Raw genomic sequence first — 86794 nt, 5'->3', positions numbered from 1 at the left:
AAAGACCCAGAGACAAAAACCAACCGGTGCACCCTAACTTCCCGGTGCAACCCGCCGATCATTCCCTCAAATATCAACCTCGCTTCACCGCAGTTCCGACCTCAAGGTCCGTCCCGCCGCTCCGTCCAGCGCCCCGTCAGCGCCTCAGCGCCGCCGGTGAAGGGGGTTCTATTGTCAGTCCCGGAGAGTCGCAACCCCAAAATTCAAAAAAATCAGATCTTTTTTCAACACGCTAAAATCGAGCCATTATAAGGCGGTATCGGAAATGCCACCGCAGATCGCAGGCTCTGCCGCGCCAGCACAAGGCCAGACCTAAGGAAGGACAGCGTGCCATCCGTCGGCAGCAAGATCGCCTGCAACATGTTGGTCCATGATACTGCCCTGCCCCTTCGCTGCGCTGCCCGTCCTGGCCCCTTTATTCCATTCCTGTTCCTGTGCGCGGCCAGCGACCGAGGCGCGGCGCTTGATGTTTAGATGGGTGCGCATATATAATGCGCATGAACAAGGTGGATCATGCAGTCACAGTCGGTACCAAAGAAACCAACCAACCTGACATTGGATCAGGGGCTTTTGTCAGAGGCACGCTCTTTCGGGGTGAACCTGTCCCAGGCGGCGGAGGCTGGTCTGCGTCAGGCCGTGCAAGAGGCCAAGACAAATGCCTGGAAACGGGAAAACGCGGCAGCGCTGCAGTCATCAAACCGGTGGGTTGAAGAAAATGGCCTGCCCCTGGATCGCTATCGTCCGTTCTGATGGCCCGCTTTGACGTCTACGCCAGCCCGGACAGCACCGGTTATCTGCTGGATGTGCAGGCCGATCTGCTGGACGCCCTGAATACGCGGATCGTCGTGCCGCTGATGCCGCTGGATGCCGCGCCCACACCGGCCAAGCGGCTGAACCCGATTTTTGAAATCCAGTCGGGGCGCTATGTGATGGTCACCCAATTTCTATCGGCTGTGCCCGCATCGCTGCTGAAAGCCCCTGTTCTGAGTCTGGCGTCCTGCGATAGCGAGATCACCCAGGCGCTGGATCTGGCGCTGACGGGGATCTGAGGGGGCGACCCGGAGGTTTCGCCCTGCCCTCGCGACATTCCCCGCTACATTGGAATTGTCAGCTGACAATCTGCCCCCCTGCCCTACCCGCAGCACAGGCGGCAACACTTGCCGCACAACTGGCCACAGCGCTGGCCCAATCTTCACTGCCGGTTCTGTGGCGGCGGATCAGCCAGCCGTGGCCTTGCGCAGCTCTGCTGCGAGCTGGTGGAACGGCGCGCCGGATTGTTGGGCATAGGCGAGGATCCACGCCCCCTGTAGCCGCATATGCAGGGACAGAGCCGCCCCATGCGGGTCGGGAACCCCAAACCGTTCCGCCTGTCGGACCAGACCCGCAGTCCAGGTGGTGTGGATGTCTTCGGCGGTTTTGCGCAGCGCAGGCTCTGACGGGGCCGCCTGAAGGATGCTGACCACCGGACAGGCCGGCACGCTGTTGTGATGCTCTGCATTGGCGGCAAGAGTCTCGCAGGCCTTTACCCCGCCCTCTTCAAAACACGTGGCTGTCTCAAAGCACTGCCCCAGCATGCGCGCCACCCAGTCCCCTGCCCAACGCGTCGCGGCATCCGCCAGTTCGACCTTTCCACCTGGAAAATGATAGTAGAGCGATCCCTTCGGCAAATCCGCTGCGGCCAGGATCTCCTTTAGCCCAACGCCATCATAGCCCTTGCTGCGAAACAGCCGGGAGGCGGTGCGGATCAGTTTATCTCGGTTCTCATTTGATGACATGACGTTATCCCTAACGGATCTAGACCAAGTGGTCCACATCCGCTATAGACCATTTGGTCTAGGAAATTGCATGCAAGGATTTTCGATGGAACAGATTGCTGAAAAGGTCACGATCCCCTGCGCGGGATCAACGATGGTGGGCCGATTTTACCGGGCCAGCGGACAGGCTCGTGCCTCTGTTCTGTTGAACGCGGCCACCGGTGTTCCGCAGCGGTATTATCGCCATTTCGCGCAATGGGCGGTGCAGCACGGATTGAACGTCCTGACCTATGATTACCGCGACTTTGGCGAAAGCCTGAACGGACATCTGAAAGACAGCCCGCTGACAATGGCGGACTGGATGCTGGAGGATCAAAGCGCGGCCCTGGCGGCGCTTGCGGATCTGGCCCCGCGTGGGCCGATCTGGGTTCTGGGGCATTCGCTGGGCGGGCTTGGCGTGGCGTTTCACGACTATCCCGCGCGCGTGAGCCGGATCACCACCATCGGCAGCGGGTTTGCGCATCATTGGGACCACCCGTGGAGCTATCGCCCCGTGGTCCTGGCCTTTTGGTTTCTGCTTGGCCCGCTGGCAACGGCGCTGATGGGGTATCTGCCGGGAAAATCGCTGAGGTTCGGGGCTGATCTGCCTGCCGGGGTTTACTGGCAGTGGCGCCGCTGGTGCACCAGTCGGGATTTCTTTGCCAGTGATATTGGCAGCGCCCTGCCCTACCCCAAGGATGAACGCCCCCTGCCCCAACTGCGGATCTGTGTTGCCAAGGATGACGTTGTGGTACCGCCGAGTGGGGTACAGCGTTATGCGGACAGTTTGCGCGCGTCTGGTGCGCAGTTCGTGACATTTGATCCCGCGCAATATGGGCGGGCGTCTCTGGGCCATATCGAGCTGCTTGGCGCCGGGAACGAAGCGGTCTGGGCAGATCTGCTGGCACTGTCCCAGACAGCAGACAACTGTGTAGAGGTCGCAAGCGCATGATCGATGGATTGCAGAGCAAGGCTCATTCCACCCGTCCCGACCGCGCTGCCGTGCAAGTCTGATTTCACTCTCTCACGGGCCGCGCCCTTGGAATTGTCAGCTGACAATTCCAGGCCGTGCCTGGTGACAGGTGGCCCTTGTCGGTCTGATCCGTGGCGGGCCGATTTACAAATGGCGATCGCATCGACGCACAGGTCCTGCATTTCTCGGCAGGATGTCAGGCATGGGCGGCACCAAAATTGTCAGCTGACAATTTCTGCCGTTGTCTGATGGATGCGATGATCGGGGTGATCGAAAACTGGCCCGCTCGCGCCCTTTGCGAGAGGCGGCGAAGATAGGCGCCGGGACTGCGGATTTCGGAGAGCCGTTCCAACATGCACAGCACAAGCGTTGAGGCGGTCTGACTGCCCATGATGCGTTGCGCTTCGTGAAAGACGGGTTGTTCAATCCCCATCATTGGAACCAATTGGCTGGCCGTGCGGGAAAGATCCTGCCATGAGCGAATGCCATCGGGAAAGAACTGCCTGTATTCCTGACAAGACGACAGAACGTCCTGCAGTGGCTCTTCTATGCCTTGCGCGGCTCTATCCTCAGTTTCCAAGGTTTCAGTTTGAGCGGTTTCTTCAGAGTCAGAAGTAGTTTTATTTGAATACTGTATGTGCCGTTCATTCTGGCTGTCGCTGCCGCTCATTTCTTGTGCTGCGGCGCGTGTTTCCAGTTGGGTGTCGTCTGTCTGCGGGGCAGGGAGGTCGGCGGCAATTTCTGTCAGTGCGTCAATCATGGTGGCCAGATCCGCCTCATCGACGCGGCGGCGCAGGGTCAGGCGGGCGCGTTCTAGAGTTTCCTGGGGCAGGGGGGGCAGCTGCTGGCCGGATGCCAAGATCTCTTGTCGCAACAGGGCCAGCCGATCGCGCAGCACGGCGATACGCTCTGCCTTGAGATCGGCATCTTCCGCGATGGCCAGCACCTGTCCGGCGTGGACGGCGAGGGGAGAGAGATCAAACCCATAGGCCACAGCACGCGTGCCACCGATGTTTCGGGCAAAGCGTTTGCGATTGGGGCTGTCCTGACGGCTGACAATTCCGGTCTCGACCAGTTTGGCAAGGTGACGCCGCAAGGTGCTTTCAGGCATCCCGTTCAACCGTTCACAGAGTTTCCGGTTCGATGGAAAGACCACAGCGCCGCCGCGATCTGCCGCAATCAACTGTTCCGGCAGAAACGTCATCAGGGCCTTCAGAACGGCGAGGGTTCGATGAGAGACACCAAATTCGGGCGCTGCCTTGGACAACGCCGAGAGGATGTCCCATTTGTCGACGGAGGGCAGGGCGCAAGGCTCCGCCATCCCAAACGCGACTTGGGAAGCATGTTTCATAGGGATTTTCACGAAAAAGGCAAAAATCATCCGCCCCTGTGCAGCGCACAGAGTTGACAGGACCGATTCGAAGGGGGTATTCCAAGGGTGCTAAGTTTGAAATGAGCCTTCTGGGATGTATGTCCTGGGGGGCTTTTTTCTTGCCGGGGTTCGTGCCTCCTTTCCTGTCTTTGGCTGGTTGTTGTTACTCTTCCGAGGTTTCCACCGTGAAACGCTCGTGAAGATCTCTCAGCAGGGTTTCGGCATTTGCCTCAACCCACGCGTCAAATTCTGCGTTGTCCTTGGCCGCGATCGTGAGCGAAACCCCTTTGCCACTGCGACGCAGATCCGCGAGAGGGCGGCCATGCGGCCCCTCGATCACGCGGGCCGGTGCCTTGGCGGGTTTGGCTTTCGGTTTTTCGCTGTGGGTCTGTTGGGCCAGCGCCAGGGCGGCCTCGAACTTGGCATCTGACGGACCCGTCGGGAAAAGAGGCCCCTTCATCTCGCTGAGCACACGGTCGCGCGCGCCCGGTTCCTGCATCGCCGCCGCCAGCGCCATCCAGCGTTCGCGGCCAATACCGGGCGCAGAGCCGATCTGACGAAGAAAACCCATGTCAAAGGCGGTTCCCACCTTCAACATCCGCGAGACCATCGGCATATCAATCGACAAGGCCGCTGCGATTGTCTGCCGGTCATAGCCGCCGTCCTGCAATTGCGCTGCAAAAGATGCCTTTTCGATAAACGACAGATCCTGACGCGCAGTGTTTTCCTGACCCTGTGCCATCACAAGGGCATGGTCATCCAGCTGCCGGATCATCGCCTTGACCGGCTGACCCAACTCGCGCAGCGCTTTCAGCCGGCGACGGCCGTAAACGATTTCGTACCGCCCCTGCACCTTGGCATGGGGGCGCAGCAGAACGGGCACCTGCTGACCATAGGTGCGCAGGCTCTCGACCAGTTGGTTTTGCGCGGCATCGTCCAGCCCCAGACGATCCTCTAGGCCTGCGTCGTCAATCAATGCCGGGTCGATGTCCTGAACGGCGTTTTCCTGCAGCCGCGTCAGCGACGATTGCAGGGCTCCCACCGCGCCACGTGGCATCATCCGGGCCTTTGGCTCGGGCCGGTTGGCGGTTGATGGAGAGGTGTCAGTGCTGAGAATCCCTTTGCGTGCCATTAGCGACCCCATGCGTGTTGAATGAGTGTTTCGATCTCTTCATTGACTTGGTTGAGAGAGTCTATTGCACGATCGTAAGTATTTCGATGAAACTGCGTACGCTCTACTTCATAAACTGTTTGCTGAGTGAGGCCCGCGTCAGAAACTGCAGTAGATTTAAGCATATGCGCGGTCATGACTTCTTTACCAAAGAGTTGCCTGAGGAAGGCAACCACCTGTTGTTGGGGTCCGTCATTGGGCTCATATCGGTTGATGAGAAAGCGCAGGAAATCGAATTCCATCTGCGCCCCGGCATTGCCAACCACGTCCAAAAGATCCGCGCTCATCTGCAGGAATTGCGACATCGAGGCGACGTCGAGCATATTGGGCACAACCGTGATCAGAACCCCGGTCGAGGCACAGAGCGCCGACATCGTCAGATAGCCAAGCTGAGGGGGGCAGTCGAAGAGGATCACGTCATAATCCGCTTCAACCTCCTGCAGTACCGTTGCCATGCGGGCAAAGAACGGCGGCTGCACATTGTTGATCAGCGCCTGGGGGGTTTCATGTTCAAATTCCTGCAGCATCAGCCCGGCCGGGGCCAGATCAATACCGGTGAAATAGGTCTTCTGGATGATCTGCTGCAGCGGCACGGGGTCATCGTAGCGGATCGCGTCATAGATGGTGCCGGAGTCCAGGAAATCATATTCGGGCCGATAGCCAAACAGCGTCGTAAGCGAGGCCTGCGGGTCAATGTCGACCGCCAGCACGCGATACCCTTTGAGCGCCAGTCGCTGTGCGGTGTGGATGGAACTGGTTGTCTTGCCCGATCCGCCCTTGAAGTTCAGGAAGGACAGCACCTGCACCTTGTCGCCCTCGCGGCGGCCGGGCAGGTAGGTTCCCGGCGTCTTGGCCGTGCTTTCCAGCGTGTGGCGGATTGCCAGCAGGTCTTCGGCGGAGTAGTGGCGCCGCCCGCCAGGTGTGGTATGAACATCAAGGATGCGGCCATCGAAATGCAGCTTGCGCAGAAAGCTCGCCGAAATTCCCAACAGGTCAGCAGCTTCACCCGCGCTGAACAGGCGCAGTTCCTTGCGCGCATCGGGCGCAAAGCTCTTGAGCATATGGCTCTCCAGCGCCGCCGCGAGCCGTTCGGCATTGTCGCGGATGCGGTGGTTTATTGTCGTGGACTCTGTCACTGCTGCCTCGTCCTGTGTTGTAACGCTCTTTTTCGCCAGAGCTGTATTTACCGTTATTTATGACGAGGCAGTCCGACTTGGCAACAGATTCTTGCCCAAAGCAGGCAGAATGACCCAAAAGGGCCGATTTTGACCCGAGTTTACCGCAAAAACCGCTATCTTTGCCACAGACGTTCCGACCTGCGAGAGCCAGAATCAGACCCTAAATCGGGAATTAGCGCGGATCGGCGGGGCAGGGGAGGGCGAAAGCCATTGTCGCGTAAGTTCGATGGAAAGGGCGTCTGGTCTGTCTCCGTGTCCACAGCCATTGTGCAGCCTCACGGTTGTCACCGTATTCGTGTTGGTTGCGCCGCATCGAAAATCGCGTTCTATGGATCACAAGTGAAATTTGGGAGGAGAAGATATGAACATCGTATTGAAATCGGCTGTTGCCGCTATTGCATTGGCAGCCGCTGCTGTTACCGCCGTATCGGCCGAAACCAGGGTGACCTACAAATCGGCCAAAACGGGATCGTCCTACTATCAGATGGGCGTTGAACTGGCCGAAGCGATGAAAGCTGCGGGCGATATTTCGGTCACGGTCGAAGAAAGCCAAGGTTCTGTCCAAAACGTGATGGAAGTACGCGCGCGAGGCGCCGATTACGTCTTTACCACACCTCCTGCGCTAGTTGGTCTCGCACAAGGGGGCAAGGCCATGTTCGAGGGCAAGGGAAATCCAGCCTTTGACGATATCCGCGCGCTGTTCCCGATCCCGTCGCTGACCATGCATTTCGTTATGTCAAGCGAGAGCGGTGTCACCGATATCGCTGACCTGGACGGGCAGACCATCTTGCTGGGCAAGGGGTCTTTCGGTGCGAGAGAGGGTGAAAAATACCTCAAGTTGTTTGGTGTTGCTGACAGTGTAGAGATCGCTGATGTGGAGCTGTCCAACGCTGTTGCTGCGCTTAAGAACGGCCAGATTGACGGTTTTGTCACGGCAGGTTCTTATCCTGCGCCAAACGTGATCGAAGCGGCAGCTTCTGCTTCTGTTACGGTGCTGTCCATGACCGAGGCGCAGATTAGCGAAACCAAGCGCACCAAGCTAACCATCCCTGCGGGCACTTATGCAGGCCAAGACGCGGATATCACCACGACGTCGCTGCCGGTCGTTGCCTTCACGACCACCAAAATGGACGACGATACCGCCTACGCATTGACGAAAACGTTCTGGGAGAACAAGGCACGCCTTGGTGATACATCGCCCTGGTGGAACGGTGTGGAGCCAACCATGCTGAGCAATGTCACTGGCAAAATCCACCCCGGTGCCGTGCGCTACTACAAGGAAGCGGGCATCGAACTGAGCGAAGAGCAGATGTAAGGCGCAGGCCCTTTTTCAGGCCAGAGACCTCCTCTGGCCTGTTCCTCCCCGATGAAGAGATCCCAAATGTCCGATGTTTCTGGTGGCCGCAGCACTGCGGCTTTTTGGTTGATGCTGGCCACCGCCTTGGTGGGCTATCACCTTGCGCTTATCTTTTCGGGGCTGGTTCCCAATCTGGTCAGCCGCCCTCTGCATATGGCATTTACGCTGCCTTTTGTGCTGATGCTGGGGAATAAAACCCGTTGGGGTGTTTTCAGCGGCACGGTTATGGCCGGCCTGGGCATAGCCGCATCGTTATGGGTCGCGATCAACCATGACCGGTTGGGGGATCAATACGGCTTTCTTGAGGGAAACCTGCAAATCGCCATTGCCATGACATTGCTGGTGGTGACGCTGGAAGCGGCGCGCCGGGCCATCGGTTGGCCCTTGCCGCTGGTTGCGGGGGCGGCCTTGCTCTACGGGCTGTTGGGGCAGCACATTCCCGGCCAGTTCGGTCATTCCGGGACCCCGGTTGCCAGCTTTCTTGGTACGCTCACCATTGCCGAAGGCGGGATCTGGGGGTCTTTGACGGGGGTTTCCGTCAGCGTCGTGGCGATCTTCGTGATCTTCGGCGCGGTGCTGAATGCTGGCGAGGCGGGGCAGGGGTTCATGAACGTCGCAGGGGCTGCGGCCGGACGACTGAAAGGCGGGGGAGCAAAGGTTTCTGTGATCTCATCGGCGCTTTTTGGATCAATTTCGGGCTCTGCCTCTGCAAACGTGGCCTCCACTGGTGCAATTACGCTGCCCGCGATGACGAAACTTGGCTACCCCAAACGCCTGGCTGCAGCCGTTGAGGCGGTAGCCTCTTCTGGGGGGCAGATCATGCCGCCATTGATGGGGGCGGGCGCCTTTGTCATGGTGGAGCTGACCGGGGTTCCATATACCTCGATCATGGCGGCGGCGATCCTGCCGGCGATCCTTTACTTTTTTGCTGTTTGGGTCGGAATTAACGCCTACGCCACACGTTTTGATCTCAGGCAGGTAGACGAGGCGGACCAGCCCAAAAGGCGGGACGTTATTATCACCTCCCTGTTTTTGCTGGTGCCTTTCTCTGTTTTGCTCTGGGCGATGTTCGGGGCAGGATTTACGCCGCAATACGCGGCCGCTCTTGCGATCCTTGCTGGGGCTCTGTTGCTATTTTTGAACGCGGATCTGGAACTCCGCCCTGCGCAGATCGCCGAACGCTTCCAGGGTGCAGTCATCAATGCCGCAAAACAGGTGTCGATGATCGCATCAATCATTCTGTGTGCCTCGATCATCATTGGCGTGCTGGCGATCACGGGTTTGGGTGTCAAGATTACCTCTCTAATCCTCGAAGGATCGGCAGGATTGCTTTGGCCCTCGCTGTTGCTGACTGCGCTTGCTTGTTTGCTGCTTGGAATGGAAGTGCCAACGACGGCGGCCTATGTCATCTGCGTGTCCGTTGCGGGGCCGGCGCTCGGCCAGTTAGGGCTGGAGCCGTTGCAGGCGCATCTCTTTGTTTTCTGGTTTGCTTTGCTTTCGACCATCACGCCGCCCGTGTGCGGCGCAGTATTCATTGCGTCCGGTATGATCGGAGAAAACTGGCTGAAAGTCGCCCTGACAGCGATGGCTCTTGGGGTAGGGCTGTACCTTATTCCCTTGGGAATGATTGCAAACCCCGACATTCTTCGTTTGGCTGAAAACCCTGCGCCCGCACTCATCGCGATGCTGCGCTTGGCCTTAGGGCTGGCGCTCGTATCCTACGGCTTGATCAGCGCCCGCAAGGTTGTGAAGACCGCGGTGCTCGTCGCCGGAGGTCTCGCAGTGATATTTTCAGGCCTTTATGTATGACTGTGATGCCAGCTGAATGTGGTGGAGCATCAAAGAACGATGGTGACGTTTGATGCGATATTTGATCGCAAACCCGCACGTGCGGTGATGCGGGGCGAAAAGAATCCTTGCTATCGGGCTGCCAAAGGCGCAGGGAGAGGGCGCTAACGTTTCTTCTCTTCGAATTTCTGCTGCCGCTAACCCGGTTCCGGTTGATCGACTTGGATCGACTTTCGCCGGGCTGTCGCGATCTTGCGGGCAGCATCTATTCAGGAGACTACGGTTATGGCCAATGGCACCGTGAAATGGTTCAACCCCACCAAAGGTTTTGGTTTCATCCAGCCGGAAGAGGGCAGCAAAGACATCTTTGTGCACATCTCGGCAGTAGAGCGCGCGGGCATTGCAGCGCTTGATGACGGTCAGAAAGTGACCTTCGAGATCGAGAACGGCCGCGATGGTCGTCAGTCGGCGACCGATCTGGCACTGGCATAAGTGCTTGCCCCAGTTTGCTGGGGCGCCTTTCCGGGCAAGCGCATGGAGCAAGTGTCCTCTCTGTGGTGAGGTTGTTCCGCAAAGCGCGTGTCTAAGGTCAGGACCCATTGGTTTTCGCGTTGTAGGACGATTCCGGCCTCGAAAAACGAGCGGCGTCCACGTCTGACCATTTTTGGCTGACGGATGCGCAGATGACGCGTCTTGAAACCCTCCTCCCAAAGTCTCACAGCAATCCCTGCGCCGATTATTGGCGCGTGTTAAGCGGTATCATCTTTATCAACCGGAATGGTTTGCGGCGGTGTGACGCACCTGCGGCCTGCGGCCCGCATAAAGCGCTCTACAATCTTTGGAAGTGGTCGGGCGACAAGGGGGAAGCCTCCTCAACGTATTTGTCACCGTCGGACTAGTCAGCGATTACATGGGGGCACACACCTTGCCGAGCAACTTGCCCAAGGCTGACTGGCTACTCGGGTATCGCGGGTACGACGCCTAATCGTTCAGAGAAGCATTGAGAGATAAAAATATTAGCGTCAGCAGTCCGTTCAGGAATGCTGACGCAAGATGGCGGTGAAAGACGACAAACGACGCAATCACATGAAGATTTTTTTCGGCAGCCTCAAGGATTGGCGGCGGGTCGCGACAGGCCGTGACCGATGTCCCAAGGTGGTCTTGCCGGTCGTCGCCGTCGCTGCACCCGTCATCTACTGGCTTTGAAACGTTGTGAGTCCAGACCCTAGGCTCATTGCTTGCGCGGTGGCCAAGGTGTCTTGGGCAGGCCGGTAAGCGGCTCACCCAGAAGCGGTGAGGTCAACGCATAGACACCGTTCACAGCAAAGGCCCAGATAATGTTTCGATCATATTCCACAAACACAGCAAAGACGGCATTGTCGAATGTCCAGTCTGGTACTTCCTCCGAGGTGGGAAAGGCGGGTACATAATAGCCGGAGATCGTTGGTTCGGCGGGATCTTCGACGTCGAAGATCTGGATCCCCGCGTTGTAGAAGGCGTAGATCACAACTCCGTCTCGCCCGCCTCCCGGCTGGTCGATGCCCCCGGAGCGTTTCGGCCCGAAACTGCCACCGCGCTGGCAATAGTCGTCGAAATCGGCCTCTTTGGGAGGTATTGGGCGCGGAAATGTGGCAGCAACAATTGGGTTGGTCGGGTCGGACACATCTATTGAGAAGATGTCTTTGTAGGGTTCGTAGCAATTCGAATTCATCGGGTAGCCGTTTGAGAACACGTGCCCGGTGCGGGCGTACTGGCTGACATCGACGTTGTCGAACTCAGTACCGGCAAAGCTGGGAGCGACTTGCAGGTCACCCTGCGGCGTCGGGTTTGCAGGGTCGCTGACATCGAAGGTCCAGAATCCAAGTCCGCCCATGCCGCCAAATCCGACCGTACCGCCGTCCTCGATCGGGACAGGCAGGGCTAGCGGATTGCGCGAGCCCATCCAAGAAGTGCGGTTACCCGCGCGTGGGTTCTCCAGATAGGCCGCGAGGTCTTCGGCGGAGTCGATGTCCTGCCCGGGCACCGACAGCTGACTGACAAATTCAGGGTTGGTAGGGTCGCTCATGTCCCAGATCTGGTAGCCGGGCGAATGAACATAGTCGGGGTATTCGGTCAGCGCAAAGCTGTCTTTGGGGGCTGCGGACAGAACCATGTAGCGACCGCCAGTCCAGGCCGGAGCATCCAGAGATCCTGACCCCTGCTGTTCACCGATGGGGGCGTCGGGGTTGACGCGGTCGGTGGTGCGTTCGGCGATCATGGTCCAGTCGTCCGGTGTCGGGCCGTTCATCTCAAAAACCCGGAAACCTTTCAGCGAGGTGTAGTTGCGCACCAGGGCAACGCCCTCGGCGTCTTCGGATTTGCGGCCCATCACACCGAAGCGGCCGATTTCGTAGGAAGCCACCGCTACGTATTTTTGCAGCCCTTCGTGCCAGGCAATAGTCAAGCCACCGAAATAATCGGTGACGTTCTTGCTGTCGAATTCCTCACTAGAACCGTTCGGTCCCCAGACGCCGCCATCGCTGTATACCTCAACGGCATTGGCCGGATCGGTGATGTCCAGTACCCGCATGTAATCGCGGTCATGCGCATAGAGATAGCGTTTGCCATTCATGTCGATGGCATTGGCCCACGCATGCCAGGGCGACGTCACTGTCGGGTAAAAGGCCAGTACATCGACGTTCTTGGCATAGGAGTTCTGGTCCCAACCTTCCAGTTGGCCGGGGAAGTTCGGTGCATAGGAAGACAGCGGCGAGGCTTTCGGCGCAACAAAGGTACCACCTTCGCCGATCATGCCATAGTCGCGTCCGGGTTCAGGTGGGACAGGTGGGTTGTGCGGCGTCGCCTCGAACCAACGCTGCACGATTGAGTCGCGGATATCGATGACACCGGGCTCTCCGCCGTTACCTGCAGCTTGGGCCATGGGTGTGAGCAGGGTCACAGCTAGCGTAAAGGATAAGGGCAGATGGTAAGACTTAGGCATAGAGATCCCCTGTTGTTGGCGCTGACATACGGCTGCTTAGGTGTCGCTGCGGCTACGTCGGCCTGTTCTCGTTGCCCGAAAGCCTACGTCAAGCGGGGTTCTGCTCAGTCATTATTCCAGGAAATTGGGTAGCAAAAAATTGAATACCTGAAGCTGAAGCGCCGTGTCCAAGCCGCAACTAGGGCAGGTTTACCAGAGAGAGTTTCAGTTGTGACCAAGGCTAGATCAGTTCAGGAGCAGCAACGCGGTGCCGAGTCCAACGAGCAGTGTTGCCATCATTCGGGACAGCGTCGGTCGGAGCCACTGGCGCAGCAGCAGCGCGGCAAACAGGGCACTGAACAGCACGTCGAGTGCTCCAATCAGGGCCACGCTGGTGACAGAGGTATGCAGCAAGGCCGCAAGCTGCAGCGTTTGCCCGACTGAAAGCAACAAACCTGTGCCAAGAAACCTGGGACTGCGGTCTGCAAACAGGTCGTGCAATCTTGTACACTTGTCTTTGTTGCCGCTCAATAAAGCCCAGCCAACATAGCACAGGCAACCTGCCATGGCGCCGACACATGTTGCGAGCAGCGGGTCGGGAAGTTGCAGCAGCCCCAATTTACGCAGGCTATAGGAGAGAGCGTAGCTGGCCGCCGATAGCAACCCCAGCAGCACCCCCGCCAGCGTTCCCAGCGGCGCCGCGCCGCCTGCGAAGAAAAACATCCCGGCCACCACCAGCACCCCGCCGAGTAACTCGGCAGGTCCAGGCCAATCACCGATCATCAGGATGGCAAGCGGGATAGCAAAGAACGGGATCAGGCGGCGCAGCATCGCGGCCGCAACCGGACCTAGGATTTCGGTGGAGCGGTACATAAATAGCCGCCCGAGCACCGTGGCGAAAACGCCCGCCAAGGCGAACAGGGCGAGCGCGTTTTTTCCCGTGGTGCCGGACTGAAGGGCGGTCTCAGGACCAACCAGTAGCCACAGGGCCCCGGTTAGAAGGGCGGTCATCAGCACCGAAAGGAACACCCCGCCGTCGCCGCGCCGCTGGTTGCGGCTGCGGGCGATGGTTACGCCGGCCAGCCCGTAGCAGGCGGCAGATAACAAGGCGAAGAGCTCTCCCACGGGGACCTCAGATTGTTGGTAATTAGGGGCAAGTGTGAAAGAAACGGCCGCGCGGCTTCTGTCCGCGCGGCCGGGAGATATCAGAGCCCTAAGATCCTGACTGAGCGATCGCTACCCGCCGGCTACGTCCAGTCAGAGTTTCAACCCGCAGCTCTCGAACGCCTCGCGAATGGTAGCTTTTTCCGTCTCGGTTAGGTTCAGCATTGGATGGCGCACCGGGCCGCCGACCTGACCTAACAGCTCCTGCCAGTATTTGCCGAACGCCTGCGGCTTATCCGCTGGACGGCTGCGAGCGATCGCCTCGCGCACCGGGTTTAGGCTGTCCCGCAGCTTGCGGGCCTCTGCGAATTTGCCCTGAAAGGCCAGCTGGGTGTAGTCATGCATTCGGCGGTCATTGCGGGTCTGTAGCTGATACGGCGGCGAGGAGCAGAGGTAGAGCTTCCAGTCCAGCTCCTCGATATTGTCCAGCCATTCGTCCTCTGAGGCGGTGGAGACGTGGATCTTGTCGCCAACCATATGAGACAGACGTACATACATTTCGCGTGGGACTGAGTATTTGATGGCGACGATATTGGGCAGCTCGGCGATGCGGGCGCATTCTCCGGGCTGCATCAAGTAGCCGCTGTCAGGGTGGCTCCACATGGCGATGCCGATGTTCAGCTGATCGCAGAGCGCCTTGTAATACTGGTACAGAACCTCGCCCCTGTTCTGCACAAAGCTTAGCACCGGGGCATGCACCACGACGTAATCCGCGCCGCAAGCCTCGGCATGTTTAGCCAGCTCAAGCACCGTGGCGAAGTTCTGGTCCGACACCGACATGATGGTGCCCGCCTTGCCACCACATTCGTCGACAGCGATTTCAAAGTTGCGTTTACGCTCCTCCAGGCTCATCGAGAAGAATTCGCCCTGTTTGCCGGCGATGAACAGGCCTTGAATGTCCAGGTCGTCGATCCAATGGCGGATGTTTGAACGCAGCCCGGTCTCGTTCAGAGACAGATCCGCGTTGAACGGGTTAAGGGCTGCAGCCCAGATCCCTTGCATGTGCTCGCGGGCGTAGTCCTTTGCTTCGTGTCTTGAGTATTTCATGCGCCGATCCTTGTTCGCTGAATGGCCGGGAGCGCGCCGCGCGGGGCCGCCATAATGGTCAGCGCCCAGCATTTCGATCAGCTGGCCAGAAAACAAATCCAAAGATGTGATCCTGATATAACCAAAATTGCCATCAGGCTGTCCTGAAAAACGGATATCAGAGGTGCAAACGAACGAGGATTGTTTAATGAAGATCGCTCTCATTGGGTTTGGTACCATTGCGCGGTATGTCGTGGATCAATTGGCGAGCAGCCGGATCGAAATCGCTGCTGTCATCGTGCCGGAGTATCAGATCGCGCCGCTATCCGATGAGCTTGGTAAGCGGTTCAACTTCATCACTGAAGCGGCAGAGGCTGGGAACGACATTGACCTGTTTGTTGATTGCGCGGGTCATGGTGCGCTACTGCAGCACGGAGCCCAGATCCTTCGCGCGGGACATGACCTGCTGACGGTGTCAATTGGAGCGCTCGCCGATGCTGCGCTGTTGGAGGAACTGGACCGCGCCGCCGCAGTTGGCGGCGGCAGCATTCGCTTGGTTTCCGGCGCGATCGGTGCGCTGGATGCGTTGCGCGCGAGCCGGACCGGAACGCTGCAGGCAGTTCGCTATATCGGACGAAAACCGCCGCAAGGCTGGATCGGCTCACAGGCGGAGCAGGTTCTGGACCTCAGCGCGCTGGCCGGTGCGGCGCAGGTGCATTTCCGCGGCACCGCTCGCGAGGCGGCGCTACAGTACCCGAAAAACGCCAATGTCGCCGCTGCGGTGGCTCTGGCGGGCATTGGCCTTGACAATACGCAGGTGGAGTTGCTTGCGGATCCGAGTGTCAGTCGTAATATTCACGAGATCGAGGCTGAGGGCGATTTCGGTTCGTTCCGCTTTTCCATCGAAGGTAACCCCCTGCCGTCAAACCCGCGCACCTCTTCGCTTGCGGCGATGAGCGTGATAGCTAGCATCAAACAATATGCTGAGCGCATTAAATTCTGACACGTCAGGAAGAAAACACATGGTCAGCCGCCACACCCGGATTGTTGAAAAGGTGCAAACTCGGCTGAAGTTCCGGCAGCTACGTCTGTTGGTGGCGGTAGGGCAGCATCAGAACATTCAGGGCGCGGCGCGGGAACTGAACGTTTCGCAGCCGGCGGCAACCAAGATGATCAAGGATCTCGAGCTCGATTTCGAGGTCCAGCTGTTTGACCGCACTAACCGTGGCGTCATCCCCACGGCCTATGGTGAGGCGCTGATCAGACAGGGGCAACTAATCTTGGCGCAGGTGTCAAACGCTGCGCAAGAGCTGGACGACCTCAACGATGGCAGTAGTGGTCGGGTTGTGATTGGTTCGCTTTTGGCAGCTTCGTCGGGGCTTTTACCGCAGGCAATCGATCAGCTGATGCGCGAACGGCCGCACGTGGCGGTGAAAGTGGTCGAGGGCACCAATGACGCGCTTATGCCCGCGCTGCGCCGTGGCGCGATTGACATGGTGGTCGGGCGGCTGCCAACCCACCGTCATCGAGACGAAATTGCACAGAGTAAGCTATTCGATGAAACTATTGTGGCGGTGACCGGTCCAGACCATCCACTTGCGGGGCGAAAAGGACTGAGTTTCGAAGATCTGAAGCCATTCGGCTGGATTCTGCCTCCACCAGAAACCAGCTTGCGGCGGCAGGTCGACATGTTCTTTGGCGGACAGGGCATGTATGCACCGACCTCCTACGTGGAGTCGGTCTCCTTTCTGACCAACCGTAGCTTACTGCAGCGACGCTCCCTTATCTGTCTGATGCCGAGCCATGTACCGGAGCAAGATATCGCCTGGGGCAGCCTGGCGAGGCTGGACTGGTCGGTGCCCGTTGGTGCCGGGCCCGTTGGGATTTCGTTGAACGCCAAGGCGCGGCTCTCACCGGCTGCTAAGGCGCTGATTGGATATCTGGAACAGGCCGCCGCCGAGCAGTCACAGCAGCGCGGTTGACAGCAGAGGCCAGTAGCTGAGCGCCACCAGAACAATGGCTACCGCCAACAGGAATGGCCACAGCGCGGACAGGATTTCAGCCACCCGTATGCCGGTCATTGATGAGGTGATGAACAGTCCAACACCCACCGGTGGCGTAAGTAGACCTAACACCAGATTCAGGCACAGCACCACGCCGAATTGGAACGGGTCTATGTCATAAGAGCCGGTGGCAATCGGCAGCAAGATCGGGGTGACGAGGATCACCGCCGCAATGCCGTCGATTAACATGCCCACAAACAGCAGCATCGCGTTAACGATCAACAGAAAGAGAAATGGGTCGCTGGTGATGGCGGTGATGGATGCAGCCAGCTTCTGTGGCAGCGCCTCGTAAACAACCACCCAGCCGAACACATTGGCCGCTGCGATCATGAACACAACCATGCCTGAGTTGACGGCGGTGCGTCGGAACAGACTGAAGAGCCGTGGCAGTGTCAGTCGTTGGCCCGAGAACCAAGCCATCGCAAACGCCACCAGGGAGGCCACCGCAGCGGATTCAGTAGGTGTTGCCACGCCGAACAGGATGCCCCCAATAATCGTTATGGGTATCAGGCTCGCGGGCAGGCAGCCGAGTAGCGCCCGTGCTGCGTCTGACCGTGTCATCCATTGCCCGTGCGGGAATCCTTGTGCGATTCCAATGACAGTCACGACAATGACAAAGGCTCCAAACAACAATAGCCCCGGGAGGATGCCTGCGATGAACATGTCGCCGATCGGCAGTTGCGCCAGAACGCCGTAGATAACGAACATCATCGATGGCGGCACTACAGGAGCCAAGAGGCCGCCCGCAGCGGTCGTCGCAGCGGCAAAGCCGGGGCGGTAGCCTTCCTGTTTCATCGCGGGCACCATGGCGCGGCTCATCACTGCGATTTGACTGGCAGCTGAGCCAATGATCGCTGCCATGAACATGTTGGCCAGAAGATTGATGTAGGCAAGGCCGCCGCGAAAACCACCGACAAAAACCCGTGCGGCCTGGACCAGCCTTTGGGTCATGCCACCCTCGTTCATCAGCTCCCCGGTCATCATGAACAGCGGGATCGCCAGCAGTCCGTAATTTTCAAGACCAGAGAACAGCTGCTGGGCGAAACTATCAAATAGCACCGCGTTCCCGCTGGCTTGCACATAGGTGATTGCGGTCAGGATAAGCACGAAGGCCACCGGCACTGCGCAAAACATGCAAAGGATGAATACGGCGACTGTCGTCATGATTGTTCCTTGCGGTCGGCCGCGGTGAGGAGGTTATTGAAGCTGTGCAAAATCAGGCCGAAAGCAAAGATCCACATAATGGACCAGACCCAGACCTTGCGTACCCCCAGCGTGCTGGTGGCCTCGGAATAGATAAAATTGAAGGTGGCGCCTTGGAAGGTTTCAACGTCAAAGCCAGCGCGCGCGAACTCCAGCGGCAGGAACCAGCGCCAACAGAACCAGGCAGTCAATAGCGCCAACGCAAAGATTACCGCATCGACGAGGCGCGATAGCATCTGTGCAATAGCTTGTGGCATGGCGTCGGTGACAATGGTGACGGCGACCGCGTCCTTATGGTGGACAGCCGCTGAGGCCGCCAATAGCGTCATCCAGATCATGGCATAGATCGCCAGCTCGTCTACCCAGAACAGTGCAAGGCCGAGGTTGCGGGTCAGCACGTTCAGCAGGATCAGCGCGGTGACAGTGGCGGCGAGAATGGCAGCGCAGGCTAATTCCGCCCGTGCCCATTGCCGGGAGAAAGTCTGAAGCATCGGGAAAAGCCATGTGTTGGGTCTTGAATATCCAAGGCAGGGGCGGGGCTTGATGCGACCGCCCTTGCCGTGATGGCGGGGGCAGCGCGGTTAGCGGGTCGCCTCGGCTGCGGCACGGATGGCGGGCAATGACGGCGCCTCTGCAGCCCATTTTTTATCCCATTCATCAATGACACCGGCGAAGAATTTCGGCCCGACCTTGATCATTGTCAGGTCCAGTGCCTTTAGATTATCCAACCATTCCGGCTCTTTGGCTGCGTAGGTGTCGATAGTGCTGTCCAAGTGCTTGGCCATCAACTCTGCGATCATTGCCCGGTCGTCCTCGCCTAGATCCTTCCAAATGCGCGCCGAAACTAGCCCAACCACCGGGAACATCATGTGATCGCTCTGCACGATGGTTTTGGCGTGCTCGTGGTATTTCAGCACCCAGATCAGCTCTGCGTCCATGTCGATGGCGTCGACCTGGCCGTTAGCCAGCGCATCATAGACACTGGGCAGCGGCATCGGGGTCGGCGCGGCGCCGAGCCCCTCGTAAAAGTCGAAGATTGGTGCAAATGGCGTGATCCGCAGCTTCAGCCCGTTGAGGTCCTCGGCGCTGTTCACTTCCTCGCGCGACACGATTTGGCGCAGGCCGGCCATGCCAAGGCCGAGACCAACGACGCCTGCCTTGGCGGGGAGTGGATCCAGCATCTGCCGTGCGGTGTCAGAGCGCAGGATGCGGCCGGCATGGTCGATGTCGGCGGCAAGGTAGGGCGCGTAGAAGGCGCCCAGATCCGGCACCCGGTTGGAGACTTCGGCCACGGTCAGAAACGCCATGTCCAACGCGCCGGTCTGCAGTTGCTGTAGCATCTGGGCCTCGTTTCCCAGTTGACGTGCTGGAAAGACCTGCACGCTGTGCGCTCCGTTTGAGGCGCTATTGATTTCGTCGGCAAAGGCCTCTGCCGCTTTGGTCCAGATGTGTGGCGGCGGCGTCAAGAGACCAAGCCGGAACTCTGCCGCCTGTGCGCCTACAGCGAAGCAGCAGGCCGCCATTGTTGCTACTGCGGTTTTGAATGACTTCAGATATGCCATGTGTGATCTCCCCGTTGCGAGCTTAGGCCCAGCATGGGGAAGGGTCTGATAGTTCAGCAACTTGTAACACGGCAATCTGGTATAAATTGATGTTATAGCTGAGGGGGTGCCGAGCGGTTGCCCAACGCCCCCTCATGGTTTGTTCGACGCGTTTTAAACGGGTAGGGCGCGGCGGTTTTGCTTGCGTATATGAAGGGCTAAGAAGATCAGGTTCACCGCCAGTAGCGCCAGCGCCACGGGGTAGCTTGCCAGCTCCTGCAATGAGCCGCCGGTAAGGCTGTAGGCTTGTGACAGGGTAGTCTCAAACCGGCTTCCGAGAAAGAAGGCGATGATAAACACGATCACCGAAAAGCCCAACGCGTTCAGCACCAGTCCTAATAACGTACAGGCCAACATCGTGTATAATCCGAACAAGCCGCCCGCGCCCAGATAGACGCCTGTAATGCACAGTAGTAGCGCCAGAGTAAAGATCACCAGTTCAGGCGCCCTAACTACCGCAGACCAGAGGCGCAAGCCGGCCTGGCCAACCCAGAAGTTCATGAAATTGGCAGCGATCATCGCCCCGAACAGTCCGTAGATCAGCTCTGCCTGCTGGTCGAACAACAGCGGCCCCGGCTGGATGCCATGGATCTTGAAGGCGCCGATCAGCAGGGCTGCTCCGACGCTGCCGGGGATGCCCAGCGTCAACAGCGGAATCAGGTTAGCCCCAACCACAGCTGAGTTTGCCGATTCCGCCGCCGCGATGCCTTGGATATTGCCTTTGCCGAAACTGTCCGGATCGTGGGCGCTCTCACGGGTGGCGGCATAGGCAATGAAGGCCGCAGCAGTGGACCCGATACCAGGTAGTGCTCCCAGAACCGTGCCAATCGAGGCCCCGCGCAGCATCGCAAAACGGCAAGACCAGTACTCGCGCCAGCTGATGCTGCGGTCTGCGGCGGGCTGATCGGCCGGGATCTCCACCGCGGGGCGCGACAGACCGCTACCTTGGGCTAAGCGACGCAGCACCTCGGGCAGCACGAGAATGCCTAAGGCAATGGCTTCCAGTGGAATGCCATCATAAAGCTCAGTCTGGCCGAAGATTAGTCGTGGTGTGGCGTATTCTGGGTCCAACCCGACGGTGGCAAGCAGTAGCCCCAGGAACAACGCGACACCGCCGCGGGCGATGGTGCCTCCAACCAAGCAGATAATCACTGTAAAAGCCAGCAACAGCAGGAATAGGATCTCAACTGGTCCCAATTTCAGCGCCACGATGGCCAGCGGCGCAGAGACGGTGATCAGGATAATATCGCTGGCGGTGTCACCGGTGACCGAGGAATAAAGCGCCATCCGCATTGCCTTCAACGGCTTTCCCTGCCGCGCCAGCGGAAAGCCGTCGAGCGCGGTGGCAGCGGCATCTGGTGTGCCTGGGGTGTTTATCAGTACCGCTGGCACCGCGCCGCCTACTAATCCGCCTTTGCCGATGCCAACAAGGAAGGAGATCCCGACTAGGGGTTCCATGACAAAAGTAAACGGAATTGCAATGGCGATCGCCATCACTGGACCAATGCCGGGAACCGCCCCAACAAATTGGCCGAGTACCACTCCGGCCAGCACATACAGCAGAACCACCGGGGTAAATGTCCCCGCCAATGCTGCTAGAATTACATCAAACGGTACCATCGCTCCCCCTCCTCAAGGCAAAAGACGTCCCAGCAGGACTTCGAAAATGGTCCAAATCAGCAACGGTCCCGCAAGGCCGCCTATGGCCAACCACAGCGGTCGGCGCTCCTCCACCAGCCACAGTAGCGTCAGCGCAAGCGCCGGGGCGGCCAAGAGAAACCCGAAGTATTTCATCGCCAGGACACCGGTCAGGGCGATAAAGTAAACACCGGCAGTTTTTGCTGCCTGCCGCAGATCAAGCGCGTATGCTTCCCCGCGCTGGCAGGCCAGCGCGCCACCGAACAGGCCGATCACTGCGGCATAGACGCTGGGCAGAACCTCGGGCGGGATTGAGCCATCGGGGTAGACGTTTTCTGTCTGTGCCGGGATCACACCCCAGATCATCGTCGCAGCAAAAATGACAAAAAAAACACCGGATACGCGTTGCAATGTCATGGTTTTCTCCTGTCGCAAAGCCCCGCGGCCCAAGTTGCGGCCACGGGACTAGGGATGGGGCGTTACTGGGCAAACAGAGCGCCGATGGGGCCCAGTGATTCCTGCATCATCTGCCGTGTACCATCGGGGCCGAGGTTGACCGCAGGAGCGCTGACCGCGTTCTGCACCACGGTTTGCACAGCCTCATCGCCAACGGCTTGGTCCATGGCAGCAGCGAGCGCGGTCTTTACATCGGTGGGTAGACCGCCGGGGGCTGTGATGTAGAAATAGGGAGCAATGAAGAAATCATGGCCGGATTCAATCAACGTCGGCACATCGGGTGCAGAGCTGAGCCGCTTGTCCGACAGGCTGGCGATAGTTTTCATCTGACCGTCTTCGATAAACGGCAGATGTGCGCCTGTGCCGAAGGCTGCATCGACTTGGCCTCCAAGTAGTAGTTTATTCATCTCGGCGCCGCTTTCAGCTTTGACCATTCGGAAACTAACGCCTTCCTGTTGGCCGATCTTTTGCAGGATTGCCTTTGCGTCGGGCGCGTCCCAGGCAATCTTGGCAGAGCCTTCCGTGCGGGCAAATTCCACCAGTTCCTCAATTGAAGAGAACGTCGCATCACTTCCCGCGATCAGTGCGGTTTCTGCCACGGTGACGGTTCCGATGTAGTCAAAGCTGTCCAGTGTAAATGGCACTGAGTCAGGACGCTGACTAAGCGCCATGAGGGGCGGGATGTTCACTGCCATCCCCAGTACCAGCCCGTCGGCTGCTTCATTCACAAGGGCGCTGAGCATGGCGACACCGCCGCCGCCAGGACGGTTTTCCACCACCACATCCCAGCCTGTCTGGCGTTCGATGGTGGCCGCGAGTACCCGACCCATGGTATCGGTCTCGCCCCCGGCGCCAAAGCCAATGCGCAACACAATGGGTTCTTCAGGTGTCCAGGCAGCTAACGCTTGCGGCAGACTGAGGGCCGTTGCAGCTGCGAATGCAGCTGTCTTGAGCAGTTTATTGAGTTTCATGTAGTCCTCCCGTTGGTTTTTAGATCTTTGGCTCTGCAAACTGATGTCGGCCGCGGGGCGCCATTCTGCACCCAATGGGATGCAGAGTTTCAGGCGTAGGGCAGCAAGAGTTACAGGATACGCCGCCAGGGGAGTCCCGTAACTTCAGTGGCTTAGGGGCAGATGCCGTACACGAAGCGCGGCGGTTTGTCAGGTGACGGTGTTGACGACGTTGAAGCGGTCCTCTCTCCACTCCTCGCTCTTCATTACCTCATACAGGTGGTTGGCAGCGTCCCAGACATCGGCAAAACGCAGGTACAATGGCGTGAAGCCGAAGCGCATCACATTGGGTTGACGGAAGTCGCCGATCACGCCGCGCGCAATCAGCGCCTGTACGATCGCATACCCGCCCTCTGCATGGGTCAACGAGACCTGACCGTTGCGTAGCGTACCGTCTTTCGGACTGTAAAAGCCGATGCCGAAGTCATCAGCGAAGCTTTCAACCAGCTGGACGAACAGATCCGACAATTCCCGGCCTTTAGCATAGAGATCGGTGATTTTGACATCGTCAAAAACCGCCAGCCCCGATTGGAGCGCGCGCATGGAAAGGGTGTGCTGCGTGCCGCACAACAGCGCACGGGCGCCTTCACCCTGGCGGTAGCTCTGTTCGAATTTGAAAGGGGCAGCATGGCCATGCCAGCCGGAGAGCGGCTGGGTGAACTTGCCGTGATGGCGCTTGGCTGCATAGGCATAGGCGGGTGAACCTGGCCCGCCGTTGAGGTATTTGTAGGTACAGCCGACCGCGAAATCGACATTCAGATCGTGCAGATCGACCGGGATCACTCCGGCAGAATGGCACATGTCCACCATCACCAATGCGCCGCGTTCATGCGCCAGCTTGGTCAACGCCTTTACGTCGCGGATCACGCCAGAGCGATAATCCACGTGGTTCAGCATCACCACTGCGGTGTCGGCGTCGATCATATCCTCGATACGGTCCCCGTCTCGTCCCTCCAGCGCCAGCGTTGCGCCTTCCAGCGTCGATTGTACGCCCTCGGCCATATAGAGGTTGGTCGGAAACGAGGTGCCCTCGGCCACGATCTTGCGGCGGCCGGGCTGCATCGACAGCGCTGCGTGCAGAGTTTTGTAGATGTTGAGCGAGGTGGTGTCGCAAACCACGATCTCGCCCTCGCCGGCGCCCAGCATCTGAGCAAGACGATTCCCCAGCGTGTCGGTCAGCATAAACCAGCCGGCGGTGTTGTGGCTGCGGATCAGCCCCTTGGCCCATTCTTCGCGCATGGTGCGGTCGATGCTGTCGAACACCGATTTCGGCGCCGGGCCCAGCGAGTTACCGTCTAGGTAGATGGTGCCTTCCTCAATGAAGAACTCGTTGCGTTTGTGTGCCAGCGGATCTTTCCTGTCGAGAGCTTCAGCTGCGTCGCGGGTGGGGGTGAGGGCCATTGGCTTTCCTTCTCGGGCTGGGTGTGCGACTGATAAAAACAAAGTGAACACTTAGAATCGTATATTATTTGATTTATCGTATACGATTATTTCTCTGGAGGTCAATCAATGGATTTGCCCGCGTCGTCAAAATCGGAAATGGCCTATCAATTCCTTCTCAAGCAGTTGATTGAGGCGAAAATTCCGCCAGAGGCACCGCTTCGGATCCCGTCATTGGGAAAAGATAGCGGCCTGGGGGTGACGCCGATGCGCGAGGCGTTGCGGCGACTGGAGAGTGAACGATTCGTGGTGATGGAGAACAACCGCGGCTTCCGTGCAGCAGCCGTGACCCAAGCAGAGCTGATGGACTTGGAGGGCTGCCGTCTGGTGATCGAAACCGCCCTGCTGCGCGAGGCGATTGCGCATGGTGATGATGTCTGGGAGGCAGAGATCCTATCCAGCCACCATCTGCTGGCCAAAGCGGTCGAGCCGGCGGAGACAAGCAACCTTGATGACTTGCGGTTGTGGTCGGACAGGCACCGTGGTTTCCATAGGGCGCTGTTGGTGGCGTCGCGCTCACAATGGCTGAATTTGTTCTACGATCAGATATCCAACCATCTGGACCGACATTTCTTCAGCATGTTCACAGGCGACAACCGCAGTAAGTTCCTAAGGAGTCCGGAATTGATCTCTCACAGCCGGGCCGCCCTTGGCATTACGCACCACACCAAGTTGATGGAGGCGGTATTGGCGCGCGACGAGGATCGGGCCGTGCGCCTGCTGGAAGAGCACGCGGGCTTCACCCGTCGTTTCTTTGACCGGGTGGAAGACCAGAGCGAAAGCAGCCCGTAGACCGATGAGCGGATTGGCTATCAGGAAACAGCATATCTGCTTTCCCGGATATCAGTTGAACGCTTGTGCCAGGCCTGCGCCTAATCGGGTCGTTCAATTCCAGGAGGCGCAGGCACATGTATCCCGATCTCAACCTCTTTATCGATGGCCAATGGCGGAAGACGGAGCGCAGTATCGCTGTCGTTAACCCGGCTAGCGAAGAAGAACTGGGGCAGCTGCCCTGCGCCGGTCGCGCGGATCTGGAGGATGCGCTGGCGGCGGCGGAGCAGGGGCTGGCGATCTGGAGCCGCACCGCACCGCGTGAGCGTGCGGATATCATCCTGAGGGCCGCCGCGCTGATGCGCGAGCGGCAGGAAGAAATTGCCCAGACCATCACAGCCGAACACGGTAAGCCGCTTGCGCAGGCTCGGCTGGAGGTTATCCGTGGCGCTGAGTTCTTTGAATGGGATGCAGGTGAGGCAATGCGCACCTATGGGCGCGTCATTCCCGCGGCGGCGGGCTCAAAACTGTCAGTCCACCATCATCCGGTCGGGGTGGTTGCTGCGTTCTCGCCCTGGAACTTCCCGATGAGCCAGCCTGCTCGCAAAGTTGCGGGGGCGCTCGCATCTGGCTGTTCGATTATTCTGAAGGCGGCCGAGGAAACGCCCGGCGGTGCGGTGCATATCGTGCGTGCGTTTAAGGATGCGGGCCTGCCGGCCGGTGTGCTGAATCTGGTGTTTGGGGTGCCTTCAGAAATCTCCGAATATCTGATCCCACAGCCGGCGGTAAAGCTCGTGGCTCTGACCGGTTCCACAGCCGTAGGGCGCCAGCTGACAAGTCTTGCTGCCAAGCACGACACCCGCGCGCTGATGGAACTGGGCGGTCATGCGCCCGTCATCGTCTGTGAAGATGCGGATGTAAAAAAGGCGGCGGTAAGTGGTGCCATCCGTAAGATGCGCAATACCGGTCAGGTTTGCACCTCGCCGACGCGTTTTTTTGTTCATCACAGCATTTTTGAGGAGTTCAAGGCCCACTTCACCGAACGCGCCGCCGCAACCGTCGTTGGAAACGGCACGGAGCCGGGCGTTGAGATGGGACCAACCGCCAACGAGCGCCGGATTCCGGTATTGACTGCGCTGGTCGAGGATGCTGTCGCCAAGGGCGCCGAGCTTCTGACCGGCGGTGCACGGCTAGGCGAGCGGGGCTATTTCTTCCAGCCTACTGTGCTGGCGAATGTCCCGCCTGAGGCACGGATCATGCAGGAGGAGCCTTTTGGGCCGATTGCGGTGCTGAACCCGGTGGAAGATCTGGATGCAGCCATCGCCGCCGCAAATGCGGTGCCCTATGGGCTGGCGGGCTATGGCATGACAAACCGGGCCGACTACATCGACCGGATGATCGACGAAGTTGAGGTCGGGAACCTTTCGATCAACACGCTGGAGGCCTCTCTACCAGAAACCCCCTTTGGCGGGGTCAAAGCAAGCGGCCATGGCCGCGAAGGTGGGGCAGAAGGCTTGGACAGCTATTTGACTGTCAAGAACGTCTGGCATTCCCGCAGCATCGCCTGAACCGCGCACAAGGCAAAAGTTACAGCCCAAAGGAGATCAAAATGTCCAATCATCCCACTCTGAAGCCGTTCAATTTTCAAAAGTGGCTGGCCGAGAACGCGGACAAGCTGAAACCACCGGTTGGCAATCAGCTGCTGCACAAGGACGGCGACGGCATGATTGTCATGGTGGTCGGCGGCCCCAACACCCGCTGCGATTTCCATGATGATCCGGTGGAGGAATGGTTCTTTCAACAGAAGGGCGACATGATGATCAAAATCGCGGATGGCGGTAAGATCTACGATGTGCCGGTGCGAGAGGGTGAGGTATTCATGTTGCCGCCGCATGTGCGCCACGCGCCACAACGCCCGCAGGAGGGCTCAATCGGCATCGTCGTCGAGGCGCCGCGCCAGCCCGGTATGAAAGAGGGCTTCGAGTGGTTTTGCTTTAACTGCGAGGCGCTGGTTCATCGGGAAGAGGTCACGCTGGATGGGACCGACGGTATTGTCTCGGCGTTGCCCAAAATTTACGAGGAATTCCACTCCAACATCGAGGCGCGCACTTGCAAAAATTGTGGTGAGCTCCACCCAGGCAAGGGCAAGCCACCGGAGGGATGGGTAAAGCTTTGATTTGATCCCAGCATGGGATCGTTGGCAACTCAGACTGCGCGGCGACGCCCACGGCGCGCGCAGTCGGCAAGCTTGGCTTTCAATATGTTGCGGTGAAGGGCGGGGTGAAGGTGAGACTATCCATGCAAGCCCGGCTCCTCCTCCGTCTTGCGAAGGCTTCGTTTAAGTCTTCGCAAGACATCGACGGGGAGGTCTGGCAGCTCTTTCAAAGAACTCTCAGAGATCGTCGCGAGACTGCAGGCCGAAACCTCAGGTGATCAATCTCGGAGAGAGGCACGTTGCCACTTTTGCCAACGATGAGGAGCAGCGCAGGCTAACATCTGCGCTGCCGGTTGGTTGTGGTCAGTCGGTGTTGACCAGATCCTTCAGCTCATCTGCAATTTGCGTATCGGCGTCGGTTTTGTCTACTTGGTCAGCCAGATCCCCCTTCAGCGCGCCCTCTGCGTCCGCGTGGGCGGGATCGCCGTTTTCACCCGCTCGGTTTTTCAAAGGTATATGCTGTTCAGATCCATTCAGATCATATAGCTGCTCTTTCGGTTCGAACTTTGTCATGGAATCTGCTCCTGTTCTGCGCAGCTAAATCGGCAATCCCCGATTCAGCCGCGTTTGATTGGTATATAAGGAGAACAGCCGACGCGGCAGAAGGTTCCTGCCGCCCGCCAATCGAATCCGACTTAAGCATCTTTTCCCACGGTTCGCGCAATTTGGTCGATCATAAAGCATAGTCGGATTGGCGATTAGGGGCGACAGATCTGATCGGAACGGAGGTCGGGCAACAGGGAAAACAGCAAAACGACAAGGGAACTCGCGGTTCGTTGGGTTATCGCCTTTCTGGCCCCGTATGTCCGCACTCCGGTAGGCCCCATGCCAGTCCCATTGCAATATTCGAATGGTGGCACCCAAGCGGGGCGATTGGGTTCGATCCCGCGGTGTAAAGCGATTCACTGTCCTACTGCGGCCAACGCATTGTCCAATGCCACATGTCGCAGCTGCGCAGGACGGGCGGGCTGATCCAGCTTGACCGCCGCTTCCGGAGTAAAACCCGCTCGGAACACTTCTACCCAGACCTGAGATGGTCTCAATTCAATTGGGCCAAGCGTCAAGTTATCGCCCACCGCGTAGATCTCAACCCAAGACCCGTAGTCTGCATCATCACGCTCGACCGTGTTCCACTCAAGCACGGGGCCAAACTGTGGTATTCGCAGCATCCAATGGCGCTGAAGGGTTTCGGATCCACGGATTTTCTCGAAAGCCTCTGGGAGGCCGAGATTGCAGAGGCCGAAAGTCAAAGTGTCAAAAACACGCCATTCGTGAAGCTCACGAAGGTAGTGAAAAAAGAGATGCCGCACGTGTGCCCCCAGAACTGTGTGTTTTGTTTCCTACGGGAACGCGAGAGCGGCGAGATCGTTCCAAGCGATGCAAGTTTTTCTAAGCGAAACTTGGGACTAGCAATAAGATACGTAACTGGCACTGCGGTCTTTGATCAGAAAATCATGACCCGCACGCCTGCCAAGTTCGTCTTATGGTTTACCCGTCAGGGCGGTCATCAGCGCCGCGGTTTTCCATAAAGCGGCTGGCAGCAAGAAGGGACGCAGCAAGCATCGCACATGTGATTGAAAACAATCCAAATCCTGCACCCGCAGCAAGGCCCAATGCCCCCGCGACCCATAGGCTTGCGGCCGTTGCCATGCCACCGACTCTCTCATCACCTTGGATGATGGCGCCAGCACCCAGAAAACCTAATCCGCCGATCAGTCCTTGGATCACGCGCGTTGGATCTCCGGCAAGTTCGATTTTTCCAACGCTCAACGACATTTCGACAGCCGCAATCGTGAAGATCGCCGAGCCGAGTGAGACCATCATGTATGTTCGGATACCTACGCGGCGCCTGCGTACCTCACGGTCCAATCCCAGAACAGCCCCAGAAGCGAGCGCTAATATCAACTTTAGAAACCAACCAGGTTGAGCGAGCCCAAAATCGATCCACTGATGAAACAGTTCGTCCACTGCTTGCTCCTTTCTCGGGGGCAATGAGTTTACTATGAGAAGGATCTTGGTACTGCGTTCGTTCTTTGTGAAGGCTTTTCGCGATTGCGGCCGACTTGGCTATCTGCCGACGGCCGTTGGAAACCTTGTTAAGCTTACACTGATTAAGCCTGATCGCTGATGGTCGCCCCGGGCTATAGGACGTGGTCTCATTCCTGAGGTCATCAGGCTTGAGGGCAGCATCGCGCAGCAGCAGCGCAATGCGTTTCGAGAGATTGCTGTCATGTGAAGTAGGCGGAACATTCGGTTTAACTGCGTAGTTAACCCTCCGAAGGCACTTGTAGCCAGCATCGGTTTCCGATGCGTATCAATTAAGAGAAGGATCTAACGCATGTCTGTCAAACGCATGGTGACCAAGCTCGCCCTGGCTTTTGCCGCCAAAAAGGGGATGGAGGTATTTCGTGGTGCCGGGGGGATGTCCGGCATCCGTGACATGCTCGCTGGAAACGCATCTCCGGAAACACAGCGAGGGGGTATGCTTGGACGGATCGGAGGTACCCGAACGTCTGACAGCGGAGGGTTGGGGAACATCCTGTCCAGCCTTGGGCGTGCAGGCAGTGCGGGGGGGAGCGAGGCCGGTATGACGGGCCAAATCAGCCCGATCAACCAGTCGTTGGGAAATCTGTTTGGTTCGCTGGCTTCCGCATTTGACGAGCGCAAAAGCCCCGCTTCGGTAAGTGACGCGCTGAATTCTGAATTTGACATGACCGACATTCAAAGCGACGCTGAAGCCAAAACGATCATACGCGCGATGGTTCAGATGGCCCAAGCTGACGGCCATATTGATGACGCAGAGAAATCAGCCTTATTTGACATCATGCATGACGCCTCTCCGCAGGATCAGGCGATACTGCAAGAAGCACTCAGCGAACCGGTCAATCCGAAGGCAATTGCCGCGGACACGCCGCAGCACGCTCGGAAAGAGGTTTACGCAGCCGCTCTTCTGATCGGCAATCCTGACCAACCTCAGGAAAAGGCGTTTCTGCAATCGCTTGCCAGTGCATTGGAGCTAACAACCCGTGATGTGGAGGCTCTCCACACTGCCGTCGGCAAGTCGTAACTTGCTTAAGGGATTGCCCAGTCAAAAAGAGGATATGACCGGCGACAGGCGTCAATCCCGGGCCTGCAGCTTAGGTTCAGGAACCTTTGGTTTCTTTCGATCTGCCTAATGCACAGTTCGAAACGCGAGCGGTCGGCATGCCTAATCTCTTCTGGATGAGCGACGCACCGAGCGTGCGTACGTAACCCAGGCAGAAGGTAATGGCAGACCGCCGTCCGCTGTAACAAGGGTCGCAACCGGATTGAGTTCATGTTCGGGAGGCTGAAAGGCTAGAGACAGTGGCGACACAGCGCGGCTGGTGCGCGGACGTTTTCCTTCTTGGAAACGTTCCTGCGGCTCTCGTCGTCTACCAGTTGTGGGTCTTTAGCCTAAAAGGATTCCGGTCATCTCATCAGACGTTTTCAGCTTAATTAGGACGTCAAGCGAAAGGGGCTTCGGTTGCGGGATGGTGCGAATCCGCAGTCATCGTTCTGGTTGCGAACACCCACGCGATCTACAGCGCCTTCACCCTGGCTGCACGCAACGGCGCCGAGAACCCTTGGATCTCGTCGATTTTATACCGCGGGGGTTCGGTCCCATCGGCCAGGTGACCCAGGTCTAAATCGTCCGCGAGAAACGTAGTTCGGACCGCTGAAACAGCTGTTGGGCGGCGAGACCTTTGGTCTCGCCAGGTCGGCTGCCGTGATCGGAGGCCGCATTGGGTACTGAGATGCGGACGCGGACCGCGATGGTGTCGTCGTCGATGCCTCCTTGGTCTGCCGGTTTTTGTGTCTCCACTCTGCCGCGCCGCTGGTCGGCCAGTCATTTCTTCAACTCACGGAAAATTGGCACGCGGGATTGCCCGGTATGGTTATACGCGGCTCAGGTCTTCTTTTCCCGTTTCCCCCCACATCTATCAATCACAGATATGAACGCGGTCCCAACTTCGTTGCCACGGCTTGGCTTCTCAGCAGTGCAAACGCTTTGAATAAGGTGTCGGAGAAGGCCCAACACAAAGCGATGTTCGTTCATGACAGCTGGGAGAAGTTCGTCAGTGTCATTTCACAATTTGGGTTTCGCTCTTACTGTGAAGACAGCACAACAGTTGAGATTGCCATTTTGGCAGAACCGTCTTGCAGGTTTTGCCCATGCGAGATGTAAATCAGCGCTTGCCGAGCCTCATCAAACACGCGGGTAACTTTTAGCGACTTTAAGACGATCGAACGACGCTCCGAAAATACAGCTTCTCCCCCGCTGCCGCGTGGAATGTCGGCAACATCGACTTGCCCGGTCTGTTGACAAGAGATCGCTGAGTTCGAGGGGTCTTCGAACCAGTTTCCTTTTTGCAGTCGATCGATAACACCGCGCTCGAAGTAAGAGACGAAACAGGTAACCCCCGGAACCTTCGGGTCTTCGAATGCTTCGATGATGATGTCGTTGCCAATCCAATCAACATCCACTTCACCGATTTGCTCCGCCTGACCAATGGACGCCAATGGGACGATGCACGCTGCTGCTATTTTTCGAAACCAACTCATGTCTCACCTTTTCTTATTAAAGATTTCAGTTCGGGTAGAAAGTCGCGGAAATCGAGGCCTGAGAATACCGGGACCCCCGTCTCGCGCAGGGCCTTCAAATTCTGAGCGTCTTCCTCGTCCAGCCCGTCACCGGTGGTGCGCAGGACCACCGCCCTTACCCGTCCTGGATGGCGGAGAACCGCGTCTCTGTAGATTCGCGCATCCTCTTGCCCGCTGTCGCCGCACAGGATGGCAGGGAGCTGCGGATTGGCATGCATTAGAATATCAATGCTATCTCCCTTGTGGGAGCCGTGGCCGCTGGTGATAAACTTGGTCTCATCCACCCCAAGATCACGTAGAAACATCGGACCAGAGGGCAGCTTTGATTTGTGAAATAAGTCGTTAAGGAAGGAATGAAGATTCCAAGGGGACGAGCTGACGTAGTAAATCGGCAACTGGTATGTTTCCTGCAGCTGAGCGTAGACCTCAATCGCGTCTTTGTGCATTTCTCGTGTATTCACGTTGCCCGAAAAGGTGGTCCAAAGATTGCTGATTAGCGACCAAGCCCGTGTCCGTAACACCGTGTCGTCAATATCACTGATCAGCATCGCTGGTGCATCTGGGTGCGGTACCAAGGCTGGGCACGGGGTGGCCAAGCCGTTGGGCAAAAAGACGTCTTCGTAATGCCAGCCGGGGGCAGGACGAAAGGGTAGGGTAAGTTGAAAATAACCCTCCTCATCCGTGCGACCCACCACATCGCCAGCGCGCACAGCAACGTCCGCAACTTCGCTTGTGACGAACCTCTGCGCGGACCGCATGATGTTTTGCAACACTGTGTTTGTCCTGTCGGCGTCAAACCTTCGCTTTTCAGCAAGCGCGCGGCCGCGCAAAACCAACGTGTCAGCCGTTGCATATCCAATATGGGGTTCGATGCATTTTGCCTGGCGGGGTTCAGAAAAAGGGCGTTGTGAAAATAGCTGTTCCAAGCGCAAAGTTACTTTTTGAAGAATAGATCTCAGCATGCTCGCTCCTTTGTCCCCAAGATTCTCCGCGCCCGTTACCCGCTACTAGACAAATGCACAGCGCCCGGCCGAGGTTCCATCGGACTGCAGGGCCCTAACGACACCACGCATTCGGGTGGGGGAAAATGAACCTTTCTAGCTATCATGCGTTGGGCAGTTATGAGGGTCCTTCTAAAAATCATAGTATCAGTATGGAGTATGGTCGCAGCGCAGGCTGTTTATGCCCAGACGACTAACCGTTCGTGCCCGGATGGCCCTTGGTATTGCGTTGTTGAGCTCAATCCCGGATTGGAGGTCGCCCCCGGCTTCATTGATCGGACCACGCCCCGCGCGACGATGGAAAGTCTGGTTGCCACCGCGCGACGCAAAGACTGGGCTGCCGCGGCGCATTTGCTTGACCTTTCAGGTGTGTCAACCGACGCTCAGGCTGAGGCCGGCCCCGAACTCGCAAAACAGCTTGAAGCTGTGATCACACGAAAAGCTGTGATCGACTGGGATACGCTGATTGACCGACCCGATGCCTTGGAAGCCAATACATCCTCGGATGAAGTCATGGCAGGAAAGCCGCGCAAATCCCTGCTCCTTTGGACACTAGATCTGGACCGGAACCCAGTTTCGATCCGTTTGAACCGCGTAGCGGCTCCGAACCAGGATCCTATCTGGGTGTTCTCATCCCAAACCGTGGGAGACATTCCCGCACTTTATGCCAAGTACAGCCCAGGCTGGATTGAGAAGCAGCTGCCAGACGCACTCAAAAAATCAGTCCTTGCCGGGTTTATGTGGTGGGAACTGCTCGTCCTACCGATTCTGATCTGCGTAGTCACGCTGTCAGGCATGCTGACGTGGCGAGGCCTTAGCTCGATCGCCGCGCGGGTCCCAGAATCGTTCTTCAGGAGAATCGTCAGGGGCATTCGTGGTCCTGCTGCAACCGGCGTTGCAACGGGTATTGCGCTGCCATTGGGGGCAAATATCTTTGTCTTTTCCGGTCACATTACGGCCATACTCACGCCGATCGCGTGGTTCGGACTACTCATCTCTTCCGTCTGGCTTGTTATCCGTGTCATCGAAATCATTTTAGACCGGCTGTTGGATTTCGAAAATACCGACCTCAGCCTCAGGAAAGAAGCGGAAAACCGCGCGGTGGCCACGCGAGTGGCTGCTGCACGGCGTATTTTTATCGTCGTAGCAGTTCTCATCGGCGGGGGAATTTTCCTGTCCCAGACCAATACTTTCCGTAATCTTGGCCTGTCCCTACTTGGTACTGCTGGGGCGTTGACCATTGTTCTCGGTTTCGCCGCGCGTCGAGTGCTTGGCAATATCATGGCGTCGCTACAGATCGCATTAAACCAATCCGCCCGCATAGGGGACCGGATCGTGTTCAACGACTATCTCTGCCACGTTGAACGGATCAACTTTACGTACGTTCAATTGCGAGACTGGGATGGGACGCGACTGATCGTTCCGGTGGAGGAATTTACTTCAACACCGTTTGAAAACTGGTCGATGAAAGAGCCACAGATGCTGCGCATCATCAAACTGAAAGTCGCCCATGAGGCTAATGTGGAGCTCCTACGGGAGGCGTTTAAAGACATCGTTGGGGACCTCGACCAGAGTGAGCTGGGTGATCTCGATAAGCTCAAGGTCCGTGTGGCTGGACAGGATGTATTCGGTAAAGACGTTTGGTTTGCCTTGCCTTGCGCGGATCCCAACTCTTCTTGGGACATCGCCTGTATAGCCCGCGAGCGCCTGATCGCAGCCGGTAGCAAGATTGGCCAAGATCAAGACACGGTCATCTTTCCCGACACCCAACCCGCAGAGGCCCCTTGATGCCTAATAAGAAATTCAGTCGCGAAGTCTTGTGACGTATCGCTACTCAATGATCGGTTTGTACACCTACTGAACATATACGTAAACTTGGGCTGAGGACTTCGGAAACGGAGCCATATCAGTTGAGTATCTCTTGAGCAGTCCGATTAATCCGCCAAGGCGGCTTCCTTCAGTTGAGTTTGCCAGTCTCCGCTTTCTGGCTGTTTTCCGCTGGGGTTCGTTCGGTGCATGTTTCGGTGCGGGGTCAGCGCGGCGACTGCCAACATTGTGAGGGTTTGATGTAGATCTGATCTGATTATCTGACAGGCGTACTTGATTTCCGTCGGCGACAGTTCTGACCCGGCCTCACCAAGGCCACATCCCAGCGGGACCTCGACAGTCTGCGATCAGCTGGGCAATTTTATATCCATGTACACGGCTAAGCCTTGAGATTGGAAAGTGGTTACATTTATGATCGACAATATAACATAACCATAATTATTTATACTTTTTATTTCGGTAGTTGGGGACCTATCACAGACGGTTCTGTAACATGCGCCATTCAGTCACGAAGCTCCTCCGCTTGGTGGCAGTCGCTTTTACCGAGACAGGTCATTCGCTGTCGGCACCCGCCCGCGCCCGGACATGCCCGATTGACTGCGCGAGCCTTTTGCATCCGTCCGGCGGCTGGCCTGCATTCGTCCGGTGCGCCCGGTTCCCGCCGAATTCTTTCGCCAGGGCAAGCCTTGGACGGAAAAACCGCGCGTGCAAATCTGGCGCCATCACATCTGCGCCTCGTATGAGATCCATCAGTCATCAAACAACGCTGGTCGCATCTTTCAAGCCTTGAATCGATCCAACAACAGCAAAGCTCTTCAATCCTCGCTAGTCGACGATCTCCCTCCTACTGCCTAGAAAATCGAGTTGGTTTAGGACCGCGCGGACATCGATATCAGCGGACCTGAGTTCAACTTCATACGGTCCATCCGCGTCTATGATGTTCGCTATGCCCGCCAGTATCAAGCTGGCAGCAAAGGAAACTGTGAACGTGGTGCGAGCGTCGGGAACTTGGGCGGGATTCCAGTCCTTCGCTGCAGCGAACACGAATGACAGCTATCCTACACAATTCCTGCTCGACACCGGCTTGGCAGTCCCGATTTTGCTCCAAAGGTCATCAGCGACGACGCCAATTGCCTGGTCCCTGCGTCTCATCTTGAAGATCATGGTCCGGCGAAGCGGGAACCCTTCCAGGTTTAGGGAAAGCAGAGCCCCGGACCGCCGCTCCTCCACCGTCATGTGATCGGGCAAGCCGCCCCAGCCGAGGCCCGCAAGGATCACCTGTTTCTTGGCTGCGAGGTCTGAAACTGTCCATTTGAGCCCGCCTGGCAGCAAGTCGCGGCTCTGCTCATGGGCCGCACCGCCAGTCCCGGCCGCGACCACCTGCACATGGCTTTGCATTTCGGATGCCGACAAGGCGCGGGACCCGGCGGGCAAGCCCATGCCTGGGCTTGCCACCGGCCGGATCGTGACCTCAGCGACCGGCTCCGCCTCCACATCGTCCAAGGGCACGCCGTCCAGGGAGGCCAGCGCGATATCCGCCTTGCCCTCCATCAGCCGCGCAATCGGTCCGCCCATCATCTCCATCCGCAGTCGCAGGTGGGTCGCCGGGTGGCACCGCCCGGTGTCGGCAAGGACAGGCAGCAAGGGGGCCAGATCCATCGTCGCGCTGACAGCCACGGTCAGCTCCGGTTCTTCCCGGGCGCGCAGCCGGGCCGCGGTGGATCTCAGCCCCTGCATCTGCCGCAGCACCCGCGACGCCTCGCGGTAGAAGATTTCACCTGCCGGAGTGAGCGCCGGGCGGTAGGCCTCGCGGCTGAACAGCTCCAGCTCCAACTCTTCCTCCAGCTGGCGGATGGTGTGACTGACGGCGGACTGCGATTTGTGCAACCGCTCCGCCGCGCCGCGGAAGGTGCCGGTTGAGACAATCGCCTCCAGGGCAAGGAGCTGGTCGTGTTTCATCGGCCCTCAACATGATTTGGTTTTCTAATCGTTATGCTGAGAACACAATATTATCAATAGATCATTCCGGGCGGTAATCAGAGGGCATCACCGACACAGGAGACTGTCATGAAACTTTACTACAAACCCGGCGCCTGCCCGATGGCCAGCCACATCGCCCTGTATGAAACCGGCCGCCCGTTTGAAATCGAGGCTGTCGATACCGCGGCAGGCCGGACCGAAGGCGGCGCCGATTACCGTGCAATCAACCCCAAGGGCTACGTTCCGGCCCTTGGACTGGAGGACGGCGGCATCCTGACCGAAGGCCCGGCCATTTTGCAGTATATCGCCGACAGCCACCCGGAAGCAGAGCTGGCCCCGGCGGCAGGCACCCTGGCGCGGGCCCGGATGCAGGAACAGCTCAACTGGATCGGGACCGAGCTGCACAAGGCTTTTGGCCCGCTGTTCCGCAACGGCACGTCCGAGGCTGGCGAGGACGCTGCGCGCACCGCGGTTGCAGGCAAGTTCGATCTGATCGAGGCGCAGCTTGCGGATGGCCGCGAATGGCTGGTTGAGGATAAGTTCTCGGTGGCGGATGCCTATTTGTTCGTGGTTTCGAACTGGGCCAATTTCACCGGCATCAATCTCTCTGGCTGGCCCAATCTGGCCGCCTTTGTAAGCCGCAGCGCCAATCGCCCGTCCGCCCAGGCCGCAATGCGCGCAGAGGGGCTGATCCAATGACGCCTGCCGATCACAAGGTGGTCGGCGCACTGATGGAGGCCTATTTCGAGGGTCTCCATCACGCCGACAGCACCATGCTGCGCAAGGTCTTTCACCCGCAGCTGGCTTATGTCTGCGCCACTGAGGATGATGAGCTTTATCTGGATCTGGAAACCTACATGGCCCGCGTCGACGGACGCGAGCCGCCGGCCGAACGCGGCGACCCGCGCGAGGAGGAGATCCTGGAGATCGCCTTTGCCAGCGACCGGCTGGCCCATGTCAGCGCCCGGATGACCATGATGGGCCGGGACTTCCACGACCTGCTGACCCTTGTCCGCCACGGTTCCGAGTGGCGCATCGTTGCCAAAGTCTTCTCCTATGTTCCGCGAAAGGACTAACCGATGCCCTATGTGAATATCAAAGTGACCCGTGAGGGAGGCCCCGAGGGGACAGGCCCGAGCGCGGATCAAAAGGCGCAGCTGATCACCGGGGTCACCGGTCTGCTGCAGGACATTCTGGGCAAGAACCCGGCAACCACATTTGTGGTGATCGACGAGGTCGCGCTGGAGGATTGGGGTGTCGGCGGCCTGCCGGTGCAGGACTACCGGAAGCAGGCACAATGAAGACTCGGCTGACAGAGGCGCTAGGGATCACCTGTCCGGTGATCCAGGCGCCGATGGCCTTTGCTGCGGGCGGCGCGCTGGCCAGCGCCGTCTCCGGCGCCGGAGGGCTGGGCATGATCGGAGGTGCTTACGGAGATGCCGAATGGATCGAACAGCAGTTCGGCATCGCTGCGGGTGCCCGCGTCGGCTGCGGGCTGATTACCTGGAAGCTTGCACAGCAGCCGCAACTGCTTGACCTGGTACTGGCGCACGACCCGGCGGCGGTTTTCCTGTCCTTTGGCAACCCGGAGCAGTTTGCGCCTGCGATCCGGAATGCCGGAGTGCCGCTGATCTGCCAGGTACAGACCTGGCGCGATGCGCGGCAGGCGCTGGAGTGCGGCGTGGACATCATTGTTGCGCAGGGAGCGGATGCCGGCGGCCATGGCGAGGCGCGCGGCACCTTTGCGCTGGTCCCCGAAATCGCGGACGAAATTGCGCGGCAGAACAGCCAGGCACTGCTCTGTGCAGCGGGCGGTGTTACCGACGGGCGCGGTCTGGCTGCGGCGCTGATGCTTGGGGCGGACGGGGCGGTGATCGGTACCCGGTTCTGGGCCTCGTACGAGGCGCTGGTGCATCCGCGCATTCTGGACCGTGCGTTGCGGGCAACCGGGGACGACACAATCCGTACCAAGGTTGTAGACGTGGTTCGCGGTTTCGACTGGCCCGGCCGCTACAACGGCCGTGTTCTGCGCAACCCGTTTATTCGGAAATGGCACGGCTCAGAAGACGCCTTGAAGCTGGAAGTGGGCGTTGAAGCGGTAAAATGGGCGGCAGCTCAGGAAGCCGGAGAACCTGATGTTGCAACCGCCTTTGCAGGCGAAGGCATAGGTCTGATCCGCTCTGCGGCGCCTGCCAGCGATATTCTGGCGCAGCTCGTGGCGGACGCGCAGCGCTGTCTGGCTGGGGCAACTGGATAGCGCGGCGATCCGGGAAGAGCCGGAAACACCTGAGCTGGAATAGGCGGCAGCATGGTGTCTGCCGCCTGCTCCAGTTGGGGCGCAAATAGGCAATCTTGCTGCACGTTGTCCAAGCGGTTGCGTTTCCAATTGCAAACTTGTGGTTGGCGAAAGCAGGCAAACAGCATTCTGATGGTTCGGAATTGGCCAAGACCTGCCCATCACTATGTTTGGCATTAACGCCGGTTTCCGCGATAAGGCCCGAACTTTGCACAGGCCGATGCCCGCTCAAAGCGGGTTTTCTATGCACTTCGCGCTGCCTCAGCGGCGAAGGTGGCAGAGCTTCGCTCTGCTGACCCAACGGTGACCTCTTTTTTACGCAGTTGCAGCGAACGTATCCTTTGAAGAGCCGCGTCGTAGCAACAAGTTTGATGGAAAAATTCCGGTTTGCGCCGGGCTTTCTCGCGGGAATTCGCTGCGGCTGCTCGCTCGGTAAAATGGCCTCATTCCAGCCTTCGGTTGTGCGGTTCATCGATGGGTATGATGCGGGATGTCCCGACATAGGTGTCTGGGCATGTTGCTGGCACAGCATTTCTTCGCTACGGGTCTGCCCCCTCCCTCGGCGGCGAACTTGGTTCCGGTGCTGTCCAAGAGCAGAGTGAGCGGACACTCGGTGCGGCGATAGGGTGTCTGGACGGCCATTGTCTTCTGCCTGCGGCGTAAAAACGGATAGCCGACCGCAGAGGTCAACATGCTTCCAGCCGAGGTTTTGTCATAAAACGTTTAGCACGTCTGGCCGTTTGCGAGATTTACGAATGCGAAAGTTGTCGGTCGGTCTCTTATGAGAATGTGGTGGGTGTGGAGATGGCTAGCGTTCAACGCATCGACGAATTGACGGCCGATGACACCACTGGACAGCCGGTCAACAGGCCCCCGGGTACACCCAACCGCACCAAGGCGATGATGGTGTTAAACGCTCGCCCAGCACAATGGGGATAAAGCCCTGATGGCCAGATCGGGTGGTTTCCGCGATTATGTCGATCAACGCTTCCCCACAGCACAGGATTATTTGTGTTTCCTCCAAGTTGTTGATTGACACCAGCGCATGGAGGGTCGTTCTTCGCTGCTCAATGACAGCATCAGAAAGCTGGCTAAAGAGAGCCTCGTGTGCTCCACGTGACGGGGTCGGCTGTTCAAAGCGACATCATCCTCGAGAGTCGCCCTGACATAGGGAACAAACAGGCTTGTAGGGAATGGTAAATGTCGGGTTTACCCTCAAAGATCGACGTTACGACCTGCCCTGTTTCATCTACTGCCGGGAACCAGCCGCCATGGATGTGATCCACATGGGTATCATTTGCGTAGTTCCAAAGCTTTCTGTACCAGGTTTCATCCGCGGGCGATCTGTCTAGGGCGATCAGGGCCGCGACCGCTCCGATTGCTTCGGTAACCGGCCACCAAAACCGGGACACATTGTCAACCTGGCCAGTGAAATCAAGCGTGTAGGCAAAGCCGCCCTCGGGCAGCCAGGCATCCCCTAACGCCTGTTCAATCAGGCGACGCGCTGTTTCGGGGGCATCAGAATCTGGTCGCCCCGACAGATCCCAGTGCTGCAATTGAAGCCGGCCCAGTTCAAAGGAATGGCCGGGCGTGGTCCCTGCGGGTCTGAACATTGGATCCCCGGCGTAGCCGCGATCAACCTGCCAGTCAGATGTGTAATGCTCTGGCAGGCGCCAATTTTCCTCCGGTGCGATTTTGCTGATAAAAAACGCCAGAATGCGACCGGCGCGGTTAAGATAGATTTCATCTCCGGTTGCCTCATAGGCCGTCAGCAGTGCCTCGACGCCGTGCATATTGGCATTCATGCCGCGATAGGTAGAAAATGGGGTCCAGTCCCGGTTCCATTCATCGCAGAACAATCCCGCGTCGTCGTCCCAGAAATGCCGGTCCAGAACTGCGCGAACATCTGCCATCAGGCGGTCTGCTTCCGGGTGGCCTGCCAGTTTCGCGCTGGCCGAGGCAAGCAGGACAAAGACATGCCCGTAGGCCAGCTTGCGATCATCCTTGATCTGATCGCCGTCCAGCGCCCAGAGGTAACCACCATGCGCGCGATCCCGGTGGTGGCTGTTCAGATAGGCCATTCCGTGATCAATGATCCGCTCCGCGCCCTGAAACCCTGACAGATGCCCTAACGCGAAAGAGTGAACCAAACGGGTTGTGGTGTGCAATTCTTGCAATTGTCCTGGCAGGGGCGTTCCATCGTGATCCAGGATGTGGAAGCCGGGGCCCTGCCGACAACTTGTGCTGAAAAACTCAAGTTGTCGCAGAGCCTGTTCCATCAACCAGTTGCGATGGTGAGGGGTGTCAAGCCAGAACTTCGGTTCAGATGGCGTACCCGGGGGCATCAGGTGGTTGTTGGTCATCTTCTTATCCCGCAAGCTGTGTAATATAACGTGCTCCGCGCCCCGGCATCAAGGCACGGGCGGCGTGCATTATGGCGTTCGCATCTAGGCCATGCAGGTGATAGGTGTCTTCCACACTTGCCGCCTGTCCAAAATGTTCCACACCAAGGGACTTGGTACGGTGCCCCTGCACGCCGCCAAGCCAGCCAAGGCCCGCCGGATGCCCATCAGCCACCGTGATCAACCCTGCGTCGCGCGACACATTGGCCAACAGGTGCTCGATATGGGACAGCGCCGTGTAATCTCCACGTTGCCGGGCGCGTTCGGCGGCCTGCCATCCCGCGTTCAACCGATCAGCGGATGTGACCGCCAGAACGGCAACGTCTCGCACATCTTCGGAGAGCAGGCCCGCGGCCCGAATGACCTCGGGCGCGACGACGCCGGTATAGGCCAGCACAACCGAGCTTGTTGCGGTTGGGGGGCGCAACCAATACCCGCCCGCAATCACATCCTGCGCAAGCGCGTCGGTCATCTCGCGCCCGATCTGTTCGTGTGGAACCGTCGACAGGCGCAGATACACGGATCCGCCCTTTTCGTCGCGCAACCAGTTTTGCTCGGCCTGAGCCCTCCCACCATCGCGCTGCATATAGTCGAAACCCCAGCGCATGATCACGTTCAGCTCGTCCGCAAAAGCGGGTTCAAACGTGGCAAGGCCGTCTTGCGCCATGCCGATCAGCGGGGTTGAAATGGATTGGTGCGCGCCGCCTTCGTGGCTGAGCGACACGCCTGACGGGGTGGCCGCCAGCATGAATCGCGCATCCTGATAGCAGGCATAGTTCAGCGCATCGAGCCCGCGACAGATGAAGGGATCATAGACCGTCCCAACTGGAAACAACCGTTCGCCAAACAGCGAATGGGACAGCCCGAGCGCGCCCAGAAATGTAAAGAGGTTGTTTTCCGCGATGCCAAGCTCGATATGGCGCCCGTCCGAATGTCTGCGCCACTTTTGTGTCGAGGGGATGTCCTGTTCGCGAAACACATCGCTTTGTTCAGATTTGGCAAACAGACCGGTCTTGTTGATCCATGGACCCAGGTTGGTCGACACTGAAACATCAGGCGAGGTGGTGACAATCCGCTGGGCAAGCGCTGGCGCGTCGCTGGCGATGGCCGACAATATCTGCCCAAATGCTTCTTGCGTGGACGCGACTTCCTTGATCCTTGGCCGGGCTTGCTCGTCCACCCGGATCGCGGGGGCGCTGTGGCGGCGGCGGCCTTTGGCGTTAAACGGTATGGTGTCCAGAAAGGCCTGAATGTCCTCTCGCGGGATATCCATACCGGCAAAACGATCCCATTCGTGGCCCGCCGCGATCCCCAGATCGTCGCGCAAACCTTCAATCTGCGCGGTGGTCATGATCCCGGCGTGATTGTCCTTGTGACCGGCAAGCGGTAGCCCATGGCCCTTCACCGTGTAACAGATGAAACAGACCGGGCGGTCGTGATCAATGGCCTTCATTGTTTCGGAGATCAGGGCTGCGTCATGCCCGGCCAGATTGCCCATCAGCTGCGCCAACGCATCATCATCGTGATCCGCGACCAGTGCCAGCGCCTCGTTGTTGCCGGCAAAATCCTGCTCCAGCTGCGCGCGCCATGCGGCTCCGCCTTTGAAGGTCAACGCAGAATAGAGCGCGTTTTCGCAATGATCGATCCAGCTGCGCAAGGCATTCCCCCCAGGACGCTGAAACGCGGCCTGCATGAGAGAGCCATATTTCAGCTCGATCACCTCCCACCCGCAAGCGACAAAGATATCGCGAAACCGCGCATTCAAGCCTTCGGTCACAACGCCATCAAGTGATTGGCGGTTATAGTCAATGACCCACCAGCAGTTGCGCAAATCATGTTTGGCGCCCTCCAAAAGCGCCTCATAGATATTGCCTTCGTCCAGCTCGGCATCGCCGACCAGCGCGATCATCCGACCCTTGGGCGCATCGAGCCAACGGTGACCCGCCAGATAGTCCTGCGTCAGGCTGGCAAACGCCGTCATCGCAACCCCCATCCCAACCGATCCGGTCGAGAAATCGACGTCATCCAGGTCTTTGGTGCGCGAAGGATAAGGTTGTGCGCCACCCAGTCCCCGGAAATCCTGCAATTGCTGCAAGCTCTGATTGCCCAGCAAATACTGGATCGCGTGGAAAACCGGGCTTGCGTGCGGTTTCACGGCAACGCGGTCCTCGGGCCGCAGCACATCGAAGTATAACGCGTTCAGGATTGCGTTCATCGAGGCCGATGAGGCCTGATGACCGCCCACTTTGATCCGGCCTTTGGCGCGAACGTTATTCGCATTGTGGATCATCCACGACGACAGCCATAGCGTCTTTTTCTCAAGCGCGGCCCGAATATCCAAATTACCGGCCATCTCAGATGGCCTGTCGCAATGCGGTGCCATCTTTGGCAAACAAATGGGCATGTTGCGTCTGAATGCGCAGGCCGAGCCGTTCGCCGGACGTCACCGGGATATTGCCGTGTTTGCGCACCATCATCGGGCCGATCCCCTCTACATTGACGTAGATGTTTGTGTCAGAGCCCAGATGCTCAACCACATCAGCCACGGCCGACAGATCACCCGCGCCATTGTCGACCACATCAATATGTTCCGGCCGGACCCCCAGTTCGTTCGCCTGCGCGATCAGGGGCTGGTCGGGCAGCCGGATTTCGGTGCCGTTCCCGGTGGTGACGCCAACGTCGCTGCCGGTGACGGGCACGATATTCATGGTGGGCGAGCCGATGAACTGGGCCACAAACTTGTTGGCGGGCCGCTCATAAAGCTCCAATGGGCTGCCAACCTGTTGGATATCTCCCCCATTTAGAACCACAATCCGGTCCGCCAGTGTCAGGGCTTCGACCTGATCATGGGTCACATAGATCATGGTCGCGCCAAGTTTCTGGTGCAGCCGGGCAATTTCCAGGCGCATCTCGACCCGCAGGGCGGCATCAAGGTTCGAGAGGGGTTCGTCAAACAGGAAGGCGCGGGGGTCGCGAATGATGGCCCGGCCCATGGCAACGCGCTGACGCTGACCCCCTGACAGGGCCTTGGGCAGACGATCCATCAGATGGGTCAGACCCAAAGTCTCTGCCGCCCGGGCCACTTTTGCTGAACGCTCGGCCGACTGTTCTTTGCGGATTTCCATCGAAAATCCCATGTTCCGCGCGACATCCATATGCGGATACAGCGCGTAGGATTGGAACACCATCGCGATGTCCCGGTCGCGCGGGCGCACATCGTTCATGCGCGCGCCGTCGATCAGGAAATCACCGCTGGAAATCGGTTCCAGACCGGCAACCATGCGCAACAGGGTTGATTTCCCGCAACCCGACGGGCCGACCAGAACGATGAACTCACCGTCTTGGATATCAAGGTTGATGTTGCGCAGGACCTCGACGGATCCATAGCGTTTTGCAACGTCACGAAGTTCGATACGTGCCATGATCTGGCCTCCTATCCTTTGACCGCGCCGGAGGTGAGCCCCTGCACGAGATAGCGTTGAATGAAGATGAAGAAGAGGCAGCTTGGGATCAGCGCCAGCACGCCCGCTGCCATCATTTGCCCCCAATCGACCGAAAATTTGGACACAAAGGTCAGCAAGCCAACCGGGAAGGTCATCGCGTCGTTTTTCGAGATGAGCATCAGCGCAAACAGCAATTCTGACCAGGCCGCGGTGAAGACAAACCCCAGCGTCGCCCCAAGACCGGGCAGTGTCAGCGGGAACACCACTTTGCGCAGCGCCTGAAACCGCGAACAGCCATCCATCATCGCGGCCTCTTCCAGATCTTTGGGGATGCCGTCAAAGAAAGACTGCATCAGGAAGGTCGCAAAGGGGATATTGAACGCGGTGTAGACGACAATCAGGCTGGTCAGTGAATTCAACAAGCCCAATTCGGCCACGATCTTGTAGATCGGCGCGATGATCATCAAAAGCGGAAACATCTGGGTGACCAGCATCAGGGCAATGATGATCCGCTTGCCCGCGAACACAAAGCGCGAGAACGCATAACCTGCGGCTGCCGCAAACAGGGTGGTAAAGAACGCAGCACCCAGCGACACGATCAGCGAGTTCCGGAAATAGGCCATAAAGTCAGTTTGAAAGATGACCTTCGTGAAGTTCGCAAATGTGACCTCGCTTGGAAACAGGCGGGTGCCTTCTGAATAGATCAGATTGTCCGGGGTCAGCCCGATCTTGAGCAACCAGTAAAGCGGGAACAGCGCGAAGGTCAGGTAAAACGCAAGGGCTGCGTATTTGGCCACGACCATGGCGGGGTTGGGTTTCTTGACAGCTGACATGGCCAGTTCCTTAAATTTTGACCAGCTTCTTACGAAGCCAGAGCAGGATGACAGCGTAGATCAGAAGGATCCCCAGCAGCGCGACGGCAATGGTCGACGCATAGCCGAAATCCAGTTTGCGGAAGGCGGTGGTGAAGATGTAGGTCGACAGGATCTGCGTCGAATTTGCAGGCCCGCCGCCGGTCATCACAAAGATCAGATCCGCAAAGTTGGCGATCCAGATGGTGCGCAGCATCACGGTGATCGCGATCATCGGCGCAAGGAACGGCAGGGTGATCTTGGTGAAGGTCTGCCACGGGGTCGCACCGTCCACTTCCGCGGCCTCATAAAGCTCGCCCGGAATGGATTGCAGGGCGGCCAAAAGCGTGATGGCAAAGAACGGCACACCGAACCAGATATTGGCCGTGATCGGACCCCACATCGCCAATTGGGGGTCGCCCAGGATGTTGTAGGGGTCTGACAGAATGCCAAGAGCCGCCAGCCAATGGGGCAACGGGCCGATCACCGGGTTGAAAAGCCACGCCCATGTCAGCGCGGACAGAAAGGTCGGTACGGCCCAGGGCAGAAAAACAAGCGCCTGAAACAGTTTCTTGCCATAGAAATGTGTGTTCAGAAGCATGGCAAGGCCCAGGCCCAGCAGGAACTGGAACGTGATCGACCAGAAGGTCCAGAACAGCGTATTCTCCATCGCAATCCAGAATTTCCGGTCGCTCCAGAGATCGACATAGTTTTCAAAGCCGATCCAGCCCGAGGCAAAGGGTTTCAACAGCTCAATGGATTGGAACGAGTAGGAAACCCCGATGATCAGCGGGAACATGATCACCGCGCCGATCAGAAGGATTGCCGGCGACAGGTAGAAGAAAGGCTCGACCAAATATTGCAGGTAAAGCGAGCGTCGTGCCCGGGTTTCCCCGGGCCTGACAGTTTTTTGAGCGCGGGCCATCACTGGCTTGCCTTCCACTTTGCGTGTTCCTCGGTCAGGAACGCAGCCCATTCATCCGCAATCTCTTGCGCGCTGCGTTGTCCCAGCAAGGCTTCCTGGCTGCTCTCCAGCAACATCGTGCTGGCGAAATACCCCCATTGCTCAAGGTAGAAGGGCATGATGGTCGGCACGTATTCTTTGCCATTCAGCTCTTCAAACCAGCCTTTGAACTGCTCGGTCTTGAAATAGGGGTCCTGATCGGCACCTTTGTGGATCGGAATGACGCCAACCCGTTTGGCCCAGGTGGCGTTGGCCTCGGGCGAAGACAGCGCCGCGACCAGATCAAAGGCTTTGTCTTCGTGCTCGGTGGCCTTGAAGACTGACCAACCGGCATATCCGATCGTCGGGAAAGCCTTGCCCGCCGGGCCGACCGGCATCGGAATAACCGCAAAATCTTCGGCGGGCATCCGTTCGGCGATGGCGATCAGCGCGTCGGGGTCCTGATCAAGGAAAGCGCAGGTGCCGGAATAGAACCCGGCCACGATTTCGTTGAAGCCCCAGCTGACGCTGTCCTTGGGGGCATATCCGTTTTGATACATGTCGATCATGAACTGGATGCCGTCGACAGATCCGGGTTCGTTGATGCGGCTGACGCCGTCTTCGGTGAAGAACTCGTTGGTGCCATTCATGGCTGCGGCGAACATGATCCAGCCATTGGTGCCACCGGGACCACCGCGCAGACAATAGCCGTGTTTGCCATCAAGCTTGGACACTGCTGCCGACGCCGCCATGAACTCTTCCATCGTGTTCGGAGGGGTGTCGATGCCCGCTTCGGCCAGCAGTTTCTTGTTGTAGAACATCGCCCGCAAATAGAAGCCATACGGGATCATATAAAGATCGCCCGACTGGCTGCCCATCGCTACGGTCTTATCGGTCAGCGTTGCCCCATGTTCCCACCCGGCAACATGATCTTTCAGGCTGGCCAACTGACCGGACCCTGCATAAAGCGCCTGCCAGCTGTCGGGCATTTCAACCACATCCGGGATGTCGCCCCCCGCCACCATCGTGGCCAGCTTTTCAAAGGCGCTGCCCCATGGCAGTGACACGATTTCAACCGTGACATCAGGGTTATTGGCCTCAAATTCATCGACCACCCCCCGAAGCACCTCGGTGCGCTCGGGGCTGGTGATCACCTCCACAAGTTTCAGCGTGGTCTCGGCATATGAAGCCGTTCCCATCAGCACGGCGGCAGCCGTCAGCCCTGCAAATAGATTATTCATGTTTTCCTCCTGTTGGTTTTATGTCTTTGAAAGCCCGCGTTTTTAGGCGGTGCTTTTTGCAAGCGCCGATCTGAAATCGGCCCATAGATCTTCAGCGGATTCGAGCCCAAGATTGAGGCGCACTAGGTTGGGCGAGACGCCGAATTTCTGCATCGAGTTCTGTTCCCCGGCCTGGGCCAGGCCGACGCGGGCCGGCAGGATCAGGCTCTCAAAGCCCCCCCAGCTCACGCCGAGACGAAACAGGGTCAGCGCATCGGAAAACTCTGCAATGTCGACGCTGTCATCGAATTCAATCGACATTAGACCTGAACGACCCGTTAGCCCGGGAACATCGTTGGCGCCCGGTGAGTTGACCCGGCGCACCTGTGGCAAACTGGCCAGCCGGTCGACAAACAAATTTGCCGTCGCCTGATGCTGCATCATGCGCGCGTGCAAGGTACGCAGGCCGCGTGTCAGTAGGAATGCTTCGAAAGGGGCCAGTTTTGCCCCAAGCAAGGGGAGGGTCAGATCACGGATGCGGGCAATATGGCCCTGAGAGGAGACAACCACGCCCGCAACCGTGTCTGAATGCCCCGAGATATATTTCGAGGCGGAGTGAATGACGATGTCTATGCCCAACGTGAGGGGACGTTGGAAAACCGGGCTAGCCCAAGAGTTGTCGATCATCGTCAACACATTGTGACGTTTGGCATGGTCCGCGACGCGGCGCAGATCCATGGCTTCAAAAACAACCGATCCGGGGCTTTCCAGATAGGCCAGTGTCACATTCGAAAGAAGGTCAGGGTCGTTTTCAAACCGTTCCGGCGCATGGTAGTCAACATGCACCCCAAACGGGCGCAACATGCGTTCGAAAAACCGGTAGGTGTCGGGGTAGACATTTTCGACACAGGCGATCCGGTCCCCAGGTTTGACAAATGCCAAAATCGTGGACGAGATTGCCGCCATCCCGGAGGCAAACCCAACCGCGGCCTCGCCGTGTTCGGCGTCTGCCATAAGCTTTTCAAACGCGGCCACCGTTGGGTTTTCCACCCGCGTGTAAATCGCCGTGTCAGACCGGCCCGCCATCCGGTCTTCGAAGCTTTGGTAGCTGTCGAAAGTGAACAACGAGGTCTGAACGATCGGCGGCGTCACCGCCCCATCTGCGTCTGGAAACACCGCGGCAAGTAGGGTTGCAAGCTCTTGTTGATCAGACATCCTGACACTCCATGATTTGCAGGATTTCGGATTCGACCATATCCATGATTTCGCCCACAATCCGTGCCGCTTCATCCGCGTTTCCGGTCACAACCGCCTCTGCAAGGGGGGTGTGCAGGGGAATGGTCGCCTGACCCAGATGCGGCTGTCCGAAGGGGGCTTCGTATACCTCGTTAAATCCCTGTTGGATTTGGTGGATCAGTTGCCCGAACAAAGGGTTGCCGGTTGCCTCGTGCAATGAGGTGTGGAACCGATAGTCAGCCTCACGCCAATCCTCGCCAGCGGCGTGTACTGCAATCAGCTCGGCAACACGGGCGGTGATCAAGCGCCCATGCTCTTCGGTGCAGTTCAGGGCGGCCATGCGGGCGGCTTCAACCTCCAGCGGTCGGCGCACGGCATGGGTTCTCAGCAGGCTTTCTGCCTCAAGCTTCAACGTCAGTGGAAGGTGGATTGCGTTGGTCGAAACTTCGGCCGCCAGACGTGTCCCGGCTTTCTTGTTGCGCACCACAATGCCCATGTTTTGCCAGCTCGTCAGGGCCTCGCGCACCTTTGCCCGGCCGATGCCAAGCCGACGGGCGATTTCAACCTCGGGGGGCAGGCGGTCCCCGACTTTCAGACCTTCCGCTTCGATCATCTTTGAAAGCGCATTCAGCACATCGCGGCCGGTGCTTCCAGAAGGCAATACCTTTAGCGTGTTTCCGATGTTCTCAATCTGAGCCTGAAATTGAAAGTTCTCTGCCACGTACGTCGTCTCCGAATCATGCTGATTTCAATAGGTACATTTATTGTCGGACAAAATAAACAATTATGTCTGACAATAAATGTTCATTGAGCCAACCCAGGAAGACCAACCTGCGCAATAGTCTGCGACTAGGCTCTGGATCCCGTGATTTGGTTCCGGTGTTCGCGCCGGATTACTTCATTCTCCTGAATTTCGAGTGGCGTGATGAGCAATCTTTTTTGGCTGAGCGACGAACAGGGCCCTCGGCGAAGAGCTTGCCCCAGAGGGCGACGATCCCCTTCAGGCTCTTTCCCGCCATTCGCTGGATCTTCTCGTCAATGGGTATGAAGCGGACATAGGGACATTTGCAAAGTTTGAAGACCGCCCCGTAAGAGACATTCGACACACCGGCGGCATTCTGCGGTCGCAGACCACATTCCGGTCATCTGCTGCAAGTGCAGAATCTGACTATGTTTGAACCCTACATTGCGTAGCGAACCCACCGCTGCGAAATGTTGCATACAGTCCGCAATAGCTAGCTAGAGTACTAAACTGCTCCCCGTAAAACCTGCAGCTTCTCGCCGATCAACAGGCTGACTCCTTTATGAATGTCAAACCGTTACGCCTTGCAGAACCTGTTCCCGCGAAAGCTCGTCCCGCGTGCCTTGCATCAGGACCGCACCGCGCCTCAGGACGATGAACTTGTCGGCAAGATTAAAGGCGAAATCGAAATACTGCTCGACCAGAATGATGGCCATCTCTCCTTTGGTTCGGAGGTGGCGAATTACCTCGCCGATCTGCTGGATGATGTTGGGCTGAATGCCTTCAGTCGGTTCGTCCAGCAGCAATAGTTGAGGCTTGGTGATCAGCGCCCGGGCAATAGCAAGTTGCTGTTGCTGGCCACCCGACAGATCACCCCCGCGCCGGTTCTGCATCTTTTTCAGCACCGGGAACATATCGAAGATCTCGTCCGGAACAAAATGTTCATTTGTTGGCAGGCAGACAAAGCCGGCCTCAAGGTTTTCGCGGACAGTCAACAGCGGGAAAATCTCGCGCCCCTGCGGCACGTAGGCCACGCCTTTCCACGCCATCCGATGGGCTGGCAGAGGTGGAAGGGCCTCACCGTTTAGTATCAGATCGCCGCCCGAGCGCGGATGCGTCCCCGAGATCGCCTTGATCAGGCTTGTTTTCCCTACGCCATTGGTGCCCATCACGCAGGTCACCTCTCCTCGCGTGGCCTCCAGCGAGATACCGTTGAGGATTTGCGAATGCCCGTAATGTAGGGTCAGATCGGTCAGTTTCAGCATTGCTCAGCGCCCCAGATAGACATCGATGACGTCCTGATTTGATGTGACATGATCCAGTGAGCCCTCGGCCAGAACCGAGCCTTCATGCAGGACTGTGACCTTGCAATTGAGGCGGCGCACGAACTCCATGTCATGCTCGACCACAACAACGGCGCGGGTTTTGGCGGCCTGTACCAACAGATCGGTCGTGTGTTCGCGTTCTTGCGGGGTCATCCCGGCGGCGGGTTCGTCAACCAGCAGAAGACGGGGTTCCTGCGCAAGAAGCATACCGATCTCAAGCCATTGTTTTTGCCCGTGGCTGAGTTCGCCAGATTTGCGGGTCAACTCATCCTTCAGACCAATTTCAGAGGCTAGATCCGCGACCTTGTCCAGATCATCTGCTGAAGGCCGATAGAACAGCACGCCCAGCCAGCCGCGCTTGTTTTTCAGCGCCATCAGCAGGTTTTCCTGCACGGTTTGATCATCGAACACCGTGGGTTTCTGGAACTTACGCCCGATGCCAGCTTGCGCGATCTTGGCTTCGCTCATTTGCAACAGGGAAACGGATTTCTCACCCCAGATCACACGGCCTTCGTCGGGTCGGGTCTTGCCGGTGACGATATCCATAAAGGTGGTTTTGCCCGCCCCGTTAGGTCCGATCACCGCGCGCAGCTCGGCGTTACCGATCTGGAAGGACAGGTTGTGAATGGCGCGGAACCCGTCGAAGGTAACCGACACGCCGCTGACCTCTAGCAGAGTGCTCATTCCGTGGCCTCCTTTTCACGCAACGCGCTTTCATCAGGCCCCAGGGCCGCGCCGTGGCGCTGTGGCGCGTGGCGGTTGGTCCAGAGGTCGAACAACCCTCCGATCCCTTGCGGAGCAAACAGCGTGACCAGTACGAAGGACACGCCCAGCAGCACCTGCCACCAGTCGACCCATTTGATCGTGTAGAACCCCAGCGGGATATCTGGTGCCTGCCCGCCCGTGAACCATGTGCTGAGCAGGCTGACGAACGCCGCCCCGATGACGGCGCCATACAGGCGACCACGCCCGCCGATGGCGACCCAGACAGCTAGATATATCGAGGCGATCGGGGCCATCTCCTCGGGGTTGATGATGCCCGCCTGCGGATAATAGAGCGCCCCCGCTACGGCGGCGATACAGGCGGTTAGGGTGAAGACGGCCAGCTTGTAGACTTCGACCGAGTAGCCGAGGAATCGCACACGCGCCTCGTTATCGCGGATGCCCCGGATGACCGAGCCAAACTTGCCTGACACCACCCATGCCGCCAGCATGTATCCCAGCCCCAAGGCCAAAGCCGAGGCCCAGAGGAACCAGATCGACACCACATCCTGCGAAGCCGTGACGCCCGGCAGGTTCTGCAAGCCCGACAGGCCGTTGTTGCCGCGCAAGCCGCTGTCGTTCTGGAACAGGTACAGGGCCAGTGCCAACGTCATCGCCTGTGTCAGGATTGACAGGTACACACCGGTGACACGGCTTCGGAAAGCCAACCATCCGAAGATCAGCGCCAGCAGACCCGGAACCAGCACAACCAAGATTAGCTGCAGGGTCAGGCTGTGGGAAAACGCCCAGATCAACGGAAATTCCGACGATCCAACAACGCCAAAGACTTGTGTAGCGATGGCGTCGACCACCTCGGTCGAAGTTGGTGGAATTTCGGCCTGTGCCAGCGAGTCGACCACGATCAGGCGGGTGCGTTCATACATCAGCCACATGCCGATCATGTAGCCCCCCAGCCCGAAAAAGGCGAAATGACCGAGAGAGAGGATGCCCGTGAAGCCCCAAACAAGGTCCATCGCCACCGCGATGAGGCACAGACACAGAGTTTTTCCCAACGTTTTGACGAAACTGGTCGAGATTACACCGATGCCGACCCCTTCGGACAGGATGGTGACACCCAGCGTGAACAGGGACAGAATGGCCAGAAAGACCAGCACCGAGGGGTTTTGGGCTACAAAGCTGCGGTCCATAGCTCAATCCCCTGCTGCGCGGCCCTTGAGGGCGATGATGCCCCGTGGCCGAAACTGGATGAAAATGATGATGAAGATGATCATGTAAGTTTGGGCCGCGAGGGTGTTCGAGGGGGTCATCCACTCAATCCCCTTTTGCAGGAAGCCGATCATGCCTGCCCCCGCTAGCGCGCCCCAGATATTGCCCACACCGCCGACAACCACAGTCATGAAACTCTGCACGATATAGTCGCTGCCCAGATCGGACGTGACCTTGGCGAACAGTCCAATTGCAACTCCGGCGATCCCGGCGATGCCCGAACCCAGCCCGAAGGTCAGCATATTCACCCGCCCTGGATTGATGCCCATCGATCCGGCCATACGCGGGTTCTGCGTCACTGCGCGCATCTCAAGCCCCAACCGGGTGCGTTTCATGATGTACAAAAACAACCCCAGAAAGATCATCGCCAGCACAAAGATCGCGATACGGATATAGCTGATCGAGACCACGTCATTCAGCACCCAAGCGCCGTCCAGCCAGCCGGGCGCGGTCAGCGGCCTTGCCTGCGTGCCGAAGGTGTTCTTGGCCAGTTGTTGCAGCGCAATCGAGATACCGAAGGTCGCCAACAGAGTCTCAAGTGGACGCGAATACAGCCAGCGGATCACCAGCCGCTCCATCGCGACGCCCATGGCGAAGGTAACGGCAAAGGCCATCGGGATCGCGACGATGATCGACAGCGTGTGGTCGGGGATAAATTGCTGCACCACATAGCCAGTGTATGCGCCCATCATGATGAACTCACCATGGGCCATGTTGATGACGCCCATCACGCCGAAGGTGATCGCCAGGCCGATGGCGGCGAGGAAATAAATCGACGCCAGAGAAATCGCGTCCAGCGTCAGGTCGAGGGTCTTGTTCAGGCCGACCTTCAACTCAATCCGCTCCAATGCATGCGCGGCGGCAGCGGTCACGTCCGGCGAGGGCTCCGCGTAGGTATCAAAGAACACATGCGCAGCAAGTGCTGCATCAATGTCGGTTTGCGTGATCAAAGCCGGGACGGCTCCGGCCTCAGCCAATGCCTCATACGCCTGCGCGCGGGCAGCGGCGGAGCCCAGTTGCGCAACCGGAACACCCCCCACGCGACCACGATCGATATTGGCGGCCAGAGCGGCGCGGTTGTCGTCTGCCGAAACACGCGGTGCGGCCAGATCACTGGCAACCAGCAGATCATATGCCACGTCGCGTGGCAGCTCTTCTGAGTCGGGTTGCAGCACGGCGGCGATATTCATATCCGAGGGCAGCGTGACAGCGGCCTGTCGTTTGGTCACTACCAAAGGGTTCAGGGCCGCGCGAACATCGACGCCCAGATCGTCGGACATCTCTTCAATCGCAGCCACACGCGCGCCGACATCGGTGTCATGCCCAATGGTCAACAACCGTTCCAACCGCTGCTTCTGCGCCTTCAAATCGGCATCGGGTTCGTCGTCAATTGACGCGCGAAGCGGTCCCAACAGCGCCCCCTCGGGATCGCGTTGGATGGATTGCAACGCAGCCTGTCGCCGAGCGCGATCTGGATCGGTCAACTGGAACTGCACCAAAGCCGTTCCGATCATCGCGCGGATACCGCTATTGGGTTTCAACTGTTTCAGGTCGGATTTCTCAAACGTCCCGACGACCTCTCCGGTATCGAAATCGGTCAGTTCATACGACCGCCCCCCGGCTTTTTTCCCGGCAAAGAACAGACCGTCGGACTTGCGCATCCACACGTCCTTGGCGGCCCATGTCTCAAGCATCACCTGCGCCTGTGGCAACCCGCTGCTGGCAATCGCGTCAATCGCTGGTTTGATCGTCTTGCGTGAGCTTTCGGCGATGATCTCCCGATGCTGTCCCAAAATCGGCTGCAAACCGGCCTCTTGCGCGTTGGCAGTCAGGCATGCGCACAGGATCGCGAGGCCCGCAAGGTATAGTCGTAACATTTGATGAAACCCGAGATGTCTTGGGGGCAAAGCGGGCAATCACACCCGCCTTGCGTATCGTTTAGTAGTTCGACAGGGTCTGAACACAGGTCTTGGTCTCGGTATTGTACATACCGCAACCCAGTTCTTTCCAATCCGAGATCAGCACCGCCGATTCCGGCAGGAAGTCAGTCCAGGCGTCGCCCGGCACAACGTCGGTTTCGCTGATGATGTCGAACTGGCCGTCTTCCTGAATCTCACCGATCAGAACCGGTTTCGCCAGATGGTGGTTCGGCAACATGACCGCGGTGCCGCCGGTCAGGTTCGGGAATTCCTGGCCGTACATGGCGGCGCGTACATCGTCGACTTCGGTCGAGCCAGCTTCGGTTGCGGCGTTCACCCACATGTTGAAGCCAATGTAATGCGCCTCCATCGGGTCATTGGTCACACGCTCGTTGCCCATGGTGGCTTTCCATGTTTCGACGAATTCCGCGTTCACGTCGGTATCCGCCGACTGGAAATAGTTCCACGCCGCCAGATGGCCCACAAGGTTGGCCGTATCCAGACCCGACAGTTCTTCCTCTCCCACCGAGAAGGCCACGACCGGAATATCGTCTGCTGAGACGCCCGCCGCAGCCAGTTCTTTGTAAAAGCCAATGTTGGCGTCACCGTTGATGGTCGAGATCACACCAACCTTCTTGCCATCCGCACCCAGTGCGACCACATCGGCCACGATCTTGGACCAGTCAGAGTGCCCAAACGGGGTGTAGTTGACGAAGATATCCTCGTCCGCGATGCCCTTCTGCTTCAGATAGTTTTCCAGAATGTTGTTGGTGGTGCGGGGATAAACATAATCTGTGCCTAGCAGTGCGAATTTCTCAACGCCCAACTCGTCCAGGAAATAGTCGGTCGCAGGGATTGCCTGCTGGTTCGGCGCGGCACCAGTGTAAAAAACGTTCTTGGACGATTCTTCACCCTCATATTGAACCGGATAGAACAGCAGGCCGTTCAGTTCTTCGATCACCGGCAGGACCGACTTTCGGCTAACAGACGTCCAGTTGCCGAAGATCACATCCACCTCATGCACGCTCAGCAGCTCACGCGCTTTTTCAGCAAATAGCGGCCAGTCGGATGCGGGATCGACCACCACGGCCTCAAGCTGCTTGCCGAGCAGGCCGCCCTTGGCGTTTTGCTGATCGATCAGCATCAGCATGGTGTCTTTCAGCGTAGTCTCCGAGATCGCCATGGTGCCCGACAGCGAATGCAGTACGCCAATCTTGATAGTGTCTTCTGCCGATAACGCAGTGGTTGCCATGGCGGCGAAGACGGCCGATCCGGCGAGCGTGGATTTAAGAAATGTCATTAGATTCTCCCGGCGGGGCCGGCACTGAAGCCTTGCGTTGACACGCCGTCTTCTACTACCTGATCCCCGCAACTATGTGTTGCGTTACGTGTGGCGGTTGTGTCCGAGGTGCAATTCGCGCAGCCGTCACACACCCCTGGGCGTTTTCCCCGTGGTGGGCACCCATACGGTTTCTGCATTGCGGCGAAGTTGGCAAATCGTTAGCCGGGCATTCCCGGTCATTCGGCACTTGTGCTCGAATTTTCGGCGAATGTCGGGGGGATTGCCCAAGAAGTAATCTGCTGTTCTGAAAAACGGACGGGATTCGCTGTTCGGGAATAGAGTTTGACAAACAAACGCCAAAACAGGCGACATCGAACGTTGTCCCGCAGGTGCGCCATTAGACACCACGCCACGATATCGCCCCCCAAGGCTACGACGCCGCCACGCGCCCAGAGCGCAGTTCGGCTGAGCGTCAAGCGTTATTGCAAAGCCTCAGTTTTGGACGAGTTTCGCCAGTCGCCATCAGCTGTGAGCTCAGTCTAGTGTTTCTCTTACGTCCGCTGCGCGCAGATAGGCGCCACGGCAATGGAACCAAGAAACGCAAATCCATCTAGGGTGATCTGCTCAAAAAACGAAATCTGCTCTTTAGGCTGTGAAATTTGGCGCGCGTTAAATATTATGGTTCAGAAGGGCCGACGACGCGTTGGCAACTGACAACTAAGTTCTGACAAGGCGGCTGTAGATGGAAGGTAACAAGATCCGGAACATGGAAGAGTTCGCCTCGGTCAGTGGGATCTCCCGGCCGACCTTATCGAAATACTTCAACGATCCGACCAGTGTCAGGGATTCCACACGCAAGCGCATCGAGGCGGCGGTGGAACAATATGACTATCGGCCCAACCTGTATGCGATGAACCAGAACCGCAGGTTGACCAAGAATATCGGCATTGTGGTACCTTATCTCGCAGACCCATTCTTTGCTGAAATTGCGCGAACGCTTGAGAACCACGTCTTGCGGACTGGATATCGCCCGGTTCTGCTGGGATCGCACGGGCGGCCTGAACTAGAAATTGAAAATTTAGAGAACCTGAGGCTGATTAAGCCGGCAGGCGTTCTGCTTGCCCCGCTTGGTCGGGTGTCTGAACGCGAACAGATCGAGGCCTTCTGCAAAGAAGTGCCGACCGTCTTGTTCGATGCTAATATTGATGGCGTCGGACATGCCTTCGTGGGGTCGAACAATGGCCAAAGCATAGGCCTGATCGTCGATTATCTGTGTCGAACAGGCGAGCCCCCCGCCTTCTTCGAGATGGAAACGCCTACCAACCCGAATGCCTACAAACGACGCACTGCATATCTTGCCGCGATGGAGCGGCTAGACCACAAGCCTCGGCTCATTCAAGCGCCGGGTGAAGGCTGGGAGTTTGAAGAGATCGGATTCCGGGAAGGATCCCGCTTGCTCCGAGACAAAACACTGCCGACGGACACCATCCTGTGCAGCAACGACCGTTTGGCAATTGGGTTTCTGTCCGCCGCTTACGAGGCTGGATTGCGTGTTGGGCTTGGCCCTGGGTGTGCCTTACGCGTCGCCGGGCACGATGATCATCCATTCTCTCGCTACACCTGCCCAACGCTGACCACTGTTTCACAGGATTACGAGGCGATCGCCAAGAAAAGCGCAGAGGCCTTGTTGGAGCTGATCGAGGCGGGATCACCTGGTGATTCGCGCGAAGAAACCCTGTTTGAGGGTCGTTTGATTATGCGGGGGTCCGCTTAAGGCATTAGTATTAATGGATAAATGAGTAAATTTTACGCGCGTAAATATTTAAATTGACGCCAGCGGCATTGCGCCACTACCGTTAGGTCAGCATCTAATCAGGGAGGTAGAGGATGTTTGTTAAGAACGCACTCTGTGCGGCTACTGCCATTTCGCTAATCACAACTGCTGGTAGCGCATCTGCAGAAACCATCACAATCGCAACCGTTAACAACGGCGACATGATCCGCATGCAGGGTCTGACCGACGATTTTACCGCCAAAACTGGCCACGACGTTGAATGGGTCACTCTGGAAGAAAACGTGCTTCGCCAGCGTGTCACCACAGACATTTCGACCAAGGGCGGTGCTTTCGACATCATGACCATCGGCATGTACGAAACCCCGATCTGGGGCGCCAATGGTTGGCTACTCGCACTGGACAATTTGTCGGAAGGCTATGACGCCGCAGACATCCTGCCTGCAATGGCAGGTGGTCTGAGCCACGAAGGCACGCTGTATGCAGCGCCCTTCTATGGCGAAAGCTCGATGATCATGTATCGCACCGACCTTATGGAGAAGGCCGGTTTGGAAATGCCGAAGGATCCGACTTGGACATTTGTTCGCGAAGCTGCGGCGGCCATGACGGACCGCGACAACGAGATCAACGGCATCTGCCTGCGTGGCAAGGCCGGTTGGGGTGAAGGCGGCGCTTTCATCACCGCGATGTCGAATTCGTTCGGCGCGCGCTGGTTTGACATGGATTGGAACGCTCAGTTCGACACCGAGGCCTGGGCCAACACTCTGAACTTCTTCAAAGGCATGATGGACGAAAGCGGCCCCGCCGGTTACGCCACCAACGGTTTTAACGAAAACCTATCGTTGTTCCAGCAAGGTAAATGCGGCATGTGGATCGACGCGACCGTGGCTGCGTCCTTCGTGACCAACCCGAACGACTCCACCGTTGCTGACAAAGTTGGCTTCGCACTGGCCCCCGACAACGGTTTGGGCAAACGCTCGAACTGGTTGTGGGCATGGGCGCTGGCTATTCCGGCAGGCACCCAGAAACAAGACGCCGCCATTCAGTTCATCGAATGGGCCACCTCGAAAGACTATATTGAGCTGGTTGCCGCGAATGAAGGCTGGGCCAACGTTCCTCCGGGCGCACGTATCTCTCTGTATGAGAACCCGAACTATCAAGCGGTTCCTTTTGCTCAGATGACACTGGACTCGATCCTGTCGGCTGATCCAAACAACTCAACCGTGGAAGAGAGCCCCTATGTTGGTGTGCAGTTTGCCGCAATCCCCGAGTTTGCAGGTATTGCAACCGAGGTCAGCCAAGAGTTCTCGGCCGCCTATGCCGGTCAGCAGACCGTGGAAGAGGCCCTTTCGAACGCGCAGGCCCTGACCAACGACGCAATGGAAGCTGCGGGCTACCGCTAATTTCCTCCCCGGCTGGGGGCGGGTGATCCTGCCTGCTCCCGCCACCTTCCCTCGCTCATGTTATTGTTCATCTGAACGGCGTCCCTGCCGTCAACAGAAGAGGTGAGCCTGATGGCTACTCAACATTCCAGATCATCAGCGCGCCTCATGATGGCACCGGCGGTGGTCCTTCTTCTTGGGTGGATGCTCGTCCCACTGACCATGACCCTCTATTTCTCGTTCAAGAAATACCTGCCCCTTCGCGGTGGCGACCTTGGGTGGGTGGGATTTGACAACTACGCCCGTTTCCTGACCTCGAGCGCGTTCTGGCCTTCGGTTCAAACCACGCTGGTCATCGTCGGTGGGGTACTGGCCATCACCGTGGTTCTGGGCATCTTTCTTGCGATACTGTTGAACCAACCGATGTGGGGCCAAGGTATGGTCCGCATTCTGGTCATCGCCCCGTTCTTCGTCATGCCCACCGTATCGGCACTGGTCTGGAAGAACATGTTCATGGACCCGAACTATGGCCTCCTGGCCCATCTGTGGAAGCTCTTTGGCGCAACGCCTGTTGAATGGCTCAGCCAGGCCTCGCTTCCCTCGATCATCATGATCGTGTCGTGGCAGTGGCTGCCCTTCGCGACACTGATCCTGCTGACCGCAATCCAGTCCTTGGACAGCGAGCAACTCGAAGCAGCCGAAATGGATGGCGCCCTCGCACATAAACGTTTCGCTTACATCACCCTTCCGCATCTTGGCCGCGCCATCACCGTAGTCATCTTGATCCAGACGATCTTTCTTCTGTCGATCTTTGCGGAGATCTTCGTCACCACCGGCGGTGCATTTGGCACCAAGACCCTTAGCTACCTGATCTTCCAGCGCGTGCTGGAAAGCCAGAATGTCGGCTTGGGCTCGGCTGGGGGTGTCTATGCAATCATCCTTGCCAATATCGTTGCCTACTTCCTGGTGCGCATTGTCGGCAAGAACCTGGACGCGTGAAGGAGGACTGACCATGGCACGATCCATTGCCCCGCGCCGCAAGGCCATCAACACCCTTCTCGCCTGGAGCGTCGGTTTCCTAATCTTCTTCCCGATCCTCTGGACCATCCTGACCAGCTTCAAAACAGAAGCCGCAGCCATCGCGAACCCGCCCGTGTTCATCGGCTTCGATTGGACGCTTGAAAACTATCAGGCGGTGATGGAGCGCTCCAACTACAGCCGCTTCCTGTGGAACTCGATCGTGATCGCTGGCGGCTCGACTGTCTTGGGCATTCTGATCGCCATCCCGGCGGCCTGGTCCATGGCCTTTGTACCGTCAAAACGGACCAAAGATATCCTGCTGTGGATGCTGTCCACCAAGATGTTGCCCGCCGTGGGCGTGCTGTATCCGATCTATCTGCTGTTCATCAAATTCGGTATGCTGGACACAAAAATCGGGCTGATGATCGTCTTGATGCTGATCAACCTGCCGATCATCGTCTGGATGCTCTACACCTATTTCAAGGAAATCCCCGGCGAGATCCTAGAGGCAGCCCGCATGGACGGCGCGACCCTGCGCGAGGAAGTGATCTATATCCTCACGCCCATGGCCATCCCCGGCATCGCCTCGACGCTTCTGTTGAACGTGATCCTGGCTTGGAACGAGGCATTCTGGACGCTCAACTTAACCGCTGCCAAAGCGGCGCCCCTGACAGCTTTCATCGCCAGCTATTCCAGCCCCGAAGGCCTGTTCTACGCAAAACTCAGCGCGGCCTCGACCATGGCCATCGCACCAATCCTGATCCTCGGCTGGTTCAGCCAGAAACAACTTGTCAGCGGCCTGACCTTTGGCGCCGTGAAGTAAGGAGACTGAATTATGGGACGTATCACACTGGATAAAGTCTCTAAAAGCTTTGGCGACGTCGAGGTTATCCCCCCACTGGATCTGACCATCGAAGATGGCGAGTTCACTGTCTTTGTCGGCCCTTCGGGCTGCGGCAAGTCCACCCTTCTGCGCCTGATCGCGGGGCTTGAGGACATCACATCCGGGCAGATCCGCATCGACGGCGCAGATGCCACCAATGTACCGCCTGCGAAACGCGGCTTGGCGATGGTATTCCAATCCTACGCGCTTTACCCGCATATGACGGTGCGCAAGAACATCGCCTTTCCGATGAAAATGGCGGGGATTGATCAGGCCGAACAGGACCGTCGCATCGACGCCGCCGCAAAGGCGCTGAACCTGACGGACTATCTGGACCGTCGCCCCGGTCAGCTTTCCGGTGGTCAGCGTCAGCGTGTCGCCATTGGTCGGGCTATTGTCCGCGAACCCGCCGCATTTCTGTTCGACGAACCCCTGTCGAACCTAGATGCGGCGCTGCGTGTCGGGATGCGTCTTGAGATCTCGGAACTTCATGAACGCCTGAAGACCACCATGATCTATGTGACCCACGATCAGGTCGAAGCCATGACCATGGCCGACAAGATCGTGGTACTTCAAGCCGGCGTGATCGAACAAGTCGGCAGTCCACTCGATCTGTATGAACGCCCCTGCAACAAGTTCGTCGCCGGTTTCATCGGCTCGCCCAAGATGAACTTCATTGAAGGCGAGGAAGCCGCCGAACTGGGTGCCACCACCATTGGCATCCGCCCGGAGCATATCTCGATTTCGACCACCGAGGGCCAATGGAAAGGCACCGTCGGCGTGGCCGAGCATCTGGGATCCGACACCTTCCTTTATATCCACTCAGATGTGAGCCCGAGCGAAACCATGACCGTACGTGTCGACGGAGAGTTCAGCGCACGCCACGGCGACACGGTTTATCTAACGCCACGTGCAGAACGCATTCATAAGTTCGGCGCCGATGGGCTCCGGATCGAATAATGCAACTAGCAGGGAATTCGGCTTTGACTACGGCTCTTTCAAATCGCAATCTCTCAATTTTGCCAAAAGAGATTGTGCGCCCGGTTTATGACCGCGCCGCCTTGAAGCCTGGGATCGTACATATTGGCCTCGGCAATTTTCACCGCGCCCATCAGGCATGGTACCTCCACCGCCTAATGCAAGAGGGTCTTGCGGGCGACTGGGCAATCATCGGAGCAGGCGTACGTGCCTATGATGCTGTCATGCGCGACCGCCTGCTAACACAGGATTGTCTAACGACTTTGATCGAACTGTCGCCCGGCAGCTCTTCGGCCGAGGTAATCGGCTCGATGATTGACTATCTGCCGATCGAGGACAGCAACGCCCCCTTGGTCCAACGCATGTCTGAACCGGACATCCGCATCGTCTCGCTGACCGTGACTGAAAGCGGATATTTCGTTGATCCTTCCGTGGGGGGCTTTGACGCGGGCCACCCTGATATTCGGCACGACGCGGCAAATCCGGATCGCCCGCGCACTGTTTTTGGGGCCATCGTTGCCGCGTTGAAGATCAGACGTGACAGCGGTGCGGGGCCCTTCACTGTCCAAAGCTGTGACAACCTGCGTGGAAATGGCGCCATCACCCGCGAGGCAGTGGTGACTCTGGCCCGACTGTCCAATCCGACTTTGGCGGATTGGATCGACGCCGCATGCAGCTTTCCCAACTCGATGGTGGATTGCATCGTCCCAGCAACCGGACCCAATGAACTGGCGCTGGTCCAAAACCTTGGAGTTGCAGATGCAGCTCCGGTCACCCATGAAAACTACCGCCAATGGGTCATTGAGGATGACTTCTGTGCGGGACGCCCGGATTGGGATAAGGTCGGCGCGATCTTCACCCCTGCCGTTCATGAATTCGAGGCCATGAAGATTCGCATTCTGAATGGAGGGCATCAGGTCTTGGCTAATGCGGGCGAGCTTCTTTCGGTCGCGACCATCGCCGACTGCATGGCGCACCCATTGATCTCTGCTTTCTTCCGCAAGGTAGAAAAGGACGAGATCGTTCCCTACGTCAATCCCGTTCCAGAAATAACGCCATCGGCCTATGCAGACCTGATTGCCGAAAGGTTTTCGAACTCAGCAATTCGTGACACTACACGTCGTGTTGCGTTTGATGGGTCGTCACGCCATCCCGGGTTTATCCTGCCAATCATTCGTGATGCGTTGGAAGCTGACGGCGAGATCGACGGTCTGGCCCTCGTCGAAGCTTTGTGGGCTCGGATGTGCAGTGGCATTCGCGAGGACGGATCTCTGATCGATGACAATGATCCAATCTGGAAAGACCTTACCACCACAGCCAAAATCGCAAAACAGCGGCCAACGGCTTGGTTGGAGCAGCGTCAAATATATGGGAGCCTCGCAGACAACTCGCAATTTTCCGACGCATTCACGCGTTGGCTGGGCATGCTCTGCGAAAACGGCGTCGCGGCCACTCTTTCGGCTTATGTCGATCAAGGAGCAGCCGAATGATCCTGTGCTGCGGAGAAGCGCTGATCGACATGATTCCGACCCCGACGACGGCTGGCCCAGACGGGTTCGTGCCCCATTCTGGCGGGGCGGTGTTCAACACCGCCATAGCTTTGGGCCGCTTGGGGGTGCAAGTCGGGATGCTGACCGGGCTCTCCGCAGACATGTTCGGGCGGCAATTGGTCGAGGCACTGGAAGCTAGCCATGTCAACACATCCCATGTAGTCGTCTCTGACCGACCCACGACACTGGCCTTTGTGCGGCTTGTTGATGGCCACGCAACCTATTGCTTCTTTGATGAAAACTCCGCCGGGCGCATGCTGGATACAGTCGAATTCCCGGTACTTTGCTCCGAGGTCTCGACGCTGTTCTTCGGCGGAATCAGCCTTGCCTGTGAACCATCAGCCAAGGCCTATGCCGCGCTACTAGAGCAGGAATATGCAAAGCGCGTGGTAATGATCGATCCCAACATCCGCCCGCGTTTCGTCAAGGATATCGACCGCTATCGCGCCCGGCTGGATCGTATGATCTCGCGGGCCGATATCGTCAAGGTGTCAGACGAGGACCTGAATTGGTTTCTGCCCGTTCCTCTTTCCATGCGAGAGAAGGTGGCGATACTGTTAGAGCGTGGCCCCTCTGTCCTGATCCTGACGCATGGTGGGGAGGGCGCGAGCGGTTTCATTGCGGATGGGCCCATGGTTAAGGTGCCCGCGCAGAGAGTCGAAATCACAGACACCGTGGGCGCCGGGGACACGTTCAACGGAGGTTTCCTGGCCAAGCTGTCGGAACTCGGGTGCCTCACGAAGGCGCAACTTTCGTCGCTGTCGGCAGATGCCTTGCATCAGGCGATGCAACATGGTTCCAAGGCTGCCGCAGTGACCGTATCGCGAGCCGGTGCAAACCCACCGTGGGCAGGAGAACTCTAGAAGACGTGGACGTTTTGATGGACAGCTACAGGGACACACATTTGTCGCTTCGACCACGCAATACTCATCGAGTATGTTTGTCGTGAATGTGCCTGCAGCATCCAAGCCAGGCGGCGATGGCAGCTGGGACTCAAAGCCGACTTGCGGCGCAGCATTCCGTGATATTGTGCATCGTCAACATCGGGTTGTCGGTGTGGAAGGCGTGGTGGATCGGAGGAACCATCATGCAAACACCAAACTTACCCGCCATCCGCGCATTGCGCCCAGCCTGGAACAAGGGTCGGATCGTCGACCAGAAAAGACCGCTTAAGCCGAAACATGTCTGGGCGATCAGAGTGCGGCTTGAGCTGGCGGAAAGACATCGTGATCTGGCCCTCTTCAATTTAGCCATAGACAGCAAGCTGCGTGGCTGTGATCTGGTGAAGATGAAGGTGGTTGATGTCATGGCGTCAGGCAAAATCAAGGAGCGCGCAACGGTTATGCAAAGCAAGACACGCAAACCTGTGCGTTTCGAAATCTCTGAAGGCACCCGCTCATCGCTAGCAAGGTGGATGCAGGAGCCGCTGATGATCAGATCCGAATTTCTTTGGCCTGGGCGCATTCACGAACGGCTTCACATTTCGACGCGCCAGTACGCGCGAATTGTGCGTGACTGGGTTACATCCATTGGTCTGGAGGCAAGCGCCTATGGCACGCACTCGATGCGGCGCACCAAAGTGACCCAAATCTACAAGAAGACAGGTAACCTTCGGGCCGTCCAGCTTTTGTTGGGCCATACCAAGATGGACAGCACTGTCAGATACCTTGGCGTAGAACTTGAAGATGCACTGGCAATCGCCGAAGCTATCGAAATCTAAACGGCTGGGCCGTCTTCACGGACGGCCCATAGCTGCCTGTCGCCAGGGAGCACCGCCACCGCGATGCGACCGGCAATGCTGACCTTCGCTGCATCCGCTAAGAGGGAACGACACGCAAACGCATGCTCTCCTTGCCGCAGTGTGTGATGGTCAACGGAAGGCTCAGGCAAGCTCCAATGTATGGCTGGTTGCGCACAATTCTTCAGCATAGCCCATCAGCGCTTCTTCGAATGCCAACAGGGCTAAGGACTTGCTCTGTGACACCGGATATAGCAACCCGAACGTCATCCACCTTGCGGGCGCCAATGGAACAAGCGTGAGCCTGTCACTGGCACCCTGTCCCGCAACCAATTCGTCAGCAATTGTGACCCCGGCCCCTTCTGCCACCATCGAACAGGCCAGCTGAGAGGCCGCGACTTCGCAAGTTTGCCGCGGGGTGACCCCGGCTGAGCGGAAGATATCATCCAGCTGGTCGCGGAGCAGTAGGCCGTGCATGAGACGGATGACCGGTTCTTCTGCAAGATCAATGGCTGTGATCTCTGGCAGAGACGACAGGGCGTGACCGGCTGGCAATACCGCCTGCGCGCGGACCCGCAGCAGGGGTTTGGACCGGATGCCGGGATGATCGACCGGCAGGGCCCCGATGCCGATGTCATATTCACGCCCCGCCAGCCATTTTCCCGCTTCGCGCCGTGCCCGCACATCGAGGCTGACATTGGTTTCCGGGCTGTTCCGCATGAACCGGGCAAGGGCGGGGGCTGACAGTGACTGCGCAACCCTCGGCATGGTCACAACCCGCAGAGTTTCGGTCCGGCCCGCCCGGATTTCAGCCGCAATGCGCGGCACTTCGTCCAGATTGTCGAGGATCCGCCCCGCCTCGCGGTAAAAGGCCAGTCCCTCGGGTGTCGGTTTCAGGTTGCGGCCGCTGCGGTCAAACAGGGTCAGTTTCAACTCAGCCTCAAGACCGGAGATCAGCCTGCTGACGGCCGGCTGGCTGAGATGCATGACTTCGGAGGCTCCAATCAGGGAGCCTTCGGACAAAGTGCTGCGGAATGCGCGCAGGGCCTTGATGTTCACCTGGCGGGCCTTTCGTTTTTTGCAAGAGTAGATAGCATCTTTGCAATTTTTTCAATTCCAGCATCACGGTAGTCTGTGTCCGGATCGAATTGGGAGGACCTTATGAAACGCAGAACTCTTCTTGGGGCGGCAGCGGCCGCTATTGCCGTCACGGTTTCCGCCACCGCCAGCTTTGCTGCAGACTGGCCGAAGCGCCCGGTCAACCTTGTGGTGCCTTACAAGGCCGGCGGCGGCACGGATGCTTATGCGCGGGCGATCTCGGCCGCCGCCGAAGGCATTCTGGATGTGCCGGTGGTGGTTGTGAACAAGCCCGGCTCTGGCGGTTTGAACGGCGCCAACGCCGTAGTTGGTGCGCGCCCTGACGGATACACGATGATGATGACGTCGGGCGGGTCCTTCCTGCTGTCGACAATGACGCGCGACACCAACATCGACGCGCTGGACAGTTTTCAGTTCGTTGCGCAGGTCGGTCAGCTGCGCACTTCTCTGATGGTGCCTGCCAACAGCCCGTTTGAGACCGTGCAGGATGTGATCGACGCGGGAAAGGCAAACCCGGGCTCGCTGCGTTGGGCTCATTCGGGCCGCGGCGGGTTCCACCATGTCGGCGGGCTGGGTTTCCTTGCCAATAACGGCATCGAAGCACAGGACGTTCCGTTCAAGGGCGGCGGCCCGACCCGCGCCGCGCTGATCGGCGAGCAGGCCGATTTCGGTTTTCTGGGCGTTCAGCAGCTGGCCGGTTTCGAAGAGCAGATCCGCGCACTGGCCGTCAACAGCCAGGACCGCGACTCCATCATGACGGAGGTCCCTGCCTTTGGTGAGCTGGGTATTCCGTTTGCCGCCGTGTCCTCGCCGGTGATTGTCTTTGCACCCAAAGATACCCCCGCGGAGATCGTCTCCGCAATGGAGGAAGCATTGGCACAGATCGCAGCCAAACCCGAATTCGCAGAGCTGCTGGCAAAGCGGGGCACCGGCCCGGTCTATCTGAGCGGCGCAGAGGCCAAAGCCGCGCTGACCGCGATGAAGGCTGACGCCGCGCCGCTGGTCGAGGGGCTGGCAAAATAAACCGCCACACGGGTGAGGCGGCAAGGCTGCCTCACCCGGTTTATAATCAACGATGACTTGCGGAGGGGACCATGCGCAAATTCACCGAAGGCCTTGTCATGGCAGCAGTTTCGCTGGTCGCTTTATGGGGAGCCTGGCAGGTTCCCGCAGCCTCTCCCGGCGATACCTGGGCCGGCATCGTGCCCTTCTCTGCCGCCGTTGCTCTGATGCTGCTGGCCGCGATCTTGCTGATGGGCGCGGCCCGCCAGTCCGCAGCGGGGCCTCAGGATAGCGGTGCAGATACCCGCGAACACAGTGCGGCGCTTGAGATCGTTGGCCTGTTTCTGGTTGCCCTGATCTACCAGCAGTCGTTCCGCTGGTTCGGCTACCTTCTGCCCACCGCACTGGTCGCCCCGGTTGTCCTGTTCATGTTCGGTGTGCGCAGCCGGACCGGCCTCGCCCTGTCCGCCGTTCTGTGCCCGCTGGCCTTTCACATCATCTTTTTCGAGCTGCTCGGTGTCTTCCCGCCCTATGGCGAAGTCTTCGACCTGCTTGACGCCATCCGGGGGTAAGCCACATGGAAATCTTTCCCGCACTGCTGTCGGTCCTCACGGATCCGGTCTTGCTTTTCGCAATTGTGCTGGCCGCTGCCGTTGGCATGGTCGTCGGCGCCACGCCGGGGCTGACTGCCTCGGCTGCGATTGCGATGCTGCTGCCGATCACCTTCTACATGGATCCGCTGTTTGCGCTGGCTTTCCTCTATGTGATCGGCAAATCCGGCCGCTACGGCGGCTCAATCGCGGCGATCCTGTTCAATACGCCCGGCACTGCGGCCAGTGCAGCCACCCAGATTGACGGCTATCCGCTGGCCCGTGCGGGCAAGGCAGGCAAGGCGATGAAAGTTGCCACCATTTCTTCGGTAATCGGCGACCTGATGGGCGATGTCCTGCTGGTTGTCGGCGTGGGGTTCATTGCCGCAATCGCTCTGAAACTGGGCCCGCCCGAAACCTTTGCCATCTATTTCGCCGCCTTTGTGGTCATCGGCTCGGTGGTCGGCAAATCCATCGTCAAGGGGCTGGCCTCGGCGCTGCTGGGCATTCTTGTCGCGATGATCGGCCTCGACCCAATCTCTAGCGAAGAACGATACACATTCGGCTCGTTCGAGCTGTCCAACGGCATAGGGCTGGTTCCGCTGATGATCGGTGTGTTTGTTCTGGGTGAGGTCTTCGCCCAGATGGAGGAACGCCGCAAGGCAACCGGTGCCGTCGCGGAAAACAAAAGCGGCAAGACCGGCAATGATCTGACCTGGGCAGAATACAAACCCTGTCTGCCCCATGCCCTGCGCGGCGGCTTCATCGGGGCTGGAATTGGCGTGCTGCCCGGTCTGGGCTCTGCGATTGCCGCGTTCATCTCTTACGGCGAGGGCAAACGGCGCGCCGCGAACCCGGAACAATGGGGTAAAGGCGCGCTGGAAGGTGTCGCCGCGCCCGAGGCGGCCAACAATGCGGTCTCCGGCCCCTCGATGGCGCCGCTGCTGACCCTTGGCATTCCCGGATCAACCATTGGCGCGATCCTTCTCGGCGTGTTCCTGATCCATGGCATTCAGGTCGGCCCGACGCTGTTCCTGACCGACAAGGAGCTGGTCTACAAACTGTTTGCCTGCGGCATGCTGGGGATCATCGCATACGGAGCAATCGGCTATTTCGGTGCCACGCAGGTGGCACGCCTGATCCTGAAAATCCCAACCAATGTGATTTATCCGCTGATCTTCATGACGGCATTTGTGGCAGCCTATTCGGCCCGGGGGTCCATGTTTGATGTGACCGTGATGACAGTGGCCGGATTTGCCGGCTGGCTGATGCGCAAATATGACTTCAATATAGCGGCTTTCGTCATCTCCTTCGTGCTGGCCAAAGGGGCCGAAGAAACCTTCCGCCAATCACTCCTGATGTCAGACAGCGGCCCCCTGATCTTTATCGAACGGCCCATAGCGCTGGCCTTTCTGATCGTCGGCATCCTTGCCATTGCGGTCCGCATCCGCAGCATCATGAAAGAGCGCAAGATCGCTCAGGGAGAGTTGGGTGATGCTTGAGTTCAGCCTCTACCGCGATTGCTTCTCCAGCGCCGGAATGCGCGCGATCTGGTCGGAACAGGCCACGATCGAGGCCTGGCTGAAAGTGGAGCAGGTGCTGGCGCACAGCCAGGCGGAACTGGGCCTGATCCCCGAGGCCGCTGCCGCAGCGCTTGCAGGCATCAGGGCAAGCGATCTTGATCAGGCGCAGTTGCAGGACGACATGATGCTCGCCGGGCGTCCGATCGTCGGGCTGGTCAGGCAGCTGCGGGCGCAACTTGGCGATCACGGGCCGCATGTCCACTTCCGCACCACGACGCAGGATATCATGGACACCGCCACAGCGCTGCAGATGAAGCAGGGGCTGGCACATGTACAAGAGGGGGTGGGCCGGATCATTGGCGCGTTGGATCGTCATATCAGTGAGAGCGGCGGAACCCTCATCATGGGCCGCACCAACGGGCAACATGCGCTGCCGATGCAATTGTCGACCAAGCTCCAGGTCTGGCAAGCCGAGCTGCAACGCCGCTCGGACTCGCTCTCGGACGCGGCGGGGCGTGGGCTGAACGTCCAGATCGGCGGCCCTGTTGGAGATTTGCAGGCTTACGGTGCCGACCAAGGCCTGAAGGTAAAGCAACGAGTGGCTTCGTCCCTAGGGTTGCATTCAGCTGATCCTCACTGGCAGAATTCCCGTGACGGGCTGGCAGAGATCATCAGCGCCTTGGGGGCGCTCTGTGCCTGCCTGTGCAAGATTTCCCATAACGTGAACCTGTTGTCCTCGTCTGACATCGGTGAGGTCCGCGAATGCCACAGCATTGGCAAGGGGGCGTCGTCTTCCATGGGGCACAAGCGCAATCAGCGGGCTTCGGAGTTCGGAGAGGCGGTCGCCCGTCTGGGCCGCCAACGCGCCGAACAGATCGGCGAGCTGACCCTGCAACAGCACGAGAGATCCGGCGGAGCCTGGATCGGCGAATGGCTGGTGGTGCCGGAAACCTTCCTCCTAACGTCCGGAGCTGTGGCCTGGGCGGAGCGGATGTTTGGGGACATGGTCGTGAACAGGGATGCCATGGCGGCAACCCTGTCAAACGCGCAGCATGCCTAAGCACCGGCCGTAAATTGGTTCTCCAGATGGTCCAAGTTTATTGATTGTCACAGTTGACAATTTACTCCTGGAGGTTATTTGTCATATGTGACAATAAACGGAGTCCTCATGCCGCGCCCAAGTTTGAAAGACCAGCGATCCGGTGAAATCCTCGAGGCCTATCTGACCTGCGTTGCGCGGTTCGGTCTTGAGGGCGCTACGCAGGAGCGGATTGCCTCCGAGGCCGGCGTTAAGCGCCCGCTGCTGCGCCACTATCTTGGCAACAAGGATCAGATGATCCCGGCGCTGGCAGCCTACGTTGTGGATGGCTTTGCCACGAGCACCCATGCGATCGAAAGCGCGCTGGCTGATGCTGAGATGCCGTCTGACATTGTGGACATACTGTTCTCCAAAGACAGCACCAGTGACCCGCGGCTGATGCTGGCCTGGCAGGCTCTGACGGCTTCTGCGGCGGAATACCCGGATATGCGCGCACCCCTTCTGGGCAGCCTGTCCCGTTTCCTTGAGGTGATCAGCAAGGCCCTGTCCCGTACCGCCCCTGCGGCCGGAGCCGGCCGGGTTCGCGCAGTCGCCCAGGGCATAGCAGCACCGTTGGTGAACCTTGATGCGATGTCGCCACTGAACCCGCCCGCCGAATGGCGCGAGGATGCGGTGAGCGCCGCCAAAATCCTTGCTGCAAGCCTGGAGACCGCCAAATGACGAAAGCCCGGCTCTTCAATTACCTTGCCTTTCCCGTGCTCTTACTGGCTGCGGTCTTGGGTCTGTACTGGGTCTGGGGGCTGCTGTTTCTGTGGTGGCTGGCTCCATCTGTGATCAGTGGCCAGACCGCACTGGTGTTCGAGGTGCAGCGCGACGAAGACCCCATCCTGTTCTGGGCCGTGGTGATCCTGTGGGCCCTGCTGGGGCTGATGATGATCGCCGCCAGCCTATTTCCCGATTATGCCCCCTGGCTTGTTTAAGGACCGTCCCTCATGCAAAAAATGTACCATAATATGCCGGTCGAGGCTTATACCTCGCAGGACTGGTTCGACCGGGAACAGCGGCAGATCTTTTCACGCACATGGCGCTATGCCGGGCTGGCCGAGGATGTGCCGGAACCGGGCCATTACATCTCTGTGCAGGCCGGGCGGAACAACATCTTCATCGTGATGGGGCGCGACCACCGGCTGCGGGCCTTTCACAATATCTGCCGGCACCGCGGCACACAGCTGATCCGTGCCGTCGGCAAGACGCAAAAATCGCTGACCTGCCCCTATCACGACTGGACCTATGATCTCGAAGGCAACCTCATTTCAGTACCGGATGAGGCCACGGAATACCCGGGCGGAATCGACAAGAAATGCCTCGGGCTGAAACCTGCGGCCGTCGATATCTGGCGCGGCATGCTGTTTGTGCATCCCGACCCGGACCCGCCTAGCCTGGCGGCCTGGTTTGGCGAGGTCGATGCCCTTCTCGGTCCCCATAGACCCGAAGAGCTGGTTGAATACCCGGACGCCCGCAACAGCTATGAGATCAAGGCAAACTGGAAGATCGTGGTCGAAAACTACATCGACGTCTATCACCTGAGCCACCTGCATTCGAACACGCTGCATATGTATGATCATGCGCGCGCCGAATATGGCTGGAAGGGTCCGCACTACCATTTCTGGGAGCCGCCATCTGCGGACTACGCCAAGGATCTGGAAAAGAACCTGCCGACCCCGCGGGTAATCCCCGCTCCCCATACCGGGGCCTGGGTGCCAATGCTGTTTCCCGGACTTGGGCTGGGTGCCAGCGAGGACAGCTGGAACCTGTTTGTCATCACACCGCTGGCCCCCGATCTGACCCGCATCGAAAACCGCACGAAGCTGGCAGATGCCAGCGCCTGGGAGTTCTCAAAACAGAGCATGCGGTCGTCCCGGTTCTGGGCAGGGTTCGGGGGCGGAAAATACGCCGATCACGATGCCCAAGGCGCAGTGGACCCAATGGCCTCGGGTGATTTCACAGCCGAAGACATCTACGCCTGTGAGCAGCAGCAGAAATCTTTGCACAGCCCCTATCTGGAAATCGGCCCAGCCGCCGCGGGTGAAAGCCCCATCACCAGGCATCAGCAGGTCATTCTGGATTTCATGGCCGGTCAAGGCGAATGACTCTGCCGGGTTGGTCAATGTCAGATCCACCGCTGGCTCCAATCCTCAAGACGGTGTTCGGGCGCTGGTCACGGCGCTTTCGCAATAAGGACGCATCATGAAACGTATCGCCGCAACTCTGATTGGCACCGCCTTGGCCTCGGGTCTGGCGCTGGCCGCGCAGCCGGACAGTCCCGAAAAACTGGCAGCCCGGTATTTCGCCGCAACGAATGAGGCCGGACTCGCTGCGAGCTGGCGGGATTGGCACCCGGATGCCACGCAAAGCATCACTGTGAAATACGGCGGCACCCAGCCGGACTATCACATTACATACGCCATGCGCGATTGGGATCAGCTACCTGACTGGAAGTCCGATCCCGCGATGGCCGAAGCCTTGCGCGGATATACCGAGCTTGCTCGAAGCGCTCCGGAGATCACACCCAAGGTGGCAGACACCCACACCTTGATCACGGCTGTAACGCAAGTGGACTACCAATGGGGCGGCTACAAAGGGCGGATGGTTGTCACTGATCAGTTCACTGTTACCGCGCTAATGGGGGCTTACAAAATCCGCAAGCTTGAAACCCTTTACGACTATCGCTGAGAGCGCCAGATGACCCGAAATTTCCACACTATGACCATTGCCGAGATCCAGCCTGAGATCGGAGGTGCTGCAACCAGCGTCACTTTCAACGTGCCGAATGGCCTTGCAGAGATTTTCCGCTGGCAGGCCGGGCAGCATATCACTCTGCGTCTGCTGATCGGCGGGGAGGAATATCGCCGCAGCTACACCATCTCGAATCCGCCTGGAGCGCCTCTGCGCATCACCGTGAAAAGGGTTGAGGGGGGCGTGGTCTCAAACCATATCGGGACCGTGATGGCCAAGGGTGACGCAGTAGAGGTCATGCCGCCCTTTGGCGGGTTTTTCCTGACCCCCGGTGCGCTTGCCCGGCGCACTCATTTCTTCTTTGGCGCCGGCAGCGGTATTACACCGCTGTTTGCCATGATCAATTCGGTGCTGACCGATGAACCCCACTCAGCCGCGCATCTGATCTATGGCAACGCTGATGCCGGCAGCATTCTCTTCAAGGACGAATTGGACGCGCTGGAACACGCTTACCCGGCCCGTTTCTCCGTGCGGCATGTTCAGTCTGCCCCGTCAATGTGGACCTGGCATACGCCCTGGCGCAAGGGGCGCATTGATACGGAGGTCATTCGGGCTGCCTTGTCCGAAACACCGCCTGTCGCTCAGGACGTGCAATACTGGATCTGCGGACCCGGCAGAATGAATGCGGATGTGAAGACCGCGCTGATGGCGCATGACGTGCCTGCAAACCGCATTCACATGGAAAGCTTCGGGGGCGGCCTGGATCAGGACACCAGCGTTAAAGGCTGTGCCGCGGAGGCACAGGTCACGCTGAGTGGCGAAACACATCAGCTGCGGGTCAACGCTGGGCAAACTCTTCTGGAGGCCATGCGAACGGCCGGGCTTTCACCTCCATTCAGCTGCCAATCCGGTGTCTGCGGTGCCTGCAAAGCTATTGTGACCAAGGGCATTGTTCACATGCGCAGCCGTGCTGCACTTGAAGATGATGAGATCGCCCGAGGTGAGGTGCTGACCTGTCAAAGCTTGCCGACCGGGGACCAGGTCGTGGTCAAGTTTCCGGACTAGGAATGGATGTTTGGACAGCGCGAGTTCGGCAGTAGGGGGCGTGCCGAACGGCGCGCTTCGGCGCAACTCTGCGGCAGTGCCAGTCCTGGCTAGAGAAATGGGGTATAGACGTCGATGAATGCCCGTTTTCGCCAATTTAGGCTGGAAATTTTGCAGTTGCAGCGAATGACTGTAATCCGCCCCTCTTGCCTAGAGGCTTCGATGCTGCGAGCGCAAAGATCATGTCCGCTTTGGGCTGGCTGGCGTCATCTGGCCGCTTGGACCTGGTGCGAATTCGCTGCGACCTTGCTGCTGCAGCGCCGCAAGGCGGCTTGGAGTTCTGTGCGGCCATCGCCGTCTGGCTTGGATGCTACAACTGCATTTGGCTGCTTCCAGCCCAAAGCGGACAGTAATATCTAGCGCAGCATGCGCTGGACCATCGACAGGCTGGGCGGGAAGCCGACATCGTCACTCACGAGAAATTTCGGATTTTTGTGTAGGAACAGTATGACAGTTTGGGGGGACCAATTCGTGGGGGCTTTTAAATAAATCTACGGTGTCGTGCCCCAGAAAAGGTTCGGGACGGGTTTCAAAGGCGTCTGGCCTGAAGCTGAAATCGGGGATGATCCCCTCGATATCGAACACTGGGCTTCCATCGTCGTTTTTCTGTATCTGCTTTTCGATCAGCAGCATGGTATAGCCGTGGACCATGCTCCACAGCATCCATTCGGTGCGCCAAGGGCTGCCAGGCGCCGTGGCTTTGTCCCACTCCAGACCATGTGCGACCCCGCGCAGGACATCGTAGCTTTGGCTTGCGGCATGTTTCAGATCGGGATCGTCCACATCACAGAGCGCACTTGAAAACATCAGTTTGAAAAGCTCCGAGTTTTCCATGGCAAAGCGGATATAGCCGTTGCCTGCAGCGTGGAGCCGCGCCTTCCCCGGTGGCGCGTGCTCGACGCCGCGCTGCATCTCGGCCGCGTGGCGCTGGTATCCCACCGTTGCAATGGCGGTGAGCAAGCCCCGCAGACCATCGAAGTGGTTTTTGGGCGCCGTGTGGCTGACACCGACACGCGTGGCGATGGATCTCAGCGAAACGTTCTCAAGGCCCTTCTCCTCCAACTCGGCAATGCCGGCCTCGATCAGCGCCGCCCGGAGATCACGGTGATGGTAAGTCTTTTTGTTTTGTAGCAATCGCCAGTCTCCTCTTTGTTTCCAGTGTAAACTTTTTTTCTTGACCTCGCAAGTCTGAGACTCCCATATGTTGACAGTGGAAATTTTAAGTGGAGTTACCAAGATGACACCAGACCTGCTCTTCTCCTACGCGGGGCTTGTTGCAGCGATTGGCTGGGCTGTGCTGATCATGGCGCCGCGCCGCTGGTCCGGGCTCAACACCCTTGCGCTGTGGGTGATACCCACGGGCCTCGCCAGCGTCTATGCCCTGATTGTCCTCAGCCGTTTCTCCGGCGCCGGAGGGGGATTTGGCAGCCTGTCGGAGGTGGCGACGCTCATGTCGGCTGACTGGGTGCTTTTGGCCGGTTGGATCCATTTCCTGGCCTTCGATTTGTTTGTGGGGGCCGTGATGGCCGCCCGTATGGATCGCGTGGGTGTGGGGCGGGTGATTCAGGCCCCGATCCTTTTTGCGACCTTCATGCTTGGACCGATTGGTTTTCTCATTGCGGGTTTGACTGAACTAGGCCTCCGCGCCCGCCTTTTGCCCGTGCACAGCAAATCCCAGAATGGAGCTTTCAATGTCGCTTCTTGATGTCGCCACCCCGATCAACCGCCCCGACACCCCTACGCAGTTTCACACACTTACCGTGGTTTCCCTCATCCCGCTGGTCTTTGCCATTGCGTGGGCCTTCGTCGACGCCCGGACCATCGATGGCGTCCATGTCTGGGTCAAACCGTTGAAATTCGCGGTGAGTCTTACGCTGTTTTTTGCCACTATCGCCGTTGTCGAACGCTACCTCTCCGAAACCGCGCGCTCCAGTAAGATCATGCTGGCGACGGGCTGGGCGGTCTCTTTAGCTTATCTGTTTGAACTTGGTTATCTGATCTACATGGCCGCCCAGGCAGAGAAATCACACTTCAACGACAGCACGCCGTGGCACGAGGCCATGTATGTGCTCATGGGCGCAGGTGCCGTGACGCTCGTCGCGGGCGTAGGCGTGGTGGGTTGGGTCGCAAAGCGTGACAGCGGCGCATCCTTGGGCGCTGGCCTGCGTGAGGGCATCTGGCTCGGGTTTCTGTTTGCCTTCCTGCTGACCTTGCTGGTTGCAGGGTACCTCGGCTCGAATGAGGGTGCCTATGTCGGCCTGCACCCCGAGGGCGCCCCGACGGTCCCGCTCATGGGCTGGTCGGGCGTAACCGGGGATCTGCGTCCCGCACATTTCATGTCGATCCACGCCATGCAGGCACTACCGCTACTGGGCTGGTGGCTGGACCGCCGCGACGACTCTGGAGCCGTGATCAAAGTACGGCTCGCAACTCTTGCATACACAGCTCTGACGCTTGGGCTGTTTGCTCTGGCCCTTCTGGGTCAGCCTTTGATCCCTATGCAGTAGCCCCATTGAAGTGGTCCGCTTGGAGCGGTTCAGATGATCCTTTACCTTTGCTTTGGCGATTAGCATCGTTTGTAGCTGGGTCCGTATGAACCGCTCTGATTTGGAGATCCTGGAGCACCGAATGAGGAGGTGTTAGAACAATGCGAACAAATTTCAGGATTGGCCTGAACCTAGCCCACTTGCACCGATGCCTCGAACAGAAAGGCCGCCAACGCAGTCTCGACTTCCCCAATGGATGATCGACCGCTTTCGGTTGTGTGCGGTTTGTCAGCAGGACTTGAAACGAGGTCCGCTTCGTCCGCAACAGTGAGTTCGACCACCACCGAATTTTGCTCTCGCCGCGAAAGTCCGGTTTGGTGAAGCTACAATGCGGCGTCGCGTGATCCGATGAATGGCTGGTAAGGGCCGATCGCGCGCTGGTTGGGGTTCGGTGGCCTCGGTTTTGCAAAGGTCACTATCTGCGCAAAGCAGTTGTCGGGTATTGGCCAGGTTGCAACCCAGTAAGGTCTGGTTCGTGCACGAAGCGGACCTTGCACTTTCACATAGTTGCACCCGCAGCGAACGCCCGCCTCGTCACGCAGAAAAAGTCAGCAATCCGCCGTCACCTGACGGACCCGGCAAAGTGCTGTGCCCTGGACGAAGGTCCGCACCGGGCTTGATCGGTCAGAATGGAGGCCGCCTGCGGTCCACTCTACGCCTGAAGGGCGGCGACTGGATCAGGGCTATCTTCATCTTACCGAACAGGATGATTACGGCTGGTTAAATATTTTCACATCTTATGGTCAGGACCCGTTTACCTCAGCCGTTTTAATACCTTATTATGTTCGTCAGACGAGTTGCCAGCACCTTAGCGAGTGTGGGCTCGTTTTGAAGCCGCTTTCCTGCGGCTGTTTGATTTGCCGTCGTCGACGGAGACAGAAACACGTAGCTGACTTTGCGCTGCTGGCGCGGAGAGCATTCTGCTCTCGAGCCAGAGTGTCATGATTGGCGTTTCTGAAGATCAAGACAGCCATGAAAGGAAAAGGAATAGCTCGCTCTTCTCAGGTGACCAAAGTCGAAGCCAAAGAGCTTATCGATTCTCTTGAAACGGAAGCTCTGGTAACCTTTAATCTCGACCAAGAAAGGGTTCTTCCGCGTATCAATTTGTTCCGTTCGCCGCATATCTACAGGGTTTATCAAGAGCCGCCCACCCTCCAGTTTCGCCGTTCGATTTTTAACTATGGAGCTCAGGTTGGGTTTGTTGTCGACATCAATGCCGTGGAAGCATTTGCTAAGCAAATGTTGCCTTTGTGCCGTGAAATCAACAACAACAGCGTGTTCACCTATGATCATTCCAACAACGTATTCGTGCGCATTATGAACGGCGCAGCTGAAGAAGCCGCAGAGGAATTGGAAATGGAGTTCGGGAACTTCGTGGCAGAAGATTCTTGGTCCGATCAAGACGTGGATATCGTCGATTGCGAAGACCACTGGGCTCTCGAAGAAATGACCAAACTGTAGAGTTACAACGACTTCGAGCGGGCGGTGGCGGCCGCTCAAGAGGCGGAAGAAACCGACAATTTCAAAATTTTGGGGGTTCCGTACGGAATGATTCAGGAGGCGTTTGACGCCGCTGAAAATTAATCTCCCCAAAGTGTGAAGGTTGCCCGGCGAACGTGTCGGGCAACTGTGATGTGACTTCTTGGCATGGGGCTCTGAGTGTTTTCCGCCCTCGGTTTTCTCTGGTTGCGGCTCTGTCATTTAAGCATGTAATTCACGTGTCTGCTTACACCTAGCCATTGCCCGGCTCCCCACGCGAGATCCTCGACAGCCGAGCATCATCTTCCGGCTCCCATTCCTGACGCAAACCGCGGACATAATCCGCGTCCTGCTTCAGCTTTTGCCGCTCCTTGGCGAGGACGCGTTTCACGGTCCGGGCCACCAGTTGAGCAATGCGGGTGACCATCTGCATCGCAGGGCGGATTTCTGTTAGCGTTTCATCCCGCGCACCCTTGGTATCCGGAGCGGCCACGCCCCAGGCCAGGCCTGCCTGCTGATGTGCAGACGCCTCCCGCCAGCAAATCGCCCCATCAGCTACCAGATCCAACCCGGACTCGATGGCATCCGTGATGACCTCTGCCTCCGTTACCTTCAACCGGACCTTTTCTTCTGCCTCCTGCAGCCTCTTCTCCTCAGTCAGCCGGGCAGCCCGGGCCTCAGCAACCGCTTTCTCTTCCTGACGGCGGTGCTGAACTAGCTGTCGCAGCTGAGCGGCCAGATCAGATTTTTCTGCCTTCGCGGCGTTCAGCACCTGCTCGGCCTGTTGCCTTTCTTGAATAACCCGCGCGCGTTCTTTCTCTTCGGCCTTCCGCGCTGCCGTTTCGGCCCGGTACTTTTCTGCAGCTTCTTCTGCCCTTTCCTCATACCCTTTCACTCTCGGCTCCAACGCCCCGACCTCAGCCACAAATTTCCTTTTCAGAGCATTCGCGGCGTCAGCCGCTTTTTCCTTCTGCACAGCCTCTGCCTCCGCCGCATCGCGGCGGCGGATCATCTTTGCAGTTTCCCTCGCAGTCCGCTGTTTGCGGACCCGTGCCTCTTTGATGGCGCGTTTGCGCGATTTCTTGACCGTGGCCTTTGCCAGGTCCCGGCCGTTTTCAACGGCCGCCTTTGCCGCATCCTGGGCATCGCCCAGGATGCGTTTCTTTTCTACTTGCGCCTTTTGGCGCTCCTCGGCACGCCACTTTGACGGCGGCACATGCTGCCGCTTTTCGGGCAGAGGTTTTCCCTCTGCCCGCGCCTGGCGCCGGGCTTCGGCACGGCGCTCCCCCCTGGCGAGCCCGATTGTCTCGAAGGCCTCACCGGCGAGATCCTGGGCATGCTCATAGCTTTTGATGAGCGGGTTCTCAGACGGCTGCAGCAGGATCTGATGCCCACGGTTGGCGGATGGTTTCTCGGTCCAAACGGCCACGACAAAGTGGATATGGTAAGCTTCTTCATCGACGTGGGCGCTTACATAGCGCAGCTGCCCGCTTGGAAAGTTTTCACCGAGGAACGACATGGCGGTTTTGCGGAAAGCAGAGACACGTTCCGGATCCCATTCAGAGAGCCCTGCCCCGCCCAGCCAATCTTTGTTGACTGTGATGATGCCTTCCCGAAGCGGACCTCTGCTGCAGGACCGCCAGGGGTCTGCAGGCCCTTCCGCCTCCAGCTTCCTTGCGTCCTTCATGCGTGATTTGGCTCTGAGGGCACGCAAGTGCTCCTCGTGATTGTGACGGCGCATCTCAGCAATTTCATCACGTATCTGCTGCTGCCAGCCCGGTGCGCCGGCCAGCACCTGGTTCAGCCGGGACAGCTCCTGGTCGACATGATCCAGGTCGCCGCCGCCGCGCTCGTCATGCATCTTGAACTTGCCGAGATCCCGCGGAAACAAGCCTGCAAAGCGCAGCACAACCGGTGCTTCATCAAGAATTACGGGCTGGGCTTGAGTAAACTTGGGCTGTACGGTCATCTTGCTGCTCGGATCTGCTTCTCTGATCCGATTCTCCGCGAAGACGAAGAAAATCCCGATAGACTTTTTTTGTTTTTGTGAGGCTTGTACTCACTAGGCAAGTTGCAATCCCGGGCTGAACCCCCGGAATTGCAACTTACCAGTTCGCGAGGGGGATACCCCCTTCGATCCCCTCCTCGTCAGCTTGTATTCGGCCTTCGCCTCTACAAGCTTCCTGCGGCCAGCAGCCTGCTGGACCCGCCCTGCCGGGGGCTGTGGTTGCCTTATTGTTTTTTGATAATCTGGAAGGGGTGAAGATTTACACTGACAGCAATTGCTATTCGTCGACTTCAATTCCGCGATCCTGGCACCATTGCTTCAACATCCGCCGGATCATAGCAGGCCGTGTCGGAAGATCGTCTTGCTCGCGGCGCTGGTTATCAATGACTTCGATCATCCCACGCGCCAATCGGAGATTGACCGCTTCGGTATCCACCGCCGGGCGTCCTCGCGCTTTTTTTGACATGTCTCACAATCTCGTATTGATTTTTGGTTTTATAGTACCATATATTGCAGGTGCAGCAAGGCTCCTACCCCTTGCCGCACCCTAACCAAAATCGATCTCGCGAGAGGAGACCGACTATGGCTGATATTTGCCGTATCATGCGCATGAGCACAGAAAAAGGCTTGTGGCCTGCAAACGAAGCAGATGATGGTTCCACCTTCATCACCCGCACCTTCGACACGCTGACCAAGGCAGTGGACGAAGCCCTGAATTTGGAGCGTGATCTGTCGCACGCGCTGTCCTGGGATCCCGCGTCCACCGATATCCAAGACGCCGCCGAAGCCAAATGGCAGGATTGCTTGTCGCTAAGCGGTGAGATCTTTACCGCACCTCCGGCCTCCGCGTTGGACCAACCGCTGCAGCGCATGAGCATGCTGCTGCACTTCCTCATCGAGTCGACGGGACCGGAAGAAGCTCGCAGATTTCAGCAGCTGTACTTTGAGAACCAGAAGCTGTTCACCGCTGAAGATGGTGATTGCCAGGCCCTGCTGCAGACCGGCGCGCGACATGTGAACGCTCTCATCGAACTCTCTGTGGTGGCTGAAGCGCAGAACTTTCTGCCCATCTAGGCCCGCCATCCCAGCATTCTTCTGACCCGGCCCGCGGCGGACACACCCGCTGCGCCCGGCTCAGCCATGCCAATTCTGAAGTTTCAGCAAGCGCCAGTCCCGGCGCCTGCCCTGCCCAATTTTGCCATGCAGAGGCTGCCATGCCCCACTCAACCTGCGAACATTTCCCGCAAACGGTCCATTCCCACTGGCACGCAGCCGCCGAAGCCAAGGGCTTCGGCATCCTGCAGCGGGTCAAGGACCGTTATCACCTTCTCCTGTCCTGCAAGGCCTGCGGGGCAACGCACATGAGCAAATTTTTTGTGGTGATGAACAGCCAGCCGCAGTGCCCGCACTGCATTCAAGACCGATGGCAGGCCGATGCCGAAGCCGCCGGGCTGCAGTGGGCAGGCCGCGACCCGCAAAGCCGCCATCACGGCTTCTACATCGCGGACTGCCGACACCGTTTGCGCCGCCAGTTTGAGCTGATCAAACGAGCTGCCGCCGGGACCTGCGACGTACGCTGCGAACTCTGCCAGCAGCAGAAGGAGCAAGAAGAAGCCGAAGCCCAGGGCTGGGAGCTGATTGGACCGGACCCGGACGGCGGCCCGAACTATCGCCTATACCGGCATCCAGAATGCGGCCATGAACAAAGGGTGGCCCGTGCCAACATGCAAACTGGCCGGTTCGGGTGCGGCTTATGCGGAGAGGACTGGCCCGCAGCACCGAGCCATCTCTACGCCATGCAGTTCAAGCTTCCAAACGGGACCTGCTTGGTCAAACTCGGTTTTTCACGGAACCCGGATTCCCGCCTGCGCCACCAGTTGCTGAAGCACCGTGACCTGGACGCGAAGATCCTGAAGACCGTTCCGATGGCAACCGGGCAGCTAGCCTTGCAGACCGAGAAGCGGCTGCACGCGAAGCTGCAGGCGGGTTTTCCCGATCTGGTCGCGCCGCCAGACCTCTACGCCAGTGAATTGAGGGTAAAAAGTGAGGTCTATTTCGCCGCTGCGGCCCAGGTGATCTTCGCGATGCTCGACGCCATCGAGGCAGAAGAAGACAGCTAAGCGCCCCCCTCCTCTTCAATTTCCAACGTTTCCCGCCCGGTTTCACCGGGCGCCCGATCCCTATTGCCCGTTCACAGGAGGCTTGCAATGAGCCAGCTCGATCTCTGCAACCCCGTGCGCCCCGATTGGTGGCAGTTCGCCGAAGACTGCGCCCGCCGCTACCATCTCTATTACCATGAGCTGCAGCTGGCGCGCCGCAAGACACTCAAAGAAGACGCGCCAGACGACAGTGCTGGCGCCGAGGAGCCCCTTGTGCCCCCTGCGCCGGATCACCCCCATTCTTTGCTGCAGCATCTGAGCGAGCACCCGGACGCGCGGAATCTGCCTCCAGATCTTTGGGAAGCGCTGGAGCAGGAAGGTGCCGACCCGTACGCATGTGATGACGCGGGCCGCTGGCTGCCGGGCACAGACCTGCCGGCAGACAAGCTGCTTCTTCTGCTGCGGATCGCCGCGGCCTTCGGCTCCCCGGCTGCTGTAGACGCGCAGCTTGCCCGTGGCGCCGTGCTGATCCTGCACAACATTCCAGTTTCCGGGTTCTCCAGCGTGGAAAATCTCCTCAACCACGCCCTGCTGCCGCCGGGCTGGCAGGCCTATGACGCCCGGCGCCAGGTGCAGCTGCCTCAGCGCGTGACCCTCGCTGTCCCCAGTGCCCGCGATGGTGCGATTGAACAGCAACACATTGATGAGCTGCAGGATCTGATCATCATGGGTCTGGCGCACAGCCAGCCTTTGTGGATCTGCCTACCGGATGAGATGGCACTGCCGGCGCCGCTGGTGGCGGAGCACTGTCATCAGCTGACAGTGCCGCAAGTGGACGCGGATTTTCTGATCGCCCTGCTGCGTCAGACCCACAGCCGCACGGGCCGCATTGATGAAGCCGCCGCCCGCGCCGCCCTGCCCCCGAACGGCCAGCTGCAAGAGCTCTCCACCCCCGCACTCTCTTTTGCCCTGCGCGCGCCCACAGCGAAGAAGATGGCGCAACGCCTGTCCCAGGCGCTTGCTGCCGCTGCCGCTTCACCGCCCGAAGCCCACGCCCCGAGGGAAGAGATCACAGGCATTGGCCCAGCATATGACACCGCCCGGCAACTGGTTGCTGACCTGCGCCTGTGGGCCGAAGGCGAAGTGGCCTGGAGTGAGATCCCCCATTCTTTGCTGTTGCACGGCGTACCCGGCACAGGCAAAAGCCATCTCGCCCGCGCGATGGGCCGGAGCGCTAGGGTAAATTGCGTTGAGACCAGCTGTGCCGAATGGCAGAGCGCAGGGCATCTTGGCAACCTTCTGCTCGCGATGCGAAGAAGCTTCGACGAAGCCCGGAAGAATGCGCCCTGTATCCTTTTCATCGATGAGGTCGACGCGATCAGCTCGCGCACCAGCGGCGACACCCACGGCAGCAGATATGGATCGCAGGTGATCGCTGGTCTCCTGGAGCAGATGGACCGCATCAGCCGGGAGGAAGGGATCATGGTGGTTGGTGCCTGCAACCACCCGCAGCACATCGACCCCGCGGTGCTGAGAGCCGGGCGGTTTGACATCAAGATCGAGATGCCGTTGCCAAGCATGGCGATGCTGCAGCACCTCCTTGCTGAGCGGCTGCAGGACGCATTCCCCGAGGATGCGATGTTGGAGCTGGCGCGGGACTGCATCGGCAAAACCGCCGCCGACGTGGATGCCGCGGTGCGCGCTGCCCGCAGTGAGGCCCGGCACAGCGGCTGCGCGCTCGATCTGCAGCTTCTGCGCCGCCATCTCGGGGTCACGGCGCAGGAGGAGGACCAAGACCTCTTGTACCGCATCGCAGTGCATGAGTCTGGCCACGCCATCACCTCGTCGAGCTACGGCGAGACGATCACGCGGATCAGCCTGTCTCCATCTGGCGGCACAATCGAGCGGGATGTTCCCCCGAACGCGGGGCTGCCGGCAGACATTGAATGCCAGCTGTATATCCACCTCGCAGGGCGGGCGGCGGAGCGGCTCATCTTCGGGACTGTTTCGGCCGGAGCCGGCGGGGGCGCGACGTCCGATTTGGCACAGGCTGCGCAGATTGCGTTGGCAGTGGACCACGAGCTGGGACTCGGTGCCTACGGCAACGGCTGGTTCGGACCGCAGGATCCCGCTCAACTTGCAGAACCCGACCGCAAGCGCCTCCGTGAGAAGCTCGACTACGCGGAGGACCACGCACGCGCGCTGCTGTATCCCCATCAGCAGTTGCTTAAGAACATGGCTGCAGACTTGGTGCAGAAACGAGAGTTCGACGCCAAGGCGGTCCGGTCCTGGCTGGGTGACGTGCCGCGCAAAATTGGCCCAGAGCCGGTCCTGGACCAGTAGATGCGCTCGCCAACCAAGCCGCGCCGCCGCGAGGTTTGCACAAAGCTTATGTGCAATCTCCAGCGGCGCAGGCTGCGGTTGGTCCAAAATCCGGATAACTCCCTCCCGGAAAGGTTTTGCCCGCGCGGCAAACGCCGCCGGTCCGGCCGCAACGGCGCGCACCTCAGCTCTCCGCTCCCCGCAAACCACCTCAATCGGCAGGTTGTCCACATAAACCCGGCCCCGGGGCGGCATCTTCCCCCCTTTCACGGGGCCCGCCGCCCTCCCGCACCCGCTATGATGAAGCCAACAGCCGGCGGAGCAGTACCCCGCCAGACCAGCATCATCAATAAATCGCCCCGGGCGCCGGCCCGGGAGCGGCGGGAGACCTCGGCCTATGGCGCGGGACCAGAAGAGCTATGTCAATTGCCAGGAGACAGCCTGTCTCTCCGGCACATCTCAGACAAACGGCCGGGCCAACTGCCCGGACCCGCTTCTGCACATCATCCAGTTCCTCGCCCGCCAGGCTGCTCAGGAAGACATCGCGGCACAGAGGAGCCAGCCGCCTTCGAAGGAATAAACCATGACTGCAACACCCGGTCTCCGCGCTGCCATCTACGCCCGGTACTCCACAGACAAACAGAAAGACACATCGGTCGAGGACCAGATCCGGCTGTGCCGCCGTCTGTGTGAACAGAAGGGGTGGCAGGTTACGGAGGTTTTCACCGATCACGCGCTCAGCGGAAAGAACACCCTTTGTCCAGGATACCAGCGCCTGATCCAGGCAGCGGAATGCGGCCAGATCGACATCATTGTCGCCGAGAGCCAGAACCGCCTCTCGCGGGACATGGCGGATTCCGCAAACCTGCTGAAGCGCATGAACTTCTTCGGAGTCAAGATCCACACGGCTTCGGAGAATGAGCTGGATGACATGAAGGTCGGTGTCAGCGGGCTGGTGTCCACCATGTTCCTCAAGGACCTGGCCCAGAAGACACGGCGCGGGCTGAAGCAGAGCCTGCTGGCACCGGACCTGATGGCGCAGTTTGCGGAGGAATACCGCAAGGCGTTCAACGACGCCGCCGCGGGGGCCTGCCAGGACCGGCAGAAGGCCGAACACTCCCTCAAGAAGGTGGAAGGCCGGATCGCCAACATCCTGACAGCCATTGAGGACGGCATGTACACCGCCTCGATGAAGGACAAGATGTCTGAGCTCGAGAGGGAGAAGGCCCGCCTGGAGGCGGTCATCGCGGACAACCCGGAACCCCCTGCCCTGCGGCTGCACCCGGCCATGGGCGCGCGCTACCGCGAGATGGTCGAGGATCTCGCCCGGTCGCTGAACGCGCCGGAGGTGAAGCGGGAAGCCACAGCAGCGCTGCGGGCGCTGATTTCGGAAGTGCGGATGGTTCCAGAGGCTAATGCACCCGGGGGCCATCAGCTTGAACTTGTTGGGGAATTGGCGGGGCTGATGGCTTTGGGTCGGCCGGAATCGAAAAAGCCCCCGCTTTTTGTGGAGGCGTGTTCGCTAAAGCTGGTTGCGGGAGTAGGATTTGAACCTACGACCTTCAGGTTATGAGCCTGACGAGCTACCTGGCTGCTCCATCCCGCGGTGTTTGTTGTTTTTGGAATTGTATTGAGGATTTTTCTAGGT

Annotated in this window: 77 protein-coding genes, 1 tRNA gene and 2 pseudogenes; 42 read left to right on the top strand and 38 right to left on the bottom strand. The window is 58.5% G+C overall.

Features of this window, described 5'->3' with window-relative positions; genetic code table 11:
* Positions 1 to 513: 513 nt before the first annotated feature.
* Both KUV39_RS18270 and KUV39_RS18265 read left to right on the top strand, forming a co-directional pair.
* Positions 514 to 750 carry a type II toxin-antitoxin system CcdA family antitoxin gene (locus tag KUV39_RS18270; protein ID WP_046212322.1) on the top strand — a complete coding sequence of 79 codons (237 nt, stop codon included), beginning with the start codon at positions 514 to 516 and terminating at the stop codon, positions 748 to 750.
* Entirely contained in the window at positions 750 to 1049 is a 300-nt protein-coding gene (locus KUV39_RS18265) for a CcdB family protein (RefSeq protein WP_209035534.1), read from the top strand. The genes KUV39_RS18270 and KUV39_RS18265 overlap by 1 nt, the downstream gene beginning before the upstream one ends.
* A 168-nt stretch (positions 1050 to 1217) precedes the next feature.
* On the opposite strand, the gene KUV39_RS18260 is transcribed toward KUV39_RS18265, so the two are convergent.
* Positions 1218 to 1775: a TetR/AcrR family transcriptional regulator gene (locus KUV39_RS18260; protein WP_222460586.1), complete on the bottom strand. Its 558-nt coding sequence runs from the start codon at positions 1773 to 1775 to the stop codon at positions 1218 to 1220.
* An 85-nt stretch (positions 1776 to 1860) separates the two neighbouring features.
* On the opposite strand from KUV39_RS18260, the gene KUV39_RS18255 reads away from it, so the two are divergent.
* Positions 1861 to 2745, top strand: a complete 885-nt coding sequence (locus KUV39_RS18255; protein ID WP_222460585.1) for an alpha/beta hydrolase family protein — start codon at positions 1861 to 1863, stop codon at positions 2743 to 2745.
* Between the two features lie 217 nt (positions 2746 to 2962).
* Here the strand turns inward: KUV39_RS18255 and repC are convergent, their stop codons facing one another.
* The 3 genes from repC to repA all read right to left on the bottom strand — a co-directional run bounded on the left by repC (position 2963) and on the right by repA (position 6370).
* Positions 2963 to 4117 (bottom strand): plasmid replication protein RepC, encoded by a 1155-nt coding sequence (gene repC, locus KUV39_RS18250; protein ID WP_222460584.1) that lies wholly within the window; start codon positions 4115 to 4117, stop codon positions 2963 to 2965.
* Between the two features lie 184 nt (positions 4118 to 4301).
* Positions 4302 to 5270, bottom strand: coding sequence for a plasmid partitioning protein RepB (gene repB, locus KUV39_RS18245; RefSeq protein ID WP_222460583.1), 969 nt, complete (start codon positions 5268 to 5270; stop codon positions 4302 to 4304).
* Positions 5270 to 6370, bottom strand: coding sequence for a plasmid partitioning protein RepA (gene repA / locus KUV39_RS18240; protein ID WP_244998460.1), 1101 nt, complete (start codon positions 6368 to 6370; stop codon positions 5270 to 5272). Before repA ends, repB begins: the two co-directional genes overlap by 1 nt.
* Positions 6371 to 6848: 478 nt before the next feature.
* Between repA and KUV39_RS18235 the strand changes: the two genes are divergently transcribed.
* From KUV39_RS18235 to KUV39_RS18220, 4 genes and pseudogenes are all read left to right on the top strand, one after another.
* Complete coding sequence (locus KUV39_RS18235) at positions 6849 to 7802, top strand: TAXI family TRAP transporter solute-binding subunit (protein ID WP_222460582.1); 954 nt, start codon at positions 6849 to 6851, stop codon at positions 7800 to 7802.
* A 66-nt stretch (positions 7803 to 7868) separates the two neighbouring features.
* Positions 7869 to 9653, top strand: a complete 1785-nt coding sequence (locus KUV39_RS18230) for a TRAP transporter permease (RefSeq protein ID WP_222460581.1) — start codon at positions 7869 to 7871, stop codon at positions 9651 to 9653.
* 264 nt (positions 9654 to 9917) lie between these two features.
* A complete protein-coding gene (locus tag KUV39_RS18225; protein WP_222460580.1) occupies positions 9918 to 10124 on the top strand; it encodes a cold-shock protein in 207 nt (68 codons plus the stop codon).
* A 191-nt stretch (positions 10125 to 10315) separates the two neighbouring features.
* Positions 10316 to 10838, top strand: a pseudogene (locus tag KUV39_RS18220) (transposase family protein).
* Positions 10839 to 10863: 25 nt separating this feature from the next.
* On the opposite strand, the gene KUV39_RS18215 reads toward KUV39_RS18220, so the two are convergent.
* From KUV39_RS18215 to KUV39_RS18205, 3 genes are all read right to left on the bottom strand, one after another.
* Positions 10864 to 12612 carry an LVIVD repeat-containing protein gene (locus tag KUV39_RS18215; protein WP_222460579.1) on the bottom strand — a complete coding sequence of 583 codons (1749 nt, stop codon included), beginning with the start codon at positions 12610 to 12612 and terminating at the stop codon, positions 10864 to 10866.
* 225 nt (positions 12613 to 12837) lie between these two features.
* Positions 12838 to 13716, bottom strand: coding sequence for a DMT family transporter (locus KUV39_RS18210; protein ID WP_222460578.1), 879 nt, complete (start codon positions 13714 to 13716; stop codon positions 12838 to 12840).
* Between the two features lie 132 nt (positions 13717 to 13848).
* Positions 13849 to 14802 carry a dihydrodipicolinate synthase family protein gene (locus tag KUV39_RS18205; RefSeq protein ID WP_209035544.1) on the bottom strand — a complete coding sequence of 318 codons (954 nt, stop codon included), beginning with the start codon at positions 14800 to 14802 and terminating at the stop codon, positions 13849 to 13851.
* 187 nt (positions 14803 to 14989) lie between these two features.
* Between KUV39_RS18205 and KUV39_RS18200 the strand changes: the two genes are divergently transcribed.
* Together KUV39_RS18200 and KUV39_RS18195 are read left to right on the top strand one after the other, a co-directional pair.
* Positions 14990 to 15784: an aspartate dehydrogenase gene (locus KUV39_RS18200; protein ID WP_222460577.1), complete on the top strand. Its 795-nt coding sequence runs from the start codon at positions 14990 to 14992 to the stop codon at positions 15782 to 15784.
* 19 nt (positions 15785 to 15803) lie between these two features.
* Positions 15804 to 16763 carry a LysR substrate-binding domain-containing protein gene (locus tag KUV39_RS18195; protein ID WP_222460576.1) on the top strand — a complete coding sequence of 320 codons (960 nt, stop codon included), beginning with the start codon at positions 15804 to 15806 and terminating at the stop codon, positions 16761 to 16763.
* Here KUV39_RS18195 and KUV39_RS18190 read toward each other — a convergent pair.
* The 7 genes from KUV39_RS18190 to kynU all read right to left on the bottom strand — a co-directional run bounded on the left by KUV39_RS18190 (position 16746) and on the right by kynU (position 24153).
* Positions 16746 to 18008: a TRAP transporter large permease gene (locus KUV39_RS18190; RefSeq protein WP_222460575.1), complete on the bottom strand. Its 1263-nt coding sequence runs from the start codon at positions 18006 to 18008 to the stop codon at positions 16746 to 16748. The genes KUV39_RS18195 and KUV39_RS18190 overlap by 18 nt on opposite strands.
* Positions 18005 to 18538 (bottom strand): TRAP transporter small permease, encoded by a 534-nt coding sequence (locus tag KUV39_RS18185; protein ID WP_209035548.1) that lies wholly within the window; start codon positions 18536 to 18538, stop codon positions 18005 to 18007. The genes KUV39_RS18190 and KUV39_RS18185 overlap by 4 nt, the downstream gene beginning before the upstream one ends.
* Positions 18539 to 18628: 90 nt before the next feature.
* On the bottom strand, positions 18629 to 19609 hold the full coding sequence (locus tag KUV39_RS18180) for a TRAP transporter substrate-binding protein (protein ID WP_222460574.1): 981 nt from the start codon (positions 19607 to 19609) through the stop codon (positions 18629 to 18631).
* Positions 19610 to 19762: 153 nt separating this feature from the next.
* Positions 19763 to 21268: a tripartite tricarboxylate transporter permease gene (locus tag KUV39_RS18175; RefSeq protein WP_222460573.1), complete on the bottom strand. Its 1506-nt coding sequence runs from the start codon at positions 21266 to 21268 to the stop codon at positions 19763 to 19765.
* 12 nt (positions 21269 to 21280) lie between these two features.
* Complete coding sequence (locus KUV39_RS18170; RefSeq protein WP_222460572.1) at positions 21281 to 21703, bottom strand: tripartite tricarboxylate transporter TctB family protein; 423 nt, start codon at positions 21701 to 21703, stop codon at positions 21281 to 21283.
* A gap of 62 nt (positions 21704 to 21765) precedes the next feature.
* Positions 21766 to 22713, bottom strand: coding sequence for a tripartite tricarboxylate transporter substrate binding protein (locus KUV39_RS18165; RefSeq protein WP_222460571.1), 948 nt, complete (start codon positions 22711 to 22713; stop codon positions 21766 to 21768).
* Between the two features lie 189 nt (positions 22714 to 22902).
* Positions 22903 to 24153 (bottom strand): kynureninase, encoded by a 1251-nt coding sequence (kynU, locus tag KUV39_RS18160; RefSeq protein WP_222460570.1) that lies wholly within the window; start codon positions 24151 to 24153, stop codon positions 22903 to 22905.
* 108 nt (positions 24154 to 24261) lie between these two features.
* Between kynU and KUV39_RS18155 the strand changes: the two genes are divergently transcribed.
* The 3 genes from KUV39_RS18155 to KUV39_RS18145 all read left to right on the top strand — a co-directional run bounded on the left by KUV39_RS18155 (position 24262) and on the right by KUV39_RS18145 (position 27139).
* Positions 24262 to 24984, top strand: a complete 723-nt coding sequence (locus KUV39_RS18155) for a GntR family transcriptional regulator (RefSeq protein WP_209035554.1) — start codon at positions 24262 to 24264, stop codon at positions 24982 to 24984.
* 116 nt (positions 24985 to 25100) lie between these two features.
* A complete protein-coding gene (locus tag KUV39_RS18150) occupies positions 25101 to 26531 on the top strand; it encodes an NAD-dependent succinate-semialdehyde dehydrogenase (protein WP_222460569.1) in 1431 nt (476 codons plus the stop codon).
* Positions 26532 to 26572: 41 nt separating this feature from the next.
* A complete protein-coding gene (locus tag KUV39_RS18145; RefSeq protein ID WP_222460568.1) occupies positions 26573 to 27139 on the top strand; it encodes a 3-hydroxyanthranilate 3,4-dioxygenase in 567 nt (188 codons plus the stop codon).
* Between the two features lie 342 nt (positions 27140 to 27481).
* Here KUV39_RS18145 and KUV39_RS18140 read toward each other — a convergent pair whose 3' ends face one another.
* From KUV39_RS18140 to KUV39_RS18130, 3 genes are all read right to left on the bottom strand, one after another.
* Positions 27482 to 27691: a hypothetical protein gene (locus KUV39_RS18140; RefSeq protein WP_222460567.1), complete on the bottom strand. Its 210-nt coding sequence runs from the start codon at positions 27689 to 27691 to the stop codon at positions 27482 to 27484.
* Positions 27692 to 28080: 389 nt separating this feature from the next.
* Positions 28081 to 28488, bottom strand: coding sequence for a hypothetical protein (locus KUV39_RS18135; RefSeq protein WP_222460566.1), 408 nt, complete (start codon positions 28486 to 28488; stop codon positions 28081 to 28083).
* Positions 28489 to 28666: 178 nt separating this feature from the next.
* On the bottom strand, positions 28667 to 29146 hold the full coding sequence (locus KUV39_RS18130; protein WP_333847474.1) for an MgtC/SapB family protein: 480 nt from the start codon (positions 29144 to 29146) through the stop codon (positions 28667 to 28669).
* Positions 29147 to 29516: 370 nt separating this feature from the next.
* Between KUV39_RS18130 and KUV39_RS18125 the strand changes: the two genes are divergently transcribed.
* Complete coding sequence (locus tag KUV39_RS18125) at positions 29517 to 30245, top strand: DUF533 domain-containing protein (protein WP_222460565.1); 729 nt, start codon at positions 29517 to 29519, stop codon at positions 30243 to 30245.
* A 1061-nt stretch (positions 30246 to 31306) separates the two neighbouring features.
* Here the strand turns inward: KUV39_RS18125 and KUV39_RS18120 are convergent.
* Both KUV39_RS18120 and KUV39_RS18115 read right to left on the bottom strand, forming a co-directional pair.
* The gene (locus KUV39_RS18120) at positions 31307 to 31762 is read right to left on the bottom strand and encodes a CreA family protein (protein ID WP_222460564.1); all 456 of its coding nucleotides are present in this window, start codon (positions 31760 to 31762) and stop codon (positions 31307 to 31309) included.
* Positions 31759 to 32763 (bottom strand): phosphatase domain-containing protein, encoded by a 1005-nt coding sequence (locus tag KUV39_RS18115; RefSeq protein ID WP_222460563.1) that lies wholly within the window; start codon positions 32761 to 32763, stop codon positions 31759 to 31761. The genes KUV39_RS18120 and KUV39_RS18115 overlap by 4 nt, the downstream gene beginning before the upstream one ends.
* Before the next feature lie 198 nt (positions 32764 to 32961).
* On the opposite strand from KUV39_RS18115, the gene KUV39_RS18110 reads away from it, so the two are divergent.
* Positions 32962 to 34590 carry a mechanosensitive ion channel family protein gene (locus tag KUV39_RS18110; RefSeq protein WP_222460562.1) on the top strand — a complete coding sequence of 543 codons (1629 nt, stop codon included), beginning with the start codon at positions 32962 to 32964 and terminating at the stop codon, positions 34588 to 34590.
* A 1092-nt stretch (positions 34591 to 35682) separates the two neighbouring features.
* Here the strand turns inward: KUV39_RS18110 and KUV39_RS18105 are convergent.
* Complete coding sequence (locus KUV39_RS18105; RefSeq protein ID WP_222460561.1) at positions 35683 to 36588, bottom strand: LysR family transcriptional regulator; 906 nt, start codon at positions 36586 to 36588, stop codon at positions 35683 to 35685.
* Positions 36589 to 36696: 108 nt separating this feature from the next.
* Between KUV39_RS18105 and gstA the strand changes: the two genes are divergently transcribed.
* The 4 genes from gstA to KUV39_RS18085 are packed head-to-tail and all read left to right on the top strand — an operon-like array spanning position 36697 to position 38866.
* A complete protein-coding gene (gene gstA / locus KUV39_RS18100) occupies positions 36697 to 37308 on the top strand; it encodes a glutathione transferase GstA (protein ID WP_222460560.1) in 612 nt (203 codons plus the stop codon).
* Positions 37305 to 37685, top strand: a complete 381-nt coding sequence (locus KUV39_RS18095; RefSeq protein WP_222460559.1) for a nuclear transport factor 2 family protein — start codon at positions 37305 to 37307, stop codon at positions 37683 to 37685. Before gstA ends, KUV39_RS18095 begins: the two co-directional genes overlap by 4 nt.
* 3 nt (positions 37686 to 37688) lie before the next feature.
* On the top strand, positions 37689 to 37910 hold the full coding sequence (locus KUV39_RS18090; RefSeq protein WP_209035567.1) for a tautomerase family protein: 222 nt from the start codon (positions 37689 to 37691) through the stop codon (positions 37908 to 37910).
* Positions 37907 to 38866, top strand: a complete 960-nt coding sequence (locus KUV39_RS18085; RefSeq protein ID WP_222460558.1) for an NAD(P)H-dependent flavin oxidoreductase — start codon at positions 37907 to 37909, stop codon at positions 38864 to 38866. Before KUV39_RS18090 ends, KUV39_RS18085 begins: the two co-directional genes overlap by 4 nt.
* Before the next feature lie 594 nt (positions 38867 to 39460).
* Here KUV39_RS18085 and KUV39_RS18080 read toward each other — a convergent pair.
* From KUV39_RS18080 to urtA, 14 genes and pseudogenes are all read right to left on the bottom strand, one after another.
* Positions 39461 to 39577: pseudogene (locus KUV39_RS18080) on the bottom strand (transposase); the annotation flags it as partial.
* Positions 39578 to 40038: 461 nt separating this feature from the next.
* Positions 40039 to 41268, bottom strand: coding sequence for an AGE family epimerase/isomerase (locus KUV39_RS18075; RefSeq protein ID WP_222460557.1), 1230 nt, complete (start codon positions 41266 to 41268; stop codon positions 40039 to 40041).
* A 4-nt stretch (positions 41269 to 41272) separates the two neighbouring features.
* On the bottom strand, positions 41273 to 43660 hold the full coding sequence (locus tag KUV39_RS18070) for a transketolase (RefSeq protein WP_222460556.1): 2388 nt from the start codon (positions 43658 to 43660) through the stop codon (positions 41273 to 41275).
* A gap of 1 nt (position 43661) precedes the next feature.
* On the bottom strand, positions 43662 to 44729 hold the full coding sequence (locus KUV39_RS18065) for an ABC transporter ATP-binding protein (RefSeq protein ID WP_222460555.1): 1068 nt from the start codon (positions 44727 to 44729) through the stop codon (positions 43662 to 43664).
* 11 nt (positions 44730 to 44740) lie between these two features.
* The gene (locus tag KUV39_RS18060; protein ID WP_209035572.1) at positions 44741 to 45583 is read right to left on the bottom strand and encodes a carbohydrate ABC transporter permease; all 843 of its coding nucleotides are present in this window, start codon (positions 45581 to 45583) and stop codon (positions 44741 to 44743) included.
* 10 nt (positions 45584 to 45593) lie between these two features.
* Positions 45594 to 46526 (bottom strand): carbohydrate ABC transporter permease, encoded by a 933-nt coding sequence (locus tag KUV39_RS18055; RefSeq protein WP_244998455.1) that lies wholly within the window; start codon positions 46524 to 46526, stop codon positions 45594 to 45596.
* Positions 46526 to 47785 (bottom strand): ABC transporter substrate-binding protein, encoded by a 1260-nt coding sequence (locus KUV39_RS18050; protein WP_222460553.1) that lies wholly within the window; start codon positions 47783 to 47785, stop codon positions 46526 to 46528. Before KUV39_RS18050 ends, KUV39_RS18055 begins: the two co-directional genes overlap by 1 nt.
* Before the next feature lie 42 nt (positions 47786 to 47827).
* A complete protein-coding gene (locus tag KUV39_RS18045; RefSeq protein WP_222460552.1) occupies positions 47828 to 48979 on the bottom strand; it encodes an aminotransferase class I/II-fold pyridoxal phosphate-dependent enzyme in 1152 nt (383 codons plus the stop codon).
* The gene (locus KUV39_RS18040; RefSeq protein ID WP_224834630.1) at positions 48972 to 49721 is read right to left on the bottom strand and encodes a FadR/GntR family transcriptional regulator; all 750 of its coding nucleotides are present in this window, start codon (positions 49719 to 49721) and stop codon (positions 48972 to 48974) included. The genes KUV39_RS18045 and KUV39_RS18040 overlap by 8 nt, the downstream gene beginning before the upstream one ends.
* A gap of 590 nt (positions 49722 to 50311) precedes the next feature.
* Positions 50312 to 51007: an urea ABC transporter ATP-binding subunit UrtE gene (urtE, locus tag KUV39_RS18035; protein ID WP_222460551.1), complete on the bottom strand. Its 696-nt coding sequence runs from the start codon at positions 51005 to 51007 to the stop codon at positions 50312 to 50314.
* A 3-nt stretch (positions 51008 to 51010) separates the two neighbouring features.
* Positions 51011 to 51751: an urea ABC transporter ATP-binding protein UrtD gene (gene urtD / locus KUV39_RS18030; protein WP_222460550.1), complete on the bottom strand. Its 741-nt coding sequence runs from the start codon at positions 51749 to 51751 to the stop codon at positions 51011 to 51013.
* A complete protein-coding gene (gene urtC / locus KUV39_RS18025; RefSeq protein ID WP_222460549.1) occupies positions 51748 to 52977 on the bottom strand; it encodes an urea ABC transporter permease subunit UrtC in 1230 nt (409 codons plus the stop codon). Before urtC ends, urtD begins: the two co-directional genes overlap by 4 nt.
* Positions 52978 to 52980: 3 nt before the next feature.
* Complete coding sequence (gene urtB, locus KUV39_RS18020) at positions 52981 to 54933, bottom strand: urea ABC transporter permease subunit UrtB (RefSeq protein WP_222460548.1); 1953 nt, start codon at positions 54931 to 54933, stop codon at positions 52981 to 52983.
* Positions 54934 to 54994: 61 nt separating this feature from the next.
* Positions 54995 to 56275, bottom strand: a complete 1281-nt coding sequence (urtA, locus tag KUV39_RS18015) for an urea ABC transporter substrate-binding protein (protein ID WP_222460547.1) — start codon at positions 56273 to 56275, stop codon at positions 54995 to 54997.
* Positions 56276 to 56999: 724 nt separating this feature from the next.
* On the opposite strand from urtA, the gene KUV39_RS18010 reads away from it, so the two are divergent.
* The 8 genes from KUV39_RS18010 to KUV39_RS17975 all read left to right on the top strand — a co-directional run bounded on the left by KUV39_RS18010 (position 57000) and on the right by KUV39_RS17975 (position 65582).
* Positions 57000 to 58031 carry a LacI family DNA-binding transcriptional regulator gene (locus KUV39_RS18010; RefSeq protein WP_008561498.1) on the top strand — a complete coding sequence of 344 codons (1032 nt, stop codon included), beginning with the start codon at positions 57000 to 57002 and terminating at the stop codon, positions 58029 to 58031.
* A 113-nt stretch (positions 58032 to 58144) separates the two neighbouring features.
* A complete protein-coding gene (locus tag KUV39_RS18005; protein ID WP_222460546.1) occupies positions 58145 to 59452 on the top strand; it encodes an ABC transporter substrate-binding protein in 1308 nt (435 codons plus the stop codon).
* A 111-nt stretch (positions 59453 to 59563) separates the two neighbouring features.
* Complete coding sequence (locus KUV39_RS18000) at positions 59564 to 60430, top strand: carbohydrate ABC transporter permease (RefSeq protein WP_037302795.1); 867 nt, start codon at positions 59564 to 59566, stop codon at positions 60428 to 60430.
* Between the two features lie 13 nt (positions 60431 to 60443).
* Positions 60444 to 61274 (top strand): carbohydrate ABC transporter permease, encoded by an 831-nt coding sequence (locus KUV39_RS17995; RefSeq protein ID WP_008562636.1) that lies wholly within the window; start codon positions 60444 to 60446, stop codon positions 61272 to 61274.
* A gap of 12 nt (positions 61275 to 61286) precedes the next feature.
* On the top strand, positions 61287 to 62294 hold the full coding sequence (locus KUV39_RS17990; RefSeq protein ID WP_008562909.1) for an ABC transporter ATP-binding protein: 1008 nt from the start codon (positions 61287 to 61289) through the stop codon (positions 62292 to 62294).
* Positions 62294 to 63802: a mannitol dehydrogenase family protein gene (locus KUV39_RS17985; protein ID WP_222460545.1), complete on the top strand. Its 1509-nt coding sequence runs from the start codon at positions 62294 to 62296 to the stop codon at positions 63800 to 63802. The genes KUV39_RS17990 and KUV39_RS17985 overlap by 1 nt, the downstream gene beginning before the upstream one ends.
* Entirely contained in the window at positions 63799 to 64725 is a 927-nt protein-coding gene (locus tag KUV39_RS17980) for a carbohydrate kinase family protein (RefSeq protein ID WP_222460544.1), read from the top strand. Before KUV39_RS17985 ends, KUV39_RS17980 begins: the two co-directional genes overlap by 4 nt.
* Positions 64726 to 64949: 224 nt before the next feature.
* Positions 64950 to 65582 carry a tyrosine-type recombinase/integrase gene (locus KUV39_RS17975; RefSeq protein WP_222460589.1) on the top strand — a complete coding sequence of 211 codons (633 nt, stop codon included), beginning with the start codon at positions 64950 to 64952 and terminating at the stop codon, positions 65580 to 65582.
* A gap of 162 nt (positions 65583 to 65744) precedes the next feature.
* Here KUV39_RS17975 and KUV39_RS17970 read toward each other — a convergent pair whose 3' ends face one another.
* Positions 65745 to 66659 carry a LysR family transcriptional regulator gene (locus tag KUV39_RS17970; protein ID WP_222460543.1) on the bottom strand — a complete coding sequence of 305 codons (915 nt, stop codon included), beginning with the start codon at positions 66657 to 66659 and terminating at the stop codon, positions 65745 to 65747.
* 102 nt (positions 66660 to 66761) lie between these two features.
* On the opposite strand from KUV39_RS17970, the gene KUV39_RS17965 reads away from it, so the two are divergent.
* The 9 genes from KUV39_RS17965 to KUV39_RS17925 all read left to right on the top strand — a co-directional run bounded on the left by KUV39_RS17965 (position 66762) and on the right by KUV39_RS17925 (position 74653).
* Positions 66762 to 67721, top strand: a complete 960-nt coding sequence (locus KUV39_RS17965) for a tripartite tricarboxylate transporter substrate binding protein (protein WP_222460542.1) — start codon at positions 66762 to 66764, stop codon at positions 67719 to 67721.
* A gap of 71 nt (positions 67722 to 67792) precedes the next feature.
* The gene (locus KUV39_RS17960) at positions 67793 to 68272 is read left to right on the top strand and encodes a tripartite tricarboxylate transporter TctB family protein (protein WP_222460541.1); all 480 of its coding nucleotides are present in this window, start codon (positions 67793 to 67795) and stop codon (positions 68270 to 68272) included.
* Between the two features lie 5 nt (positions 68273 to 68277).
* Positions 68278 to 69792, top strand: a complete 1515-nt coding sequence (locus tag KUV39_RS17955; RefSeq protein WP_222460540.1) for a tripartite tricarboxylate transporter permease — start codon at positions 68278 to 68280, stop codon at positions 69790 to 69792.
* Entirely contained in the window at positions 69785 to 70873 is a 1089-nt protein-coding gene (locus KUV39_RS17950) for a lyase family protein (protein WP_222460539.1), read from the top strand. Before KUV39_RS17955 ends, KUV39_RS17950 begins: the two co-directional genes overlap by 8 nt.
* Positions 70874 to 70981: 108 nt before the next feature.
* Positions 70982 to 71572 carry a TetR family transcriptional regulator gene (locus KUV39_RS17945; protein ID WP_222460538.1) on the top strand — a complete coding sequence of 197 codons (591 nt, stop codon included), beginning with the start codon at positions 70982 to 70984 and terminating at the stop codon, positions 71570 to 71572.
* Positions 71569 to 71832: a hypothetical protein gene (locus tag KUV39_RS17940; protein ID WP_222460537.1), complete on the top strand. Its 264-nt coding sequence runs from the start codon at positions 71569 to 71571 to the stop codon at positions 71830 to 71832. Before KUV39_RS17945 ends, KUV39_RS17940 begins: the two co-directional genes overlap by 4 nt.
* Positions 71833 to 71844: 12 nt before the next feature.
* Positions 71845 to 73002 carry an aromatic ring-hydroxylating oxygenase subunit alpha gene (locus KUV39_RS17935; RefSeq protein ID WP_222460536.1) on the top strand — a complete coding sequence of 386 codons (1158 nt, stop codon included), beginning with the start codon at positions 71845 to 71847 and terminating at the stop codon, positions 73000 to 73002.
* Positions 73003 to 73099: 97 nt separating this feature from the next.
* Positions 73100 to 73585, top strand: coding sequence for a hypothetical protein (locus tag KUV39_RS17930; protein WP_222460535.1), 486 nt, complete (start codon positions 73100 to 73102; stop codon positions 73583 to 73585).
* Positions 73586 to 73594: 9 nt separating this feature from the next.
* Entirely contained in the window at positions 73595 to 74653 is a 1059-nt protein-coding gene (locus tag KUV39_RS17925; RefSeq protein ID WP_222460534.1) for a ferredoxin--NADP reductase, read from the top strand.
* Positions 74654 to 75100: 447 nt separating this feature from the next.
* Here KUV39_RS17925 and KUV39_RS17920 read toward each other — a convergent pair whose 3' ends face one another.
* Positions 75101 to 75826, bottom strand: coding sequence for a TetR/AcrR family transcriptional regulator (locus KUV39_RS17920; RefSeq protein WP_222460533.1), 726 nt, complete (start codon positions 75824 to 75826; stop codon positions 75101 to 75103).
* A gap of 103 nt (positions 75827 to 75929) precedes the next feature.
* Here KUV39_RS17920 and KUV39_RS17915 point away from each other — a divergent pair, with 103 nt between their 5' ends.
* The 3 genes from KUV39_RS17915 to KUV39_RS17905 all read left to right on the top strand — a co-directional run bounded on the left by KUV39_RS17915 (position 75930) and on the right by KUV39_RS17905 (position 78699).
* Positions 75930 to 76397 carry an abscisic acid-deficient protein Aba4 family protein gene (locus KUV39_RS17915; protein WP_222460532.1) on the top strand — a complete coding sequence of 156 codons (468 nt, stop codon included), beginning with the start codon at positions 75930 to 75932 and terminating at the stop codon, positions 76395 to 76397.
* Positions 76384 to 77199: a hypothetical protein gene (locus KUV39_RS17910; RefSeq protein WP_222460531.1), complete on the top strand. Its 816-nt coding sequence runs from the start codon at positions 76384 to 76386 to the stop codon at positions 77197 to 77199. Before KUV39_RS17915 ends, KUV39_RS17910 begins: the two co-directional genes overlap by 14 nt.
* Positions 77200 to 78183: 984 nt before the next feature.
* Entirely contained in the window at positions 78184 to 78699 is a 516-nt protein-coding gene (locus tag KUV39_RS17905) for a hypothetical protein (protein ID WP_222460530.1), read from the top strand.
* Positions 78700 to 78970: 271 nt separating this feature from the next.
* Here KUV39_RS17905 and KUV39_RS17900 read toward each other — a convergent pair whose 3' ends face one another.
* Entirely contained in the window at positions 78971 to 80686 is a 1716-nt protein-coding gene (locus tag KUV39_RS17900) for a plasmid recombination protein (protein WP_222460529.1), read from the bottom strand.
* A gap of 621 nt (positions 80687 to 81307) precedes the next feature.
* On the opposite strand from KUV39_RS17900, the gene KUV39_RS17895 reads away from it, so the two are divergent.
* The 4 genes from KUV39_RS17895 to KUV39_RS17880 all read left to right on the top strand — a co-directional run bounded on the left by KUV39_RS17895 (position 81308) and on the right by KUV39_RS17880 (position 86719).
* Positions 81308 to 81799: a hypothetical protein gene (locus KUV39_RS17895; protein ID WP_244998454.1), complete on the top strand. Its 492-nt coding sequence runs from the start codon at positions 81308 to 81310 to the stop codon at positions 81797 to 81799.
* 140 nt (positions 81800 to 81939) lie between these two features.
* The gene (locus tag KUV39_RS17890; RefSeq protein WP_222460528.1) at positions 81940 to 82845 is read left to right on the top strand and encodes a GIY-YIG nuclease family protein; all 906 of its coding nucleotides are present in this window, start codon (positions 81940 to 81942) and stop codon (positions 82843 to 82845) included.
* Between the two features lie 87 nt (positions 82846 to 82932).
* Positions 82933 to 85167: an AAA family ATPase gene (locus tag KUV39_RS17885; protein WP_222460527.1), complete on the top strand. Its 2235-nt coding sequence runs from the start codon at positions 82933 to 82935 to the stop codon at positions 85165 to 85167.
* 562 nt (positions 85168 to 85729) lie between these two features.
* Positions 85730 to 86719: a recombinase family protein gene (locus KUV39_RS17880; RefSeq protein ID WP_222460587.1), complete on the top strand. Its 990-nt coding sequence runs from the start codon at positions 85730 to 85732 to the stop codon at positions 86717 to 86719.
* Here KUV39_RS17880 and KUV39_RS17875 read toward each other — a convergent pair.
* Positions 86676 to 86752: transfer RNA gene (locus KUV39_RS17875), tRNA-Met, on the bottom strand. The two genes, KUV39_RS17880 and KUV39_RS17875, sit on opposite strands and share 44 nt — an antisense overlap.
* Between the last annotated feature and the right edge of the window lie 42 nt (positions 86753 to 86794).

The organism is Phaeobacter italicus (assembly GCF_019801785.1).
Classification (GTDB): Bacteria; Pseudomonadota; Alphaproteobacteria; order Rhodobacterales; family Rhodobacteraceae; genus Phaeobacter; species Phaeobacter italicus.
The sequence above is the reverse complement of the archived record's forward strand: the minus strand, read 5'-3'. Positions and strand labels throughout refer to the sequence as shown.

Bases quoted from the DNA above. Each gene is read 5' to 3' on its own strand.
- KUV39_RS18270 (WP_046212322.1), top strand. From the start codon at position 514: ATGCAGTCACAGTCGGTACCAAAGAAACCAACCAACCTGACATTGGAT.
- KUV39_RS18265 (WP_209035534.1), top strand. From the start codon at position 750: ATGGCCCGCTTTGACGTCTACGCCAGCCCGGACAGCACCGGTTATCTG.
- KUV39_RS18260 (WP_222460586.1), bottom strand. From the start codon at position 1,775: ATGTCATCAAATGAGAACCGAGATAAACTGATCCGCACCGCCTCCCGG.
- KUV39_RS18255 (WP_222460585.1), top strand. From the start codon at position 1,861: ATGGAACAGATTGCTGAAAAGGTCACGATCCCCTGCGCGGGATCAACG.
- repC (WP_222460584.1), bottom strand. From the start codon at position 4,117: ATGAAACATGCTTCCCAAGTCGCGTTTGGGATGGCGGAGCCTTGCGCC.
- repB (WP_222460583.1), bottom strand. From the start codon at position 5,270: ATGGCACGCAAAGGGATTCTCAGCACTGACACCTCTCCATCAACCGCC.
- repA (WP_244998460.1), bottom strand. From the start codon at position 6,370: ATGCTCAAGAGCTTTGCGCCCGATGCGCGCAAGGAACTGCGCCTGTTC.
- KUV39_RS18235 (WP_222460582.1), top strand. From the start codon at position 6,849: ATGAACATCGTATTGAAATCGGCTGTTGCCGCTATTGCATTGGCAGCC.
- KUV39_RS18230 (WP_222460581.1), top strand. From the start codon at position 7,869: ATGTCCGATGTTTCTGGTGGCCGCAGCACTGCGGCTTTTTGGTTGATG.
- KUV39_RS18225 (WP_222460580.1), top strand. From the start codon at position 9,918: ATGGCCAATGGCACCGTGAAATGGTTCAACCCCACCAAAGGTTTTGGT.
- KUV39_RS18215 (WP_222460579.1), bottom strand. From the start codon at position 12,612: ATGCCTAAGTCTTACCATCTGCCCTTATCCTTTACGCTAGCTGTGACC.
- KUV39_RS18205 (WP_209035544.1), bottom strand. From the start codon at position 14,802: ATGAAATACTCAAGACACGAAGCAAAGGACTACGCCCGCGAGCACATG.
- KUV39_RS18200 (WP_222460577.1), top strand. From the start codon at position 14,990: ATGAAGATCGCTCTCATTGGGTTTGGTACCATTGCGCGGTATGTCGTG.
- KUV39_RS18195 (WP_222460576.1), top strand. From the start codon at position 15,804: ATGGTCAGCCGCCACACCCGGATTGTTGAAAAGGTGCAAACTCGGCTG.
- KUV39_RS18190 (WP_222460575.1), bottom strand. From the start codon at position 18,008: ATGACGACAGTCGCCGTATTCATCCTTTGCATGTTTTGCGCAGTGCCG.
- KUV39_RS18185 (WP_209035548.1), bottom strand. From the start codon at position 18,538: ATGCTTCAGACTTTCTCCCGGCAATGGGCACGGGCGGAATTAGCCTGC.
- KUV39_RS18180 (WP_222460574.1), bottom strand. From the start codon at position 19,609: ATGGCATATCTGAAGTCATTCAAAACCGCAGTAGCAACAATGGCGGCC.
- KUV39_RS18175 (WP_222460573.1), bottom strand. From the start codon at position 21,268: ATGGTACCGTTTGATGTAATTCTAGCAGCATTGGCGGGGACATTTACC.
- KUV39_RS18170 (WP_222460572.1), bottom strand. From the start codon at position 21,703: ATGACATTGCAACGCGTATCCGGTGTTTTTTTTGTCATTTTTGCTGCG.
- KUV39_RS18165 (WP_222460571.1), bottom strand. From the start codon at position 22,713: ATGAAACTCAATAAACTGCTCAAGACAGCTGCATTCGCAGCTGCAACG.
- kynU (WP_222460570.1), bottom strand. From the start codon at position 24,153: ATGGCCCTCACCCCCACCCGCGACGCAGCTGAAGCTCTCGACAGGAAA.
- KUV39_RS18155 (WP_209035554.1), top strand. From the start codon at position 24,262: ATGGATTTGCCCGCGTCGTCAAAATCGGAAATGGCCTATCAATTCCTT.
- KUV39_RS18150 (WP_222460569.1), top strand. From the start codon at position 25,101: ATGTATCCCGATCTCAACCTCTTTATCGATGGCCAATGGCGGAAGACG.
- KUV39_RS18145 (WP_222460568.1), top strand. From the start codon at position 26,573: ATGTCCAATCATCCCACTCTGAAGCCGTTCAATTTTCAAAAGTGGCTG.
- KUV39_RS18140 (WP_222460567.1), bottom strand. From the start codon at position 27,691: ATGACAAAGTTCGAACCGAAAGAGCAGCTATATGATCTGAATGGATCT.
- KUV39_RS18125 (WP_222460565.1), top strand. From the start codon at position 29,517: ATGTCTGTCAAACGCATGGTGACCAAGCTCGCCCTGGCTTTTGCCGCC.
- KUV39_RS18120 (WP_222460564.1), bottom strand. From the start codon at position 31,762: ATGAGTTGGTTTCGAAAAATAGCAGCAGCGTGCATCGTCCCATTGGCG.
- KUV39_RS18115 (WP_222460563.1), bottom strand. From the start codon at position 32,763: ATGCTGAGATCTATTCTTCAAAAAGTAACTTTGCGCTTGGAACAGCTA.
- KUV39_RS18110 (WP_222460562.1), top strand. From the start codon at position 32,962: ATGGTCGCAGCGCAGGCTGTTTATGCCCAGACGACTAACCGTTCGTGC.
- KUV39_RS18105 (WP_222460561.1), bottom strand. From the start codon at position 36,588: ATGAAACACGACCAGCTCCTTGCCCTGGAGGCGATTGTCTCAACCGGC.
- gstA (WP_222460560.1), top strand. From the start codon at position 36,697: ATGAAACTTTACTACAAACCCGGCGCCTGCCCGATGGCCAGCCACATC.
- KUV39_RS18095 (WP_222460559.1), top strand. From the start codon at position 37,305: ATGACGCCTGCCGATCACAAGGTGGTCGGCGCACTGATGGAGGCCTAT.
- KUV39_RS18090 (WP_209035567.1), top strand. From the start codon at position 37,689: ATGCCCTATGTGAATATCAAAGTGACCCGTGAGGGAGGCCCCGAGGGG.
- KUV39_RS18085 (WP_222460558.1), top strand. From the start codon at position 37,907: ATGAAGACTCGGCTGACAGAGGCGCTAGGGATCACCTGTCCGGTGATC.
- KUV39_RS18075 (WP_222460557.1), bottom strand. From the start codon at position 41,268: ATGACCAACAACCACCTGATGCCCCCGGGTACGCCATCTGAACCGAAG.
- KUV39_RS18070 (WP_222460556.1), bottom strand. From the start codon at position 43,660: ATGGCCGGTAATTTGGATATTCGGGCCGCGCTTGAGAAAAAGACGCTA.
- KUV39_RS18065 (WP_222460555.1), bottom strand. From the start codon at position 44,729: ATGGCACGTATCGAACTTCGTGACGTTGCAAAACGCTATGGATCCGTC.
- KUV39_RS18060 (WP_209035572.1), bottom strand. From the start codon at position 45,583: ATGTCAGCTGTCAAGAAACCCAACCCCGCCATGGTCGTGGCCAAATAC.
- KUV39_RS18055 (WP_244998455.1), bottom strand. From the start codon at position 46,526: ATGGCCCGCGCTCAAAAAACTGTCAGGCCCGGGGAAACCCGGGCACGA.
- KUV39_RS18050 (WP_222460553.1), bottom strand. From the start codon at position 47,785: ATGAATAATCTATTTGCAGGGCTGACGGCTGCCGCCGTGCTGATGGGA.
- KUV39_RS18045 (WP_222460552.1), bottom strand. From the start codon at position 48,979: ATGTCTGATCAACAAGAGCTTGCAACCCTACTTGCCGCGGTGTTTCCA.
- urtE (WP_222460551.1), bottom strand. From the start codon at position 51,007: ATGCTGAAACTGACCGATCTGACCCTACATTACGGGCATTCGCAAATC.
- urtD (WP_222460550.1), bottom strand. From the start codon at position 51,751: ATGAGCACTCTGCTAGAGGTCAGCGGCGTGTCGGTTACCTTCGACGGG.
- urtC (WP_222460549.1), bottom strand. From the start codon at position 52,977: ATGGACCGCAGCTTTGTAGCCCAAAACCCCTCGGTGCTGGTCTTTCTG.
- urtB (WP_222460548.1), bottom strand. From the start codon at position 54,933: ATGTTACGACTATACCTTGCGGGCCTCGCGATCCTGTGCGCATGCCTG.
- urtA (WP_222460547.1), bottom strand. From the start codon at position 56,275: ATGACATTTCTTAAATCCACGCTCGCCGGATCGGCCGTCTTCGCCGCC.
- KUV39_RS18010 (WP_008561498.1), top strand. From the start codon at position 57,000: ATGGAAGGTAACAAGATCCGGAACATGGAAGAGTTCGCCTCGGTCAGT.
- KUV39_RS18005 (WP_222460546.1), top strand. From the start codon at position 58,145: ATGTTTGTTAAGAACGCACTCTGTGCGGCTACTGCCATTTCGCTAATC.
- KUV39_RS18000 (WP_037302795.1), top strand. From the start codon at position 59,564: ATGGCTACTCAACATTCCAGATCATCAGCGCGCCTCATGATGGCACCG.
- KUV39_RS17995 (WP_008562636.1), top strand. From the start codon at position 60,444: ATGGCACGATCCATTGCCCCGCGCCGCAAGGCCATCAACACCCTTCTC.
- KUV39_RS17990 (WP_008562909.1), top strand. From the start codon at position 61,287: ATGGGACGTATCACACTGGATAAAGTCTCTAAAAGCTTTGGCGACGTC.
- KUV39_RS17985 (WP_222460545.1), top strand. From the start codon at position 62,294: ATGCAACTAGCAGGGAATTCGGCTTTGACTACGGCTCTTTCAAATCGC.
- KUV39_RS17980 (WP_222460544.1), top strand. From the start codon at position 63,799: ATGATCCTGTGCTGCGGAGAAGCGCTGATCGACATGATTCCGACCCCG.
- KUV39_RS17975 (WP_222460589.1), top strand. From the start codon at position 64,950: ATGCAAACACCAAACTTACCCGCCATCCGCGCATTGCGCCCAGCCTGG.
- KUV39_RS17965 (WP_222460542.1), top strand. From the start codon at position 66,762: ATGAAACGCAGAACTCTTCTTGGGGCGGCAGCGGCCGCTATTGCCGTC.
- KUV39_RS17960 (WP_222460541.1), top strand. From the start codon at position 67,793: ATGCGCAAATTCACCGAAGGCCTTGTCATGGCAGCAGTTTCGCTGGTC.
- KUV39_RS17955 (WP_222460540.1), top strand. From the start codon at position 68,278: ATGGAAATCTTTCCCGCACTGCTGTCGGTCCTCACGGATCCGGTCTTG.
- KUV39_RS17950 (WP_222460539.1), top strand. From the start codon at position 69,785: ATGCTTGAGTTCAGCCTCTACCGCGATTGCTTCTCCAGCGCCGGAATG.
- KUV39_RS17945 (WP_222460538.1), top strand. From the start codon at position 70,982: ATGCCGCGCCCAAGTTTGAAAGACCAGCGATCCGGTGAAATCCTCGAG.
- KUV39_RS17940 (WP_222460537.1), top strand. From the start codon at position 71,569: ATGACGAAAGCCCGGCTCTTCAATTACCTTGCCTTTCCCGTGCTCTTA.
- KUV39_RS17935 (WP_222460536.1), top strand. From the start codon at position 71,845: ATGCAAAAAATGTACCATAATATGCCGGTCGAGGCTTATACCTCGCAG.
- KUV39_RS17930 (WP_222460535.1), top strand. From the start codon at position 73,100: ATGAAACGTATCGCCGCAACTCTGATTGGCACCGCCTTGGCCTCGGGT.
- KUV39_RS17925 (WP_222460534.1), top strand. From the start codon at position 73,595: ATGACCCGAAATTTCCACACTATGACCATTGCCGAGATCCAGCCTGAG.
- KUV39_RS17915 (WP_222460532.1), top strand. From the start codon at position 75,930: ATGACACCAGACCTGCTCTTCTCCTACGCGGGGCTTGTTGCAGCGATT.
- KUV39_RS17910 (WP_222460531.1), top strand. From the start codon at position 76,384: ATGTCGCTTCTTGATGTCGCCACCCCGATCAACCGCCCCGACACCCCT.
- KUV39_RS17900 (WP_222460529.1), bottom strand. From the start codon at position 80,686: ATGACCGTACAGCCCAAGTTTACTCAAGCCCAGCCCGTAATTCTTGAT.
- KUV39_RS17895 (WP_244998454.1), top strand. From the start codon at position 81,308: ATGGCTGATATTTGCCGTATCATGCGCATGAGCACAGAAAAAGGCTTG.
- KUV39_RS17890 (WP_222460528.1), top strand. From the start codon at position 81,940: ATGCCCCACTCAACCTGCGAACATTTCCCGCAAACGGTCCATTCCCAC.
- KUV39_RS17885 (WP_222460527.1), top strand. From the start codon at position 82,933: ATGAGCCAGCTCGATCTCTGCAACCCCGTGCGCCCCGATTGGTGGCAG.
- KUV39_RS17880 (WP_222460587.1), top strand. From the start codon at position 85,730: ATGACTGCAACACCCGGTCTCCGCGCTGCCATCTACGCCCGGTACTCC.